We start from the raw sequence: 115,343 nt of genomic DNA on the forward strand, positions 1-115,343 counted from the left end.
AAATCACTGTTCCACTTGCCCTTCTGTGGCAGGTCGGCCGCCTGAAGCTCGGTGAACGAGGGCTGCACCACGTGATCGAAGGTGGCGTTCTCGGCGAAGCGGGAGAGCTTGTTCTTGCCCATGGAAAGGCTGCGAAGATCGTGGGATCGGTGAAAATGTCCGCGAAAGAACGAAGAGTTGCTGATCCACGGTTCCAATGACTGTCCACAGATTACCACAGATGCTGCCTTCGGCAGCTTGAAAGTTGAAGCAGGCGCAGCCTATCCCCGCAACGCGGGGAACATCCGTGTCATCTGTGACATCTGTGGACAAAACAGGCAAGTCTTTTATGGACGATCCCAGGTCGCTTCGATAGAGGCTCACCGTGCGGACGGGACCGGTGGACGAACTTCGCGCCATGTTCAACGGCGCTCGCATTCTGGTGGCCCCGCTCGATTGGGGGCTGGGCCACGCCGCACGCTGTGTCCCGATCATCCGCGCAATGCAGGAGCAAGGGGCAGTGCCGGTGATCGGTGGTGACAAGGGGCCGCTGGCATTGCTCCGCGAAGAGTTCCCGCTGTTGGAACAGGTGTCCATCCCCGGCATGGAGGTCCGCTATGCGAAAGGCCGCTCACAGGCTTGGGCCATGGCGAAGCAATTCCCGACGATGCTGCGGCAGGTGCCCGGGGAACAACGCGTGTTCGAAAGTCTGTGGCGCGAGCTTCGCCTTGATGCTGTGATCAGTGACCAACGCTTCGGCATCCGTGCGGCAGGGCTACCCAGCGTACTGATCACGCACCAGCTCTTTCCCTTCGCACCCTTCGCACCCTTCGCCCAAGGTGTTGCACGGCGGATCAATCGGCGGCACATCGACCGCTTCGATCTTTGTTGGATCCCCGACCATGCGGATCCGCCGGGGCTTTCCGGAGCTCTTTCACATGGTAAGGACATTCCGGGGCAAGCACGGTTTATCGGGCCGCTCAGCCGATTCAACGATATGCGGGCAGCCCGCGCGGACATCCACTACCGCGCGGTGGCCGTGATCAGCGGGCCGGAACCGCAACGTACCTTGTTGGAGAAAAGCATTCTGGAACAGTTGCAGAAAACCGAAGGATCCCACCTGGTCGTTTCAGGAAAACCGGGATCCGATGATGTCCAACAAGGGAACATCCGGACCGTAGGGCACTTGAAGGCCGCAGCGCTTTGCACTGCGATGAAGAACGCCGAGCTCATCATCAGCCGCACCGGCTATTCCACGTTGATGGACCTCGACGCGATCGGACGTGGCGCACTTCTTGTTCCCACGCCGGGCCAACCGGAGCAGGAATATCTCGGCAGGCTGCACCGGCAGGCGGGCCTTCATTGCATTCAAGAGCAACATGGGCTTGACCTCGCCGCCGCATTCCACAACCCACCGGGTCTGTCCCTCTCCCCACAAAAAACCTCGGCACTTCTCCCGGCTATAAGCGAACTTGCACGCTTGATCATCCAACGGCGTAACGCTAATCTTTCCCACGCATGACCGTCCGTACCACCGCGCAGTTGTTTGCGCTCCTTGCCTTCTCCACTGCTTTTGCACAATCCGAACAGACCGGGGCCCTGAAGGCCGTGCAGCAGGAATACTCAAAGCTGCAGGACCAACTGGAACAGGTGCGTGGCAAAGTGGAGAAGGCCAAGCTCGCCGTAATGCAGCACGACCTCGCCCAGTGGGGTTATCCTGCACTGACCCCCGGTGACACCGTAGTGGTGCATCCGGGACATGCGCTGGTGTGGAACGAGAGGTATAAGGTGCCGAAGTGGACCGCACACATCATCATGTCGGACATCATGGAAGGCGATCTCGCACGTATCGACACCTTCCTCCCGGACCCGTTGATCAGGACCAATACGGCATTGATCACCAGCTATTGGTACAGCGGATACGACCGCGGGCACATGGTACCGAGCGCCGACATGCGCTGGAGCCTCGATGCATTGAAGGCCACCTACCTCTACAGCAACATCTCACCGCAAAAGCCTGAGCTGAACCGCGGCGCATGGGCCGATCTGGAGGACTGGATCCGCCGCTATGTCCACTACTCGGGGCATCGCGTCTTCGTGGTCACAGCACCCATCCTCGGCCCCGACATGCCCCTGCTGAACAAGCCGAAGGCAGAGGCGGACGTGAGCGCTCCACCCTACTTTTTCAAGGCCATGGTGGACCTTGATGCTCCCGTTAAGAAGGGGATCGCCTTCGTGATGGGCAACGGGCTGAATGATCATGGCCTGCTCACTTATGCGTGCTCCATCGACAGCGTGGAGAAACTATCCGGGCTGGACCTCTATCCCGCGTTGGACGATACCCTTGAGAGCCGCATCGAAGCGATGCACGACACGCAGGACTGGTACGGTGAAGGCGACCGCGCAATGGGCGAAGTGGCCCCGCTGGTACCGCCCCTGCCCGGAGGCCGCTTCAGCACAACACAGGCCAAATACCATGTCGGAAACAAGGCTACCATCTGTGGCACCGTGGTGAGCACACGGCGCACCAAAAAGGCCAATGCGCTCTACCTCAACTTCGACCGCATGTATCCCAACCAGGATTTCTATGCCACGGTATGGGACAGCAACAGCCCCAACTTCTCCTATGACCCGGAGACCTTTCTTCAAGGGCGGAAAGTCTGTGTCACCGGCATGATCACGACCTTCAACGACATCGCACGGATCAGCATCAACAACGAGGACGAGATCACGTTCTGGGAAGATGTGGTGAAGGGAGAGGATGAACGGTGATCATTGGGGATGGAACGCTGATGACGCTGAAAGAGTGGATCCACGCAGATCTGAGGGGTGGAGCTGGTACTGGGTATCGAGTACAGGGTACAGCGTATTGCCGACGATGACTGCCGCTGCCAACTGCAACTGTCGCATGCTGTCGCCAGCTCGACCTTCGCAGCCGCTTCGGCGAAGGAGGCAGCGCTTGGGCGCGGCAACGCCTGACAACTGACAACGAACAACTGACAACTACACCCGCGCTATTGCACCACGATCGCGTCCGTGAACACGGTGTTGCTTTCGTGCAAGGCGCGGTCCGCGATGCGCACGCTGAAACGCACGGTGTCCCCGGAAGTCTGCGGCAGCACCAGCGGACTGATCTCCACGGCGATATCCCCTTCCAACGCTTTGTTCTGGCCGGTGGGCGTGATCACCGGGATGCGGTAATAAAGCGGCAATGTGAACTGCTGAAGCTCCCACTGGCCGTTCTGCATCTTGTAGTAGTCCACGAAAAAGTTGTGGTACCACTGACTGCCGGGGTTGTACGGTGCCAGCGTATCCCCTTGGTCCAAGCCGATATCCCCATCGCCATCGGTGAAGGAAATGGTGAGCTTGTCGTAATCCGTTGAGCGGGTGTAGGACTTGAAGTCGATGTGCGGTTCCTTGGGGAATTCCTCGGTTTTCAGGCAGGCGGACATCAGCACCGCCATCAGCAGCACGGCCCCTGATACTTTTGTCCCCATCCTCCGTTGGTCCCACATCGTCCCGCAAAAGTATGAACGGCGCAGCGCCTTCCCCCATTGTGCCGCCAGCGCTGCTTGAAAAGCCGTTCCAGGTGGACGGGCCGGAAGCCTTTTCCGCCCTGGCGCTTGAGCTGTTCATGCTGCACGCCACGCACAATGCCGTGTACCGCGAATACCTTCAGGCGCTGACCATAGATCCGGGGACGATCACCACGGTGGAACGGATCCCCTGCCTGCCCATCGGCCTGTTCCGTAACCGGCGGGTGCTACTGGTGGGGCTGGAGGCTTCATTGCAGTTCACCAGCAGCGGTACCACCGGGCCCGTCACCAGCACCCATCACGTGCCTTGGCCGGGGCTCTATGAGCGTTCATTCCTGACATCCTTCAGTGCGGAATATGGGCGACCGGCGCGGTGGCGCATCCTGGCTTTGCTGCCCGCCTACATGGAAAGACCAGGCAGCTCCTTGGTGTACATGGCGGAAAAGCTCATCGCCGAAAGCGGCGATAAACGCAGCGGCACTTTCCTGCACGATCTGGAAGCTTTGGCCGAGCTATTGCGCGATGGAGAAGCCAATGGCACGCAGACCTTGCTGTTGGGCGTTCCCTTCGCCCTGCTGGACCTGGCGGAGAAACACCCGATGCCGTTGAAACACACGGTGATCATGGAGACCGGTGGCATGAAGGGAAGGCGGCCGGAGATGGTGCGCGAGGAATTGCACAGGGTCTTGAAAGACGCATTCTCCGTGGATCATGTCCATAGCGAGTACGGCATGACGGAATTGCTCTCACAGGCATGGTCGCAGGGCGAAGGCGCGTACAGATGCCCGCCGTGGATGCGGGTGCTGACGCGGGATGTTAACGACCCGTTCACGCGTGTGGCGGAAGGCCGCACCGGCGGCATCGATGTGATCGACCTGTGCAACATCGCCAGTTGCCCGTTCATTTCCACGCAGGACCTGGGGCGCATGCATGCGGACGGGAGCTTCGAAGTGCTGGGGCGCTTTGACAACAGCGACCTGCGGGGGTGTAATTTGTTGGTGGAGTGAGTGAAGGTTAACCGCAACGACGCTACGACGCAACGGGAACGCAACGAAAATTCTACCGCAAAGAACACGAAGGACGCGAAGGCGAGCCTACGGCACTGGGCACCAAGGAACGGCCAGCCTCGAGTTTACACTGCCTTCACCAAAAAGTAGTTCTTCTTGCCGCGCTGTAGCAGGATGAACTTTCCCGCGATCAGGTCGTCCGCGTTCACGGTGCGGTCCTCCCCTACCTTCACTTTGTTCACGCTGATGCTGCCTTCCTTCAGCGCGCGTTTGGCTTCGCCTTTTGATGCCAGAAAACCAGTACCATCGCTCAATAGATCGATGATGCCAATGCCGGTTGCGATCGTCTCCGTGGGCATATCCGCCTGCGGAACGCCGTCGAACACGTCCAGCCATTGTTTCTTGTTCAACGTGCCCAAGCCTTCTGCGGCGTTACCGAAGAGGATGGTGCTCGCTTGGACCGCGGCCTCCAACTCCGCCGCACCATGGACCAGCGTGGTGATATGATCGGCCACAGCTTTTTGCAGCACTCTTTTATGTGGTGCTTCGGCATGCTCGGCGCGCAGCTTCTCCACCTCCAGTTGCGTCCATGGCGTGAAGATGGCCGCGAACCGCGCTGCGTCCGCATCCGGGGCGTTCAACCAGAACTGGTAGAATTTGTAGGGTGAGGTGCGCTCGGCGTCCAACCAGACATTCCCGCTTTCGCTCTTGCCGAATTTGCTGCCATCAGCCTTGGTGAGCAACGGCGTGGTAATGGCGTAGGCCTCGTTGCCGCCCATGCGCCGGATCAGCTCCGTGCCGGTGGTGATGTTCCCCCACTGGTCGCTGCCGCCCATCTGCACCGTGCAGTTCTCATGCTGGTTCAGCCACCAGTAGTCGTAGCCCTGCACCAACTGGTAGCTGAACTCCGTGAAAGAAAGGCCCGTTTCCAAGCGGCTCTTCACGCTGTCCTTCGCCATCATGTAGTTCACGCTGATGTGCTTGCCCACGTCGCGGATGAAGCGCAGGAAGCCCATGTCCTTGAACCAGTCGTAGTTGTTCACTAACCGAGCGCCGTTCGCTGTATCGCCGAAATCGAGGAAGCGCTCAAGCTGCTTCTGCACGCAGGCCTGATTGTGGCGCAACGCGTCCTCGTCCAGCAGGTTGCGCTCGCTTTTCTTGCCGCTGGGGTCGCCCACCATGCCCGTGGCACCACCCACCAAGGCCACGGGCTTGTGGCCGCAGCGCTGGAAATGGACCAGGATCATGATCTGCACCAGGTTGCCCACATGCAACGAATCCGCCGTGGGGTCGAAGCCGATGTAGCCGGTCGCCGGGCCCTTCATCAAGTGCTCCTCGGCACCGGGGGTGCTGTCCTGCAACAATCCGCGCCAACGGAGTTCCTCTACGAAGTTTGTTACCGCCATGATCTTTCTACCGCGAAGGGCACAAAGGACGCAAAGGAATGCGATTTTCTACCGCAACGTTCGCAACGGACGCAACGAACACAAAGAGCGGAAATTATTGATCTCAAGATGGCGCAAAGAAATGCAAGTTCCAGGCGATCACCGATGTCGTGCTCACAAGCCCATGCGGGATATCTTGCGGCCGCGCCGATCGGCACATAGATGGATCTGGTAACGGGAGGAACGGGGATCGTGGGCGCACATGTGCTGGACGCGCTGTTGGCGCAAGGACGAAGCGTGCGTGCGCTGCTCCGCAAAGGCAGTGATGCCTCTATTGTCCAACAGATCTTGGAGCACTATCACGCGGACGGCACGGAACGCTTCCAGCGGATCCAGTGGGTTGAGGGCGACCTGTTCGATGTGGGTGTTTTGCGCGAGGCGATGCAAGGCGTCGATCACGTGTATCACTGCGCTGCGATGGTCTCCTTCGACCCACGGGATGTACGCGAGCTGTTACGCACCAATGTGGAAGGTACGGCGAACGTGGTGGACGCCGCGTTGGAAGCCGGAGTGAAACGCCTCTGCCACGTGAGCTCCACGGCCACCATCGGTGGTGGTTTGGACGGCGGCATCGGCGATGAGACGAAGGCCTTCGTGCAGGACAAGAATTCCTCCGGCTATGCGATCAGTAAAGCGGAGGCGGAGCTGGAGGTGTACCGCGGCATCGCGGAAGGCCTGGACGCGGTGATGGTGAACCCCTGCGTGGTCTTCGGCCCTGGGCAGCACGGGCGGAGCAGTATGACGATGATCGACCGGGTGCGCAAGGGTTCGCGCTTTTTTCCCGGTGGCACCAATGCGATCGTGGACGCCCGCGATGTGGCAACGGCGATGACACGGCTGATCATTGAAGGTGGCATCGGTGAACGCTACCTCCTGATCGGCGAGGAGATCTCTTACGAACGGCTTTTCACTCTGATCGCACAAAGCGCCGGGAAGACCGCACCCTCGATGAAGCTGCCCGCATGGGCGCTGGAACTGGGATGGCGCGCCGAGGCCTTGCGCACTCTTTTCGGCGGAAGACCATTGATCACGCGGAACACGGCACGCACGGCTTCGCGGATCAGACATTATAATGGGTCCAAGGCCGAGCGCTTGTTGGGGATGCGTTTCCGTTCCGCGGAAGAGGCGGTCGCGAACGTGGCGGGTTTTATCCGCAGATGAACGCAGATGAATATCGAAGTCTGCTGCTTCTTCGGTGAAAGAAGGCTCAGTGAGCCACGCTGTCCGCGCGCTGCTGCAGGTCATTCAGCACGTCCTGATAGACCGACTTCAGCACCTCCGGCTGCTTGAGATACGCGTCATACGTCGCACGGAAATCGGCCTTGGTGACGCCCTGCTTCTTGAACATCTCGTCATAGTAGGCCGAGGCCGGACCGTCAACGCGCTTGTCCACCGTCAATTCCTGGCTCAGCCGTGCCTCGATCAGCATCGACTCCATCAGCACCTCTTCGAATTTCTCTCGGTCCAGCGGCCCTGATGGCGGCTTTCCCTTTCCACCACATGCGACCAAGAACAACAGAAGGAAAGCAAGGCTGATCCTCATCGGTCGAACATTGCGCGCATGCCACGAACGGAACGGTCCACTTCGCCTTCGGCATAGGCAAGCTGACCGTTCACCCAGGTGCGCAAAACGCGGGACCGGAAGCGTTGTCCTTCAAACGGGGACCAACCGCATTTGTACAACAGGTTTTCCTTGGCTACGGTCCACGGTGCATCGAGGTCCACGAGCACGAGGTCCGCGTGTTGGCCTTCCCGGATGAAACCACGGTCCTTCACTTGGAACAAGCGCGCCGGTGCATGGCACATTTTCTCCACCACTTCCTGCAGCGTGAAGACGCCTTGATGCATCAGTTCCAGCATGGCGGGCAGCGCATGTTGCACCAAGGGGCCACCGCTCGGGCAGCTGGTGTAGGGATTCGCTTTTTCCTCCACGGTATGCGGCGCATGGTCGGTGGCCACCACATCAATGCGGCCGTCCTTCACGGCTTGCCGGAGGGCGTCACGGTCTTCCGCCGTCTTCACAGCCGGGTTCCATTTGAGGAGCGTACCCTTCTTTGCATAGTCCGCATCGGTGAACCAAAGATGGTGTACGCACGCTTCGGCCGTGATGCGCTTTCCTTCCAGCGGTCCCGGCTCGAAAAGCTCGAGTTCACGCGCTGTACTGATGTGAAGCACGTGCAGCCTTGTGCCATGCATTTTCGCCAAAGCCACGGCGGTGCTGGAGGAGCGCCAGCAGGCTTCCGCGCTGCGGATAAAAGGGTGCTGTCCGATCCGGATGTCCTCCCCATAACGGGCTTTGGCCTCCGCCATGTTCCGTCGGATGGTCGGCTCGTCCTCTGCATGCACGGCAAGGATCATGTGGGCCTCCTTGAAGAGGCGGTCCAGCGTCTCCTCATTGTCCACCAGCATGTCGCCGGTGCTGCTTCCGAGGAACGCCTTCAAGCCGCAGACCGTTTTCGGATCCGTGCGCAGCACTTCCTCGATGTTGCTGTTGCTCGCGCCCATGTAGAACGAGTAGTTGGCCACGCTGGAAGCCGCGCCCATGGCGTACTTCAGCGTCAACAGGTCCTGCGTCAGCGTCTGTGGAACGGTGTTCGGCATCTCCATGAAGGTGGTGATGCCGCCCGCCACCGCAGCGGCCGAACCGTGCGCGATATCTTCCTTGTAGGTGAGCCCGGGCTCGCGGAAGTGCACCTGATCGTCGATAGCGCCCGGAAGGAGGTGCCGGCCTTTGCCGTCGAGCTCCTTCACCGCACGTGCACTGCCGATGCCTTCGGTCGCGACACGCTCGATGAAACCGTCGCGCACCAGCACATCGGCGGGGGTCACGTGGCCTTCGTTCACCACTTGGACATCTCGGAGCAGCCAACTGTTCATCAGGCTGTGGCCGCTTTCTGTTTCGGCTTGATCGTGTAGCGCATCATAAGCACCCCGAGGAAAGCCTCCTGGAAGATGTTGGCGCTCATCTTGCTCTTCCCTTTCACGCGGTCCTTGAAGGTGATGGGGACCTCTTGGATGCGGAAACCGGCGAGCTTCACGCGGTACTTCATCTCGATCTGGAACGCATACCCGATGAAGCGGATCTGATCCAACGCCAACGCGCGCAAAGTGTCCGCCTTGTAGCACACGAAACCTGCGGTGGTATCTTGCACATTGAGCCAGAGGATGAGCCGCACGTAAAGCGAAGCACACCAGCTCAGGAGGACCCGGTTCCAGGCCCAATCGTTGACGTGGCCGCCTTTCACATAACGGGATCCCACGCTCATGTCCGCCCCGCCTTCCGCACAGGCCGCATACAATCTCAGCAGGTCGTCCGGGTCGTGGCTGAAATCGGCGTCCATCTCGAAGATGTAGCCATAGTTGCGTTCCAAGGCCCACTTGAAGCCTGCGATATAGGCCGTGCCCAGCCCGAGCTTGCCTTTGCGTTCCAGCAAGTGCAGGCGTCCGGGTTCCTTCACCTGTAGTTCGCGCACGATGGCTGCCGTGCCGTCGGGAGAACCATCGTCCACGATCAGGATGTGAAAAGGCGGCTCCAAGCGGAGTACATGCGTGATGATGTCGCGGATGTTCTCCTTCTCGTTGTACGTGGGAATAATGACTAGCCGGTCGTTCATACGCGGTTGGACGGCCACAAAGGTCGAGGAAAAAGGTGTGACAGGCCGTTCCTAACGCACGAGGGTCACATGACCGATCTGCTCGAACCGCGTGTTGGAGATCATGTCCTGTGCGGTGAGCTTCCATACATAGACACCGATGGGCGCAGGGGTACCGTTCCCGAAGTTGCCGTCCCAAGTCGCATTCATGTCCTCCGTGGAATATACCGGGCTTCCCCAGCGGTCCACGATCAGGAAATGGTAGTCGTTCGGGTCCAGACCAAAGGAAACCGGCGCGAATTCGTCGTTCCTTCCATCGCCGTCCGGAGTGAACGCATTGGCGGTGAAGACCGAGGCGCTCGCCGGGATCAACAGGTCCGAGCATATTGTGTCCGCGCAGGTGGGCGAAGCATAGGCGATGAGGCAGATGGGGTAGATCTCCTCCAAATCGTATGGGAAGGTGAACTGCGGGTCCAAGGCCGTGGAAGTGCCCAAGCCGCCAAAATCCCAGAGGAAATTGCCTGCACCCGAGCTCAGGTTGTCGAAGGCGGCGACGGGGCTGTGCGTACTGGTGTTGGACAAAACGATGTTGAACGCGGCCGTGGGCCGTTCGACCACCTGCACCAGTTGGTCGGTCTGCACGGTGACGGCACAGCCATTGCCGGGATCGGCGGTGAAGTGGACGATATAGTTCCCGGGTTGATCATAGGTAACGGTGATCGGCCCGCAAGCGGTGGTGTCCGTACCGTTCCCGAAATCCCAGAAACAGGAGCCGTTGCCCACATAGCCACTGTTGAAGGTGACATCGATCGGCACACATCCTTGGCTCGTGGTGAAGGTGGGTGCGACGACCGGTATTGCGGTCACCGTGACCTGTACGGTCGATATTGCCAGCGGACAGGGTGCAGGGGCGGTGACACTATAGACATAAGGTCCGCTGACGGCCGTGGACGGGTCCAAGATGCCGCCGGGGCCGATCGGACTTGGTCCGGACCAGATGCCACCTGCATCCGGCGTTCCGCTGAGGAGGGTCATCAATACGAAGGGCTCGGCATTTGAGCATAAGGTGGTATCCCCGTTCCCTCCAGCATTCGCGGCCATGGCGACGTCTATGTCCACACTGGCCATGTCCGCCGAGCAGCTTGCCACAGCGGGCACCATGTAGTGGTAAACACCCGGAATGGACGTGCCTGGATCAAATATGGCGCTCGTGTTGTTCCCGTCCGGGTCCGTCCATGAACCACCGGGATCGGGATCTCCACCGAGCAAGTTCTGCATATTCACGTTCGGAGCGGAACTGCACAGCGCCGCCGTACTGTCATTTCCTGCATCGGGGGCCTGGGTGACCACCACGCTCACCTGTGCCGTGGTGGCGGGGCACGGGGCCATGCCCGCCACCGTATAGATGTAGTTCCCGGAGGGGTTGGTCGCAGGATCGAGCACGCCGTTGAACGGGTCGTTGTTCGGGGGCATGGTCCACGTGCCACCCGCATCCGGCGTGCCACCCAATGCTCCGAAAAGCGCGACCGGAGATCCATCGCTGCACAGGTTCAACGAGCCGTTCGTGCCTGCATCGACCGCATGGTTTATGGCGAGGGTCACCACGGCCGTCGCATCCGGGCACGAAGCGTTGCCGATGACCGTGTAGGTATATGGACCCTGTGCTGCCGTGGCCGGATCGACCAAGGAAGTGGTGGGTTGTCCGTCCGGATCGGTCCATGAACCACCTGGTTGCGGGCTGCCGGACAATAGCCCCAGCAGGCTCACCGAAGGCCCGGCATCACACAACGCCACGGCATTGTCCTGGCCTGCGTTCGGTCCGGGCAATATGGTCATTTGCACCGTGGATGAGACATCCGCACAAACCCCGCCCGCGAACTGGTAGGTGTAGGTCCCTTGGGCTGAACTTGCCGGATCAAAGATGCCGGTTGAAGCACTGCCGCCCGGGCCTGTCCATACTCCGCCCATATCCGGACCGTTGCCGAGCAAGGTGAACAAGTTGATGGGCGCATCGCCTGTACATACCGTATCGATCCCGTTGGTGCCCGGATCATGCACCGCCTCGACCGAGACCACTACCTCAGCGGTCGCATTCGCACACGGTGCGGTGGCATTCACGGTATAGGTGAACGTGTTCGCCGTGTTCACCGCAGGATCGAACATCCCGCCGACCAAGCCGCCGCTCCAAGTACCACCGGCATCAGGGCTACCGCCAAGTTCCGTGAAGAGGTCGATCGCCGCACCGTCCGCACAGACCGTGACCGCCCCGTCCATGCCCGCATCCGGGCTGCCCGTCTCGCTCACCGTAACCGTCGCTGTCGCGTTGCCGCAAGGGGGCGTACCGGTGACCGTGTAGGTATAAGGGCCGGGAGCGTTCACCGCCGGATCGTACATCCCGCCGACCAAGCCACCGCTCCATGTGCCACCCGCATCAGGTGTGCCGCCCAAAGAGTTGAACAGGTCCACCGCAGTGCCTTGGTCGCATACCGCGAGGTCCGCGTCGGTGCCCGCGTTGGGCGCAGGAGCTATCGTAACCTCGACCTCGGATTGGTCGCCTGCGCAAGGTGCAGTGGCACTCAGCGTGTACGTGTAGATGCCTGCGGGATCCGTGGCCGGGTCGAACATGCCGCCAACTAAGCCGCCGCTCCAGCTGCCACCCGCATCAGGGCTGCCGCCCAGCTCCGTGAAGAGGTCGATCGCCGAACCGTCAGAGCAAACCGTCACCGCGCCGTCCGTGCCAGCGTCAGGGCTGCCCGTCTCGCTCACCGTAACCGTCGCTGTCGCGTTGCCGCAAGGGGGCGTACCGGTGACCGTGTAGGTATAAGGGCCGGGAGCGTTCACCGCCGGATCGTACATCCCGCCGACCAAGCCACCGCTCCATGTGCCACCCGCATCAGGTGTGCCGCCCAAAGAGTTGAACAGGTCCACCGCAGTGCCTTGGTCGCATACCGCGAGGTCCGCGTCGGTGCCCGCGTTGGGCGCAGGAGCTATCGTAACCTCGACCTCGGATTGGTCGCCTGCGCAAGGTGCAGTGGCACTCAGCGTGTACGTGTAGATGCCTGCGGGATCCGTGGCCGGGTCGAACATGCCGCCAACTAAGCCGCCGCTCCAGCTGCCACCCGCATCAGGGCTGCCGCCCAGCTCCGTGAAGAGGTCGATCGCCGAACCGTCAGAGCAAACCGTCACCGCCCCGTCCGTGCCCGCGTCAGGGCTGCCCGTCTCGCTCACCGTGACCGTGGCCGTCGCGTTCCCGCAAGGGTTGGTGCCTGTCACCGTGTAGGTGTATGCACCGGGAGTGTTCACAGCAGGGTCGTACATCCCGCCAACGAGACCGCCGCTCCATGTGCCGCCCGCGTCAGGCGTGCCGCCCAAGGAGTTGAACAGGTTTACCGCAGCACCTTGGTCGCATACCGTCAAGTTCGCGTCCGTGCTTAAGCGTCAGGGGCGGTGCGATCGTCACCACCACTTGCGATTGATCGGACGTGCACGGTGCTGTGGCGTTCAACGTGTACGTGTAGTTGCCCGCAGCGTTCACAGCAGGGTCGAACATCCCACCGACCAAGCCGCCGCTCCAGGTGCCGCCCGCATCGGGGCTGCCGCCGAGCTCCGTGAAGAGGTCGATCGCAGCACCGCCCTCGCACACCGTCACCGCCCCGTCCGTGCCCGCGTCAGGGCTGCCCGTCTCGCTCACCGTGACCGTGGCCGTCGCGTTCCCGCAAGGGTTGGTGCCTGTCACCGTGTAGGTGTATGCACCGGGAGTGTTCACAGCAGGGTCGTACATCCCGCCAACGAGACCGCCGCTCCAAGTACCGCCCGCGTCAGGTGATCCGCCCAAGGAGTTGAACAGGTTTACCGCAGCACCTTGGTCGCATACCGTCAAGTTCGCGTCCGTGCCGGCGTCAGGGGCGGGTGCGATCGTCACCACCACTTGCGATTGATCGGACGTGCACGGTGCTGTGGCGTTCAACGTGTACGTGTAGTTGCCCGCAGCGTTCACAGCAGGGTCGAACATCCCACCGACCAAGCCGCCGCTCCAGGTGCCGCCCGCATCGGGGCTGCCGCCGAGCTCCGTGAAGAGGTCGATCGCCGAACCGTCAGAGCAAACCGTCACCGCCCCGTCCGAGCCAGCGTCAGGGCTGCCCGTCTCGCTCACCGTGACCGTGGCCGTCGCGTTCCCGCAGGGGTTGGTGCCCGTCACTGTGTAGGTGTACGGACCGGGGGCGTTCACAGCAGGGTCGTACATCCCGCCAACGAGACCGCCGCTCCAAGTACCGCCCGCGTCAGGTGATCCGCCCAAGGAGTTGAACAGGTTTACCGCAGCACCTTGGTCGCATACCGTCAAGTTCGCGTCCGTGCTTAAGCGTCAGGGGGCGGGTGCGATCGTCACCACCACTTGCGATTGATCGGACGTGCACGGTGCTGTGGCGTTCAACGTGTACGTGTAGTTGCCCGCAGCGTTCACAGCAGGGTCGAACATCCCACCGACCAAGCCGCCGCTCCAGGTGCCGCCCGCATCGGGGCTGCCGCCGAGCTCCGTGAAGAGGTCGATCGCAGCACCGCCCTCGCACACCGTCACCGCCCCGTCCGTGCCCGCGTCAGGGCTGCCCGTCTCGCTCACCGTGACCGTGGCCGTCGCGTTCCCGCAGGGACTGGTACCCGTCACTGTGTAGGTGTACGGACCGGGAGTATTCACAGCAGGGTCGTACATCCCGCCAACGAGACCGCCGCTCCAAGTACCGCCCGCGTCAGGTGATCCGCCCAAGGAGTTGAACAGGTTTACCGCAGCACCTTGGTCGCATACCGTCAAGTTCGCGTCCGTGCTTAGGCGTCAGGGGCGGGTGCGATCGTCACCACCACTTGCGATTGATCGGACGTGCACGGTGCTGTGGCGTTCAACGTGTACGTGTAGTTGCCCGCAGCGTTCACAGCAGGGTCGAACATCCCACCGACCAAGCCGCCGCTCCAGGTGCCGCCCGCATCGGGGCTGCCGCCGAGCTCCGTGAAGAGGTCGATCGCAGCACCGCCCTCGCACACCGTCACCGCCCCGTCCGAGCCCGCGTCAGGGCTGCCCGTCTCGCTCACCGTGACCGTGGCCGTCGCGTTCCCGCAGGGGCTGGTGCCTGTCACCGTGTAGGTGTATGCACCGGGAGTGTTCACAGCAGGGTCGTACATCCCGCCAACGAGACCGCCGCTCCAAGTACCGCCCGCGTCAGGTGATCCGCCCAAGGAGTTGAACAGGTTTACTGCAGCACCTTGGTCGCATACCGTCAAGTTCGCGTCCGTGCTTAAGCGTCAGCGGCGGATGCGATCGTCACCACCACTTGCGATTGATCGGACGTGCACGGTGCTGTGGCGTTCAACGTGTACGTGTAGTTGCCCGCAGCGTTCACAGCAGGGTCGAACATCCCACCGACCAAGCCGCCGCTCCAGGTGCCGCCCGCATCGGGGCTGCCGCCGAGCTCCGTGAAGAGATCGATCGCTGCTCCGTCAGCGCATACCGTCACCGCACCGTCCGTACCTGCGTTCGGGCTGCCCGTCTCGCTAACCGTAACCGTCGCCGTCGCGTTGCCGCAAGGGCTGGTACCCGTGACTGTATAGATGTACGGACCGGGAGCGTTAACAGCAGGGTCGTACATCCCGCCGACAAGGCCGCCGCTCCAGGTGCCGCCCGCGTCCGGGGATCCGCCCAAGGAGTTGAACAGGTTGACCGCAGCGCCTTGATCGCACACCGTTAAGTTGGCGTCAGTGCCTGCGTTCGGCGTCGAGGTTTCTGCAATTGTGACCGTGGATTGATCACCAACGCAAGGAGCAATGCCCGGAAGCGAATAGGTGAACACTCCGGGTGGCGTCACTCCCGGCTCATACGAACCGCTGAATCCAGCAAGCCAAGTCCCACCCGGTTGTGCGGTGGGGAGAACAGTGAACAGGTTCAGGATATTCCCGTTCGAGCAGAGGGTTATGGACGTGTCACGTCCTGCATTCGGTGCGACGACCTCCACAACCATCACCACGGCCTGATCATCGGCACAGGAGGCCGAGCCAGCGACGGTGTATATATGGGGTCCTTCTGGATCTACTGATGGTTCGTAGGTGCCGTCAAAAAAGGCACCGCCGGGTCCCGTCCACGTTCCGCCTGCTTGTGCTCCTGTCAACACAAAGAACAGATTCGTTGTACTGTTCGATGAACATAGAGTGAAGGTCGTATCCGAGCCTGCGTATGCCGCTGGTATCTCGGCCACCGTGACCGTCGCCGTCGCGTTCGCACAGGGTGCCACGCCAGTGATCGTGTATGTGAATGGACCGGGCGCGTTCACTGCGGGGTCGTACATCCCACCAACAAGGCCGCCGCTCCATGCGCCGCCACCAGCGGGCGTGCCGCCCAATGAGTCCAGCAGGTTGATCGCGACACCGTTCGAGCAGACGCTGACCGAGCTGCTCGTGCCAGCGTTCGCCGGGGCCTGCTCGGCAACCGTGACCGTAGCTGTCGCATTCGCGCAAGGCGCCACGCCAGTGACCGTGTAGGTAAATGGGCCGGGGGCATTAACGGCAGGGTCGTACATCCCACCGACGAGGCCGCCGCTCCATGCGCCGCCACCAGCGGGCGTGCCGCCCAATGAGTCCAGCAGGTTGATCGCGACACCGTTCGAGCAGACGCTGACCGAGCTGCTCGTGCCAGCGTTCGCCGGGGCCTGTTCGGCAACCGTGACCGTCGCCGTCGCGTTCGCACAGGGTGCCACGCCAGTGATCGTGTAGGTGAATGGACCGGGCGCGTTCACTGCGGGGTCGTACATCCCACCAACAAGGCCGCCGCTCCATGTGCCGCCACCGGCCGGAGTGCCGCCCAATGAGTCCAACATGTTGATCGCAACACCGTTCGAGCAGACGCTGACGGAGCTGCTTGTCCCAGCATCAACCGGCGTTTGTTCCGCCACGGTCACCGTCGCCGTCGCGTTCGCGCAGGGTGCCACGCCAGTGACCGTGTACGTGTATGGGCCGGGGGCGTTAACAGCGGGGTTGTACATCCCACCGACAAGGCCGCCGCTCCATGTGCCGCCACCAGCGGGCGTGCCGCCCAATGAGTCCAGCAGGTTGATCGCGACACCGTTGGCGCAGACGCTGACCGAACTGCTCGTGCCTGCATCCGCCGGTGCCACCTCGGTCACCGTCACAGTAGCTGTCGCATTCGCGCAGGGTGCCACGCCAGTGATCGTGTAGGTGAATGGACCGGGCGCGTTGACGGCAGGATCGTACATCCCCCCGACCAAGCCGCCGCTCCATGTGCCGCCACCGGCCGGAGTGCCGCCCAATGAGTCCAACAGGTTGATCGCGACACCGTTCGAGCAGACGCTGACCGAGCTGCTCGTGCCAGCGTTCGCCGGGGCCTGCTCGGCAACCGTGACCGTAGCTGTCGCATTCGCGCAGGGTGCCACGCCAGTGACCGTGTAGGTGTATGGGCCGGGAGCGTTAACGGCAGGATCGTACATCCCACCGACGAGGCCGCCGCTCCATGCGCCGCCACCAGCGGGCGTGCCGCCCAATGAGTCCAATAGGTTGATCGCGACACCGTTCGAGCAGACACTGACCGAGCTGCTCGTGCCAGCGTTCGCCGGGGCCTGCTCGGCAACCGTGACCGTAGCTGTCGCATTCGCGCAGGGCGCCGTGCCCGTGACCGTGTAGGTGTATGGGCCGGGAGCATTAACGGCAGGGTCGTACATCCCGCCGACCAAGCCACCGCTCCATGCGCCGCCACCAGCGGGCGTGCCGCCCAATGAGTCCAACAGGTTGATCGCAACACCGTTCGAGCAGACGCTGACGGAGCTGCTTGTCCCAGCATCAACCGGCGTTTGTTCCGCCACGGTCACCGTAGCTGTCGCATTCGCGCAGGGCGCCGTGCCCGTGACCGTGTAGGTGAATGGGCCGGGAGCATTAACGGCAGGGTCGTACATCCCGCCGACCAAGCCGCCGCTCCATGCGCCGCCACCAGCGGGCGTGCCGCCCAATGAGTCCAGCAGGTTGATCGCGACACCGTTCGAGCAGACGCTGACCGAACTGCTCGTGCCAGCGTTCGCCGGTGCCACCTCGGTCACCGTCACAGTAGCTGTCGCATTCGCGCAGGGTGCCACGCCAGTGATCGTGTAGGTGTAAGGGCCAGGAGCATTAACGGCAGGATCGTACATCCCACCAACAAGGCCACCGCTCCATGCGCCGCCACCAGCGGGCGTGCCGCCCAATGAGTCCAGCAGGTTGATCGCGACACCGTTCGAGCAGACGCTGACCGAGCTGCTCGTGCCAGCGTTCGCCGGGGCCTGCTCGGCAACCGTGACCGTAGCTGTCGCATTCGCGCAAGGCGCCACGCCAGTGACCGTGTAGGTAAATGGGCCGGGGGCATTAACGGCAGGGTCGTACATCCCGCCGACCAAGCCGCCGCTCCATGCGCCGCCACCAGCGGGCGTGCCGCCCAATGAGTCCAGCAGGTTGATCGCGACACCGTTCGAGCAGACGCTGACCGAGCTGCTCGTGCCAGCGTTCGCCGGGGCCTGTTCGGCAACCGTGACCGTCGCCGTCGCGTTCGCACAGGGTGCCACGCCAGTGATCGTGTAGGTGAATGGACCGGGCGCGTTCACTGCGGGGTCGTACATCCCACCAACAAGGCCGCCGCTCCATGTGCCGCCACCGGCCGGAGTGCCGCCCAATGAGTCCAACAGGTTGATCGCAACACCGTTCGAGCAGACGCTGACGGAGCTGCTTGTCCCAGCATCAACCGGCGTTTGTTCCGCCACGGTCACCGTAGCTGTCGCATTCGCGCAGGGCGCCGTGCCCGTGACCGTGTAGGTGTATGGGCCGGGGGCGTTAACGACAGGATCGTACATCCCACCAACAAGGCCGCCGCTCCATGCGCCGCCACCAGCGGGCGTGCCGCCCAATGAGTCCAATAGGTTGATCGCAACACCGTTCGAGCAGACGCTGACCGAACTGCTCGTGCCTGCATCCGCCGGTGCCACCTCGGTCACCGTCACAGTAGCCGTCGAATTGGCGCAAGGCGCCACACCCGTGACCGTGTAGGTATACGGGCCGGGTGCGTTCACGGCAGGGTCGTACATGCCCCCGACAAGGCCGCCGCTCCATGTGCCGCCCGCAGCGGGTGCACCGCCCAAGGAGTTCCGCAAATTTATCGGTGCTCCGTTCCCACAGACGCTGACCGGGCCGTTCGTGCCCGCGTTCGCCGGCGTTTGTTCCGCCACGGTCACCGTAGCTGTCGCGTTCGCGCAGGGTGCCACGCCCGTGACCGTGTAGGTAAATGGGCCGGGAGCATTAACGGCAGGGTTGTACATCCCGCCGACGAGGCCGCCGCTCCATGCGCCGCCACCGGCAGGAGTGCCGCCCAATGAGTCCAGCAGGTTGATGGGAACACCGTTGGCGCAGACGCTGACCGAACTGCTCGTGCCTGCATCCGCCGGTGCCACCTCGGTCACCGTCACAGTAGCCGTCGAATTGGCGCAAGGCGCCACACCCGTGACCGTGTAGGTATACGGGCCGGGTGCGTTCACGGCAGGGTCGTACATGCCCCCGACAAGGCCGCCGCTCCATGTGCCGCCCGCAGCGGGCGCACCGCCCAAGGAGTTCCGCAAATTTATCGGTGCTCCGTTCCCACAGACGCTGACCGGGCCGTTCGTGCCCGCGTTCGCCGGCGTTTGTTCCGCCACGGTCACCGTCGCCGTCGCGTTCGCGCAGGGTGCCACGCCCGTGACCGTGTAGGTGAATGGGCCGGGAGCATTAACGGCAGGGTTGTACATCCCGCCGACGAGGCCGCCGCTCCATGCGCCGCCACCGGCAGGAGTGCCGCCCAATGAGTCCAGCAGGTTGATGGGAACACCGTTGGCGCAGACGCTGACCGAACTGCTCGTGCCTGCATCCGCCGGTGCCATCTCGGTCACCGTCACAGTAGCCGTCGAATTGGCGCAAGGCGCCACACCCGTGACCGTGTAGGTATACGGGCCGGGTGCGTTCACGGCAGGGTCGTACATGCCCCCGACAAGGCCGCCGCTCCATGTGCCGCCCGCAGCGGGCGCACCGCCCAAGGAGTTCCGCAAATTTATCGGTGCTCCGTTCCCACAGACGCTGACCGGGCCGTTCGTGCCCGCGTTCGCCGGCGTTTGTTCCGCCACGGTCACCGTCGCTGTCGCGTTCGCGCAGGGCGCCGTGCCCGTGACCGTGTAGGTGAATGGGCCGGGAGCATTAACGGCAGGGTTGTACATCCCGCCGACGAGGCCACCGCTCCATGCGCCGCCACCGGCAGGAGTGCCGCCCAATGAGTCCAGCAGGTTGATGGGAACACCGTTGGCGCAGACGCTGACCGAACTGCTCGTGCCAGCGTTCGCTGGTGCCACCTCGGTCACCGTGACCGTGGCCGTAGCCGCGGCACATCCTCCGCCGCCCGGAACGGTATATTGAAAAACTCCCGGTCCTTGTGTGGCCGGATCATAGTTCGGACCAACAGGTGTACCTCCCGGTAGCCGGGTCCATGTACCGGTCGCGTCCGGGGTTCCGCCCAAGCCGGAGATCAATGGAACAGGGACGGAATTGCCACAAACTTTCAGCGTACTGTCCACCCCCGCGTTGGGCGTCCCGGCGGTGAAGTTGACGGTCAATGTGGCGCTCACATTCATGCATGCATTCCCGACGATGTAGGTGTATACGCCTGCCAGATCGGTGGTAGGGTCGAACTGGGGATCATGGATGCTGTTGTCGGGGGCATACCATATTCCACCCGCGTCCGGTGTTCCGCCCAACCGGTCGATCAGGTTGAATACGTTGGCCGTGGGGCAGACCAATGTTGAAGCGTCCGTTCCCGCATCGGGGCTTCCTGCGGCAGGAGTGAATGAGGTGATGTTCACGGCGATCGTGGTACTGTTCACGATCGGGCAGGCGCCGTCGTTCACCTGGAACAACACGTTCACCGGGCTATTGCTGACATCCCCCGTCCAACAGACCGTTACAGTGGCCGGGTTCGCCCCACTGACGGAATATGTGGCACCCGGCAACAGTGTGGTAACCTGGGAAGCCACTACCAGCACATCCCCGGGATCCATATCCTCAAAGACCAAACTGAAGCAAATTGCTGAGCCATCACAGATCTGAATGGCGTTCGGTCCGAGTATAAAGCCCCCCGGAGCGGGTGGATCTCCGGGACCACCAGGGCCCGTGAGCGTCGCAGAGCCTTGCGCGACGGGCGTGCTACCGACACAGGCCAAGGCCACGATACTGACATCCCGCATCACCGTACCGATGAGAACCCCGCTCGCATTATACTGTTCGATCTCGATCACGAAGACATACCGGCCTATCGCCGGTGGCGTGAAAACCAACTGCCCCGTGACCGGGTCCAGCGAGGTGCTATTTGCAGGCTGGTTAGCGCTATAACCTGGCTTGTAGCCGATCGGGGACGAACTGTTCGCAAAGCCTCGTGCATTGATCAACGAATAAGCCAAGGAATCACCGTTCGGCTCCGTGACCCCGAAATTGTAGCTGGCCTCCTGTCCAACACAGACGTAGGGAACGGAATTTTCCGTGAACACCGGCGAATCATCACAGGCTGCCAGGTCGTTCCGTAGGACCGCCTCCAGATAAATTCCCGCGGAACCCACCAGGTTCATCGTGACAGCACGACAGCAGAGCACCCAGGACATAGTCCAGCCGCCCGGACAGGGAGGCATGTTCAACACCGTCTGGAAACTGTACAGGTTCACCCCCTGAAGCCCGCCACCGTTGCAAGTGCTGTTCACCAATTGGGCCGGGCAGATCTGGCTCACTTCCGTAGGTACGGGCGGAGGGATCAATACATCAAAGGAACCGCAGGCGCTCTCATAGTGCAGGGTCTGGTCGATCGCAGGCACACCGCTGCAATCAAGGAAAAGATCCAACGTCACCAAGTAATTGTTCCCGCCTTGGCATACATAAGTGATGTTGCCGCCCATGTAGTGGGCCGCATCTGCATGCAGGCCGAACACGAGCGCCAACGCGACAAGGGCATGCCTCAGCCGACGAAGACAGTAAAATGGGCGGGATAACTTCAAGGGGCGTTGGTCGGTTTATCTCGTTGGAACCTTCAAAATTAGGAGATCCGGTGTTGAACGGGGTTCCTTATTTCCTATTGACGCCTCTTTGCCCCGATCCGGCGCATGGGCCGGGGATCGTTGTACGACTATGAACCTCTTGGTGTTCCCCGTTGAAAGTACCATTGTCCAACTTCTCCTACGAACGGTCAGGGACACTACTTTTGACCCCCTTTCCCCGGAACGCCCCGGAGCAACCAACGATCAAGGCTGATGCGAAGACCCTACCCCTCGACCTTCCCCGTTCCGAGGATCGCCCTATCATTTACGTTGGCCCTGATACTGACTCTGGTGGCCTCCTTCCCGCTCCAAGCACAAACGGACACCTCCGGCACCAGCCGGAAAGACAGCTCCCTGCTGATCACCAAGCCGGACACGTCCACCGTTGAACAGGACATCCGCGCCGGGGGCTTCACCGTTTCCGCCACCGACCTCGATGCCGAGATCGCCGGGCAGGACGTTTCCGGCATTTTGCGCTCGTCGCGCGATGTGTTCAATAGCACAGCCGGGTACAACTTCGGCGCGGCCCGTTTCCGTGTCCGCGGTCTGGGCGGCGAGTTCAACCCGGTCAGCATAAACGGCATCTTGATGAACGACCTGGAAAGCGGGTATGCCTCCTGGTCGCTCTGGGGCGGGCTGAACGATGTGACGCGGTGGTCCGAGACGGGCGCGGGCGTCAGCGCATCACGCCACAGTTTCGGCGGCATCGGCGGATGGTCCGATCTGGACCTGCGCGCCTCCCAGTTGCGGAAGGGCATCCGCGTTTCCTATGCGCGGACCAACCGGACCTACCGCAACCGCACCATGGCCACGTACAATACCGGTATGATGGCCAACGGCTGGGCCTTGAGCGCAAGCGGATCCCTGCGCTGGTCCGACGAAGGCTACGTGCCCGGCACATTCTACAACGCTGGTGCGTACTTCCTTTCCGTGGAGAAAAAACTGAACGCCAAGCACAGCTTCGGCTTTATCGGCTTCGGGGCGCCGATCGTTTCGGGCCGCCAGGGGCTGGCGGTGCAGGAGGCCCAGACCCTCACGGACGACCATTATTACAACCCGAACTGGGGCTTTCAAGACGGCAAAAAGCGCAATGCGAACGTGAGCAACGACCACAAACCTGTTTTCATCCTCTCCCACTACTTCAAGCCCGACGACCATACCACTTGGAACACCAGCTTGCTGTACACCTTCGGGCGGGACGGCTATACAGCACTGAACTGGTATGATGCCCCCGACCCACGCCCCGACTACTACCGTTACCTGCCCAGCTACTATAGCGATACCGACCCGGGCATCGCGGCGGACCTCACCAATGCTTGGCACAACGACCCCAACGCCAGCCAGATCAACTGGGACCAGCTCTATTTCGCCAACACGAAGAACCTCTATACCGTGCAGAATGCCGAGGGCGTCCAGGGCAACAACGTCACCGGCATGCGCAGCAAGTACATCGTGGAGGACCGCCGGGCCGACCCGACGCGTATCGCCTTGAACAGCGTGTGGAGCAGGGAATTGACAGATCAGCTGCACCTCACGGTCGGGGCCAGCTATAACAGCCAGAAGACACATTACTTCAAGGTGATCGAGGACCTGTTGGGTGGCGACTACTGGCTGGACTACGACCAGTTCGCCAGCCGAGACAGCGACGACCCCAATGCCGCCCAGAACGACCTGAACACGCCCAACCATATAGTGTACAAGGGCGATGCCTTCGGCTACGATTATGACATCAAGACCAACTTGGTGAACGCCTTTGGCCAAGTGGAAAAGAAATGGCGGAAGGTGGAAGGCTATTTCGGGGCCAGCCTTTCGAGCACCTGCTTTTGGCGTGACGGTCACTACCAAAAAGCCCTGTTTCCGGACAACTCCTTCGGGAAAAGCGAAAAGCAGCGTTTCATCCATGGCGGCGTGAAGGCCGGTGCGGTCTACAAGATCTCCGGCCGCCAGTACATCACCGCCAATGCCGGCTTTATCTCCAACGCACCTACTGCGCGCTCCGCCTACCTCAGCCCCCGTACCCGCGACGCCGCGGTGGACGGCCTCACCACCGAGAAAGCCCTTAGCGGGGACATCGGCTACGAGGTGCGCATGCCCCGGGTAAAAGGCCGCGCGACCCTCTACTACGTGCACACCACGGACGGCATCTGGTCCCGCAGCTTTTACCATGACGTGTACCGCACCTTCGTGAACTATTCCATGACCGGGGTGGCGCAGAAGAACGTGGGCCTCGAACTGGCCGCCGAGGTGAAGCTTTCTCCCACTTGGCAGCTCACCGCCGTATACGCCGAAGGACAATACCTCTACGATTCCCGGCCCATCGCCACGGTGACCCGGGACAACAGCGACACCGCGCTGGCCACGGGCCGCACCGTGTACTGGAAAGACTACAGCGTGGGCGGAATGCCACAGCGCGCCGCCTCCCTGGGCCTTCGTTACAATGCACCGAAGTACTGGTCCATCGGCGCGAACATGAACTATTTCGGCAACATCTACCTGGACCCCAACCCGGACCGCCGAACAGCTGAGGCCTTAGGCAATCTCGTCATCGAGGACCCCCAGTGGAACCAGTTGCTGGAACAGACCAAATTGGACGATGGCTACACCGTGGACATCTTCTTCACCAAGAGCTGGATGCTGAAACACAAGTACCGCATCGGCTTCAACCTCTCCATCAGCAACCTGCTGGACAATACGGACCTGGTCACCGGCGGCTACGAGCAACTGCGCTACGTGCCCATGGAGATCGACAAATTCCCGCCCAAGCTCAGCTACATGTACGGCCGCACCTTCTACGCCCAGGTCAACCTCAGCTTCTGATAAAACGAAAATGCAACGCATCACCCCCGCCCAACGCATCGCCTTGCTGGCCTTGCCCCTGCTCTTAGCCACGGCTTTCGGCTGCAAAAGGGAATTCGATACACCGCCCGTGCGCTCCATACCTGAGGGAGCCAAAGTGAACATCACCCAGCTGCGAGCGCTGTACACAAGTCAATCTGTACTCTCACCCGTGCATTTCTCCGACACAGCCGGGGCGATCACCACCGTCTATGGCGTAGTGACTGCGGATGAGCAAAGCGGAAACCTCTATAAAAACATCTATGTCCAAGACTCCTCTGGTGCCGCCATCTGTCTGCGTTTGCTGAACTCCGGAGGTCTTTACCAAGGAGATTACATCCGGATCTATCTGCCCGGCACAGTTCTAAGTGTTTACCAGAATCTCCTTCAGTTGGACAGTGTGGATGTGGACAACAACATTGTTAAGCAGTCCACTGGAGTTGACGTGACAAGTGCCACCAGCATTTTCATTACTCCAGCTTCGATCAACCAACTTGCCACAAATAGCGGCTACGCTAACGCCAATGGTATTCCCACATACCAAAGCAAATTAGTAAAGATCACTGGTGTGCAGTTTGCTGATAGCACGGGAAACCTGACCTATGCGGATGCGGCCAACCTCGGAACACTGAACCGCGATCTTGATGATTGCAACGGCAACACGACGATCGTTCGTACCAGTGGCTACGCGAACTTCGCCGGGCAACACCTGCCCGCCGGCAAGGGGAGTTTCATTGGAATAGCCAGCTATTATAGCAGTAGTGGCCCCAATGGGCTTCAACTCCTGGTTCGCGATCCGAGTGATATTGACATGAACGGTCCTCGTTGCGGGCAAGCAGGCACTTGTGTCCCTGTGGCATCGGTTTCAGAAGATTTCTCCTCCGTGGTGAACAACCAAACGATCAATCTGGATTGCTGGAAGAACACCTTTACAGAAGGTAGTGTGGCTTGGCGCGGCAAGGTGAGCGGCTCCGACTTCAGCGCAGAGGCCCGGCTTTCCCTTGGACAAGCCAGCACCATGTGGTTGGTAACACCGCAGATCACATACTCCACCTCGCAGAACCTGTCCTTCTCATCGGCCAAAGTGAACTGGGTACATGACGGTCTCACCGCCTGGGTTAGTACCGATTTCACCGGCGACGTGACCACCGCGACCTGGACACAGGTGAACGGAGCGACCATCGCCGGGCAGGCTGATGCGGACAATGATTGGATCCCCTCCGGTAGCATCGCGCTCTCCGGAATCCTTCCTTCGGGATATAGCGGTAACTTCGTGGTCGCCTTCAAATACCAAGGTGATGCCGCACAAAACACCACCTACCGTGTTGACAACGTACAGGTGAACTAAAATCCTCCTTACCCTGAAACCCAACATACCATGAGAACAGCAGTACTCCTTTCCACCCTTGCGATCGCCGGCATGGCCAGCGCGCAGGTCTTCCAAAGCGGCTTTGAAGACTGGACCGGCTCCACGCCGGACGGTTGGTCCGGGTCCAAGACGAACATCCCCTCCGGCGGCGTTACCCAAGTGACGGACAACGTACACGGGGGCAGCTCCGCCGTCCGCTTGGAGAACACGACCAGCAGCCATAAGCGCTTCACCACGCAGCCCATCGCGGTAACCACCGGGCAGAACTTTGAGATCACCTTCTGGGTGCGCGGCAACGGAAATATCCGTGTGGGCTTGTTTGACGGCCGGCCAGGCGGCAGCTCGGGCTATGCCGGTTATTCCCCATACACCGTAGTAGCCTCCCCGGACGCTTGGACCCAAGTGACCCAGAGCATCGCGGCGGCCTACGACACCACGGGCGGCGAATTCATCCTTTCCGTGCAGAGCACCGTAGCCCCGGAGCATCTGGTGGTGGACGATGTGACCATTACCGAGGCCGGCCCGCTCACCCCGGTGAGCATCTATGACATCCAGTATACCACGGACCCCAGCGGAGATTCCCCGTTGAACGGCCAGACCGTTTTGACCGGCGGCCTCGTCTCGGCGGACCTGCCCGGGGCCGGTGACGGCTACTTCGTGCAAAGCGGCAGCGGCCCGTGGTCGGGCATCTACGTGTACGATACGGACAACACACCTTCCATCGGTGACAGCATCACCTTCATGGCCTCCGTGAGCGAGTATTTCGGCATCACCGAGCTTTCGAGCCTTTCGGCTTACACGGTAGTCTCCAGCGGCAATGCGGTAGCGGCCTTCGACGTGGCCACGGGCGATGTCTCGCTTGAGCCATTGGAAAGTGTGCTGTTGCGCGTGCTGAACGCCACCTGCACAGAGGAGCCCGGTGGGGCCAACTTCGGCAAGTACAAAGTGGACGATGGCACCGGTGATGCCGTGATCGGCAAAGTGATCTACACCACCGTTCCGGATCCCTTGCTCGGGAATACCTACAACATCACCGGTGTGAACTATTACTCCTTCAGCGAATACAACATCGAGCCGCGCATGGAAAGCGATGTGGATTTCATCACCGGCATTTCCGAGGCCGGTGTGCTCTCCTCTGTTCAAGTGGGCCCGAACCCCGCCAAGAACATCCTGAACGTAAGCCTCGGCCAAGCTGCAGGGAGCCAGGTGAACTACACCCTCACGGACATGCAGGGCCGCACGGTCCAAAGCGGTCAGTTCTACGGCGCACACGGGCAATTGAACGTGAACGACATGGGCACGGGCCTGTACCACCTCACCTTGCGCAGCAGTGAACTGGTGAAGACCTTTGCCGTGCAAGTGGCGAAATAAGATCGTCGCATATCCCACTTTGGGAAGAGCCGTTCCGCGATCGCGGAACGGCTCTTCCCTTGAGTTGCAATGGCCCCTATGTACAGAACGGGCTGAACCATTGACCCTCCATCCTTGTTGCACACGGATACATCCGTTCATTGAACAAAAAGGAAGAAGAACAGCATGAACAATACCGAACTCGCGATCAACAGGATAAAGGAACTCCTGCTCATCCATGGCCCGAAGGTCATCGGAGCCGTCGTGGTGCTGATCCTCGGCCTTTGGGTGATCCGCCTGCTGGTACGCGCGATGGCCCGCATGATGGAAAAGCGCATCGTTGACCCTTCGCTGATCCCCTTCGTCCGTGGCTTAGTTGGAGCGGTTCTCAAAGTGGGCCTCATCATCAGTGTGATCCAGATGGTGGGCATCGAGACCACGAGCTTTATTGCCGTATTGGGCGCTGCGGGCCTGGCCGTCGGCATGGCGTTGAGCGGCACTTTGCAGAATTTCGCGGGCGGGGTGATGATCCTGCTCTTCAAGCCCTACAAGGCGGGCGACCTCATCGAAGCGCAGGGGCACCTGGGCACCGTACATAGCATCCAGATCTTCAACACGATCCTGAAGACGCTGGACAACAAGACGGTGATACTACCGAACGCGCCCGTCAGCACGGGGTCCATCGTCAACTTCAGCACAGAGCCTCAACGGCGGGTGGACATGACCTTCGGCATCGGGTACGATGCCGACATCGATGCCGCCCGTGGGGCGATCACGGAATTGATCAATGCGGACAAGCGCATCCTGAAGGATCCCGCTCCACAAGTGGTGGTGGGTGAACTGGCGGACAGTTCCGTGAACTTCACCGTGCGTGTTTGGGCCAGGTCCGAGGACTACTGGGGCGTGTTCTTCGACATGCACGAACAGGTGAAAAAGACGTTCGATGCTAAGAGCATCAGCATTCCTTTCCCGCAGATCCGGGTTCACTCGGATTAAGGAGCATACCGCAACTCCATCAGGTCCGATACACATCGCCCCCTTCGGGAGATCCGTCACGGAAATATCGGGCGAGCTTGTGTTCAACGCTTTCGGACCACTATGGCGATGGCGCACATGGAGTCCTCATAGCGCCGGAAGACCTTGCGCATGGAAAGGATCCGCTTGCGGGCTTTGGGGTGCGTGAGGATGTTGAAGGCGATCTTCAAGGTGCGGAAGAAGCCTTCATCATCCATGATCCGGGCAGGTTCCAAGAGGTGCATCGGATTGATCATGACACTTTCCACCGTGAAGCCCTCGGCCTCCAGCATGGCGGTCCATTCGGCCTGGGTAAGCGGCCGCGCGTTGACCTTTATGGTCGAGGCCAGGTCGTGCTGGATCTGCTTCTTGCCCGCTTCGGGCATGGAATCCGGCGTAAGCGCGATCTCGTGGATACCATAAAGCCCTCCCGGCCTCAGAATGCGGTAAGCCTCCCGCACGATCTCCGCCTTCCGATGGTCCGCTTGCATGGTGAGCATGGCCTCGCCGTATACTTTATCCGCCGAACCGCTGCCCAAGGGGCTACAGCAGGCATTGCCGATCACGATCTCGCGGTCGGGACCATGGATCTTCTTCCGCAGGATGACCGCCGCTTCCTCGTTGAGCTCGACACCCGTATAGCTGCGCGGGTTCTTGGCCAAGGCGATCCCGGCGGTGAAACCGAGGCCGGGGGCGAATTCCACGATGTCATCCTGGGTTGTAATCCCCAGCTTGCCCATCAATTGCAAGGTGAGTTCCTTACCGCCGGGCCGCAGCACCTTCTTGCCCATTTTGGCCAAAAGCCAGTGGCCCTGCTCCTCGTTCAAGGTCTGGTTCGCCGTTGAACGGTGCGGTGTGACCAACTTCGGTTCAGCGGTCGCGACCGGCTCCATTACTTCCTGTTCTTTCATTTTCCTTATTTGGAACAATTCCAAACAAGGGTAATGCCTCAACAAAAAGCCCGAACTGAGGATCGTCAGTTCGGGCCGAAAATGATGCGCCCCGGCAAGCCGGGGCGCATCTCCCATCTACCCAACCCTACTTCGAAAGCACCTTGAATTCGGTACGTCGGTTCGCCTGATGCTCGGGCTCGGTGCATTTGGTGCATTCGCAGGCCTCCACAGGCTTGGTCTCGCCGTAGCCCTTGGCGATCAGCCGGTCCTTGGCGATGCCTTGTTTGATCAAATAGTCCACCGCGCTCTTGGCCCGCTTCTCGGAAAGGGACATGTTGTATGCGTCCTTGCCGCGGCAGTCCGTGTGCGAGCTGAGCTCGATCTTCACCGAGGGGTTATCGTTCAGCGTCTGCACCAGCTTGTCCAGCTCCACGGCCGCGTCCGGGCGGATGTTCCACTTGGCGAGGTCATAGTAGATGTTGTCCAAGCGTACCACCTGGTCCACTTTCAGCGGGAACAGGTTGAAGTCCGTGTGGATGATCGTATTGGTCTTGCCCTTAGTGGTGATGCGTGCGCTCTGCTTGAAGAAGCCCTCCTTCTCCACCTTGAGGCGATAGTCCTTCTCGCCCAGAAGCGCGAACGCGTAATGTCCGTCCGGACCGGTGAGCATTTCCTCCACCACGTTACCATCAGCATCAAGAAGCTGGACTTTGGCACTGTCCAGCGGGGCCTTGGTCTCGCCGTGCATCACAATGCCCTCGGCACCGTAATCGTACTTCTCCATCTGCACCACCACGTTATCAAGGTCGTCGGTTCCGGCGTCCACCGTGGTGCTGCCTTGGCGGTAACCGTTCCGGCTGGCGCTGATGGTGTACTTTTCACTGTATGGCAGGTCGATGGTGAAACGTCCGCCGTCCTGCATTTCCACCTTGGCCCCATCGATGAAGGCGCCTTTCGCGTCGCGGACGTCCAGCTGTGCCTCGTCGATGCCTTCCTGTGACAGCTTGTCGACCACGATCCCTTTGATCTTTATGCGTGGAGGATGGACCGTGCAGCCGTAGATGTCAAGGCTTCCCATGCCCCCCGGGCGATCGGTGACGAAGAAGCCGGTGCTGTCGTCGGCGAGAAGCATCAGGCCCTGGTCGTTCCAGGTGGTGTTCATCGGCGTGCCCAAATTGAACACACGACCCGGCCCCGAGGCGGTGAGGCGCACGGAGAAGATGTCGTACCCGCCCAGACCGGGGTGGCCGGTGCTGCTGAAGTAGAGGGTACTGTCCTTGGTGGTGAACGGGTACATTTCACTGCCCGGGGTGTTCACCTTGCTTCCGATGTTCTTCGGTGCGCCCCATTCGCCAGCATTATCGTCGCAGTACCAGATGTCCGTGCCGCCACTTCCGCCGGGCATGTCGCTGACGAAGTAGAGCCGCTTGCCATCCGGCGAAATAGAAGGCTGGCCCACGTTGTACTCGGGGTCGTTGTAGTCGAACGGAGTGAGGGCGCCCCATTCCGACTGCCCGAACTCACCCTTCGCTATGTCCGTGTAGTAGATACCGAGCTTCACCTCGCCATTGGAGGCCTTCAACAACTTCCCGTAGTAGTAATTGTCCCGCGTGAAATAGAGGCGTTGGCGAGTGGAGTCGAAGCTCGCCGTCCCGTCATGATAGCGGCTGTTGACGACCTTCCTCATCACCATGGGGTCTGTCGCGGTCTCACCTTTCAATAAAGCGGAATAGAGGTTCAAGAAGGGTTCGCTGTCCCATTTGTACTTGGTCTTGCCCCCGACTCCCTCACCCCTCGCGCTGCTGAACAGGAACAGATCGTCCATCACGGCAGGGCCCAGGTCGGCCTCCGCGGAATTGATCGGGAGGGTCCGTATCGCGTCCTTCGTGCTGTCACGTTCCAGTTTCTTGAGGAACTCCCCGTTCTTCAGATATTCTTTCACCCATTCATCATCCGGTGCTTGTTCCGCGTAAGTCTTGTACCACGTGAGGGACTCCTCATACTTTCCTTGTGCGCGCAATTGATCGGCATAGGCCAGCAGGTCGTCCGGCGCGGGGCTGCCCAGGTCGATCAACCGCTTGTAGGTCTCGGCGGCCTTAGCATTGTTCCCCATCTTCTTATAGGCGAAGGCGAGCTGCCGGTAGTCGGCGGGCTGGGCCTTATTGCCGGCGACGATGTCCTCATAGACCTTCGCCATGTTGGCAAAGTCGAACACCGCGGCATACTTCTCCGCCATGAGGTGCTTGAACTTCTGCGCCTGCACGGCCGGGGATGCCAGCAGCAAAAAGGCGGTTGCGAGAATGAGGTACCGTGGGCGCATGGGAATGGATAGGTGCATCTGGCTCAGAAGTAACGCGGTGAACGGATCCCCTTGGCTGCATTGCCGAACTCGACGCCGAGCATGAACTCGTGGCTGCCGCCGCTATAGTTTCGCAACGGGGATAATGGGTAGTCGTAAGCATAGCCCACGGAGATCCCGTCGGTGAGGTTGTACTGGACCAAGGCTCCGATCGCATCGGTGTAGCGGTACATGGCGCCGAGCCACAGCTTGTCATAGAGCAGGAAGTTCGCGCTGAGGTCGAAGCTGATGGGCGCACCTTCCACCGCTTTCACCATGGCCGTAGGCTTGAATTTGGTGTAGGTGCCCAGATCGAACACGTAACCGCCGGTGAGGTAGTAGTGCGCCCGTTGCCCGGGTTGGCTCACGAATTGGAGCGAATCCTCATCGAAAAAGTCCGTGCGCAACACCTTCGGCGAACTGAGCCCGAGATAGAAACGGTCGCTGTACCACATCACCCCGAAGCCGAACTGCGGGTCGGTCTTCGTGCTGACGTTCTGCTGGAACACTTGGTCGTTGGCCTCCAAGGGATGCAGGTCCGCAAATTTGCCTTGGAAGAGGTTGAGGCCGCCCTTAATGCCAAAGGCCAGCTTCTGGTTGTTCCCGAGGAAGATCCTGTAGGACAGGTCCACGATCAATCCGTACTGGGTGACTGGCCCGTGCTCATCGCGCATCACCGTACCGCCCAGCCCTAAGCTCTGCACCAAGAAGGGGCTATGCACGGTGAGCGTCTGCGTGGTCGGCGCTCCCTCGAAGCCCACCCATTGGTGGCGGCTGAGCGCCTTGATGCTCACGCGGTCCGCGCTGCCCGCATAGGCCGGGTTCAACGCCAGCAGGTTGAACATGTACTGGGTGAACTGCGGGTCCTGCTGGGCCTTGGCCTGCTTGGGCAGCAGGGCCGGGCCGGCGAGCAGAAGCGCGAGCAACGCCATTTTCCAACGAGAGGCTTCGGATGCCATCGGCGTGGTTGTTTTCGTGAGTGCGTTCATGATCAGCGGCGCAGGTAGATGTAACCCGTGATGACCTCCTTGTCATTGCCCGGATCAAGAATGAAGTAGTAAGTGCTTTCCGGAAGGTCGGTGCCCCAATTGAGCTTGCCTTCGCTGGTGCCGTCCCACGTATTGCGGTATGGGCTCCGTTCGTAGATCTTCGAACCCCAGCGGTTGAAGACCTGGAAGGAGTTGTCCGGATAGTAGTCCAGACCTTGGATCACATAGGTGTCGTTCACACCGTCCTTGTTCGGTGAGAAAGCGTCCGGAACGACCAAGATGCTGCAATCACGCAGGGTGATCACCACCGTGTCCGCCGTGCTGCCGCAGACACCGTTGTTCAGCACCCACTGGAAGATGTTGGTGCCGGGCTGCAAGCCGGTGACCTCGGTGTTCGGCTGGTCGGGGTATGTCAGTTCACCATGCCCTTGGATCAGCTCCCAATGGCCCGTGGCCGTGCTCACCGCGGGATCAGCAGACATCACCGTGGTGGTGGTGTCCTGACAGATCTGCTGGTCCGGGCCACCGGCTGCGGGCGGTACGTTGATGTCGAACACGGAGATGAGGACATCGTCCGAGGTCGTACCGCATACGCCATTGTCGATGGTCCATGTGAGGCTCGTACTGCCGAAGCCGATGCCTGTCACAGTCGTGTTCCTGTTGCTTGGGTCGGTGATGTTGCCGCTGCCGTCGATGGTCCAATATCCCGTGGCGGGGAATACCGCCTCATTGGCGAACATGTCCGCATCGATCGCTCCGGGTTCGCAGAACTGCTGGTCAGGCCCTGCGTCCGCCGCTGGTTGTGATTGTCCGTCGAAAACGGTGACCACCAAGGTGTCCGTAAGCGGGCCTGTTGTGCAGGGGCCGTTGCTGATGGTCCACGTGAGTACCGTTTGGCCGGGTGTGAGGTCGCCGAGCGTGGCGTTCGGGTCCGCAACGTCGCTGACCGTACCGCTTCCACTGATGATGCTCCACGAACCCGTGGCCGGTGCGGTAACGCCCGTGGCTGCCAGCGGAGTGCTTTCAACCGGTCCGCAGATATTCTGGTCCGGACCCGCGGTCGCACTGGTGACAGTGCCGTCGAACAAGATCACCGTGACCTGGTCGACCAGCGTTCCGCAGGGGCCGTTATCGATGGTCCAAGCATACTCGTTCACCCCGGCACCGATGTCCGATACGTCCGTCGCCGGGTCGCTCGCATCAGCAAAAGTGCCGCTGCCGCTGACCACGGACCACTGGCCGGTGCTCGGGTAGGTGGCCATAGAGGCGGCCATTGGTGTGGAAGCGATCGGGCTGCAAAGGTTTTGGTCCTCACCTGCGTTGGGATCAGGCAAGGCTGAGTCGAACACGCGCACCCGTACAGTGTCCGAGGATGTTCCACATGGGCCGTTGTCGATGCTCCACACGAAGATGTTGTCCCCGACCTCAGTGCCCGATACGGTCGTCTGTGGATCATTGGCATCCGCGAAGATGGCGGAACCGCCGACCTGTGTCCATGTACCGATACCCGGGAAGACCGCGTCGTTCCCGGCCAGCGTCGCACCCGCGTCAATTCCGCAGATGTCCTGGTCCGGGCCTGCCTCGGCCGTAGCTGCATTGTTGTCGTAGACGTAAACGGCCACCGTGTCCATCGTAGGCGGGCCGAAGCCGCAATCACCGTTGTAGACCGTCCATGTGAAGACGTTGATGCCGATGGAGAGCCCGGTGATCGCCGTGGCATGGTCGGTGCTGTCGGCAATGGTGCCCGTACCGCTCACGAGATGCCAGGTGCCAGCAGCCGGGAAGAGCGGGATATCAGCCGCCATCTCGGTGCTGTCCTCCGGCATACAAAGGCTGATGTCCGGACCCGCATAGGCCACCGGCCCGAAGGGATCATAAACGGTGATCCTGAGCGTGTCGGTCATCAGGCCGTTGTTCGGGCAGGGGCCGTTGTCCAAGGTCCACACCAGTGTGGTGATGCCTATATCGAGGTCGTTGATGGTGGTCGTCGGGTCGGTGGGGTCCACCAATGTGCCCTGCCCGCTGAGCACGCTCCACGTACCCGTGGCCGGCGGCTGGGGCGTGGCGGCCTGCAACTGCGCCGAGGTGAACGGCAGGCAGACTTCAAAGTCCTCACCCGCATCAGCGGCCGCAGTGCTGTCACTGAAGATGACCACCGTGATGGTGTCCATGGTGATGGCGTTCGGGCACGGTCCGTTGCTGGTGGTCCAGACAAAGGTGTTGGCACCGATGGCCATGCCGACCACCTTGGTGGATGGATCGCTCATGTCTGCGAAAAGGCCGGCACCGTCGATCACGCTCCATGATCCACTTGCCGGGAAGGTCGGTGTATTGCCCTCCAGATAGGTGCTGTCCTGCGGTGTGCAATAGGCCTGATCGGGGCCTGCGTTGGCTGGCGGATTATGCTCGTCAAAGATGAAGACGCTCACGTAGTCCTGGGTGAATCCGCAAACGCCGTTGTCGAAGGACCACCTGAGGATGTTCTCACCCACGGTCAAGCCGGTCACGGTGGTGTTGGGGTCGTTCACGTCGGCAAAGAAGCCCGTGCCTTGTGCTACCGACCATTCTCCGATAGCGGGCAGGGTGGCCGTGTTGGCCGCCATTACCGCACTCTCATCCGGGGTGCAGAAACTCTGGTCGGGGCCTGCGGCAGCCGGGGGAGCATTGAGGTCGAACAGGAAGATACTGACCTGGTCACTGGTCCTTCCAGCTCCGCACGGCCCATTATCCACAGTCCACTCGAAGATATTCTCCCCAACGCCCAGGTCGGTGACCTCCGTGGCCGGATCGTTCGGGTCAACGATCGTGCCCTGACCGCTCACCAAGGTCCATTCACCGGTGGCCGGGAAAGTCACGGGGCTGCCCGCCAAAACGGTGCCGGTCAACGGCGTACATACCTGCTGGTCGGGGCCGGCATTCGCATCCGGGTTCTCATCGTCATAGACGAAGATGCTCATCTGGTCGCTGGTCGAAGGACCGCACGGGCCGTTATGCACGGTCCACTGGAACACGTTCTCCCCTACCGCGAGTCCGCTCACGGAGGTGGTCGGCGAGGTCGGATCGGCGATATTCCCGGACCCGCTCACCCGTACCCATTCACCGGTGGCCGGGAAGATCAATGCACTGCCTGCCATGGTGGTGGTGGTGTTCGGGGTGCAGAGGTTTTGGTCAGGGCCTGCGTTCGCTATAGGATTGGTCTCGTCGAACACGGTGATGATGACCTCATCGAAGCTTAACCCGCTCTCGCAGGGACCGTTCGATACGGTCCAGCGCAGGATGTTCACGCCCACGGCCAGCCCGCTTACTGTTGTGTTGCTCGCATGCTCATCGGCGAACACGCCGGCACCTTGCTGCACCGTCCATGTGCCTACGGCCGGCGCCGTCACACTGCTTCCCGAAAGCGTTAGGCTCGTGTTCGGGGTGCAGAGTTCCTTATCCGGGCCCGCGTTGGCGGGCGGATTGTGCTCATCGAACACCCGCACCTCCATCGTGTCGGTGGTGATGCCGTTCGCACAAGGTCCGTTGTCCACGGTCCAAACGAACACGCTCGTACCGACTTCCAGGTCGATCACCGCCGTTGTCGGCAAGTTCGGATCACTGATCACGCCCGTCCCGCTCACCAAGGTCCAGGTGCCCACGCTCGGGGAGATCACGGCACTGCCTGCCATCAGCACCGTACTTACGGGCGTACAGATCTCCTGATCGGCACCGGCATCGGCCACGAGGTTGTGCTCATCGAAAACGTAGATGGTGACATCATCGCTGCTGCTGCTGCAAAGTCCATTGGCAACGGTCCAGCGGAACACGTGCGTGCCCACGATGAGCCCGGTGACGTCCGTGGTCGGGGAGTTGGGGTCGGCGAATGTGCCACCTCCGCTCACCACCGTCCATGTGCCCTGCGCAGGGAAGACCACCGCACTACCGGCCAAGGTGGTCGAGGATGCCGGAGAGCAAAGCTCCTGGTCCGGTCCCGCATCGGCGTTCGGATTGTTCGAGTCGAACAGGAAGATGCTGACGGCGTCGCTGGTGATGCCATTCCCGCAAGGGCCGTTGGACACGGTCCAAGTAAAGATGTTCTCGCCCACTCCAAGCCCGGTCACGGTGGTGGTCGGGTCGGTGGGATCGGTGATCACGCCTGTGCCTTGGGTGAGCTGCCAAGTGCCCGTTGCCGGGAAGATGGGCACGTTGCCCGCCAGTGTCGTGCTCTCATCGGGCGTGCAAAGCGATTGATCGGGACCTGCTTCCGCGTCCGCGTTGTGCTCATCGAACACGAAGATGCTGACGCGGTCCTTGGTGAAGGGATCCGCACAAGGTCCGTTCAATACGGCCCATTCAAAGACGTTCTCGCCAACAGCCAAATTGCTGACCCCTGAGGTCGGTGAATGAATATCGGCAATGACACCACTGCCGCTCACCAAGGTCCAAGTGCCTTGGGCAGGGAAGATCACATTGCTTCCAGCGAAGACGGTGGAGATGTTCGGCGTGCAGAGCTCCTGATCGGGCCCGGCGTTCGCCACTGGATTGTTGGCATCATAGACGAAGATAGAGACCAGGTCGTTCGGCGGGTTCACCGGACAGGCACCATTGCTTACCGCCCAGCGGAAGATGTTCTCCCCGACGGGAAGGTCCGTGATCGTGGTCGCGGGGTCATGGATCGAAGTGATGTTGCCGCCGCCCGTGACCAACGTCCACGTGCCTTGTGCCGGTGCTGGGGCCGCGCTGGCCGCCATGGTGGCCGTGGTGTTGGGCGTGCAGAGGCTTTGGTCCGGGCCTGCATTGGATCCGCTTACCGAACTGTCGAACAGGGTGATGGAGACCTCATCCGAGGTGATGCCAACACCACAGGGCCCATTGCTCACTGTCCAACGGAAGACGTTCGGCCCTACCGCCAGACCGGTGACCTGACTGGTGGGTGAGGAAGGGGTCGTGATGGTGCCCGTTCCGCTCACCAAGGTCCAGGTCCCGGTGGCCGGATAGATCAGGCTGCTGCCTTCCAACGCCGTGGAGTTCGCCGGGCTGCACAGCTCTTGATCATCGCCGGCATCGGCATCCGGGTTGTTCTCATCGAACACCTTGATGGTGACCTGGTCCGTGGTGGTCCCGCAGGAACCATTGTCGATCGTCCACGTCAGCACGTTGTCGCCCACCTGCAATCCGTTGGCCGTGGCATTGGCCGCGTGCGTGTTGGAGAAGGTGATGCCCACCGCCGCTGTCCATGTGCCCTGTCCGGGTCCGACCGCGATATTGCCGGCCAAGGTGACGGAGGAGGTCGGCGTGCAGACTTCCTGATCAGGGCCTGCGTTGGCCGCTTGCGCCGTGCCGCTGAATACGCTGATGATGACCTCGTCGAAAGTGGTGCCGTTGGGGCATGGGCCATTATTGACCGTCCAACGGAAGACGTTGTTGCCCAATCCGAGGCCATTCACCAAGGATGTGGGGCTGCTCGGCGAAACGATGTTGCCGATACCGCTGACCAAGGTCCACGTTCCCGTTGCGGGCGCGATCAGCGAACTGCCGCTCAGCGTGGTGGAAGTGGTCGGGGTGCAGAGCTGCTGGTCCGGCCCGGCATTGGCGATCGGGTTCGCGTCGTCATATACGGTGATGCTCACCGGGTCCGAGCTGGTACCGCAGGCACCGTTGTCCAAAGACCAAACAATGATGTTCACACCGAGGGAAAGACCGGATACACCTGTGGTCGGCGACGTCGCGTTACCGAAGGTCGCGGTACCCTGCTGCACCGTCCATGACCCTGTGGCGGGTGATACTGCCGCGTTCGCCGCCATCACCGTGGTGGCGGCGTTGTCACAAAGCTGTTGGTCCAAACCGGCGTCGGCCTGCTGCGCATTGCCATTGAAGACCGAGATGGTGACATCGTTGGAACTGGGCGCTGCACATGGTCCGTTCTCCACGCTCCACCGGAACACGTTCGCTCCTAGTGACAGTCCGCTCACCACGGTCCCGGGGTTGGTGGCGTCCACGAATACGCCGGTACCGCTGATCAATGTCCACAGCCCTGTACCTGGAGGGATCAGGGCGCTACCGGCCAAGGTCGCACTGGTGATGGGGGTACATACGCTCTGGTCGGGACCCGCATCAGCCGTGAGCATGCCCGCATTGTACACGGATATCGAAACTTGTGCGCTGTTCAACGGGAAGGCGCAGGGTCCGTTCATCACCGTCCACTGGAACACGTTCACGCCATACCCCATGTCGGTGATGGTGGTGGTCGGGCTGTTGGGAGATGTGATCGTTCCGCTGCCGCTGAACACGGTCCATTCCCCGGTGGCAGGCGACACGGGTGTCGTGCCGGTCACCGTGACCTCGTTCGCCGAGGTGGGAACGCAGATGCTCTGGTCCGCACTGACAGTGATCGCCGGATGCGTACTGGAGTAGACAATGATGGACACATCGTCCTGTGTATTGCCATTGGGGCACGGGCCGTTTGACACCGTCCAGCGGAACACGTTCACGCCTACGCCCAACCCGGTCACTGCGGTGGTGGGGCTGTTCGGCGTAACGATCGTACCGGTACCACTGAACAGTGTCCATGTGCCGGAGGCCGGCAGGATGATCCCGCTTCCGGTCAATGCAGTACTGTTGGCGTCGGAACAAAGCTCCTGGTCGGGGCCGGCATTGGCCACCGGGTTTGCACTGTTGAACACACGTATGCGCACATCATCGGTGGTGAGCGGGTTGGCGCAAGGACCATTGCTCACTGTCCAACGGAATATGTTATCCCCCACCGCGAGGCCGGTGATCTGGGTCACAGGGCTGTTCAGCGATACGATCGTGCCTGTTCCGCTCACCAAGGTCCATGTACCAGTGGCAGGTGCGATCACCGTACTTCCCGCCAAGCTTGTGGATGTGGTCGGCGTGCAGAGTTCCTGGTCCGGGCCTGCATTGGCCACGGCATTGGCGGAATTGAAGACCGTGATCGAGACATCGTCCTGGGTCACCGGATTGGAACAGGGTCCGTTGTTGAGCGTCCAGCGGAAAGTGTTCACACCCACGCCGAGACCGGTGACCGTGGTGGTCGCGTTGCTCGCATTGGTGAAGCTGCCGGTACCCGCCGTAACGGTCCATTGGCCCGTGGCCGGGAATACAGGTGCGTTCCCAGCGAGCGTCGTGGAAGTGGCCGGGGTACACAATTGTTGGTCGGGGCCGGCATTGGCCGCCGGCGCGTTCGAATCATAGATGAAGATGGACACCACATCGTTCGGCGGGTTCACCGGGCATGGCCCGTTGCTGATCGCCCAGCGGAATTTGTTCTCGCCTACAGTGAGGCCCGTCACGGACGTGGTTGCACTGTGGATGTTCACGATGGTCCCCGTGCCACTGACCAAGGTCCATGTGCCTTGCGCTGGGGCAGCAGGAGCATTGGCCGCCAAATTGGTGGAGGTCGTGGGCAGGCAATAGGATTGGTCCGGACCTGCATTGGAGCCGCTGACGGTCTGGTCAAAGGCGGTCACAGTTACTTGGTCGCTGGTGATCCCGTTTGCACATGGTCCATTGCTCACCGTCCACTGGAAGACGTTCGCACCGATGCCCAACCCGGTAACCGTGGTGCTTGCCGAAGTAGACGAGGTAATGGTGCCCGTCCCACTGACCAAGGTCCACAGACCGGTGGCCGGGAATATCGGAGTGCTGCCCGATAGCGTCGCGTTGCTTGGTGTGCATACCTCTTGGTCCGCGCCTGCATTTGCATTGGGACTGGTCGCGTTATACACCGTCACCGACACATCATCGGACGTGGAGGTGGGAGTGCATGGTCCGTTGCTGATGGTCCACCGGAACACATGGACACCAACGGCCAGGCCTGTAATGCTCGTGTTACGGTTCGTCGGGGTCACGATCGTCCCTCCTCCGCTCACCGAGGTCCATACACCGCTTGCCGGGGCTGGTGCCGCATTGCCGTTCAGGGTCACCGAGCTGGTCGGTGTGCAGATCGAGATGTCAGCACCTGCGTTCGCGGCCGGCTGTGCGCTGTTATAGATGGTGATGATCACTTCATCCTGCGTGGGCGTACCGCAAGGGCCATTGTTGATGGTCCACCGGAACCTGTTGGGGCCGATCCCCAGACCTGTGACCCCGGAAGTCGGGGAGTTGGGTGAAGTGATCGCCCCCGTACCGCTCACCAAGGTCCATGTGCCCACAGCGGGTGCCACAGCAGTGTTCCCGGCCAAGGTCGCCGTATTGGTAGGCAGGCAGAATTGCTGATCCGTACCTGCTGCCGCCGCCGCTTGTGCCGCGCTGAAGCTGGTCACCGTCACTTGGTCCGTGCGGGTGCCACAGGTGAGGTAGTTCACGCTCCATTGGAACACGTTCGCCCCTTGGGAAAGGCCAGAGACCGTGGTTGTGGGTGAATGGTTGTTCGCGAAGGTCCCACTGCCGCTGATCACCGTCCAGGTCCCTTGCACACTGGGGTAAGGCAACACCCCTGCCAAGGTGGCCGAGGTCCCGCAAACAGAGAAGTCGCTCCCGGCATTCACATCGGTGGCCGGTGGCGTCACTTGTATGGAGAAACCGAAATCATTTGAGGCGATCACCGGACATCCGTTGTCCTGCACGTGTACCGTGAACGTGTTGTTGCCGATGTTCGCGACCGTCGGGGTCCACGTGAACGTCCCGGAAGGAAATGGCGAACCGGAAGTGGTGAACGTGCCGCCCGGGATACCACTGTTCCAACTCATGGTAACAGTCTGCCCGGCATTGGCATCATTGGAATTGACCGTGAAGGACACCGGCGTGCCTGCGCATACCTGCATGGAGTAGACGGCCGTCCCATTGATGCCGGTAGCGGTCGGTGAGGCGTTCCCGGTACATGCGCGGATCACGAACTGCACGTCGCGCGTAACGACGCCCACGAGGACACCATTGCGGTACTCCTTTACCTGATAGGTGACCACCGCCACCTGAAGGACGTTCGGGGTCACGGTCATCGTGCCGGTCTGCGGGTTGAGGGTCACCGCATTCGCTCCACCGGCGTTCCGGATCGGCTGGCTGGCCGAATAGTTCGTGTTGTACGGGATGTTCACCCCGCCTGCCGTCCGTGCCGGGATCAGGGCGTAGACCAAGGAATCCCCGTCCGCATCGACCGCCCCCGGGTTGTAGCTGATCGGTTCGCCCAAGCAATAGAATGCCGTGGGCGAGTTGGTGAACGTGGGCGAACTGTTGCAGAGCCCGGTCGAATTGTTCAATTGCGCATCCAAGTACAGCTCCCGGTTGCCGGGGTTGTTCAACGAGGTGACCGCATTGTTGCGGCAGCATAGCGACCAGGAGAAGAACCAATCCGCTCCGCCGCAAGCGGCATAGGCACTGAGATCAACGATCTTTGTGTAGGTGTATCGTTCCACACCGTACGTACCATTGGCATTCAGACAACGATCCACCTCCGAAGGGCAGATCGGCGTGATGATCTGTATCGTGGGGTTATTGTCGAAACACTGATTGAAATTGGCCGCGCATGTGCTGGAACTCACGTTGAAGCTAAGGCCGTTGTTGCAATTGGTCGGCGCAGCAACACCATTGCAGTCCCTGTAAAAATTGAGGGTGACCCTGTACTGGTTGTTGCCTAAGCAGACATAGCTGAGCTCGCCTCCCATCGCGTGCGTGGCATGAGCCTCGCTCTGCCACAGCAGCATGGCCGCAGCGACAAGGATGAGTTTTTGGAGAAAGGACCGGACCTGGCGCATTCCCCGCCAGCCTTGTTGGTCCGAAGTACCCTGTGCGTTCATCTGTTCAGCCATGTAACTGCGATATAGCGGTAGTTGACATCCCGGACATTAAGAGACCAAGGCACCGGTCCATCCCGGCGTTGTGCTGATCGTTCATAACAGCGGCATCATGACCACTGCCCGAACCAGCTCACCATTGCCTTTGCCTTCCGAGGTCCGTTAGCTACCGGGCCAAACATAGCCCCGCGCCGATCCTGCATTTCCCGTTGCAGGTTTGCACTTGTTAACAGCAACGTGTTGGCTTGCCCGGATGGTTCAGGGCACGAAGAGCCAATAGGAATTTGATGATCGCCAGTTTTGTGTTCACCCGAAAAGCCACCATAAGGGCACGGGGGGTTCCCGCTATACGCTCACGATCAAACCGGGCACCTTCCCTTCCCGGACGGGATCAACTCCGAATGGCGATGATCAACTATTGCAGCGAACGGAAATGGGTCCTGAACTTCTCCCGGATCCGCGCCGCGCTATGACATTGTCACCTTGTCAAAGAGACATCTCCTTGCAAGTCCATTACGCAAAAGCGGTCCGCTCCACATACGCCCCTTGCCGCTCATGCGTCGCGATGTAGTCCTCGAACTTGGACAACGAGCGTTCGTTCCGCACGAGATGATCAAAGCTCTCCTCCTTCCAAAAAGTACCGGTCCGCCCCAAGAGCTTGTTGATGGACTTTGCCGTGTATGATTTCCACGAATGGGTGATCGCTGAAAGGTCGTGCCCGCCAAAAGGCACGACAAGCACATGTACATGGTTGCCCGCGACAGCGAAACTCCCGAGTTGGTAGCGGATTCCGTTGAAAAAGTGCAAGGCGTTTACCAACTCCTGCCTCGGACCGGCCTGGCGCAGGGCGCAAGACCCGGCACCCGCATCAAGCCATTGCTGCACGCGTGCATCAAAAAGCCTGTAGTACTCCCGCTGCGAGGGAAAGTCCAGTGTCCTGATCTCCGTGCTGCCATACTTTTCACGCCAAAGACGACGATCGTTCTCCAATGCGCGGAGCTGCACCTGGGGCAAGCTGTCCGCCATGCGCCAGGTGACAAAGTGGATCGTACCGGCCTGCTTCCAGTGCGGACGGATCCGGCTCGTGATCTCCAGCTCCTTGTGCGGATCGAAGAAGAGGTCGCTGAGATCCATTCGAGGGAATGAAAGTCCCCCCAGGCGTCCCGCCTGCGGGGGTGGACTGTCCATGGCAAATTCAGTTACAGCTGCAGCAGAAGTCGGCGAGCTCGATGCTCGAACGTTTTATTCCCAAACATGCAGGGCGCTTGCAGGTCTTTTCCCCCACAAGCGGGACGCTTGTGGGACTAAAGCCCCGCAAGTACAGCACCCGGATCCTTCCCACCGAGCACCAGCTTCGCGGGATCCTCAAGCATCTCCTTCACCTTGAAGAGGAAGCTCACGCTCTCCTTGCCGTCGATGATGCGGTGATCATAGCTCAGCGCCACGTACATCACCGGGCGGATCACCACCTGTCCGTTCACGGCGACCGGCCGCTCCACGATGTTGTGCATGCCGAGGATCGCGCTCTGCGGCGGATTGATGATGGGCGTGCTTAGCATGCTGCCGAACACGCCGCCGTTGGTGATGGTGAAGGTGCCACCGGTCATCTCGGCGAGGCTCAACTTTCCGTCGCGCGCCTTGATCGCGAGTTCCTTGATCGCACCTTCGATCTCGGCCAGGCTCATCTGCTCAGCGTTGCGCACCACCGGTACCATCAGGCCCTTGGGTGAGCTTACCGCGATACCGATGTCCGCATAGTCGAAACTCACGACCTCCTCGCCGTCCAGCTGTGCGTTCACGTTCGGGAACAGGCGCAAAGCTTCCGTAACGGCTTTGGTGAAGAAGGACATGAAGCCGAGGCTTACGCCGTGCTTCTCCTTGAACTTATCCTTGTACTGGTTACGAACGGCCATCACCGCGCTCATGTCCACCTCGTTGAAAGTGGTGAGCATGGCCGTTTCGTTCTTCACGCTCACCAAGCGCTCGCCTACCTTCTTGCGCAGGGTGCTCATCTTGGCGCGGCTGCTGTTGCGACTTCCGCCCCAGCCGTTCATCAATGTGCCGACCGATACGCCACCGGCGATGTATGCTTCAACATCACCGCGCGTGATGCGGCCGTTCGGTCCGGTGCCTTTCACCTTGTCACTGGCGATGCCTTTCTCGGCCATCACGGCCTTGGCGACGGGCGTGGCGTGGGCGGCGGTTTCCGCAGCAGGTCGACCCGGTGGGTCGACGCTACGGGCTTCTTCCTTCGCCTCCTTCGCGCCATTCACCTCCTTCACCTCCTTCTTCGCGGGCTTCACGCTTGTATCGATCTTGGCAACAACATCACCCACGTTCACCGTCTCATCGGCCTTGGCCAGCAAACTGATCTTGCCGCCTTCCTCGGCGCTCAGCTCCAAGGTCGCCTTATCGCTGTCGATCTCGGCGATCACTTGATCCTTTTTCACCACGTCGCCATCGGCCACCAGCCATTGCGCAATGCGCACTTCGCTGATGCTTTCACCGGGACTGGGGACTTTTACTTCAATGTTGGCCATGGGAATTGAGGGATGTACGATTTTGGGGCCGCAGAGACGCAGAGGCGCGGAGAATGCTATTGGTGAATGGTGAATAGTGATCGGTTCCCGGAATCCACGCCTGACAACTGACAACGAACAACTGACAACTACGCCCCGTCATCAAGCACGCACTTTCGTCTTCGCTTTTTTCGCCACTGGTGCGGAAGGTCTATCGACGAACGCATCTTCCAGGATCCGCTGTTGCTGCAATGCGCTACGTACGCCGCTTCCGGTGGCAGGTGCCCCGCTTGCACGTCGGGCAACGAACTTCAATGCTTCCACCGACGGCGCCCCGTTCACTTTGTGCAGGTGCTTGAAGATGTACGGCCAAGCGCCCATGTTCTCCGGCTCCTCCTGCACCCAGCGCACTTCCTCAACATTCGCATAGCGCGCGAAGACCGCTTCGAGCTGCGGTTCCGGCAGCGGGTGTAACTGTTCGATGCGCACCAAGGCAACATCGTCAGCCACCACCTTCTCCTTGCGCTCCAGCAGTTCGTAGTAGAGCTTGCCGGAGCAGAGGATCAAGGTCTTTACGTTCTTTGGATCTGCCGTCGGATCGTCATACACCTCTTGGAAGCGACCCTTCGCCAGATCATCCATGGTGCTCACGCACTTGGGATGGCGCAACAGGCTCTTCGGTGTAAAGACCACCAAGGGCTTACGGAATTTCCACGCAAGCTGGCGGCGCAGCAGGTGGAAGAAGTTCGCCGGCGTGGTGGGGTTGGCCAGGATCATGTTGGCGTCCGCGCACTGTTGCAGGAAACGCTCCATGCGCCCGCTGCTGTGCTCCGCGCCCTGACCCTCGTAGCCGTGCGGCAACAGCATCACCAGACCGTTCATGGCGTTCCACTTCTCCTCGGCGGCGCTGAGGTACTGGTCGATGATGATCTGTGCCCCGTTCACGAAGTCGCCGAACTGCGCCTCCCACAAGGTGAGGCTGGCAGGCGTGGCGAAGGCGTAGCCGTATTCGTAACCCAACACCGCGTATTCGTTCAACGGCGAGTTGTAGACCTGCATCAGGGCCTGTCCTTCCTGCAAGTTCTTCAGGTGGATGTATTCCTCTTCACTGTCCTCCACTTTCACCACGGCGTGCCGATGGCTGAAAGTCCCGCGCTCCACGTCCTGCCCGGTGAGGCGGACGGAATGTCCTTCACAGAGCAAGGACCCGTACGCGAGCAGTTCACCCATGCCCCAGTCCAAGCGGTCCTCGGCCACCATCTTGGCGCGCTCATGCAGGATGCGCTCCAGCTTGTTGAAGAACTTCTTCCCCGCCGGCACCTCGGCAAGCTTGGCCGCGATGTCCAGTAACAATTTCTTTTTCACACCGGTCTCCGGCGAACTTTCCAGGTCGGCATCATCGGCGCGCTCGTAGCCCATCCAGCGGTCCGCGAGGAATGAGGTGATCACGGCCTTGGGCAGTTCCTTGGAATCCGTGAGGCGCTCCTGCAACATGTTGTTGAAGCGCTCCTGCATCTCCTCCGCTAAACTGGCCTCAATGGTGCCACTGGCCTCCAGCTTTTCCCTGTAGATCTCCCGCGGGTCCTTGTGCGTGGCGATGGCCTTGTAGAGGATGGGCTGGGTGAACTTCGGCTCGTCGCCTTCGTTGTGTCCGTGCCTGCGGTAGCCCAGCAGGTCGATGAAGACGTCGCTTTGGAAATGCTGCCGGAAATCGAGCGCGAGCTTCATCACGTGGCATACGGCCTCCGCATCGTCGCCGTTCACATGGAACACCGGGCATTGCGTCACCTTGGCAACGTCGGTGCAATACGTACTGCTGCGCCCATCGACGTAGTTGGTAGTGAAGCCCACCTGGTTGTTCACCACCACATGCAGGGTGCCACCGGTGCTGTACGGCTTCAATCGCGCCATCTGCACCAGTTCATAGACCACGCCTTGGCCAGCGATCGCGGCATCGCCGTGAATGATCACGGGGCACAGCTTTTCAGGCACGAACGCATGGTCCTTTTCGATCAGCGCACGCGAAATGCCCTGCATCACCGGCCCCACACTTTCCAAGTGGCTGGGGTTGGGGCACAGGATCAGGTTCACTCCTTTACCCTTGTTGGTCACCACGCAGCTGTTGAAGCCCATGTGGTATTTCACATCGCCTTCCACGAAACTGTCCTCGAAGTCACGGCCCTCGAAGTCGGCGAAGATGGATTCGTAGGTCTTGTTGAAGGTGTTGGCCAGCACGTTCAGACGGCCCCGGTGGGCCATGCCGATCACCACGTCGTTGATGCCGTGCGCATCCGCGCCGTGCTCGATGATGGTGTCCAACGCAGGGATCAGTGTTTCGCCTCCTTCCAGGCTGAAACGCTTCTGACCGATGAACTTCTTCCCGAGGAAACGCTCGAACACCACGGCCTGATCCAGCTTGCGCAGGATCTCCTTCTTCTCTTCCAAAGTAAAGACCGGAGTGTTGCGGTCCTTTTCCATCCGCTTTTGCAGCCAATCTACGCGGTCCACATCACGGATGAAGCGGTACTCCACACCGATGCTTTGGCAATACGTGGTCTTCAAATGCTCAAGGATGGCTGCCAGGGTGGCCTTGCCGATGCCCAGCTCCGACCCGGCCTCGAACACGGTTCCGAGGTCATCCTCGGACAGCCCGAAATAAGCCAGTTCCAAAGGGGGGGTATAGGTACGCCGCTCACGCACGGGGTTGGTATGCGTAAAGAGGTGACCACGCTCACGATAGCCGTTGATCAGGGCGATCACCTTGAACTCCTTCGCCACGTTCTCATTGCTCGGCCCGCAGTCCATGCCGTTGGCGGACCCTGTCTGTCCCGGCATTTCGGGATAACGGGTCCGGGCCAGGTCGAAACCTTCGAAGAACCGCGCCCAATCAGGCGATACGGAGCCGGGGTCCGTTTTGTACTGCTGATACACCCCGTCAATTGAGGCAGGGTCGAGATTACTGAGGAACGTGTTCTTGTCCATGGCCGGGCAGAAAATACCGGGCCGCAAAGGTAGCCACGGTTTCGGGCATTGTTACGGGGGAACGAAGGCGGTTGTTCGCGCGAACGGACCAGGTTCTGCCGGAGCTGCATTGGCCTCAGCCCAACCCTGCGTACCGCTTACGGCTCAGCACTTTCTGCAGGCAACGCAGCACAATGGCCCCGGCCAGGCCGAACAAGCCGTCCGCGGCCATCGCAGCACCCACCTGATGCTCTGTAAGATCAACGCGGTTCACCACCAGCCCGAATGCGTGCGCCCCCTCCCGGTCCCGCTCTTCGATCACCGCAAGTACTTGGGTACGCAGTTCCTCAAAGGCTCCCTCACCGACCTCGGGCAATGTCAGTGCTTCCTCCCGCAGGTCCTTGCGCAACTGGGCAACGGTCTCGTACAACACCACGGCCTCGTCCAACCGCTTGCGCAGGCCGCTGGCTCCTTCACCTTCCGCTCCTGTTTTCGACAGCCCTTCGTGCATCGCGAACTTTGATACCGCAAAGGTGGGGATGGCTTGGCACTATTTTCGCCGGTGCAAGATCTACCGCAAAAGCCCGCAGAAAGCATCCGTACAGTCGACCCAATGGGTCGACCTGACAGGTGCTCCGTATAAACTCCTTGCAAAATTTCACCATGCGCAACAACCTCCTCCTCGCGGCCATCGCCGTTTCCGTTTCCGCCAGCGCCCAGTACGGCACGTTCGACAAGAAGGCTCTCGAGGCCGCGAAAAGCTCCACCACCATCGTCCTGCGCGATGCGGCTGACTCGCCGTTCAACCGCGACCTGCTGAACGCGGTGAAGGCCAACTGGAAATTCACGGCCAGCACGGACTTCGGCACCATCACGGACCTGGCCACCACACCCATCGATCCCGCGAAGACCTACCTGATGAAGATCCGGAAGAGCGACAAGGAAAAGCACGATGCCACCTTCCTCGCGCTGGTGCAAGGCTGGAAGATGAAAAAGGGAGAGACGCTGAACGTGGAAAGTAATGCCGTGACGAACCTGCCGTCGGCACAGGAGCTGACTTCCATCATGATCGATGTGGAACTGCTCAACAGCGGGGGAAGCGCGATGCTGAACATCTACGTGAAGAATCTTCAAGACTATCTGAAGCAGGTAGAGACCGGAAAGATCAGCGATAAGGCCACCGCCGACCGCCTGTATGCCAGCCGCAACCGACAGGTGAAGGAGATGGAGCTCTGGCTGGCAAAGGACCAACTTGATAAGAGCCTGACGGACCTGGCCGCCATCAAGGAAACCTATAAGCAGGACGTGAAATTGATGGACTATTCACAACTGATAAGCGCCGCGACCCAAGGCACACCGAACGTGGCCCTTGCCGATGTGCTGATCACCGGCGAGTACAAGACGAAGTGGTGCTTCCGCCGCATCTTCAACGCCAGCACCGGCGAGCTGATGTACCAGCGCGACGAGGCCGCGCTCTTCGACAAGAAGATGGGCTTCATCAAGGAGGATTTCCGCGTGCTGGAACAGTCGCGGTAAGCCCGTGCAGTTGTAAGGACCCTTGTCCATCACAACTGGCTCCGGGATTATTGAAGACCTTCGTTCAAATTCTTCGATAATGCATGGTATCGCGCAGTGGACAGGGCTGCCGTGGTTCTTCGCTGTTACAGCATGACCACCATCCTCATCACCGGAGGTAGCGGACTTGTCGGCAGCCACCTAACGAAGCTCTTACTGGGCGAAGGCTTTGCGGTGCGGCATCTCAGCCGCAGTGCGAAGCCGGATGCGCCGGTGCCCACGTTCGAGTGGAACATCGCGAAAGGCTTCATCGATCCCCGTGCATTGGAGAATGTGGACCACATCATCCACCTCAGCGGCGTGGGCATCGCGGACGAACGGTGGACAGAGGAGCGAATGCGCGTACTGTACTCCAGTCGCGTGGATGCCGCTGCATTATTGCACCGCGAAATGGGAATGGCCGGGGCTTGGCCCAAGAGTTTTATCAGCGCGAGCGGGATCAACTATTACGGCACTCATACTTCGGACCAGGTCTTCAACGAGGAGGACCCGCCTGCGAACGACACCTTGGGAAAGCTGTGCCAGTCGTGGGAAGGAGCGGCGAACGACTGGGCCGCACAATGCCGCGTGGTGACCCTGCGCACATCAGTGGTTCTTGCCCGCGAAGGTGGCGCGCTATCGAAGCTCGCTGGTCCCGCTCGCTGGGGCCTGGCTTCACCGCTCGGCCACGGAAGGCAATGGATGCCGTGGGTCCACATCGATGACCTTGCACGTGCTTACCTGCATGTGATCAGGAATGCGGAGATGCATGGCGCCTACAACATTGCCGCGCCGGAGGATGTGCGCAACCGCGAGATGATGCGCGAGGTGGCCCATGCGCTACATCACCCGTACCTCTTTCCTGCCGTGCCGCGCTTTGTACTGCGCGCCATGCTGGGCGAACTCAGTTCGATGGTCTTGGAAGGGTCGCGGGTATCGAACGCCAAGCTGGTCGCGAGCGGATTTGAATTCCGGCATCCGGAGCTAAAAGAGGCGTTGAAGGGGTTGCTTCAATAGCTCCGTGCCATTAACTGCCAGCGTAATGTGCGCTGCCACAAGCATTGCTACTGCTCGTACTTCCAGTAAAAGGCCGTTCGCCTCTTTTCTGCTTTCTCATAAATGGGATAGCGATCTTCATCCTTGCCAATTACCCTTCCTTGGAAGTTCTTGTAGCCCATTTCACGCACCCGGGAAACCCAGAAAGAATTGTCCACATAGAAGACACTATCCATTGTTTCCGAAAAGGACAGTGCAACAAAATTCCGGATCCGCAACGGGCTTGTATCGGATCGAAAATCTTCCTCTGATACAGAGGAATAGCCGTGTCCATTTGCCTTGGGAACTTCTACCGTTCGCGCATTTGGACCGTTGAATTTCCACAGTTCCTCTCGGAACCGATACCTGTTCATGCCCACATAGGCATGGGGAGGAAGTGATGTAATTCGTTCGTCCTTGACCATGGTACCGTGCGATTGAAAAGTAGTAGCAGTGGCCGAACTCGTATTCATGGTTGACTGAAGCACGTAGGCCCAATTGAATACGGGCAACTCCGTATTTGTGGTCGAGTATGCGTGGGATGAAGACGTTGACGTGCCGGAGCTGGATATCACCGTACGATCGATCCAATAGCTCAACTTCTGGTCATTGATGATCAACGCGGAGTTCTTCCAGTCAATGAATAACGGTCGGTCCGTCTTGTTGTAGATGGCAAAGGACATTGCTCCTCCCGATGCCCAGAAAGAATATATGATCGAGACCGTATCGTTCTCATACACCCATTGATCATTGATGTTCGGTACGTTCTTGGCTTCTGTATCAAAGATCTGCATGTAGGTTTTGGAGCAGCCAGAAAGCAATAGCAACACCATTAAACTGAAAGTCCAGCGGAATATCACCCTGTTGTTCATCGCTTGCAAATTTGGCTCTAAGGGCCAAAGTATCTTTCGCCACTACGCCAACCCATTCAGTAGCTCCGCGCCATCAACTGCGCCGATAGCGCACGCAACGGCTCCTTCCGCTCCTCCGGCACCGCGATCGCATCCAGCGCTTGCACGGCCTTCCGGTCCTCGGCTTGTATGGCGTGTTCAGCCTCGTCCCGTACACCCAATTCTTCCAGTGCTTGCAACATGCGCGGCACATCGCGTTGATCGGCAGGCTTGGCTAATTCTTTTTGCAGCTCGTTCCGCTTATTTGTCGCGCTAAGCTCCAGACCACGGATCAGCAAGAAGGTCTTCTTCCCTGCGCGCAGATCACCGCCCTGTTGCTTGCCGGTCTTGGCGGGATCACCAAAAGCATCGAGCAGATCATCGCGCAATTGGAAGGCGAGGCCAGTGTGTTCTCCGAACGCGCCGATGCGATCACTGTCCTCCTTGCTTGCACCCGCGACCGCAGCACCTACGCGCAATGCGCAGGCCAATAGCACCGCCGTCTTCTGGCGGATCATCGCAGTGTATTCAGCCGTAGTGACATCATCGCGGCGCTCAAATTCCATGTCGAGCTGCTGCCCTTCGCACACTTCCAGCGCGTACCGGCTGAAGATCGCGGACACGTCGGGGCGCTTCGCCATCAGCTGATAGGCCTTCACCAACATGGCGTCGCCGCTGAGGATGGCTGTGTTCACGTTCCACTTTTCATGCACGGTGGGCTGTCCGCGGCGTAAGGGTGCGGCGTCCATGATGTCGTCGTGCATCAGCGTAAAATTGTGGAAGAGCTCGATGCCCAAGGCCTCGTCCAGCGCATCTTCCGCACGACCGTCGAAAAGCTCGCAGCCCATCAATACCAACGCCGGTCGCACACGTTTTGCCGGTAAGCCCATGAGGTAGCCCATCGGCGTATAAAGCCCCCCTTTCGGCAAGGCATTCACCCAGGCCGTGATGTGCCCGTCGATCAACTTGCGGTGTTGGGTCATGCGTCCTGACAACTGACAACGAACAACTGACAACTGGTTCAACCGATCAAATTCAACAAGTATTCACCATAGCCGCTCTTCACCAATGGGGTGGCCACGGCCTTCAGCTGCTCCGCATCGATCCAGCCTTTTTTGAAGGCCACTTCCTCGATGCAACCGATGCGCAAGCCTTGGCGCTCCTCGATCACCTGCACGAACTGGCCGGCCTGCATCAGCGAAGCGAAGGTCCCGGTGTCCAACCATGCGGTGCCACGATCGAGGATCTCCACTTTCAGTTTTCCGCGTTTCAGGTATTCCTTGTTCACGTCGGTGATCTCGTATTCGCCGCGCGCGCTGGGCTTCAGCGCAGCGGCCACTTCCACCACACTGTTGTCGTAAAAGTAGAGGCCCGGCACGGCGAAATTACTGCGCGGCTTAGCGGGCTTTTCTTCGATGCTTATCGCCACGTTGTCCTTGTCGAACTCCACTACGCCGTACCGCTCCGGGTCGCTGACGTGGTACGCGAAGACGAGGCCGCCGTCGAGTTCGGTGTTCGCGCCAAGCTTGCGTCCGAGGCCCGCACCGTAGAAGATATTGTCGCCGAGGATCAACGCCACGGAGTCCTTTCCGATGAAGTCGCGCCCGATGACGAAGGCCTGCGCCAAGCCGTTCGGAACGGCCTGTTCAGCGTAAGCGAATTCACAACCGAGGTTTTTTCCGTCGCCGAGCAATTTCTTGAAATGCGGCAGATCGTGGGGGGTGCTGATGATGAGGATCTCGCGGACCCCCGCCGCCAGCAAGGTGCTCAGCGGGTAGTAGATCATCGGCTTGTCGTACACCGGCATAAGCTGTTTGCTCACCGCGAGCGTCAGGGGATGCAGTCGTGTGCCGGACCCGCCGGCGAGGATGATGCCTTTCATTGCTGTTCTGTCGTTTCGTCCTTATGGCGTTCCACGGTGAGCGCGCCTAATTCAATGTCCTCTTCTTCGTCCAAGATCTCGAGCAAGGGCTCGCTGAAGGCCTTGGACATGATGCGCTTGTTCAACGAAAGCACCAGCGAGGGCAGCACCAGCAGGTTGGTGAGCATGGCCGTGAGCAGCGTCATGGTGGTGAGCATGCCCAACGCTTGGATGCCACCGAAACGCGAAAAGGCGAACATGGAAAAACCTGCGAACAGTATGATGCTCGTGTAGATTATCCCGACACTCACCTCACGCACAGCATTGTCCACGGCTTTCGCCAGGTCACCTCCGGTGAGCTTCACCTCCAGGCGATAACGGGCGAGGAAGTGGATGGCATTGTCCACTGCGATGCCCAGTGCAATGCCGAACACGAGCATGGTACTGGGCTTGATCGGGATGTGCAGAAAGCCCATGAGCCCGGCGGTGACGATGAGCGGGATCATGTTCGGGATCAACGCCACGATGAGGATGCGGAGCGAGTTGAACAGCAGCGCCATCAGCACCACGATGATGATGATGGCCCAGAACAAACTGGTGATCAGGTTGCTGATCAAGTAGCTGCTGCCTTTGAGGAAGACCACACTGGTACCGGTGAAGACCACGTGGTAACGGTCAACAGGGAAGATGCTGTCAGTCTGTGCGCGCAGCTTGGAGAGGATCTTGTCCATGCGCGAAGTGCCCACGTCGGCCATCTGTACGGTGATGCGCGTGGTCCTCCGTGTGCTGTCGATAAAGGCTTTGCCTGTTGTGGCGTTGCCTTTCCCCTTTCCGCTACCGATGTTCTGAAGGTAAGGCAACATGAAACGCTGGTCGGTGCTACTGAGCAGGCCATAGCGCGACGGATCGCCTCCGTAGAAAGCCTGCCGCGTGAACTTCACGGCATCCACGATGCTGATCGGACGGCTGAACTCCGGATAGGTGGCCAGCGTATCCGTGAGCTTGTCGATACGCTTCAGCGTGGCGCTTTTCAATACGCCACCCTTTTTCTCGGTGTCCACCAGGATCTCCAATGGCATCACGCCGTGGAAGTTCCGCTCGAAAAAGTGCAGGTCCGTGATCACCGGATTGTCCGCTGGAAGGTCGTCCACGATACGGCTTTCGTCCTTCAATTTCGTCATACCGAAACAGGCCACGACCGTGACGCAGAACGTGACGATGTAGATCGCCGTGCGATGTTCTTTGGAGAGCATCACGATCTTCTCGACAGCGCGGTCCAGCCAACGGCGTTCCAAGTGGCTGAGGTGGCGCTCCTTGGGCGCAGGCATGTAGCTGAAGATGATGGGCACCAGCAGCAGACCGAAGATCCACAGCACCATGATGCCGATGGTGGCGATGAGGCCGAACTGCTTCAACACATCGCTATAGGTGACACAGAAAGTGGCGAAGCCAGCGGCCGTGGTGGCGTTGGTCATGAAGCTGGCGGCGCCCACCCTGCTGATCATGCGCTGCAAGGACTTCGCCTTGTTGCCATGATGCGCGTATTCGTGGTGGTACGCGTTCACCAAGAACACGCAATTGGGCACGCCCACCACGATCACCAACGGTGCGATCACCGACTGCAGAACCGTGACACCGAAGCCGAACAAGGCCATGCAGCCGAAGGCCCACACTACGCTCATCAGCACCACGCCGAGGCAGATGAACATCACGCGCAACGACTTGAAAAAGAGCAGCAGCAGCAAGGCGCAGATGGCCAAGCTCAGCAGCATGTAGCGCGGCATGTCGCCCTTGATGAGCTTTGTGTTCTTCACGCGCACCCACGGCAATCCGCTTTCATGCACCGGGAGGTCCGTGGCGGCGGAGAACTCATTGACGCGTTTCTCCAGGGCGTCGATCACCTGCTCCCGGTCGTTCGTGTCGAAGAGCTTCGCGTTCACGAACAACATCATCAAGCTGGCCTTGGTGCTGTCGTTGTAGAGCAGGCCCTTGTAGAACGGCAGGTCGTCGATGCGTCGCTTCAGCGAATCCATCTGCACCTGTGTGGTCGGCAGGGCGGTCATCAACTTCCGCACGTCGAATTTCTGCAGGCTGTCGTTGCGCACCAAGGTGAAGAGGTTCGCCTCGCTGAACACGCTGTCGATGCCAGGGATCTCTTTCAGGTCATTCCCCAGCTCGTACCACTGCTTGAAGTTCGCAGGCGTGTACAGTTCTTTGCCCTGCGTGGCCACGACGATCACATTGCCGTCCGCGCTGAAGGTCTTCAGGAAGTGCTCGTATTCACCGTAGGCCGGGTCGGACTTGGGCAGCAGTCCGCCGTGCTTGTAGTTCATCTGCACCTTTGTAGCCTCGTAGCCCATGAAGGCCGTGAGGACCCCGACCACCGTGAGGATCCCGATACGATTGCGCAAAACACGGCCAGCCAGCCAAGACCACATGTCCGTTGAAGGGTTTCCGCCAGAAGGGGCTGGCACGAATAAGCGACAAAAGTGCGAAAAGCAGGCGTACCCCGGTCAAAAACCTACCGTTACCGCCAACTTGAGCGCCACATTGTCCGAAGCCTCCGGAAATGCGTAAGGCCCTATGCGGTAGAACGCGCCCACGCCCAAACCGATGAAATTCGCCTTGTAGAGGTCATCGATGCGGAGGCCGGTCTCGAAATAGCCCTTCTCCATGGCCGAAAACTCCAAACCCCGATGGTTTTCCGGGGACTGCATTTCCCCGAAGGCGGCGCTGGCGAAAATGCTCGGCTTCGGCCTGAAGTGCTTGCCTTTCAGCAAGAGCGTGCCGAAGGAATGCCGCACATGGGCCGAGACATAGCGGTCAGCCAAGAACTCATTCGGGCGCATGGTCTGGAAGGTATTGTCCGTTGAGATCTGGAACAGCTTGCCGCCCGTTCCGCGCAAGTTGTAGAGGAAGGGCATCGGAGCTTCCGTATCGGCCATGCCGCCCAAGAGCTGCACCGAAAGGTCGCCCACCAGCCGGAGCTTGAAGGTCTTCTCCACCATGGTGTTCACGCGCCACGTCTCCCATTCGCCATCGTACAGCCCTTGAAAGGAACGCATGGCCTGCACATAGACGATCGGCCATTTCGTCCCCAAGGAGATCTCCCGGTCCGGCAGGCGCGCCAAGCGTTCATGCAAGGCCCAGCGCAGGGCCAGGTTGACGGAGCCGGTGAGGAAATCGTTTCGCAGCAGGGTCACATCCTCCGCAGCGGATTTCACATACCGGTACCCGATGTCGTTCACCCGCAATGCCCGCTCTGTACCCGCCCAGATCTTCAAGGAGCTGCCCACACGGAGCATCACCTCCCCCGCCATGCTCTCGATGCGGTCCATGCGGTCCATGTAATACATCCGATAGCTCTCCGGAGTGAACATGCTGACCCGGCCCGGGAAGTCCACGCCACCGGTCTCCGCCACATCATTCTCGTAGCTGAATTTCACATGAAAGTCCCGACCGAACAACGGCTTCACGGTGAGGTCGCCGCCAAACTTCCAGTTCTTGTCCCTGAAGCCGTATGCGAAGTAGCCGCCGAGCGAGGCGTACTTGGTGATCCGGTCGTTCGTCGCCAGCCCGGCGCCCAAGCGGAAGCCCTCATAGCCGTTGTAGTTCAATATCCGGGTCAACAACAGGTCCACCGAGCCGATCGGCAGTCGGCCGGAGACCAGGGCATTGAGCGCCTTCAGCTTGCGGTCGAAGTGCTCCTCCTCGCCGAGGCTGTCCATCATCGCATAAGTGCGCAGGTCCTTCGCGCCCAAGGAATCCGATCGCAATCCCTTCCAGTAGGCATCGTCCTTGCGCATGCTCAGTTTGTCCATCACCAGCTCCGGGCCGCGCACCTCTTTCCGCGCCACGTCCACGTCCAGTTCGATGTCCTTCAGGTAGATGCGGCCCTCACCGTAGATCCCCAGACCGTTCAGGCTAAGGCCGCTGAAGTAGACGAAGGTGTTGAGCTGCACCGGGAACCAAGCGGTGCCGCCGTCCGCCGTGGGCAGCCGTTCGTGCTTCTGTTGAAAGCGGATGCTGATGCCGTCTTTCTCCACGGGTTCCGCGGTCACGTTCTGCACCGCATAGCCGTCCGTATTGATGTAGAGCAAGCCTTTCAGTCCTTCGAATTTTGTGCCCGTGCGTGGCCGGTAGCTGATCACGAAAACACTGTCCCTCCCCCGGTAAAGCGTGTCTTCCAAGTGGTAGTAGTACTTGTTGGTGCTGCTCGGGCCGATGGGGCCGAGGTAGCTTTTATCGCCGATGTCGATCTGCGGCGAATAGATGCTGAAGGTGGCGGTCTGCGCCGCGATCGCCAGGAACGACGGGTTCTTCAGGCCGCTGACGCGCATGGCCAGCACGGTCTCCTTCTCGGCCGAGGGTGGCCTGAAGCTTTTCTGCGTCGCGCTTTCAATGAGGAAGAGGTGCTGGTGCTCAAGAAGCTCCAACAACTTGGTGGTGGAGCTGTCCGTTTTGGCGGTGTCCGCGACCGTGGTATCCCGTGAGGCGGCCATGAAGGTGGTGTCCGGTCCCGTGTCGGCCATCGTGTCCTTGGGCATTACCTTCTCCATGTCCGAGGTTGCATCGAACACGCTCTTACTGTAGCTCGTGTAGCGGTAGCTCCGGTAGCGCATGCCGTCGTTCTCCTTGCGGTCGGCGTACACCCGGCGGATGATGCGGTGCGCGGGGTTCTCCGTGGGAGCGATCTCCACCGTATGCAATTGCGTGTTGCTTGCGGTGAGCGACACCATCACGGGCTTCTCATCGTTGATGGTGATCGTCAGGGGATCATAGCCCACGTAGCTGGCCCGTAGGGTCACAGGTAGTTGCGGAACGGGAAGCGAGAAGCGGCCATCGATGTCCGAGGTGGTACCGATGTGCGTGCCCTCGATGACGAAGGGTACAAAGGCCAGCGGCTCGCGCGTAGCGGCATCCAGTACGCGGCCCGTAACAACGTGCTGTGCGGATGCGAACAGCGTTCCGAGAAGTGCAAGGCAAAGTACAAGTGACCGGATCAAGGGCATAACGTGGTTCCAATGGATATGTGACGGGGAAGTCGGGGAAAAGTAACAGTATAGTCGTCAGTTGCCAGTTGTCCGTTTTCAGGCGAGGTCACCCTGACAACTAACAACGGATAACTCTCCACTGACCCAGTACCTTGCGGCCATGCTTCCCCAGCTCCGCGATGCCCGCCTCTGGTCCCGCGCGCTTACGGCGCGTCGTGCCCGGAACGCGTACGGTATCTGGAGCAGCTTCCGCGAGGCGAAACGCACGAAAGTGCCGCACATCAAGGGGATGCCGATCAGCATCAGCATCGAGCCCACCACCGCGTGCAACCTCCGTTGCCCCGAATGTCCAAGTGGGCTGCGTGCATTTACACGGCCCACCGGCAACCTCAAACACGGCCTTTTTGAAAAAGTGATCGATGAGCTGGCCCAAGACCTTTGGGCGCTCACGTTCTATTTTCAAGGCGAACCCTTCATCAATCCAGGCTTCTTGGACATGGTGAAGTATGCCAGCCAACAGGGCATCTACACCAGTACCAGCACCAATGCACATTTCCTCGATGAGGCCAAGGCCGAGGCTACCGTGCGCAGTGGGCTGTCACGGCTCATCATTTCGCTCGACGGCACCGATCAGGACACGTATTCCGCTTACCGTAAAGAAGGCACGTTGGCCGCGGTGATCGAAGGTGCCGAGCGCATCGTGAAGTGGAAGAAAAAACTGAAGAGCCGCACGCCCCACGTGGTGTTCCAATTCCTGGTGGTGAGGCCGAACGAGCACCAGATACCGGAAGCGCGCAAGCTCGCCAAGCAGATCGGCGTGGACGACCTGTGGCTGAAGACCGCACAGATCTACGACCCGAAGGACGATCATCCGCTGATCCCCGTGCAGGACAAGTATTCCCGATACAAGCGGAATGCGAACGGTATTTGGGAAGTGAAGAACGCCTTGGACGACCACTGCTGGAAGATGTGGCACAGCTGCGTGATCACCTGGGACGGCCGCGTGGTGCCCTGCTGTTTCGACAAGGACGCGCACTACGTACTGGGCGACTTGAGCAAGCAGAGCTTCCACGAGGTGTGGAACGGCGAGGCATACAACGCGTTCCGCGCTACGCTCTTGCGATCACGCAGCGACATTGACATGTGCCGCAACTGCAGCGAGGGCAGCCCTGTGTGGGCATAGCGCCGGAAACCTTCATTAATACGTGATCACCTCCCTCAGATCTTTAGGTTCGTGAGCAACTGGCTGCACCTATATTCGCGGCTCAAAACACAAACCCTGCTCAAGACCAAATTTCCGATGATTAACCTGAGATCCCCCCTGATGTTCGTGGCCGGTCTGGTCGCCTTCAGCTGCATGGCGCAGAAAATGAAAGTGGAGAAAGGCGACCTGTCCGTTCTGAAGGGCCAAAAAACAGTGAACGTCGAGTTCGTGTACGACAACTTGAAAATGTTCAATGACGATCGTACCGAAGCAGCCTACATTGAAGAACGCAAGAAAGAACTCAATGAGAAGGGCGCTGACAAAGGTGAGACTTGGGAGAAGAAATGGATCGCCAGCCGCGAACTGATCTGGGAGCCGAAATTCATGGAGCTCATCAACCGCACTGAGGGGATCAAATTCAAGCAAAGCGACTCCGATGCCAAGTACACCTTGGTCGTTGATGCCGTCTGGCTCTACCCCGGATACAATGTCGGCGTCATGAAGAAGGGTTCAAAGCTGAATACCGACCTCACGCTAGTACAGACGGACGACAAGAGCAAGGTCTTGGTGAAGATCAGCGCAACGGATGCACCCGGCGATACCTACCAAGGCACCTTCAGCAATGAGGACCGTATCGGTGAGAGCTATGCCAAGACAGGGAAGACGCTTTCAAAGATGATCAGCAAGAAGCTGAAGTAGGAGTAGGACGGGGCAGCGAAAGCTCTCTTGTTGAAACCGTCAAAAGAAATGCCGCAAGGCTGCGATCGGTCGCAGCCTTGCGGCATTTTCCGTTCCTGAGTGGATCCATGGTCGTCTCGCGGGGGACCACATCCAGAGAACCTTTCATACAATACGGGGCAGGAAGGAGTGGCGGGAGCTCAACTATCTTGAAAGATCATCCAATTGGATGATCGTGATCACACCTTCAGGATATCCGTCTCCTTCGCCTCGATCAAGGCGTCCACCTTCTTGTTCCAGATGCCCGTGACCTTTTCCACCTCGGCCTCCGCGCTTTTGGCACCATCTTCGGGCAGGCCGTCCTTCTGCAGCTTCTTGATGCCCTCCATGGCCTTCTGACGCGCCCCGCGTATGCTCACTTTGGCATGCTCGCCCTCGGCCTTTGCCGCCCTCACCAGGTCCTTGCGCCGGTCCTCGGTGAGCATCGGCACGAGGATGATGATGTTGTCCCCGTTGTTGCTGGGGTTGAAGCCGAGGTTCGCGGCCTGGATCGCCTTCTCGATCGGATCGATCATCTTCTTCTCCCAAGGTTGGATCAAGAGCGTACGCGCGTCCGGCGTGTTGATGTTGCTCACCTGCGTCAGGGGCACCTCGCTGCCGTAGTAGTCCACACGGATACCCTCCAGCATCGCGGGGTTCGCACGGCCGGCGCGGATCTTCACCAGTTCATTGTCCAAATGGTCAACGGCCTTGCGGTCGAGGTCCTCGCATTGGGCTATCAGGGATGCTGTATCGCTCATGTTCTTCAGGGAAAGGCTGCGAATTTACCGCAATAGTGGGGAACGCGGAGAAAGTAAAAAGTTCCACGAAGGACACGAAGCCCACGAAGGAATACTATCACATCCTTCTTTGCGCCCTTTGCGTCCTTTGCGGTAGAAAGCCAGAGCTGCCTCCGGTGCTCTCACACTTAAAACTCAACGATGGTCCCCAAAGGCTCACCGCTGATCAACTTCCCAAGGTTCCCCGGCTTGTTCATGTCGAACACGATGATGGGCAGCTTATTCTCGCGGCACAGGGTGAAGGCCGTCATGTCCATTACTGTAAGGCCCTTGGCGTAGACCTCCTCGAAGGAAATGCGTTCATAGCGCGTGGCAGTGGGGTCCTTTTCCGGGTCGGCGGTGTAGATGCCGTCCACGCGGGTGCCCTTGAGGATCACGTCCGCCTCGATCTCGATGGCCCGCAGGCTGGCGGCACTGTCGGTGGTGAAGTAGGGATTGCCCGTGCCGGACCCGAAGATCACGATGCGGCCTTTTTCCAAGTGGCGCACGGCCCGGCGGCGGATGAAGGGCTCCGCGATCTGCTCCATCTTGATCGCGCTCAGCAACCGCGTCTTCTGGCCCGCCACCTCCAAGGCGCTCTGCAACGCCAAGCTGTTGATCATGGTGGCCAGCATGCCCATGTGGTCCCCCTGCACGCGGTCGATGCCGTTCGCGGCCGCCTGGATGCCCCGGTAGATGTTACCGCCGCCTACCACAATGGCCACTTCCACACCGCTGCGGGATACGGCCACGATCTCCTCCGCGTATTGCTTCAGCCTTGCGCTGCTGATGCCGTAGGCTTGTTCGCCCATCAGGCTTTCTCCGGAAAGCTTCAACAGGATGCGCTTGTACGTGCGGGGGGGGGTGGGGTCGCTCATCGGTGCGCGAAAATAGGGGGGACGGCACAAAAAAAGAGGGAGACCGAAGCCTCCCCCATTCCGTGATCCAGTATAATGATCAAGCCCCCAATGCGTGGCGCTTGAAGCCGGTGACCTTCAGGTCTTTGTCGGCCTTTTGCACGTATTGCTCCACGTTCATCTTGTTGTCTTTGATGAACTCTTGGGAGAGCAGGGTGCTTTCCTTGTAGAACTTGTTCAGGCGGCCCTGGGCGATCTTCTCGGCCATTTCCGGGGCCTTGCCCTCTTGGATAGCGAGGTCCTTGCCGATCTCCAATTCCTTCTCCACCACGCTTTGGGGCGTGCTGCTCTTGTCCAAGGCGATCGGTCCCATGGCGGCCACCTGCATGGCCACGTCCTTGGCCACGCTTTCGTGGCCGACCTTGTTCAAGCCCACTAGGCTCGCCACACGGTTGCCGGGGTGGTTGTAAGCGTAGACGTATTCCGCCTCGAGCGGCTGGCAGTAATTCACGTCGATCTTTTCGCCGATCACACCGGTCTGCTCGGTAAGCTTCTCGGCAACAGTGAGGCCATTGCCAAAAGGCAGGGCTTTCAGCGCGTCGGCATCGGCGGCCATGTTCTTCAGCGCGATCTCGGCGATGGTCTCCGCCATGGCGCTGAAGTCAGCGTTCTTGGCCACGAAGTCGGTCTCGCAGTTCACGCTCACCAACATGCCTTTCTTGGCATCGGCGCTGGTCTTGGCAAGTACCAGTCCTTCAGCAGCGTCGCGGTCGGCGCGCTTGGCGGCCACTTTCTGGCCCTTCTTCCGGAGGACGTCGATGGCAGCGTCGAAGTCGCCATTGGCCTCCGTGAGGGCGTTTTTACAATCCATCATGCCGGCGCCCGTCATTTGGCGCAGCTTGTTCACTTCAGAGGCGGTAATGGCCATGGTCGTGCTCATGCTTATGTGTTGACGTTAAATAAAACCGGGGGCCCTTCGGGCCGCCCTTGATCAGGCCTGGGGCTCTTCCGTACCGGCGTCCGCACCCGTGTGCCCGGCTTCGGCGGCGACCTCCTCATGTGTGTCGGGCTCAGCTGCCGGGGTTGTCTCAGCGGCAGCTTGTGGTGCGGCTTCGGCATTGGGTTCAGCAAGCTTCTCAGCGGTTTTCTTGCCGGTATGCTTCCGACCGTGTTTTTCAGCCACTGCCTCGTCGCCTTCCTCCTCAGTGTCCTCATCGGGCGTGGCGGTGCCACTGTCCTTGTCGCGCTTGCGCTCCTCAACACCTTCCTGGATAGCTGCGATCATCGTGTCCACGATCAGCTCGATGCTCTTGGTGGCGTCGTCGTTCGCAGGGATGGGGAAATCAACTAAGGAGGGATCGCTGTTCGTGTCCACCATGGCGAAGGTGGGGATGCCCAGCTTGCGGGCCTCGGCCAATGCGATGTGCTCCTTCACGATGTCCACGATGAACAAGGCGCTGGGCAGACGGGTGAGGTCGGCGATGCTGCCGAGGTTCTTCTCCATCTTCTCGCGTTGACGGCTCACCTGAAGGCGCTCGCGCTTGCTCATGTTCTCGAAGGTGCCGTCGACCTTCATGCGGTCGATGTTGGACATCTTTTTGATGGCCCGGCGGATGGTACCGAAGTTGGTGAGCATGCCGCCGCTCCAACGCTCGGTGACGTACGGCATGCCAGTGGGCTTCACCTTGGCGGTGACGATGTCCTTGGCCTGCTTCTTGGTGGCCACGAAGAGCACCTTCTTACCACTGCGCGTGATCTGGCGCAAGGCATTGGCGGCCTCCTCCAACTTGACGGAGGTCTTGTTGAGGTCGATGATGTGGATCCCTTTCTTCTCAGCGAAGATGTAGGGGGCCATGTTGGGGTTCCACTTGCGGCGCAGGTGGCCGAAGTGTACGCCTGCGTCGAGCAGGGTGTCGAAATCAATACGAGCCATTCGAGGTACTGTTGTTTGGGTTCACTTTCCTTTTTCCCGTTGTGCAGGCATTCAGCGCGGTAGCCGGTTTCCCGGGTCTGGCTGAATTGGATGCTGAACCCGCCTTCACCGTAGCTCTGGCGGGCATCAACAAGCGTGGGATATCAACGCTTGCTGAACTGGTAACGCTTACGTGCCTTCTTGCGGCCGAACTTCTTGCGCTCCACCTCACAGGGGTTTCGCGTCATGAGGTCCTCTGCCTTCAATGCGGGCTTCAGGGTCTCGTCCATCGCCACCAAGGCGCGGGCAATACCCAAGCGCACGGCCTCCACCTGACCGGTGATGCCTCCGCCACGCACGTTGACCGTGACGTCGTACTTGCCCAGGGTATCGGTGAGCTTGAAAGCTTGCTCAAGCTTGAACTGCTGGGTGGTGATGGGGAAGTATTCCTTCCCTTCCACGCCGTTGACGAAAATGCTGCCGTTGCCCTCGCTGAGGACTACGCGTGCCACGGAGGTCTTCCGGCGGCCAAGGCTGTTGATGGGCTCCATACTTACTTGATGGTGTTGAGGTCGATCATGCGGGGCTTTTGCGCGCTGTGCTTGTGTTCGGTACCCACCACCACGTGAAGGTTGTTGAACTGGGCACGGCCAAGGCGCGTCTTAGGCAACATGCCGCGGACGGCGTGTTCCAACAGGGCGTAAGGCTTGCGGGCCATCAGCTTTTCGGCCGGCTCGCGCACCTGTCCTCCCGGATGAAGGCTGTAGCGCTGGTATTCCTTATCGGCCATCTTGTTGCCGGTGAGGCGCACTTTTTCGGCGTTGATCACGATGACATGGTCACCGGTATCGACGTGGGCGGTGAAGGTGGGCTTGTGCTTACCGCGCACGAGCATGGCGATCTTGCTGGCGACGCGGCCGATGACCTCGTTCTCAGCGTCCACCAGAAGCCATTCCTTCTGCGTGGTGGCCGCGTTGGCCATGGATGTGGTGTGAGTCGTGGATGCCACGGTACTGGGGGTGTTGAATGAGTCTATGCCCGGCTAAGGGGGCGCGAAGATAATGGCTTTTCCGGAAAACCAACAACGGATCGTGGAAACTCGGGTATTCACCACGGAGGCACAGAGACACGGAGGAATGCAGGGTATAGGTCAGGGGTCAGGGGGCAGGGGGCAGGGGGCAGTAAGCAGTAGGCAGTAGGCAGTAGGCAGTAGAAGTGGCCGTCGACAGTAACAGTAGGCATTCTCCGGTCATTGTAAAACACCTCCGTGTCTCTGTGCCTCTGTGGTAAAAAGTACGACTACTCCCTACCCCGTTTCTGGGCCACGTTCGCCGGTTTCCCGTACTCCGGTACCAGATAGGCCAAGCCGCTGAAGCGGCCTTTGCGGTAATGGCGTTCCGCGCAGCGAGCTAACCCCTTGACGTCCGGTCGGATATGCGGGAGGTACGTGATCGCAGTGTAGGCTTGCCAGAGGGCTGTCGCTTTGTCCGCGCCGTTGCCGAAAACGATTGTACGTCCTTCCTTCGGTCGGGCCTCGCACCAGGCCTCGTCCAAGATCAAGGGCGCGGTTTCATCCAGCGGCCTTTCATCCGCCCCGAACGCACGCGTGTACACTTCCATACGGCGGGCGTCCACCATGGGCATGAGAACGGCATCCGGGCTTTGTTCACCTTGCTCCTCAAGGAATTGGGCCAGCAGCACCTCCAGCGTGCCCATGCCGATCAAGGGCCTGTCCAAGGCGTAGCACAGGCCTTTTGCCGCGGAAAGACCGATCCGCAGCCCGGTATAGGATCCAGGTCCCGTTCCAACGGCGATAGCATCCAAGTCCTTCAGACTTCGGCCGGCTTTTTCCATCACCTCCCCGATGAAGACGTTGAGCCGTTCCGCGTGCGACAGTTTTTCGCTGGTGTCCTCACGCCAGGCCAACGGACGGGCACCCTCGCTCAGCACCACGGACAGGTGCGGGGTGGCGGTATCGAATGCGAGCAGCAGCGCCACGGTCAGAGGGTTACCGGAATGCCTTGCAGGATGTCGAGCGACTTCTGCGCCATCAGGTAGGTGTACTTGGCATTGATCAGCTGCGAGGTGCTCTGCTGGAGCCGGGCCTTGGCGACGTTGAGGTCGGTGGCCGTGATCACATGCTGGTCAAAACGCTCATTGGCCATGCGGAGCGATTCCTCCGAGGCGTCCACGGCGAGCTTCGCGCTGATGTATTGCCGATAAGCGCCGCGCTGGGCGGTCAGCGCGTTCTGCACGTCCACTTGAAGGGCGTTCCGGCGCTTCAGGAGGTCGTTCTTGGCCCGCTGCTGCTGGATCCGCGCCTGATCCGTGGCATAGCGGTTCTGCATGTTGTTGAAGATGGGTATGCTCAAGGTGAAGCCTACGGATTCGTTCAGGTTGTCGTTCAGCTGCTGCGAGAAGGATTTCACACGGGTGTCCTGGCTGAAATTGGGCGCATAGACCGGCTCACCGCCCCCGGTGGCACCGATCAGGATGGACCCGTCCGGAGTGGGATCGCCGACAGCCTCCAGATTGCGGCCCGAGTAACCCGTGCCCAATGAGGCATTGAAGGAGAGCGATGGCAGCGCATTGGACCGGGCGATGGCGATGCCACGCTCGGCGCTCTGTGCACTGAGGTCCGCCTGTGCATAGGCAGGATTGGTGGAGACCACCTTGTTTAGCACCTCTTCGTCGGTAGCCGTGGGCTCCACGATGTTCAATTCGCTGATCGCCGGGGCGGTGACGTCGAAGGCCTTCTCCTCTTCCGGGGTCAACTGCATCAGCTGGGCCAACGTGAGCTTGGCCTTTTCCGCTTGGATGTTCAAATTTTCCGCCGTGTATTCCTCCTGCGCCAACTGCGCCTGGATGTCCAACAGGTCGGCGCGCGCCACCCGGCCGGCGTCGAGCAGGTCTTGGGTCACAGTGGACTGTTCCCTCGTGGAGGCTGCCTGGTCGTTCGCGGCACGAAGCTGCTCCCGCAGGCCGAGCAGGTCCAAGTAGGCCCGTACCACCGCTGTGCTGATGTCATTGCGCAGGGACTCCAAGCCCTTCTCCGCCGCTTGCTCGTCCAGCGCGGAACGCTTCAGCACTTGGTGCTTCCGGCCGCTTTGGAACAGCATGACATCGCTGTTGAGGTAGAGGTTGTTGGTCCGGACACGGTCCGTAGCGAAAGTGTTGGTGTACTGGTCGATGGTCTTCCCCCAGTTGTAACCATGGGTGGCGGCTCCGTTCAGGTTCGGCAGGAAAGACCAGTACGCCTGCTCGTGGGCATTCGATGCAAGGTCCACGTCCAGCGTCGCGTTGCGCAGGTCCAGGTTGCGCTCCTGCGCCCGTTGCATGCACTGGTCCAGCGTCCAGGGCTGCTGTCCCACCGCGCCAAGTGCCATAGTGATGGACAAGAGAAGAAAATTGATCCGCATAGGTCGGGTTCGGCCATTGGGAAGGCCCGAAGCAAAAGTAGCCGCGTGGGAATGCAGCATCAAACCTATGGGATGAGCGGTAAAAGAAACGTGCGGATGGCGCGGGTCAGCAACTCAACGCACAGGAAAGCGGACGCGACCGCTGATATCGGGCTCACATGCCCGTGATGCGCACCTCAACGCGACGGTTGGCTTCGCTCTCGGTCCTGCTCTTCGGTTCAGGGAAAAGCATGTGCGCATTGCCCAGGCCCACATAAGAGAGGCGCGAAGGATCCACATCGTTGATGAGGAGGAAGTTGTAGACCGTCTGTGCGCGCTCGGTGCTCAACTCCACGAATTCATTCGTGTTCTTCTTGTAAGTGGGGCCGTTCACATGGCCCTGGATCTCCACTTTTGTCGAAGGGTTCTGCTCCATAAAATGCAAGAGCAAGTAAAGCGAGCCTTCGGAACTCCGCATCACTTTGCTGTCATTCCCCACAAAGCGGATGTCGTCCAACACCACCCGTGCTCCCGGCTTGATGGGCGTGAGCTTGATGTTCACCTGTAGCTGCTCATCTCCGGAGGGCTTAACACGATCGGTCTGGAACATGTAGCCCTTCCTCAGGCAGTTGATCCGCAGTTTCCGGTAGTTGTCCATCCGGAACTCATAATGGCTCTTCCCCTTGGCCTCCACGATGGAATCGAAGCGCATGCCCTCCACCGTGAGGGCAGCGTTCACGGGGGCGCCTGTGGACGCGTCAGTGATGTCGATCAGAAGTGTTTGGGGCAACACCACAACCGCTGGCGGAGGTGGCGGGGGATCATAGTGGAAGTGCAAGGTGAACCCGTCCCTGGGCCGGTCCTGATAGTCCACCAGCAGATAGAGCAGTTCGCCGTCCTCCACTTCTATTGCACGGCTGTAGGAAGTGCCCACGCCGGAGCGCACGAAATCGTTCTCGGCGTCCTCGCTCAGGCCGCACATCGAGTTCAGGCTCTTGTCGTTCCTTGAAATGTTGCTTCGTACAGGTTGTACTTCCCTATTAGCGATCTTGCTACAGATGTCCGGAACGGCACCCTGAAAGAGCAGGAAGTCGATGTCATCCTCGGGATCCTTCGGAATGATGTCGAAGGTGAGCGTGGTCTTCACCGGTGCTCGGAACACATACCATGTGGAGTGATGCTCCCGCTCCAACCATTGGAGGTCCGTCGCCGGATTTTCCTTGATCTCCAGGATATTTCCGAAACCACGGCCGGGGCGGTCGCACACCAGGATGGAGTCCTTGATGAAGATCGCTCCCACGCAATCACCCGGGTCCGTTGGACGGACCTGGGCTTGCACCGCCGACATCAGCGGCAGGCAAAGGAGCAGGGTGCGATATGGTGCTGTGGAACGCAACGTGGAAAATTGGCAACGCCCTTCCTACGCAGGTGTGTAGCTGAGGTTACTTCCCAACCAACGCTCCATCCATTCCGTGCTCTCGCCCTTGCGCCGAGCGAGGTCGTTGATCTGGTCTTTGCCCACACGGCCCACGCCGAAGTATTTGCTGCGTGGATGTGCGAAGTACCAGCCGCTAACCGCTGCCGTGGGATACATCGCCAGCCCTTCCGTGAGCTTGATACCGGTGTGTTTCTCCGCGTCCAGCAGGCGGAAGATCTCAGGCTTCTCCGTGTGGTCCGGGCAGGCGGGGTAACCCGCAGCGGGGCGCACACCATCGTAATTTTCCTTGATCAGCTCCTCGTTGCTGAGTTGCTCCGCGCTGGCATAGCCCCAGATCTCCTTGCGCACCACCTCGTGCAGCTTCTCAGCGAAGGCCTCCGCCAAGCGGTCGCCCAAGGCCTTGCACATGATGGCGCTGTAATCGTCACCGGCCTCCTCGAACTGCTTCGCACGCTCTTCCACGCCATGCCCCGTGGTGACGGCGAATGCACCGATGTGGTCCGCGATACCGCTTTCCTTCGGGGCGATGAAGTCGGCATTCGCAGTGTAGGGAACACCGGGTGCTTTCTTCGACTGCTGTCGCAGTGTGTGAAAGGTGCCGATGACCTCCTTCCGGCTTTCATCCTTGTACACATCCACATCGTCACCCACGGAATTCGCTGGCCAGATGCCCGCCACGCCGTGCGCCTTGAACCATTGCTCCTTCACCAAGTGATCAAGCATCTTCAGTGCGTCGGCGTGCAGCTTGGAAGCTTCCTTGCCTACCACGGGATCGGTGAGGATCTTCGGGTATTTACCTGCGAGTTCCCACGCTTGGAAGAAGGGGGTCCAATCGAGGTAGGGCACGAGGTCCTTCAGCGGGAAGTTGCGGAAGGTGAAGACGCCGGTGCTGCGCGGTTTCACGGGTGGCTCGGCCTTCCAATCGATCGTGAAGCGCTTCTCCCGTGACTCCGCGATCGGGATGAATTCCTTTTCACGCTGCTGCGTGGCGTAGTGCTCGCGCACGGTCTCGTACTCTTCGGCGATGCGCTTCACGAAAGCATCGTGCGTGGCAGGGCTGAGCAATTCGCTCACCGCGGGGACGCAACGCGAGGCATCGATCACATGCACCACGGGCTTGCTGTAGTGCGGCGCGATGCGCACGGCGGTATGTACGCGGCTTGTGGTGGCCCCGCCGATCAATAGCGGAAGCTCGAAGCCTTCGCGCTCCATCTCCTTCGCCACGTGGGCCATCTCGTCGAGGGAAGGTGTGATCAAGCCGCTTAGGCCGATCACGTCCACCTTCATTTCGCGCGCAGTCTTTAGGATGGTCGCGCTCTGCACCATCACGCCGAGGTCGATCACCTGCCAGCCGTTGCAGGCGAGGATCACACCCACGATGTTCTTGCCGATGTCATGCACGTCGCCTTTCACGGTAGCGAGCAATACCTTCTTCGGTCCGTCATTGCGGTTCTGCACGATCGGAACACCGAAGCTGTCCTTGAGCACCTCGGCCTCGGAGCCTTCGTTGTTCTTCTTGTATTCCTCGAGGAAGGGTTCGAGATAGGCCACGGCCTGCTTCATCACACGGGCGCTCTTCACCACTTGTGGCAGGAACATCTTGCCCGCGCCGAAGAGATCGCCTACCACGGTCATACCCGCCATAAGCGGCCCTTCGATCACTTTCACGGGATCCAAAAGTTCTTTGCGCGCTTCCTCGGTGTCTTCCACGATGAAGTCCGTGGTGCCGTGCACCAGCGCGTGACGCAGACGATCCCTCACGTCTCCTTCACGCCAGCTCAGGTCCTGCGCATTGCTCTTCGCGCCGCCGCCTTTGAACTGTTCGGCAAGCGTTACCAAGCGTTCGGTGGAGTCGGGCCTGCGCGCGAACAGCACGTCCTCCACGTGTTCCAGCAATTCCTTCGGGATGTCGTCGTACACGCCGATCTGGCCCGCGTTCACGATACCCATGTCCATCCCCGCTTGGATCGCGTGGTAGAGGAATGCGGTGTGCATGGCCTCGCGCACGGGCTCGTTACCGCGGAAGCTGAAGCTGATGTTGCTCACGCCGCCGCTCACCAATACCCCGGGCAGGTTCTGCTTGATCCACTTCACCGCCGCGATGTAGTCGATGGCGTAGCGATCATGCTCGCTCATTCCCGTGGCCACGGTGAGGATGTTCGGGTCGATGATGATGTCGTGCGGTGCGAAGCCGATCTTTTTCGTGAGCAGGTCATACACGCGTTGCGCGATGGCGATACGTCGTTCGTAGCTGTCGGCCTGGCCTTTCTCGTCAAAGCACATCACCACCACGGCGGCACCTAATCGTTTCACGGTGCGGGCATGGTCGATGAACTCCTCCTCCCCTTCCTTCAGGCTGATGGAATTGGCGATGCCCTTGCCCTGCAAGCATTTCAGGCCGGTCTCGATCACGCTGAACTTGCTGCTGTCGATCATTACCGGCACGCGCGCAATGTCCGGCTCAGCCGCGATGAGGTTGATGAATTTGCGCATGGCCTCCACGCCGTCGATTAGCCCCTCGTCGAGGTTCACATCGATCACCTGCGCGCCGTTCTCCACCTGCTGGCGCGCCACGCGCACGGCCTCATCGTAGTTGCCGTCCTTGATGAGACGCCGGAACAGCGCGCTGCCCGTGACGTTGGTGCGCTCACCGATGTTGATGAAGTTGGAACCGGGGAAGATGCGGAGCGGCTCTAGGCCGGAGTAAGTTGGAATGCTCATTGATTTTTCACCACAGAGGCACAGAGGTCACAGGGAGTAATTTGAGTCGTGAGTCGTGAGTCGTGAGTCGTGAGTCAGGAGTCGTGAGTCCGTTAGTTGAGGGTCTCCGTCGGAGAACGCCCCAATCACCATTCAAGCGATGACGGTAATTTGACGCGGTGCATGCTTCGCTGCTTCTTCCGCCAGCGCCGCGATATGCTCCGGCGTGGTGCCGCAGCAACCGCCCACGATGTTCACCAAGCCGTCCTTCATGAACTCACCGACCAAACGTGCAGTTACCTCAGCGGTTTCGCGGTACTCGCCCATCTGGTCCGGCAGGCCGGCGTTCGGATAAACACTGACAAAGCACGGTGCCTGTTCCGCCAGCACTTGCAGGTAAGGTCGCATCTGCGCCGCACCCAGTGCGCAGTTCAGTCCGATGCTGAAGAGCGGCACGTGTGCCATGCTGATCATGAAGGCGTCGATGGTCTGGCCGCTCAGGGTGCGACCGCTGGCATCGGTGATGGTGACGCTGCACATCAGCGGAAGTCGCAAGCCGCGTTTGTCGAAGACTTCTTCAATGGCGAAGAAGGCCGCCTTGGCGTTGAGCGTATCGAAGATGGTTTCCACCAGCAGCAGGTCGGCACCGCCTTCCATCAATGCGTCCACCTGCTCCGTGTAGGCCGTCACCAATTCATCAAAGGTCACGGCGCGGAAACCGGGGTCGTTCACATCGGGCGAGAGCGACGCCGTGCGGTTCGTGGGACCGATGGAACCGGCCACGAAGCGCGGCTTGCCGGGGTCCTTTGCTGTGAACTTTTCGCAAGCGGCTTTTGCCAACTGTGCGGAACGCAGGTTGATGTCGCGCACCAAATGCTCGCACTTGTGTTCGGCTTGCGCGATGCTGGTGCCGCTAAAAGTGTTGGTCTCGATGATGTCCGCACCGGCTTCCAAGTACTGCTCGTGGATGCGCGAGATCGCCTCCGGGCGGGAGAGCGAGAGCAGGTCGTTGTTGCCTTGCAGCAAAATGCTATGCGCTTCCATGCCTGTCGGATGGAAGTCCTCCTCCTTCAGCCCCAGCCGCTGGATCATGGTGCCCATGGCACCGTCCAGCACGAGAATGCGCTCTTGCGCGAGTTGTTCGATCGTCTTCATTTCATCACATCACCTCCCCCAAAAACAAAAACACCTCATCCGATGGCCGGATGAGGTGTCAATGCTCGGGAAAGCACAGGTCTCGATCACGGCTCATCTTTCGCCTCACATCGGTCTGTATCACCGATGCTCGGAGCTGGATTTAGCACCTTCTCGATGGTACACATCGAACGGTTGCCAAGGCTTCACAGGGCCAGTCCCTCTGCCTTTCTTGATAAGCTCAATGGAAAAGAACGAGGGGCAAAGATAGGTAGTGAATACAAGCCGCAGATGGACGCCGATAGACGCAGATGAATGCACGCCCGCACCAGTCAGCAGCTACCCTTATTCTCCCGAGGTCGTGGGATAAAGCATTTGCTCACTCCGAGCCTTCCGAGGATCAAGAACCGCTCACTTCCCCTTCGGCTCCGCATCGAAATTCACCATCCAGTTGATCCCGAATCTATCCGAGAACATCCCGAAGTACGCGCCCCAGAACGTATCCGCCAGCGGCATGGTGACCTTCCCTCCAGCGGACAATCCGTTGAAGAGCTTGTCGGCCTCGGCCTTGCTGTGCGCGTTGATGGAGATCGAGAAGTTGTTGCCTTGCGTCACCTTCGGTCCGTTGCTGATGGTGTCACTGCCCATGAGCGCGGCTCCTTCGCCGATGGGATAGGAAACGTGCATTACCCGCTGCTTGTCCGCATCGGATACGGGCATTTTGGGATCGGGGGGCATTTCCCCGAAACGGCTGATCATGGCGAACTCTCCGCCGAAAACGGACTTGTAGAAGGTGAAGGCGGCTTCGCAGTTGCCGTCGAAAGTGAGGTAGGTGACGAGCTCTGGCATGATCGTTCGAGTTGGGTTTTTGGAGAACCAAAATTACTACCGTCGCCTTATGGTGAATGCCAAATAAGTCCACGGATCTCACGCGCGATACACGGAAAAATGGCAGGTGCAGGAAGGTTCGCCTACGGCTTAAAAACTCAGCGCTACCAATACCGCCAAGACCACTCCGGGAGCCAAGCTCACAAGCCAACGAGTGCCCAGTTCATCCTTCCGCATAAAGGCATAAACGGCTTCGCACATGGCGGAAAGGCCGAGCACCATAAAGACCAGCGTGCGGGCATGGAAGGTGATACCTTGCTCCGAAACGATCGTGAATGTGAACCAGATCGCGATCAACACGGCGAAGAACCATTGCGCAGCGAAGGTCGTGGCGCGATGCCGCACTAATCCGGAAAGATCCGACGCGGCTCGGCAGTTCGCCGTGAGATAGAGGTTGGCAGCGGCAAGTCCTTCCAACCAGATCGGCGCAGGCTTGCCCAAGGCCAGCAATCCAGCCCAGCCGAGCAACATCAGCATCGCCACCGGCCACGCGAACCGGTATACCGAGGGTTCGTAGAGGCGGGGATAGGTTTTCATTGTTGGTCGTTTGCCTTGCTACCACTCACCGCGCCATTGTCGTTGCAGTTCTACTGGGTCAACCTCCTCCTTCAACACTCCGACATACTTGTACACGTCAACCGCTTTCCTAAGCTTCCTTTTGCCCGTGTGCAGCTTGTTCATAAGCAACCTAATCCGCTGCCGTGACATGCCTCGTTTGATGACGACCATCATTGCTCAAAGATATGGGACCCTCCCAACGACCAATTGCCGGAAATGCTTGTCCACAGATTACACAGATGGCCACAGATGCTGCTGGTGTTGGCAACAGCCAACCGAGAAAGCCGCAGAAAGAGTTCCTCTGTGCTCTCTGCGCCTCTGTGGTGAACCTATTTCCCCCTGTCTCCGATATACTTCGCCAGCCAATCAAAGACCGTCTTGTGCCACATCATGGAGTTCTGAGGCTTCAGCACCCAGTGGTTTTCATCGGGGAAACGCAGGAACTCCGAGTCGATGCCCTTGGCCTGGCAAGCCGTGAATGCGCCGATGCCTTGAGAGAGTGGGATCCGGTAGTCCTTGTCGGAATGGATCACCAGCATCGGCACGGTCCAGTCCTTCGCGTGCATCATCGGATTGAACTTGTCGTATTGCGCCGGGTCTTTGAACACGTCGCTGCCGTTCTCCCAGTTGTCGAACCACAGCTCCTCCGTGGAATAGCCCATGGCGCGGGTGTCGAACACGCCGTCGTGCGTCACCAAACATTTCCAAGGCTCCTTCCATTTGCCAGCGATCCAGTCAACCATGTAGCCTCCGTAGGAAGCGCCCAAGGCCGCCGCACGATCACCGTCCAGGAAGGGGTAAGTCTTCAACGCATACGTCCAGCCTTTCTGCAGGTCCTCCAGCGGACGGTCGCCCCAATGCGTCGAGATCGCATCGGTGAATGCCTGCCCATAGCCCGTGGAGCCATGGAAGTCGATCATCACCACCGCGTAACCCGCGCCTGCGTACGTCTGCGGGTTCCACCGGAAGCTCCAGGAATCACCGAAGCTGCCTTGCGGGCCGCCATGGATCAGGAAGGCAACCGGATACTTTTTGCCTTCCACGTAACCGACCGGCTTGATCACATAGCCATGCACGGTCTCGTTGTTCCAGCCGGGGAAGTTGAACTGCTCATACTTCCCGAACTCGAGGTTTTTCAGGACCGCATCCACAGATGTCAAATTCACGGCATCCACGTCGATCAGCTTGGCCTTCGGCTTGGCGGCATACAGCAGCGAAGGATTGTTCAGCCCGCTCTTCAGGAATACGAATCCCTTCGGCGTTTCGAAGAAGGCATCCATGTGGCCGTCCTTGGACATCGGCGTAACGGTGCCGGTCTTCAGGTCCACCTTGAACAGCAGCGTATTGCCGACATTTCCCGCTACCACATAGAGGCTCTTGCCGTCGGCGCTCCATTTCATGTCGTCCACGCTGCGGTCCCAATCGCCCGCCACCGTGGTCACTTTGCCGGAAGCATCGCGGAGTTGGATCCAGAAGCGGTCGGCTTCGAAGCCGGGGCGTTTCATGACCTTGTAGGCGAGCGTCTTGCCATCCGGCGACATGCGTGGTGAAGCGTCCCAGGCCTTGTTGCTCTCCGTGAGGTTGGTGATCGCGCCACCGGAAACCGGCACGCTGTACACATCGAAGTTGGTGCTCCACGGCTCGGTCTTTCCGGCCAAGCGGGCGCTGAAGTACACGGTCTTTGAATCCGGGGAAATTGAGTAATCACCTTCATCACCCCAAGGCATCGAAGGCACATCACCATCGAAGCCGTCCGTCAATGCGACAGGTGGGGCATCGCCTTCCAGCGGCCGGTAGAACAAGTGGTTGCGTGTGCCATCGCTCCACGTATCCCAGTGGCGGATGAAGAGCTTGGTGTAGAGGTCGCCCGTGGATTTGTCCGCCTTGCGCGCTTCATTCCTCTTCACCGTGCAAGCAATTTCATCGCCCTTGCATTCCGGGAAAACGGCCAGCGAGAACACCAGTCCCTTTCCGTCGGGCGTGATGCGATAGGAACCGATGTCCAACGGCAGCCGCGTCACTTGCGTGGAGGTGGCACCGTTCACGTCGGTCTTCCAGAGTTGTGATGATCCGCCTTCGCCACGAGAAGAAAGAAAGTAGATCGTCTTGCCGTCGGGGCTCCAGGTCGCACCGCTCGCTCCACCTTCGGAAACAGTCAACTTCACCTCAGGCACTGCGGGCTTTGTAAGATCTTTCAACCAGAGCGTGCTCACACCCTTGTTCGCTTCCATATCGGTAGCGCGCACATTGAACACGGCAAAGTGGCCGCTGGGGTCAACGCTGAGTCCGCTCATGCGATCAAGCATGAGCATCTCCTTATAGGTGAAAGGCGTCATGGTTTGGGCGAAGGAGGTTCCGCAGAGGAGGGCTAGTGCGCCAAGCTGCAGGCTTCGCAGGGTACGGGAAAATGAATAGTGGTTCATGGTTGGCGTGTCGCGCATTTTTGAGCCTTATGGGTCGCCGCACGAAGATCGCAAAGTAAGTTGCATGGGGATCTGTTCAAACCCTACCTTGGATTCGCAACCACCGCATCTTTCCATGTTCTCCAGCCGTACCCTACCACTCTTGCTGATCGCGTTCTGCCTGTTCGCAGCCTGCAGGAAGGAGACGAAAGGCGACGGCGGTGCCGGCATCATCCTCGGCCAGCACTTGCAATTGTCCGTGGATAGCCTTTGCGTGCAGGCCCCGAACATCTTCACGCCGAACGGGGACGGCATGAATGATGTCTTCGTTGTCATACCTCGGAATGACAACGCATTCAGTCTCATCATCCGGAATGAGGCGGACAGCGTGGTCTTCTCCACATCCAACTGGTACCATGCCTGGAACGGGATCGACCCCACGGTCAACGGCAGCGTGCCGACCGCTGGCCGGTACCACTACTTCATCAACGTCATCGGAACATCGGATGCGCAACTCTCCGGCAACTACGTAATCTACGTGGTGACCGACCACACCTCGCCTTGTTTCAGCACACAGGTTCCACCGGTGTTCGGCGATCAGTTCGATCCGCGTCAATGCGGGCCTGTCTATCCGAGCAACGATGTGGTTTGTGTGTGGTGAGGCTCGTGGCCACAGTTAGCCCGCGCCATTCGGTTCACCCCAAAAACCGCTCAAAAGTCCCGTTGTTGATCACCTCGAAGGTGGCCTTCGGATAGGCATCTGTGAAGGTCTGCGGGGGGCGCGCCTTCGCTTTGGGCGACCACTTGATCTCCATGGCGCGCAACTTTCCGTTGTTCTCCTCTATCAGATCGATCTCCTGCTGCTGCACGGTGCGCCAATAGTAGAGCCGCGCTCCGGTGTCCGCGTAGATGTTACGCTTGTGCAATTCGGACACGATGAAATTCTCCCAGAGAGCGCCGGCATCCTGACGTTGGATGAAAGGGGATCGATCGCCGATCACCGCATTGCGGATGCCATTGTCCCAGAAGTAGACCTTCTGCTTTGAACGTAGCTCGGTGCGGAGGTTCCTGCTGAACGGCCCGACACGGAACACAATGTAACTCTGCTCCAGATACTGGACGTACTGTTCGGCGGTCTTCATGTCGATACCCACCGTGCGGGCCACCTCGCTCATGGAAACCTCCTGCCCCACCTGCCAGGCCAAGGCGCGCAGCAGATCAACCAAGGCGCGTGGTTTGCGGATCCCCGTCAGCGCCAGGATATCCTTGAACAGATAGCTGTCCGCGAGTTCGCGCAACACCCGGTCGCGGTCGGCTTCCGCCGTAAGCACCTCCGGGTACGTGCCCGAGATCAGGACCTCCTTCAGCTTTCCACGGGCGGTGAGCAGGCCGTTGTGCTGCACCAGCTCCTTCCATGTGATCGGAAAGAGATGACAGGTCCACTTGCGACCGGTCAACGGCTCTTGGATCCGGTTGTTCAGCTCCAGTGCCGAAGAACCGGAGAGGATGACCTTTATGCCAAGCTCATCGATCATCATCTTCGCCGTAAGCCCCACGCCATCGATGCGTTGCGCTTCGTCGATCACCACCACGGATGCGTTGCCAAGCAGCTGTTTCAGTTCTTCTTGGCCCACGTCCGTCAAGGCGCGTTGAGCGGCAGGATCATCTCCGTTGAAGCGGACCACCGCAGGCAGTTCCCGCGTCAATTCGTTGATCAAGGTGGTCTTTCCCGTTTGCCGGGCGCCGAGGAGCACAATGGCTTTTTTCCCCTTCAACCGCTGCCGAAGTTCCGGAAGTAGCGTGCGCTCGATCATGTTTTTGAGGATTGTATTCTGCAAATATCATGATTTTCTCGGAATACGTTCCTTGAATATCGAAATGTAAAGGCAGTGAAAATGGTGAGGTTGATCAAGACGGCGGGGCTAAACTGTGCTCGCTGTTCCTACCGTTCAACTCTTCCTCGGCGCTTTCTTCCGCTTCGCCTTCTTCCCCTTAGGCGGAAGCGTGAGCACATGCTCCAGCGAAAGCTTCACCCACTTCTCCATGGCCTTGCGGCTTTCCACGGCTTCCGCGTCCACAAAGAGAAAGCCTTTGGTATCACCCTTCCCGAACGTGATCGGCTTCGCTCCCGGCCATTCACCCACCTCCTCATGACGCGCGCTGTTGAAGCGGACCATGAAATCCCCCTTGTTGGTAATGCCCACGGCCATGTTGCCATTCACCATGAAGGCCACACCGCCGAACATTTTTACGGTCTCCGCTTGCACACCTTGCGACAAAATCACATCGGCGATGCGGAATTCGAACTGCGGGTCGTAGGCCATTGGTTTCGATTAGCTAATTAGCAGATGTGACGATCAGCTGATGATGAGTTCGCAGATGAAGTCGTTAATGCGGCCATCAGCTAATCAACTGATCCTTCTTCTCATCAGCTGATCGGATCATGCTGCGATCGCAAACTGCACCCGCACCATCTCCAACAGCTCCAGCACGATGCGCGGATCGTTCTCCGTCACCAGCTTCATGCGGTGCTCCTTGAAATTCGGGAGGCCCTTGAAGTAGTTGGTGTAGTGGCGGCGCATCTCCACCACGCCCTCGTGGTCGCCTTTCCAGAGGAGGCTGCGCTCGAAGTGTTCGCGGGCGGCGTCCACGCGGTCGTCTATCGTGGGCGGGGCCAAGTGCTCGCCTGTAGCGAAGAAGTGTTTGATCTGGTTGAAGATCCAGGGCGCACCGATGCTGGCCCGGCCGATCATCAGGCCGTCCACGCCGTAGCGGTTGCGGTATTCCAGCGCTTTCTCCGGTGAATCGATGTCGCCGTTGCCGAAGATGGGGATGTGGATGCGCGGGTTGTTCTTCACCTCACCGATCAAGGTCCAGTCCGCGGGGCCTTTGTAGAGCTGTGCACGCGTGCGGCCGTGGATGCTGAGCCCTTGGATGCCGACATCCTGCAGGCGCTCGGCCACCTCCATGATGTTCTTCGTCTGATCACTCCAGCCCAAGCGCGTCTTCACGGTGACGGGCAACTTCACGGCTTTCACAACCTTCTCCGTAAGGCGCACCATCTTGTCCACGTCCTGCAAGAGGCAGGCTCCGGCGCCTTTGTTCACCACCTTGTTCACCGGGCATCCGTAGTTGATGTCGATGAGCTCAGGGCCGGCGCGCTCGGCAATGCGGGCGGCCTCTTCCATGGCATCCTCGCTGCCGCCAAAAAGCTGGATCCCCACGGGGCGTTCATCCGGGAAGATGTCCAGCTTTTTCATGCCCTTCGCCGCTTGGCGGATCAGCCCTTCACTGCTGATGAACTCGGTGTACATCAGGTCGGCACCGTGCTTTTTACAGAGCGCACGGAAGGGCGGATCGCTCACGTCCTCCATGGGAGCGAGGAGCAGCGGGAAATCGCCGAGTTCTATGGGACCGATGCGGGGCATGGGGAAACGGCTGCGAATTTACGGACTTGAGGGGTGGTCGGACAGGTTTTACTTAGGGTCTCCGTTTCGGGAACCTGAGAACACCTGTCTTGCATTGTTTGACAGGATTTCAGGATTGCCAGGATCGCCCCCGTGGGGCCTTTGGGACGGGACGGACCGACGGGGCAGGATTTCAGGATCGGCTCTGTTAGACCCATCTGTAATGAAGGGATTGCGCGAGGCGCGCTTTCCCGCCGTATGGCGGAGGAGGCCTCAACGCTGCGGCCGCTTTGCGGCCTCTGGTCCCAAAGCCTGAAAATTGGTGCTTGGAGCTAGCTCCGCCGAAAAAAACATAGAGAGGGATTGCGCGAGGTGCGCTTTCCCTAAGGGGGTGGCTTCAACGCTGCGGCCGCTTTGCGGCCTCTGGTCCCAAGTCTGAAAATTGGTGCTTGGAGCTAGCTCCGCCGAAAAAAATCTATAGAGGGATTGCGCGAGGCGCGCTTTCCCAGAGGGGGTGGCTTCAACGCTGCGGCCGCTTTGCGGCCTCTGGTCCCAAGTCTGAAAATTGGTGCTTGGAGCTAGCTCCGCCGAAAAAAACCTATAGAGGGATTGCGCGAGGCGCGCTTTCCCAGAGGGGGTGGCTTCAACGCTGCGGCCGCTTTGCGGCCTCTGGTCCCAAAGCCTCAAGAAAAGGCTTCGAGCGAGCTCGGCCTTTTCTTGAGGCTTTGGGACCGCCCGCTGCGCGGGCAGCGTTGGCGGAGAAGGAGGGATTCGAACCCCCGTTACCTTTCAGTAAACACACTTTCCAGGCGTGCGCCTTAAACCACTCGGCCACTTCTCCAATACGCCACATCCGGGGATGCGGGCCGCGAATGTAACAAGGCCGCGCCTTACTGAGCAGCAATTTCACCGCAGAGTGCCTCGCCCATGGCCCGCATCACCTCTTCCGGGCCAAAGCCTTGGCCCAGGAGAAACATCAATTTGGTGATGGCAGCTTCAGTGGTCATATCCATTCCGCTTACCACGCCCATCTCCGCAAAAGCCCGGCTGGTCTCATAGCGCCCCTGCTCCACACGTCCGCCCACGCACTGGGTGACGTTCACCAGTATGAGGCCGCGCTGCCTGGCTTCACGGAGCACGTCGAGAAAATCCTTGTCCGTGGGCCCGTTGCCGCTGCCAAAGGTGGTGAGCACGGCGGCTTTCAGACCGGGGTCGTTCAGCAGCGCCTTCACCCAGGAGGCCCGGATCCCCGGGAACAGGCGGATCACGCCGATGCCATCGTCCATGTGCTTATGGACACGCAATGGCCCAGTACGCCGGGGAAGCAGCGCAGCTTGGTCGTAACGGATATGGACACCTGCCTCGGCCAGCACGGGCCAATTCGGTGACCGGAAGGCTTCAAAGCGCTCCGCATGCACCTTCACCGTGCGGTTGCCACGGTAGAGGCTGTATTCGAAATAGATAGCCACTTCCGCCACTTTCGGCTTGCCGTTCTCCTTCGCTGCAGCGATCTCAATGGCCGTTAGGAGATTCTCTTTACCATCGGTCCGGATGGTGCCCAGCGGAAGCTGGCTGCCGGTGAGGATCACCGGCTTGGCCAGATCCTCCAGCAAGAAGCTGAGCGCACTGGCGGTATAGGCCATGGTATCACTGCCGTGCAACACCACGAAGCCATCGAATTCCGCGTAGCGCTTGCCGATCGTTTCCGCAATGCGCACCCATTGGACAGGATGAATGTCACTGCTGTCGATGGGCGTGCCGAAGGACACTGTTTCCAGCGCGATGCCCATGCGTTCCAGCTCCGGCACCTGCTCCTCCAAGTGGTCCAGGTCCATGGCCTGGAGGATACCGCTTCGTGCATCGGCCACCATGCCGATGGTGCCACCGGTGTAGATCAATAAAACCTTGGGCGTGCTCATTCGGCGAAGAGCATCTCCGCATTGGCGGTGGTAATACGCGCCACTTCTTCCATGGAGATGCCCACGGCGGCCGCGAGCGCTTCGGCGATCACCGGGATATAGCTGCTTTCGTTGCGCTTGCCGCGATTGGGCACCGGTGCCAAATAAGGCGCATCGGTCTCCAGCACGCAATGTGCGGCACCGACCTCCGCCATGGTCTCCGCGAGACCGCCTTTCGGAAAGGTGATGACGCCGCCGATCCCGAGCATGAAGCCACCGACATCGATGATGCGCCTCGCCTCTTCCGCCGTGCCGGTGAAGCAATGGAAAACGCCTTTTAGGTGCTCATCCTTCTCCTCCTCAATGATCGCGATCGTTTCCTCGAAGCTCTCCCGGCAGTGGATCACCACGGGCAACGCGAGTTCCTTGGCCCAGCGCACCTGCTGACGGAATGCGTCCTGCTGCTGCGTGAGCCAGGTCTTGTCCCAGTGCAGGTCGATGCCGACCTCACCCACGGCCCAGTAGCGGCCGGTGGCCAGCAGACGCTCCACCTCCGCCAGATCACGGCTTGGATCCTCTCCCACCGAGCACGGGTGAAGGCCCATCATGGGGAAGCAGGCCTCAGGAAATTGATCACAAATAGCATGCATGACCTCCACACTGGTGAGGTCGATGTTCGGGAGAAAGAGCTTGCGGACCCCCGCGTCCAAGGCGCGTTGCACCATTTCGGCGCGGTCGTTGTCAAACTGTTTGTGGTAGAGGTGGGCGTGCGTGTCGATGTACATCTCAAGTTCCAAAAGGCGGAATGCCGCAAAGGTGCGGCTTTCGGAACAAGATACGTGGATGGACCGAGGTGGATCTGCCCGGCACTATGGTCCGCTGGTTGTCAATGTGGTGAAGATCCCATCTGCGGAGATCAGCTCTTTCAGTGTCATCAGCGTTCCATCGCCGCCCCTACGGCTACTTTCGTGCCCGCTCCCATGAAAGTACTGGTCATCCGCTTCAGTTCCATTGGTGATATTGTCCTCACCTCGCCCGTGCTGCGTTGCCTGAAGCAACAAGTGCCCGGCATGGAGGTGCATTTCCTCACCAAGAACTCTTTCGGCTCCTTGGTGGAGCATTCGCCCTACGTGGACCGCGTGCACCTGCTGGGCGACGACCTGGGCCATGTACTGCGGACATTGAAGAGGGAAAAATTCGACCTTGTCGTTGACCTGCACCACAACACCCGCACATTGCGCGTGAAAATGGCGTTGGGGGCGCCTTCCAAGAGCTTTCCGAAGCTGAACCGCGAGAAGTGGTTGCTGGTAAATTTCAAAAAGGACAAGTTGCCGCCCATCCATATCGTGGACCGCTACCTCGGCACGGTGGCGCATCTCGGCGTGAAGAATGATGGGCAGGGCCTGGACCTTTTTATCCCGCCTGATCAAGAGGTGGACCTGGGTTCGCTACCTGTATCCCATCGCAACGGATACATCGCTTTGTGCATTGGCGCAGGACATTTCACCAAACGCTTGCCGCCGCACAAGTTGGTGGAACTGGCCGGCAAACTGAAAGGTCCTTTGGTGATCATCGGAGGTCCGGAGGATCAGGCGGTGGGCCGCCTGATCTGCAATTCCGTAGGCGCCCGGGCATTCGACACCACGGGGAAGTACGACCTCATGGGTTCGGCCTCCATGATCCGCCAGGCCACCAGTGTGATCGCCCACGACAGCGGCGCGATGCACGTGGCAAGCGCGTTCCGCAAGAATACGGTGAGCGTTTGGGGCAATACGGTGCCGCAGTTCGGCATGGGGCCTTACATCCCGCAACATCCGGAGCGGGCGCACATCAGTGAGGTGCTCGGGCTTTCGTGCAGGCCTTGCTCAAAGATCGGCTTCGACAAATGTCCGCGCGGCCATTTCCGCTGCATGGAGAAGCAGGATCTGGACCAGATCGTGGCTTGGGCTGCACGGGAGTCACCTCCGGTATCGTAAGGTTTAACCGCGGAGGGCGCGGAGAGCGCGGAGAGGTATTCCCAATAGTTGTCAGTTGTTCGTTGTCAGTTGTCAGGCGTTGCCGCGCCAAAGCGCTGCCTCCTTCGCCGAAACGGCTGCGAAGGCCGAGCTGGCTATGGCATGCTGGCGACGCGTTGCCGCGCCAACTTTTCCGACGAAAGGAAGGGTTCATCAGGATTTCCGTTGCGCGCGTTGCGAACGTTGCGGTCAATTTTCTCCGAGCTCTCTGCGGTTAAAAGCGCATCAAGCGAAGAGCGCCTTCAGTTCGCTCGCCTCCATCGGTTTCATCTTACCGGCCAGGATCAAGCGCAACTGCCTGCGGCGCAACGCGCCGTCGAAGCGGATCTTCTCCTCCTCGGTCACCGGGACCACCGGAGGGACGGGCACCGGCTTCCCTTGCTCATCGATGGCCACGAACGTGTAGATGGCGCTGTTGCATTTGATGCGCTCCCCACTGAACTGGTTCTCTGTCCACACGTCGGCCCATACTTCCATGCTGGTGCTGAACGCGCGGCTCACATGCGCCTTGATCGTCACCATGTCGCCGAGCTTGATGGGCACGTCGAAACTCACGTTGTTCACCGCGGCGGTCACCGTGATGCGATGGCAGTGCCGATGGGCGCTGATGGCGCAGCTCATGTCCAGCCACTTCAACAGCTGGCCACCGAAGAGGTTGTCCATCACGTTGGTGTCGTTGGGCAGCACGAACTGGGTGGTCTCGGAATAGCTGGTGGTCGTGGGCTTGGGGTCCATGGAACGGCGTTTATGGCCGCGAAAGTAGCGGCTTCATCCCCGTTAACTTGCGCTCACCCAGAAGGGGATCGCTCAAGACCATGACGATGCTGAAGATCGGTGACCACGCGCCAGAAGTTGAACTGTCCGACCAGAATAGCGACTTCTTCAAGCTCTCCGCCCTGCTCGGTAAAGGCCCGGTGGTGGTGTACTTCTACCCAAAGGACGATACACCGGTCTGCACCAAGGAGGCGTGCACCTTCCGCGACCGGCACGCCGAATTCACCGGGCTGGACGCGGTCATTGTCGGCATCAGCGATGATGATGTGGCCTCGCACAAGCGCTTCGCTACGGCGCATCGCTTGCCCTTCACGCTCCTCAGCGATGTGGACGGAAAGGCCCGTGAAGCTTTCGGGCTGCGGACTTTATTGGGGTTCAAGGCGCGGGCCACTTTCGTGATCGACACCGAAGGCATCATCCGGGCCGTGGTGGAGGACCGCCTCAGCGCAAAGCGGCATGTGCGCGAAGCCTTGGCGGCGCTGCGCGATCAAGGCTTGGCCAGGTCGTAGAAAAGCACGCGGCCATTGTCCGTGCCGGTGATGAACTTATCGTCGTGAAAGAGGCAAGGTGCCCTGTAGAGCTTGTCCTTGTTCTCGGGAAATGCGAGCGTTTGCAGGGCATTCCCATCGGGATCGGTGAAGATCACCGTGCCTTCCTTATCGGCATGTGCGGCCACATTCCCATGCTCCGCCTTGCCTTGCTGATAGAAGCGGTCAAAGTCCGAGTTGCCCTTTTTCAAGCCCAGGTCGCGTGTGCGGATCGCGTCCGGGATCCATTTGTACATCGCGAGCCGTTTGTCCTGCTTTTCGGTCTTCACGTCCCACACTTCCCGCGTGCCCGCGAATCCGATCAGTACCACGTATTCCCCATTGTCGTTGAACGCACCATGATACACCGTTGTGCTGCCATTCTCGTTGTACGGGAATTCCGCCACGCGTTTGCCGCTCTCCAGGTCCCGCAGTTCAGCACCGCGGTCGGTACCCATCAGGATCCGGTCACCCTTGGGCGCGATCGCCAAGCAGGTCACCTGGCCTTTGCCCAGATCAATGATCTTGGCGGGGGGATCAAGCACCACTTGGGCAGAGGCATGGAGAGTGATCAAGCCCAAGGCCAGCGCGCTAAGTAGAAGCTTCATGAAGTTTCGATGAGATGATGCTGTTCGCCGAGCCAGGCCAAAGCACTTTTCATGTCCGGGAACAATTTGGTCGGCCGCAGCGGGCGATTGTGCCGAACGAAGGCATTTGCGGCGAGCTGATGACCGAAATCACGCAGAACTATGGCATCCGCGGCAAGCACCCTGTCGCCTTCAGGGCCGCTGGCCAATGCCCGTGCCTCATTGGTGAGGGTGCTCCGATCTCCCACGGTGACCAACAGCAGGCCCTTACGGTCCTTACGTTCCCTACCGATGGTATCGAAAAGCTCGTGCACATCCTCCACACTGCCTAAAACGTCATTCTTGAAGTGGGCATGCACCACATCCCCTTCCAGGAAGGAAAGTTCAATGGCCTTCATATCGATCGTGCCTGGCATTTCTTGTTGAGCTACGTACACAAAATTAAGGCCAATGGACCGGGCGGATCACTTCACGAGCATCCAAGCATCCGGAGCTTCCTCCTTACGGACGGCCTCCAAGGCTTCCACTGCGGTTGACTTCAATGGATAGCTGCCATACGCAACGCGGTACAATCCGCCTTTCCGATCGACCAATGAGGCTGCAAAACCCTTGGCCTGAAGTTCGGATATGAAGCGGTCCGCGTTCTCCTTTTCCAGGAAGCAGCCACCAATGATGTGATATCGGGACTGAACGGCCGGTGTGTCCACGGCCGTGCTTTCCGGTTCAGCCTTTGCCGGCGCTTGGCCGAAGTCCACCACCACCGTGGCCACGTCCGGTCCTGCAATGGGCATTTCATGGATCCCGTGCATGTCCGCCGGTGCCGACCATATCGATGCTTCCACCGGAGCTGCCGTCTGTGCAAGAGGCGCTCCCGGAAGGACATATCGTGCCGGCTCATTACTTCGCAAAAGGTCGAAACCGCTCCATGCGATGCCTTTCGGACCGGAGGTGCCCACGACCCACCAAGTAGCGGCGGTCAGCAGGATGGCGATGGTGGCCGCTGCGGCCAGGAAGGCCGGGGTCCGCCTACTTTCTTCGGTATCAGCTTCCGGTTCAGCCAAGGGCACAGCGGCTGCTTTCGGCAGTATGTCCGGCCTTACTATGGGCACCGCCGCCACAGGGCGCAGACCGTACGCATCCTTGAGAAAATTCACGCGCCGATCCGGCTCGAACTGCAGATTCTGTTCGTGATCTAAAAAGAACGTGCCGACTTGAAGCACTTCCAGACGCCCTTGCCGTTGCAGCTTCTCGCTCCACTCCGTCACCTCCTCTTCGATCCTGGTCTTGGCCTGTTGGAAATCCAGCCCCTCTCGCCGCACCAGTTGGTCCACCAGCAGGCCATCCTGCCGCACGAGGTGTTTGTTGAAGCTGAGGTCCTTGGACGGCGGATGCACCAGATGGCGTTGCTCGTCCAATCGCGCCGGACGATAGTGGGTCAAAAAGCCGCCAAAGCCAGGCACGATCACGCAGTCATGCTGAAAGAGCAAGTGGTGTATGTCGCGATCGAGTGGCATGAGATGGGTCAAAACTAAGCGAATGGGCGGGCCGCTATAACCTTCCTGCGTTTATCGGTGGCCTTCCGCCATCCGCCTCGCCCGGTCCAGGTCCGCTAGCGTGTCCACGCAGAAAGAGGGATGCTCCGTGGGACCGACGCGCACCGGCACCCCGTTCTCCAACCAGCGCAGTTGTTCCAAGGATTCGGCAACCTCCAGCGTTGAAGGCGGCAATTGCACGATCCGTTCCAAGGACGCGGCGGTGTATGCGTACAGGCCAACATGCTTCAAATAGCGGAACTGCTCGTGGCGTGGCGCGGCCGTCGGGTTCCGGAGAAATGGGATCGCGGCACGACTGAAGTAGAGCGCGTTCATGTGTACGTCCACAGTGACGAGCACCTCGCCCGTGTCCTCCAGATCATGGTCGTCATTTACTCGTTGGGCCAAGGTGGCGATGGCAACTTCCGGCTGCCTGAGGCAGACGCATACCTCGTCGATCTGCTCAGGCTCGATGAACGGCTCATCACCTTGGATATTCGCCACGCCATCGAAGTTCCGGGCACCCATCAGTTCCAGCGCTTCCCAGCAGCGGTCCGTTCCGCTGGGATGGTCCGCGGAAGTCAACACGGCCTTGCCTCCGAACGCTTGTACATGGTCCACGATCCGCTGGTCATCCGTGGCCACAACAACGGCGGAAAGACTTTTGGACCGCTTGGCCTGTTCCACAACGCGCTGCACCATGCTCTTCCCGGCGATGTCCAGCAAAGGCTTTCCGGGAAGCCTGCTGCTGGCATACCGGGCGGGGATCACCCCGAGGATACGCTCCACTCCGGTCATATATCGAGCGCCAACATGATCTGGAAGCTCCGGGGTGCCTCGATCGCCATGGGCCGAATGGCATAGACCTCGTTGCTGAGGTTGTTCACGATGAACGAGGCCTTGAACTGCGTGGTGAGGGCATAGCCGACCCGTACATCCGTGATCCAATCACCCGTGGTGTGCGTTTCCATCCATTTTTCAATGCCCACATCCCCCAGATATCCGTACTTCTCGAACAGGATGAACGCTTCGTCGATGTTGCGCACATGGCTGTTGTACCGCACACTGACCCCTGCGGAATACCGCTTCCAGTCGGCCCCGACATCGCCGCGGAACAGGTCCTGCACCCGGAATTTGAGGACCTCGTCCTTGGTATACGAACTGGTGTTGGCATAGCTCACTTCCTCTACCGCGCCCGTGGTGGTGGTGTACCGGGCATAGGCCTCATCCGGTGTGGTGCTCACAGGCAGGGTGTGGGTGTAGCCCAGCAACAAGCCCAGTTCCACGGCCCCGACATTTCCCTTGCCGGCCAATTCCAATTCGGTGCCCGTGATGCGTGCACCGCCGGTATTGACGCTCTTGAAACCAAGCCCCACCAAGTTCGCAAGGGATCGGTCCTCGCCCCATTGGCCGAAGGTGAACTCCACATACCGGTCGAAATCTTGCCGGAACGCCACCAGGTCCACATAACCGGTGACGTTGCCGATCTTGAAGCCTTGCTTGACCCCGACCTCCATGTTCACGCTCGTCTCCGGTTGCAGATCGGGGTTGGGATAGATGTGCAGCGAGCCCACGGAGGTGAGGATGTAGCGCTCGCCGATGGTGGGGAAGCGGAACCCTTGCCCGTAACTGGCCCGCAGAAAGGTACCCTCGAACATCTGGTAGGTGGCCCCGGCACGGAAAACCGGTTCCGCCTGCTTGAAGTCATTCACCGTGAATTGCTCGTAGCGTACCCCGGCGCTCACCGCCACTTTGCCCATCAACTTCTTGTCCACCTGCAAGTAGCCCGCAAGGTTGGTGGCGGTGTTCTCCCCATCGCCTCCCCCATCGCCAACGTACAGCACCGAATGGCTGGAAACCTGCTGCCCCGTGACGCCCAAGGTCACCGTGGTCGGCCCGAAAAATTCGAATTTCTCCTGGTACTGATATTCGCCGTAGAGCATGTCGTTGGCATTGCTCTGATTGTTGTCATTTTCGAAATCCTGCCGGTACCAGCGGCCGTGCAGGCTGTGCCGCGTGCCCTTCGGGCCGGTGTATTCCACAAAAGGATCGAGATAGAACTGGGTACCGATCGTGTTGGTCATTGTGTTCGGCATGGGCCGGTAGAGGCCCTCGTTCAAATTATCCCAGAGGAAGACGCTGGTGCTGTGGCTCTTCATCACGTTCCCGCTTAGGCCGTAGTTAAGGCCCTTCAACTTCTGGTTGCGCCAGCGCGTGGCAAAATTGAACCGCACGCGATGGTCATAGCCGCCTTTCCCGAGCCGATAGGGATCCTTTCTGACCGTATCCGCCGGAACGCGCTCCGGTCCCACATAACCCTGATCGCCGAAGGCATTGCCTCCGATCACGAGGTCGAACTTTTTGAAGCGCTGGCCATGGTAAAAACTGGCCCCCGTGGTCAACGGCGGGCTGGGGCCCCACCACTTGGAATCCGGGTTCCCGGGCGTGTCATAGACTCCGCCGAAGACCGTCGCCCGTGTTTTGGGGGAATCGGTCGGCCAGCCCGTGCGGACGTTGATGACGCCGCTGAGGGCCGCGCTGCCGTATAGCACACTGCTCGCACCCTTGATCACCTCCACCTGCTCAATATCCTCGATCGGCAGCAACGACCAGTTCGGTCGCCCGATGTCCCCGCTGAGGATCGGCATGCCGTCCACCAGCATCATCACGCGGCTGCCCGCGCCGTAGCTGAATCCGCTGCCGGCACGGATCTGCGGGTCCTCATCCACCACCACTACACCCGGCACCTGATCCAGCGCACTGTTCAGGTTGGTGGTGTTTTTATCTCGTACGATCGACGCAGGCAGAACGCTCAAGGACTGGGTCACCTCGCCTACCCGCTGCTCGAACTTCCCCGCGCTCACCACCACCATGTCCAACTGCGAAGTGGAAGGGATCAACAGGACGTCCAAGTTCACCGTCCCGTCCGCTGGTACATCCACCGGCAGGCTGCGGTCCGCATAGCCGATGAAACGCGCTACGGCCGTGTAGTGCCCCGCAGGAAGGTTGATGGCAAACCGCCCGCTGTCATTGGTGCTCACCGCCTTGACACCGCCAAAGGAGACTACCGCGCCCGGAATGGCGGTACGGTCCTTGAAATCCCCGACAGAGCCGGTGACACGCCCACCCCGGGATGCGTCCGACTGAGCTTGCACGGTCAAGAGACCGAAGGTGGCCAGCACCATCGAAAAAATCCTCATCAAGTGTATTTTGGGCGACGTGCGTTGACGGCGAATGTAGCGATCGACAGCATGCAAACATGGATGACCGCCAATTGATCCACCGCATCGCGCTCTCGTTGCTCAAAGGCATCGGGCCGGTGAACGCGCGCAACCTCGTGGCCTATTGCGGTGGCGTGGATCCGCTTTTCACCGACAAGGCGGTACGGCGCTCGTTGGAAAAAGTGCCCGGTATCGGCAAGGTGCTGGCCGGTTCGATCCTCGGCAGCTCGGTGATCAAGGCCGCCGAGCGGGAGCTCGCCTTCGTGCGCACGAACAAGCTGCGGATGCTCTTCTACTTGGATGAGGATTTCCCCAAGCGCCTCCGCCATTGCGATGATGCGCCGGTGCTGCTCTTCGTGAAGGGGAAGGCGGAACTGGACCCGCCGCGCAGCGTCTCCATCGTGGGCACCCGCACGCCCACGGAACACGGCAAGCGCTTCTGCGAAGAGCTGGTGGAAGGCCTCGCCCCCAGTGGCGCGATGATCGTGAGCGGCCTGGCCTATGGCATCGACATCATCGCCCACCGATCGGCCTTGCGGAACGGGCTGAGCACCGTGGGCTGCGTGGCGCACGGTCTGGACAAGCTCTATCCCGGCGAGCACGCCGCCACTGCGAAAGAGATGTGTGGCCAAGGCGCCCTGATCAGCGAACTCACCAGCGGCTCCACCTTCGCACCGGGCAACTTCCCCGCGCGCAATCGCGTGATCGCGGGCCTCAGCGACTGCACCATCGTGGTGGAGAGCGGCCCCAAAGGCGGCTCCCTCATCACAGCAGACATCGCCGACAGCTACGACCGCGATGTAATGGCCTTCCCCGGCAGGCCCACCGACACGTACAGCACTGGCTGCAACCGTCTGATCCAGCAGAACAAGGCGCACCTGATCACCTGCGCACAGGACGTGCTGAAGCTGATGGAATGGCTGCCCGAGACCAAGAAGAAGGTCGCTGTCCAGAGCGCGCTGTTCACAGACCTGATGCCGGACGAACAGACACTGGTGGACCTCATCAAGGCGCAGGGCAAGATCGATATCGACACGCTCTGTTTCCGCAGCCAAATGCTGCCACATAAGGCCGCAGGCATCCTGCTGAACCTGGAGTTCAATGGCGTGGTGCGGAGTCTTCCGGGGAAGGTTTATGCGTTGAATTGAATTTGTAGTGCGGAGACCGAGTCTCCTAAATGCCGTTGCCGGATCCGCTCAAAAGCACGAGACATCCGCTTGGAACGCAGAGTACCGAAGGCAGAAGTCTCGCGCCAAAGTGTGCTTGACCCTTGGCATGACGTACATCAGAACCAGTATCCGATGAATGACGACTTTTGGTGCGCATGTCCATCCACCCCGATCACGAAATGAAACGAACCATTTCAGCCGTCACGTTGCTGCTCCTGTGCAGCCTTGCTTCCCAAGCGCAGAACATTGCCAGTGTGGCCAATGGCCTCTACTACATGCCCACGACGTGGGACTGCCTCTGCCTCCCGACGCCGGGCATGCACATCACCATCAACCACCAGGTGACCTTGAACAACGACCTGGGACCTCTTTCAGGCTCCATCACCATCAATGCTTCGGGGGCGCTGATCCAGGATGCCGTACCACGCAGCATGCTCATGACCGGTGGCGCCTTCTCTAACAGCGGAAACTTCAGCATCGACCTCATGCAGGTGCAAGGGGGCAGTTTCACAAACTCGGGGACCGCACAGATCAGGTCCTATGCCAACTATGCCGCCATTGAGAACACCGGCACCATCAGCGGCACGGACAGTTTGCTCAACATGGGGTCGTACACCAACAGCGGTGCATTGGAGCATGCCACCATCTACACGGGGCTGACCTTCAATAACCTCGGCACCGTGACGGGGGTGGACAGCTTGTACAACCAAGGCACCCTGACCAACGGGCCGACGGCGCACATTACGGCCGACAGCCTGTACAATGCGGGGAACCTGACGAACGACGGGATCCTGGAGCATGTCGCCTTCACCAATGCGGGCACCTACACCAATAATGGCGAGGTCCAGTTCAATGACATGACCAATCGCGCAGGGGTGTTCCACAACTACGGGACCCTCACGGGCACGGGCAGCATGACCAATGCCGACGATTTCTTCAATTACCCCGGAGGTGCGGTGACATTGGCGGTAAGTTTTTTGAACGGGTCACTGACCGTTCCACCCTTGCCGGCGGCCGTGTTCACGAACGACGGGACGGTGACCATCGGTGACAGTTGGTACAATTTCGACCTGGTGACCGGGGATTCCTCGGGTTACTGGAGCGTGCAGGACTCATCGGTCAATGCCGGGAACATGACCGGTGATTTCCAGTTCTGCGACCAGACCCCGTTGTCCCTGAATTTCCCGGTGGTGGACTACAATTTAGGCACTGTGGCCCCCTCGGTCCGGTTCTGCCAATTGATCACTTCGGTCGGCGTTGGGGAAAAGGATGTGCTCAGCGTCTTCCCGAACCCCACAACGGATCTCGTTTCCGTGCAATTACCCACTGGGAAGCGGTCTTCAGCCGTGATCGTGACGGACATGGCCGGCAAGCGCATGGCCGCGCCTGTTGCGTACACCTCCGGGCCCGAAAAGTTGAGCGTAGATCTGACCGGCCTTGCGCAAGGGATGTATTTGTTGGAAGTCCGAGCTGAAGGTCAGCGCTACAGGACGGTGGTGGTGAAGCGGTAGTACCTGAAGCTCCGAAAGGGTCTCCGATCCAGAGGCGGAGCCTGAACAGGTCAATCAACGCTGAAGTAGTCCGCGCTCTGGTACCTACCTGTGGCTTCCTTTACCAACTGCATGAGGATGTCGTTGGCCAAACTGCTGGCACCGAAGCAGAACCAGTGGTTGTCCAACCATTCCGGGCCGAGTTCCTCTTTCACCATCATCAGATAGTGCAGCGCCTGCTTGCTCTATTGGGGGACACTACTGCTCCGGCTTGTCCTTATCCGTCTTGAACCCTACCACCGGCCTGTGTTTCTTCTTTTCCTTTGCGATCTGTACAAGCAGCAAGCGGTTGCGTTCCTCCGCCTGCATTTTCTTCAGCAGGTTGAAGACCACCTTGATGTCACGGGTGTTATGCGTTACCGTGCCGCGCAGCTTCTCCAACTGCAACAAGAGTTCCTTGTGCGTGGAGAGCACTTCGCGCATGCGGGTAAAGAGGCGGATGACCTGAATGTTCACTGCGATGGCACGCGGACTATTGAGCACGCTGGAGAGTTGTGCGATGCCTTGCTCAGTGAAGGCCATTGGCGCATAGCGCGTTCCGCCCCAACTTGAGGTGCCAAGTTGGCTCCTCAAGTTCTCGAACTCCTCGGTGCTCAACTCGAACATGAAGTCCAAGGGGAAGCGTTCGATGTTGCGCTTCACCTGCCGTTTGAGGTACTTGGTCTCTACTTCGTAGAGTTCGGCCAAGTCTTGGTCGAGCATCACCTTCACCCCTCTGAACTCGAGGATAACGCTTTCGATGCGATCAGAAGAAACGAGCTCTTTCATAGGCGGAAGTCTCGTGTCAAACCGACATTCAACGACGATCAATCCACGCTGAAGTAGTCCGCGCTCTGGTACCTGCCGGTGGCCTCTTTCTCCAGCTGCATGAGGATGTCGTTGGCCAAGCTGCTGGCACCGAAACGGAACCAGTGGTTGTCCAGCCATTCGGGGCCGAGTTCCTCCTTCACCATCATCAGGTAGTGCAGTGCCTGCTTGCTGGTGCGGATCCCGCCAGCGGGCTTCATCGCGATCATTACGCCGGTCTTCAAATAGTGGTCGCGGATGGCGTGCAGCATCACCAGCGTTACTTCCATGGTGGCGGCGGGGCTGATCTTGCCCGTGCTGGTCTTGATGAAATCGGCCCCGGCCGCGATGGCGATATCGCTCGCCAAGCGCACCTTGTCGTAAGTGCCGAGTTCGCCGGTCTCCAAGATCACCTTCAGCCGCGCCTCGCCACAGACCTCCTTCACCGCGGCGATCTCATCGGCTACGAAATTGTACTCGCCGCTGTGGAAATGACCGCGGGAGATCACCATGTCGATCTCGTCGGCACCTTCGCTGACAGCGAATTTGGTGTCGGCGATCTTCACGGCTTTGGGCGCCTGTCCGCTGGGGAAGGCGGTGGCCACGGCGGCCACTTTCACGCCGCTGTCACCTAAGGCCTTCTTGGCGGTCTTCACCAAGGTGGGATACACGCAGATGGCGGCCACGGTGGGCAGGCCGGGAAGCGAGTCGTGCAGGTGGATGCCCTTGTAGCAGAGCTGGCGCACCTTGCCGGGCGTGTCCGCGCCTTCGAGCGTAGTGAGGTCGATCATGCTCAGGGCGAGCTTCATCCCCTGCACCTTCGTTTCCTTTTTGATGCTGCGCGTCTTGATGCGGGCGACGCGCTCCTCGATGCCCACTTGGTCGATGGTGGGGATATGACCGGGCGCGGGAATGGCGCGCGTCATGCTCTTCTGTACGGTATTGCTCATGCTACCGCCAAAGATAAGATGAAGACCAATGGTTCGTGAAGCATCGGGGCCTTCACGAATGCCTCATTAGCGGTACCTTCGCGGCCCGAAACATGACAAACGTCCCGGAGCATATCCACCCCATTGCCGATCGCCTGCTCCAGCGGGCCGACAAGGAGACCTTGTTGGGCCAACGTGGCTGCGTGGTCTGGATGACCGGGCTGAGCGGCAGCGGAAAAAGCACCATCGCCATCGCGCTGGAACAACGCCTCCACACCGAAGGCCGCTACGCCGTGGTGCTCGATGGGGACAATGTCCGTGCCGGGATCAACAACAACCTCGGCTTCAGCGATGCTGACCGCTCGGAGAACATCCGCCGCGTCGCCGAGGTGGCCAAGCTGTTCGCACAGAACGGCGCCGTGGTGATCTGCTGCTTCGTAAGCCCGACCGTCGCCATCCGCGAGCAGGCCCGCTCGATCATCGGAGAGGCCGACTTTTCGGAGATCTTCGTGGATACCCCGCTGGAAGAATGCGAACGCCGCGACGTGAAAGGACTTTATGCCAAGGCACGCGCAGGCGAGATCAAGGATTTTACCGGCATCAGCGCACCCTTTGAGCCTCCGCCATTCCCCGCCCTGCACCTGACGACCGTGGGCCGCAGCGCGGACGTGGCGGCGGAGAAACTGTTCCAATACCTCTTGCCGCGCATCAAACGGAATTGACACACATGCATTCCTACCGACTGACCCATTTGAAAGAACTCGAAAGCGAGAGCATGCACATCCTCCGGGAAGTGGCCTCGCAGTTCGACAACCCCACGCTGCTGTTCAGTGGCGGCAAGGACAGCATTCTCTGCTTCCATCTCGCGCGCAAGGCGTTCTTCCCCGCCAAGGTGCCCTTCCCATTACTGCATGTGGACACGGGCCACAACTTCAGTGAGACCATCGAGTTCCGCGACCGCTTGGTGAAGGAGCAAGGTGCAACATTGCTGGTGGGCAGCGTGCAGAAGAGCATCGACGAGGGCAAGGTGCAGGAGGAGACGGGATTCCATGCCAGCCGGAACAAGCTGCAGATAGGCACCCTGCTGGAGGCCATCGAAACGAACAAGATCGACTGCGCCATCGGCGGTGCCCGCCGCGATGAGGAGAAGGCCCGTGCCAAGGAGCGCGTCTTCAGCCACCGCGATGAGTTCGGCCAATGGGACCCGAAAAACCAGCGCCCGGAACTCTGGAATTTGTACAACGGCAGAAAGCGTCCGGGCGAGCATTTCCGCGCGTTCCCCATCAGCAACTGGACGGAGATGGACGTGTGGCAATACATCCTGCTGGAGAACATCGATATCCCGAACATCTACTTCAGCCATGAGCGCGAAGTATTCAAGCGCGACGGCGTGCTCTATGCCAACTCGCCCTTCATGCATCTGAAGCCGACTGAAAAACCCTTCATGAAGCGCGTCCGCTTCCGCACCATCGGTGACATGAGCTGCACCGGCGCGGTGGATTCACCGGCATCAACGCTCGAAGAGATCATCGAGGAAGTGGCTTCCACACGTACTACTGAGCGCGGCACGCGCATGGACGATAAGCGCAGTGAGGCGGCTATGGAGGACAGGAAGAAAGAAGGATATTTCTAGATCCGTTACGGGTTAACAGGTTACGGGTTAACGGGTTCGCAACGCTTACCAACACCTCAACCCGTAACTCCTAACAGACCAACACGCCAACCCGTAACTCGTCAACTCGCAACACGCCAACAGCAATAATGAGCAATAATTCTTCCCACGGCTATTTGGACATGGACCTCCTGCGCTTCACAACGGCGGGCAGCGTGGATGACGGCAAGAGCACATTGATCGGGCGCCTGCTGTACGACAGCCGTGCGATCTTCGACGACCAGATGGAGGCCGTGGAACAAGCCAGCTCCAAGCGCGGCAGCGGTGAGGTGGACCTGAGCCTGCTGACCGACGGCCTCCGCGCCGAGCGCGAACAAGGCATCACGATCGATGTGGCCTACCGCTACTTCGCCACGCCCAAGCGCAAGTTCATCATCGCCGATACGCCGGGGCACATCCAGTACACGCGCAACATGGTGACCGGCGCGAGCACCGCGAACCTCGCGATCATACTCGTGGATGCCCGCAAAGGCATTCAAGAGCAGACCAACCGCCACGCCTTCATCGCTTCGTTGCTGGGCATTCCGCACGTGGTGTTCTGCATCAACAAGATGGACCTCGTGGACTATGACGAGGCGGTTTTCAAGAAGATCCAGAGCGAGTTGGAGGACTTCAGTAGCAAACTGGAAGCCCGGGACCTCAATTTCATCCCCATCAGCGCGCTGAAGGGCGACAACGTGGTACACCGCAGCGCACGCATGGACTGGTACCAAGGCTCCACCCTGATGTACCTGCTGGAGAACATCCACATCGCGGGCGACCTCAACCACATCGACCGCCGCTTCCCCGTGCAGCACGTGATCCGTCCGATGACCGATGAGTGGCATGACTTCCGCGGTTTCGCAGGCCAGATCACCGGCGGCATTTTCCGCACGGGGGACGCTGTGCAGGTACTTCCCAGCGGATTCCAAAGCACCATCAAGAGCATTCACTTGGGCGAGCGTGAAGTAGTGGAGGCCTTCGCGCCGCAAAGCGTAGTGATGGCGCTCTCCGACGAGATCGACATCAGCCGCGGCGATATGATCGTGAGCCCGCACAACCTGCCGCATAGCAGCCAGGACATCGACGTGATGCTCTGCTGGCTGAACGAACGCCCGCTACAGCCCAATGGCAAGTATGCGGTGAAGCACACCACCCGTGACGCACGCTGCATGGTGAAGGAGGTGACCTATAAGATGGACATCAACACCTTGCGCAAGAATGAGGATGACAAGGTGATCGGAATGAACGACATCGGTCGCGTGCAGCTTCGCACCACCGTGCCCCTTCACTTCGACAACTACACGCGCAATAGGAATTCCGGCAGCTTGATCCTCATCGATGAGGGCACCAACGAAACAGTGGCGGCGGGGATGATCCTGTGATCCTACCTCCGGACCCGCCAGCTCAGCAAGCCGTAGCCAAATAGCGCGCCCGCTGCGTCCGCCAGCAGGTCCAGCACATCACCTTGCCGGCCTTGGCCCATGGCCTGCTGTAAAAGCTCGATCACGCCACCGTAGGCGATCGCCAGCACGGCACCAAGGGCCCGCGGGCCGATGCGGAACCGCCACCTCATGCTTGCCAAGGCCAAGCCCAGCAACAGGCTTTGCATCCCGAAAAGGAAGGCATGCACGAACTTGTCCAATTGCACCTGCTCGGCCCAAGGCCAAGCCGGCACGTCACGGCCCGGCATCAGGGTGAGCACGAGCACCGCCACGGCCCAGAGCGTGGCCGGTAGCCAAGCGTGCCGCCGGATCAGCGCTCGCATGGGGCAAGCGCGAAAGGAGGCATATCAACCAATGGACTCTTGGTACTGCTCGGCGGACAGGAGACCCTCCAACTCAGCGGCGTCCTTGATCTTCACCTTCACGATCCAGCCGCTGCCGTAAGGGTCCTTGTTCACGGCCGCAGGGTCGTCCGCCAATGCCGCATTCACCTCCGTCACCGTTCCGCTGACGGGCATGAACAGGTCGCTCACCGTCTTCACCGCCTCGATGGTTCCGAAGACCGATTCCTGAGCCACATCCTGTCCTTCCGTGTTGATGTCCACGAATACGATGTCGCCGAGCTCGCTTTGGGCATGGTCAGTGATTCCGATAACGGCCACCTCACCTTCAACGCGGACCCATTCGTGGTCCTTGGTGTACTTCAGTTCAGCTGGGATATTCATTGTTTTGCTTTGGATTGGGTTGCACGATGAAGAAGTGCAAAGATGCTTTATTGGGTCAAAGTGAAGCGCAGGCTTATGCCGATGTTGGTGTTCGCACTGGGGAATGAAGTGCTGATGACCGGCTTGTTGATGACCCGCTCGTAGAACACACGCAGACTCAGCCGCTCGCCGATCACATAGTCCACGCTCGCCTTCATCGAGATGATGTCCTGCCCGGCGGTCACCTGGTTCTGTTGCTCTTGGAGCTTGCGGATCACGGTGTTGTTCTGGCGCCAGCTGAAGTCCAGCCGAAGGTTCAGGTCGCTCTTCGGCGTCTTGCCACCGATCGCCACGGGGAACTTCACGTTCTTGAACCGGTAGCCGCTACCGATCACATATTCCTTTCCGCGCACTTCGGTGACCTGGTAGTTGGTGAGGCCGAGGCTGAGATTCCTGTCGCGGTTGTACTCGAACTTGGCCAACAGGCTGTTCTGGAGCGTGGCGTCGAAACCGATGAAGGGGTGCATGACCTCGGCCAAGGTGACCACCGAGATCTGCCGCTCGGGTAGGAAGTTGCCGCCCGCGTCCAGCACACTGCCTCCCTCTTCGTACAACAGATTGGTCTGGTATCCGCCGATGTTGAACGTACTCCGGTAGCTGTGCTTCACGCTGAAGGTGCGGAAGAGCTTCTTGAAAAGGTCGAGCTTGGTGAGGCCGTCGTAGGTGAGGTCCCAGTTCGGAAGCGGGATCAGCTTGAAGGGGTTGAGCTGCACCTTGTTCGGGCTTTTCCCGGTGTAGGCCGAAAGGAAGGAAGCGATCACCACGTCCTGGCTCGTGGAACCGTACCCGATATAGTAGAGGCTGTCGGTGGGGCCGCTGCGCCCGGGGTCCAAGGTGCCAAGGCGTTCGCTGATCACCGGCCTTGCGGCGAGCATGTTGCTGAAGTTTCCGTTCACGAAGTTGTCGTCGTCATTGCTGAAGGTGGTGGCCCAACTGATGGTACTGACGCTGAAGTTGCCGAATTCGCGCGGGCTGTCGTTCACATAGCGCTGCTCGGTGGCGTTCCAACGGAAGAAGGAACTGCGGTTCTCGCTGAGCGTGCGGGTGGCGAGCAGCTCCACGCGCATGCCCTTGAACGGTTCAAGGGAAAGGCGACCGTTGATGGTCTCGGTACGCGTGTTGGTGTACGGATTGTAGATGCTCGGGGTCTCCACTAACCAGCCCTTGCTCGCGGCCTCACTGGCGAAATCGCGCACGTAATTGCCGCTGAGGTCCTGGTTCTGCTCGCCCAGGATGAAGCCGAATCCGGGCGCCCCGAATCCGCGGTCCATGCCGATCACATTGCTACCACGCCCCCAGCCGGGCAACAGGATACCGCTGTTCTGGCTGTAGGTGAACGTGCCGGTACGCACTGTCATCAACAGGCGCGCCAAGCCTTCCAAGGGATTGATCTTCGGGCCGTCCTTGTCTTTGCCCTTGTCCTTGTCATCGTCCTTCTTCGAGGGGCTGCCTCTTTTTGCCGACCTATTGCCTCCGCCCCGGGCCTTGTCGTTGATCTTCTTGAAATACTTGATCTTGTTATACAGGCTCACGAAGTTGAACTGGCCGTTGAGGTTGATGTTCCTCGAGTTCTGGATGGTGTTGCCCACGCTGTCCTGGGTCAGCGGTGCGCGGTCCCACTGATATCCCGCGCCATAAGTGGCGTTCGCGGTGATCCAGTCGGTGATCGGCAGCTTGTCGAACGGCAGGGTGTAGGTGAGGTTCACGATGTGATTGTAGGTGGTGGTCTCCCCGAAGTTCTTCAGGCTGGTGAGCACGCTGTCCTTCCACAGCTTGTATTCGTCGTGGTCGTCGTTGTTCACCCGGCCTGCCGGCTCCCCGATGATGGAATTGTTGTTGGCGTTGAAATCAAGCTTGAGGCTCTTGGTCAGCTCGTAGCGGAATCCGTACTGGTTGGTCCAGTTGAAGCTCTTGTTGTAGGTGGGCGCCGGGGGAAGGCTTTCAATGTCCGGATTGGGCCGGATAAGGCGCTCCATGTAACTGCGGTCGATCGCCGTGCGTGCGGTGAGCTGCTTGAAGCCCAGGTTGAAGTTGAAGTCCTTGATAAGCCGCAGCCATTTGCTGTTGCCGAGGAACGCGACGTTCTCGAAAGGCTTCACCGGCCGGGGCTTTGGGTTGTGCTGGTAGTTCAACGAGCCACGATAGGTGCGCGTGTTCTCGTACTGGGTGTTCACATCATGGAATTCCTGGTCGCCGTACGCATAGGAAAGACCGAAGTTGGACACGTCGAAGAAGTACTCCCGCTTGCTCCCGGCGGCCTTTTCCTTGTGGATGTTGGTGAAGTTGATGCTCCTTCTCCGGGTGTAGGTCCGCAGCTCCTTCAGCCGTTGCTTCTTCTCCTCGCGCGTAAGCGAGCGGGTCGCATCGTTCCATTCGATGTCCGGGTTGAGCGGATCGTACTGCGGATTGATCACCTGCTCGGAAAAGCCCAAGTACATCGGCACTTTCACGCCGGTCTTTTCCGGGAGGAACTTGCTCATCTCCAGGTTGGCGCTCACGTCGATGCCATAGCGGGTGTCGCGCTGCCGCTCGCTCACCTTCTTATCGATGCCACCCCAGCCCGGCGTGCTGTAGTTGCCCGCCACGCTCAGCGTGCCCAGGTCCGCCAACGTGGTGTTCACACGCGCGATGGCCGCCCAGCCGCCGCGCTGGTCGAAGTCCGTTAGGCGCAGCTCGTTCACCCACACCTCCACGCATTTGGAGGAGCCGTCATCATTGGCCCAGGGATTGGCCTGATCCCCGTCCTTCTTCGGGTTCCTGATGCCGATCATGATGGTGTTCATCTGGCTCAGGTTCGGGTTGCCCACAACGCTCACCCGCCGGTCGCCGTCCATCTGTATGTAGCGCTGGTTCACCGGGAAGCCCGCTTGGTTGCGCTGGATCTTCACGTCGTTCAGCTTGGCGAACTCAATGATCATGTTGTTCGCCTCCGGCCATACGTTGTAGGGATCGTTGTTATAGAAGGCGGAGGGCACCACCGGCACCTCATATTCGTAGTAGTTCTGTGCGTAGTCGTTGCCGAGCCGGATGAAGACGCTCGCATCGCCGTAGGCCAACGGACGGGCCGGGTCGCCGGATTCCGCATGGACGTACATCCGCAGCTTCTTGTAGCTCCGGATGTCGAAATTCACGTTACGGAACGCGGCCCGCGCATCCCCATCGCCCAGCCCGCAGGTGTTCAGCTCCAAGGATTGCTCGTTGAGGCTGCGCAGGTTCGCACTGGCGATGTCCGTCTCCTGGTTGATACCGGGTGGAAGCACATAGTTCACCGGTGTACGGTTGCCGTTCTCCTCGATGTTCACTGCCGCCACGTCGAAGGTGGTCTGGTCCGGATCACCGCCGATGATCTCACCGGGCGTCTCCAGTCCCTGTGTGTACTTGCGCCATTCCCCGCGTACGAAATCCAGCCGTGCAAAGCGCAACACCACCGGCTGTGCCCAGCCTTTGACAACGAGCCGCATGAAGCGGATCGAGCGGAAGTCCTGGATCCCGTTCACCGCCTTCTGCGGTTGCCGCACCGGCACTTTGAACTGGTACCAGTATACTTCCTGCCCGCCCGGGGCATGGCCCAAGATCCGGTCCGTGATGAAGTTCTGGCCCACTACCATGTCCGCCGGCCTCAATTTGATACGGTACTGGAAGTAGCTCTCGCTCTCGCTGAGGTTCTGGTCCTGGTTGAGGTCCTCCGTGGTGGGCAGCGTGGTGGCCTGTGAGGGATAGCTCTCCGGGCTGTCCTCGTCGGTGATGGAATTGCCCTCCAGCCCGTTGAAACGCATATACCGCTCCAAAATGGAACGGGCCGGACTGTCGTAGTCGCCGCCGCGGAAGTAGTGGTAATCATCCGCAGAGGGGTCGCCGTTCCACCGTGCGCGGGCACCGGGGACCAAGTTGTTCAGGTATGGCTGGAAGAAACTCTGCTCGTTCAGCCCCGACTGAAAAGCATTGCCGTCCGTATTGGCGAGGCCGTCCATCCCCACGTCCTGGTAGCGATAGGAGTTCTGGTCGCTGATGGCAAAGGCGTTCACCACGCTCTGGGTGGTGGGCACCACGCCCCAGTTGGTCTGATCGGTGGTGGCCGCTTGGTCGCTGGGGTTTTTCGGCAGTCCGTTCTCGAAGCTCTTGCGGCTGTCCCGCAGCACGTCCTCACTGAGGTTCCCCAAGTTGATGTAGAGGTCGCCACCGGTGGTGTTCTGCGCATTCACGTTGCTCGCGGGCTCCCCTTGGGAATTGCTGGCTGCCGGATTGAAGGGGTCCATCATCCAGAACTGTACGGTCTCGATGTTGCTGGCCTCGAAGTCCGTGGTGGTCACGCGGCGCTCGATCCCTGCCCAGTTGCTTTCGGGATCCGGCAGGTTACCGTTGTCCCCCAAGGCCGGGTTGTAGTTGTACGGGCCGCGCTCGGTCGGGTAGTACGCCAGATCGAACACGGGGATGTTACTGGGCGTGCCTGTAGCGAGCTGGCGGTTGGGGAACACCTCGCGTTCCAAGACTTCGCGCGAGCGGTTGTCCGAATCGGAGCCGTCCGGCAAGGGCGGCTTCAGGTTGTTGTTGTTGAAGAACAGCGGGTCGATGACGTACCAGGCGATCAGGGCGCGCTTGAAGCCGGTACGGAGGTCGTTGATGTATTCGCCCTCGGGGAAGAGGTCGCCGGTCTGGCCCATGGGCGTCGGTGCCAGGAACCATTGGCTCTGGGTGCGCATGTCGATGTTGCTCACACTGCCCTCGAAGTCGTCGATGTAGCTGGTTCCTGCGGCACCGATGGCCTTGCTGTGGCCGGGAATGAGGTAAGCGGCCTCACCGCTGGCATCGATGGAACTCGTCTCCTTCGTGTCGAAGAACGGCAGCTTGTCCACCAAGCGGGTGATCAGCCCGCTCTCGCTTTTCCAGTTGGCGTCCAGCCCCAGGATGGTGTTGGCGATCGGCTCATCCCCCACGTTCACCTTCTGCGTGAGCGGACGCTCGTAGAGGTTCATGATCGTGGCGCCGATCACCAGGTCCTTGTTCACCTTGTAGTCGAACCGCGCGCCGGCCAAGGTCTTGGTCTGGATGCTGAAGAGGGAGTTGCTCTCCAAGCTCACATTGATCGGTGTACCACTTTCGAGGATGCCTTGGTTGAGGATCTTCACCCGGCCCAGGTTGTAGTCCACCGTGTAGTCCTGGTTCTCCACCAGTTTCACGCCGCCGGCGGTCACGCTCACGGAGCCCTGCGGGATGTTCACCGAGTTGAGGCTGATCACGTCGCTGCTGGCGCTCTTGAAGCTGCCCTTGAGCTTGAACCGGTTCAGCTCCGGCAAGTTCTCTGCGGCCGTTTTCGTGCTGTCGTAGAGGGCTTGGAACACGATGTTCTTCCGCACTATCGGGATCTGCACGGGATTGTTCGGGTCGGGCCCGATCAACTGCTTGTCCAAGTAGCTGCCGAAAGGCTCCAATACCGGGAAGAAGATGCGGCCGTTCTGGGAGTTGATGGTGCCGCCCATGGTGGCGGCGTTGTCCTGGAAGTCGAACCATCCGTCCGGGTTGGGCCCGCCCTGTTGGTCCAGCCGGTCCAGGCCGAGCGCCTGCAGCAACGGGATCTGGTCGATCGGCGGTTTGGGGACATAGTTGAGGTCCACGCCGGTGGTGGGGTTGTTGTACAGCAGCTCCAACCGGAAATCCTGCGGGTTCACCTGGAAGGCGCCCAAGGAATAAACGTTCTTCATCATCAGGTCCCACAGCGGCTGCCGCGGATCCGTGATGGTGGCTTTCAGCAAGCGCAGCATCAGCGCTTTGGGCGGAGCGATACCGTCCGTGCTGAACTCGCCCACCTGATAGGTCTGGCCTTGGAACGTGTACTGGTAGGCCACGGCCAGCACCTCGTCGTTGTTCAGGTTCTGGTTCAGCCCGATGAAGCCCAAGCGCTCGTTCAAAGTGTATTCGTTCAGGCTCAAGAGCCGCGCGCTCTCAAGCTTCTCATAATTCTTGCTGGCCTGCATGCCCAACAGTTGCAAGGAGGCCGCCGCCGCAGTGAAGGATCGGATCCCCGCGTTGTTGGACACTTGGGTATACAGACTGTTGGCACCGTTGGAGGCCTCGTTGCCCGGCCCGTCGGTGATCAGACCTGCATTCACCAGATTCGCGCTCACCCGGTTGGCCGCTACGCTCGCCGCGCTGGCATCCTCGCCCAGATCGGTGAAGGCCACGATGTTCCGGTTGTTCGTGTAGTCGCTCCGCGTGTTGGTGACCCACACCTCCACCTTGGTCACCTGCACCCCACTGCTCACCGTGGGCAGCGTGCGCATGGCGTTCTCGTAGTTGTCGCGGAAATAGTAGCTGAGAAAGTAGTACTTGTTGGCCTCGTACTCGTCCGCCTTGATATTGAAGTTGGTGGTCTGTGCCCCGCCCGCCACCGCGATATTCTTGCGTTGGCCCTTCTCCTGGCTGAAGATGGCCGTGGCCGTGAGCCTTCCGAACTTCAGCTCCGTCTTCAGGCCGAAGAGGCTCTGGCTGCCCTGGATCAACTGCCCGGTGAGCGGCAGGCTCACGTTGCCCGCCTCGATCTTTTGGATGATGTCGTCGTCGTGCCCGGCGAAATTCAATTTCACCTGGTTCTCGAAATCGAAGGTGGCCTCGGTGTTGTAGCTGGTGTTGATCTTCAACTTGTCACCGATGTTGCCCACTAAGTTCAGTTGGATCTTCTGGTCGAAGTCGAAGGTGGTGATCTTGCGCTGGTCCACCGGTATCCGCGGGTTCTCCGTTTTGCTCGTGTTCACCGCGAAGGTGATCTCTGCGCTTCCCTGTGGCCGGATGTCGATGTTGCAACCGCCGAAGATCCGGCAGAACGTCTCGTTCCGGATCTGGATGCTGGGGATCAGGCTCTTCGCCGCCCGGTCGGTCTCCTCCTCGTTCTTCTCGGCCCAGTAGGTCTTCATGGACTTCGACATGTCGTAGTTCATGTACTCCTCCAATGTCATGCTCTGCGGCGGGCGGTAATCGATGTTCTCGCCCATTGTGCTCCGTAGGATGTATTCGCCGGTCACCGGGTCGTACACCACGTCGTTCGTCACGTTGCTGGGCGTGCCCAGGTCGATGGTGCCTGTGTTCTCATCCCCGGTGGCGGGCGGGTCGACGATCGGGTAATGGAGGTCCGTCTGCGGGCTGTCTACCTGGAGCACGGTGTTGAAGGTCCAGTTGGCATAGGCACCACGGGCCGTGAAAGCAATAAGGACAAACAACGCAAAAGAGCGGAGCAGGGGCCGAAGCGTGGTGGATGCGGTCATCAGTCTCGCCAAAGCGTGCTCAGCTGTTCTTCAGGGTAAGCCTGATCAATTCCTCCACCTCCGGCGGGTCGTTCTTCCGTTCGTCCAGAACCCGCTGTAGCGAACGCTCTGCCTTGGCCCTGTCCAACCCCAAGGAGATCAAGGCCGATAACGCCTCGGACCTCAGGGTATTGCCCCCTCCCAATGCCGGCCCGGCGAGTTTCTCGATCGGGTCCAAGGATAGCTTTTCACGCAATTCCTGTACGATCCGCTGGGCCAGTTTGGGGCCTATCCCCTTCACGCTCTTCAAAGCCGATTCATCCCCGTGCATGATCGCCGTGCGCAGGTCCGCCGCACGGCGTGCACCAAGAATGGATAACCCGATGGTGCTGCTCACCCCCTGCACGCTGATCAACTGACGGAACAAATGGCGCTCCTCTTGGTCCATGAACCCGTACAGGCGATGCTCGCTCAGGCCACTGCGCACGTCCATGGAAACGGTGTAGTGGATGAACAGCTTGCACGCGCCGCGCTGCGGCAGGTCGCCGTAGGTATTGGCGGTGATGTGTACCAAGTACCCAACGCCGTTGCATTCCACCACCGCATGGGCGGGGGTCCGTTCCGCGATCTCGCCGCGCAGGCTGTCTATCATTCAAGGCCTCCCAACGCTTCGATTATGCGATCGTGGGAGGAGGGTAAAAGTGGAACTATGGGCGTGGGGTTTTGGCCAAAAGGGCTGCAAAATAAGCGGAACTACCGAACTGCGACATTCCATTCGGCAGGAGCCCCTATAAAACCACGAAAGCGCTGGTCGAAGCCCTCTCATCACATTGCCGCATCCGTTGTGCCCACGGGGCTTTATGACTTGATCCAGAGCGGATCATGGGATCTCAATTGCAGATCGCGTGATCGCCTAAGATCTGCGTTCATCATTTCTTTCAGCGTTATCCGCGCATGGACGAAGCTGCTTCGAATGCCGCAGGCATTCCTTTGCGGTCTGTATTCCTTTGCGCTCTTTGCGTTCTTCGCGGTAAAAACCAACGATACTCGTCCTCCAGACCTTTGCACCATGCGTATCATCTTCTTCACCGGCGCGGGCATCAGTGCGGAGAGCGGCCTGCGCACCTTCCGCGACAGCGATGGCCTGTGGGAGGAATACCGCATCGAGGAAGTGGCCACGCCCGAAGCGTTCGCCAAAGACCCCGAACGCGTGCTCCGCTTTTATGATGAACGCCGGGCACAGGTGCTGAAGGCGGTGCCCAACGCGGCCCATCTCGCGATCGCCGAGCTTCAAGAGCATCATTCCATAGGGGTGGTGACCCAGAACATCGATGACCTGCACGAACGCGCGGGCAGCAAAGAGGTGCTTCATCTCCATGGCGAGATCCTCAAGGCCCGCAGCACATTGGACCCCGACATTGTGATCCCCCTCACCACAACACACCTGAAGTTAGGGGACCGGTGCCCCTTGGGTTCCCAATTGCGGCCCCATATCGTGTGGTTCGGCGAAGAGGTGCCGATGCTCGGAGAGGCTGCTGCGATGGTGGCCGGGGCGGACGTATTGGTGGTTGTCGGCAGCTCTTTACAGGTCTACCCTGCAGCTGGTCTGCTCCACGCCGCCTCCCCCCTTGCCCAGGTCCATCTGGTAGATCCCCAGGATATTGGCACCCAAGGGCCGCGCATCCGGCACTGGAAGGAAAAAGCCAGCATAGGCGTACCCATGCTGGCCCGGTTCCTGAAAGAAAATGTGCGTCAGTAGAGGCAAGCCACCACAGCAACCATCATGCTCTTAAGAGGAGCACAACTGACAGCTACCTCACCGCGCTACCACCACACGCTTCGTCGCAAGCGCCTTTCCATTACGCTTCAATACGGCGAACCAAACACCGCTGGAGAGGTCACCCTCGCGCAGCGTCATTTTGCCTTGTGCGGCACTGATGGGCTGGACCAGTTTGCGTTCGCCCAGCACATTGTACATCTCTAATTGCGTGCCTGCGGCAGTAGTAGTCAGGTCATAGTTGATCGTGATGTCACCGCCCGTGGAAGGATTGGGGAATACCATAAAGGCACGCACGGCTGATGCCTCTTCCGCGATGCCGGCGGGTTCGGTCATATTGAAGACGAGGTCCACCCATGTGCTGTCGTTGGGGTTGGCCAAGTCAAACCAAACATAGCGGAAGGTGGCTTCTCCAACGATTCCATTCGGTTTGTAATAGCCATGGAAGCCGTTCACGGTTTGCCCATTTGTCATGTAGATGGGGTCCAATGCGGTCCATACCGGCCTTAGACCTGCGGGTACTGCATCGTAGCACTCGTACCAGCAGAAATAATTGGCCGTTCCAGCGGGGACCGACTGCTCATACCGCCTCACGTTGATCGTAAGATCGCTGCCGGAGGTATTCTCCGCTGAAAGCCCAACTCCCGGTGTTTGCTCTGAGTCACCCGAAAGAGGTTCATTGACGGTGATCACCGTCCCGTTCACCAAGGCACCCGAGGCATCCCTGAGGGAGATCACTTGTGCCTGTGCACCAAGGAAGGTGCCGCAGGAGAGTACGAGCAGAAAAATTGAGCAGGGTTGCTTCATGGTCCGGTTCTTTCAGTGTCTGGTCCTATTGACGCAAAGTTAACCCGGCCACGGATCAGACCGACGCCGAAATCGGGTTTATTCACGCGATTAAGATCCCAATGATGGACGAAGTGATCGAATGGGGCGCACCTTGCATCCCCTTAGTTTAGCGATCCGAAAAACCCAAATCCCTGAACATGAAGAAGCTACTACTCATCTCCGCCTTGGCCATCCTCGGCGGCAACACGGTACAGGCACAGTGCCCTACAGGCGAAGTTCCAGTGACCGTCTCCATCTGGACCGACGCTTATGGCACTGAGACCACATGGACGCTCGTGAGCGCAGGCAATACCCTTGCCTCCGGCGGCCCATACGCTGACCAAACCTCGGCCGGAGCATTCGCACAGACACCTGTCACTGTTTGCGTCACCTTGGGCGCTTCCGTGGTTTTCACGATAACTGACGCCTATGGTGACGGCATGTGCTGCGCTTATGGTGAGGGGCACTATGATGTTTCCATGAATGGTTGCACCACCGTGGCCTCGGGCGGAGAGTTCACAACCAGCGCATCCACCACCTTCACCACCACACCACAGATCCCCTTGGACCTCGAAATGATCTCGGTGAACTTGACGGACGTAGCACTCGGGGGATCACCTGTCAACATCAGCGGCCAGATCAAGAACTCGGGTGCCACTAACATCACCTCGTACGACCTGAACTACAGTGTGGACGGCAGTGCGCTCGTCACCCAGTCCATGACCAATACCATTCCCTCCTGCGGCACCTACGATTTCACGCACAATACCCCTTGGAGCGGCGATGCCGGCTACCACACGGTAGTGATCTCCGTGAGCAATGTGAACGGGACCACCGATGGCATGCCGAGCAATGACTCGAAGACCATCACCACCTCCATGGCCACTCAAACGGTATCACGCGTTGCCACGGTGGAGGAGTTCGGTAGTTCAACCTGCCCCCCCTGCTTCCCCTTTGCGGAGAATTTCACCCCTGCTGTTGACGCCTTCAATACGAACGAACCCGGTTCTAACGTGGTCACCGTGGAATACCACATGAACTGGCCCAGCCCCGGCAATGACCGCAGCTATAACCCTGACGGCACCACGCGACGCGGGTATTATGGTGTCAACGGCATCCCTTCCCCATGGATCGACGGACGGGAAATGGGCGGGTACACGACCGCCGAGATCACCGGGGACATCAATACCGCTTTGAACGTGCCCGCCTTCATGGACCTCGATGTGAGCTACACCCTCAGCGGCACGGCCATCACCGTCACCTCCGTGGTGACCCCGCACTTTGACGTCCCCAGTGGCTATAAGCTCTATGTCGCTGTCACCGAGAACCTCTATACGGGTACCACCACCGTTAGTGGATACAATCCTTACGATTTCCATGACACCATGCGGAAGATGCTGCCCAATGGCAACGGGACCACGCTTGGCGCCTTCGTGGACGGTGTTCCGCAAACGTACACGCATAACTACACCTTGACGGAAGGCAACCCCCAGCAGGGCAACTACAACCTTTGGGGGACCGTGGACGGGATCTCGGTCGTGGCGTTCGTGCAGAAAACCGCTACCGATCAGATCTTCCAAGGTGCGATCGCCACCCTCTCCTCCGGTGTCACCGATCTCGGGCGTGACAACAGCCTGGTCAGTGTATGGCCAAACCCGACTTCCGGCACGGTGAACCTGCGCTACGGAAAAACCACCAACAGCCCGGTGCAGGTGGAGGTATACAATGTGCTCGGTGACCGCGTGATGGACACCCAACGCTCCTTCACCACCGGCCAGACGCAACTACTCGACCTCACGAACCTTGACAACGGCATGTATCTGTTGAGCGTCACCGCCGACGGTGTCCGTTCCACCAGCCGCGTAACGGTGAACAAGTGATCCATTCCACCGCTAACAAGAAAGGCCGACGGACCCGCACGGGACCGTCGGCCTTTTCTTTGGCCCGGGGTTTGAATGAACGCCGAAGCCCGGCAGAATGCCGCCCGCAATACGAACCACTAACCCGACCCACATGAAGAATACCATCCTTTCCATCGCCCTGCTGCTCCCCGTGCTCCTCTTTGCCCAAAGCGGGAAACTCCCGTCCGTGACCGTGCAGGACATGAACGGACAGAAGGTGAACACCTCCACGTGGAGCAACGACGGCAAGCCCATGATCGTGAACTTCTGGGCCACTTGGTGCGCGCCCTGCAAGCGCGAGCTCAACGCTATCAACGACCTCTATCCCGACTGGTAGAAAGAGACCGGCGTGAAACTGATGGCCGTGAGCATCGATGACACCCGCAGCATGAACCGCGTGAAGCCCTACGTGAACGGCCAGGCCTGGGACTACGAGGTGTACCTCGACCCCAACGGCGACCTGAAGCGCGCCCTGAACGTGAACAACGTACCGCACACCTTCCTCGTGGACGGCAAGGGCAACATCGTATGGCAGCACAACAACTACGAACCCGGTGACGAGAACGAACTGTACAAGCAGGTGAAGATGCTGGCGGGAAAGTGAGCTTCGGAGACCCTGCTCTTTTAGTGGACGCGGAGGCGCAGACCGTGTTACGCCGTAGCGGCCATGCCCAGGCGAGGGCGCGGAGAACTCGATGACCGGTACCCCCTGTGTATGGTTTCCAATGGTCAAGAATGAATGGAAGGGGCTGGATTGAAGAGGTGCTGTAATTTGCCCCCTGTGCTCATGGGTTATCGCCCAAGGCCGTTCAGGTATTGCATTTCTCTGCGCCTCTGCGTCCAAATCTCATTACGATCCAACATGCATCCACGCCATACCCACGGCATCGTCATAGCCTCCATTTCCCTCTGCCTCTCCGGTAGCCTCTTCGCTCAAGGCGGGGGCGAGATCCACGGCAACTTCAGCATGGACGGCCAGCTGTACAGTGATGACGAACAGATCGGCGCGGTGAAGCCCCCGGCGGACTTCGGCCTCAACTCCTGGTCCAATCTCAACTACCGCAACGGCAATTTCGATGCCGGCCTGCGCTTCGAAAGCTATGAACCGGCCTTGTTGGGATACCCTGCGGGTGCGGCCTACAAAGGCACCGGTCTCGGCTATCGCTACGCCTCCTTCCGGAAAGACGGGCTGGAAGTGACGGCGGGCAACTTCTACGAGCAGTTCGGGCAGGGCCTTGCGTTCCGCGGCTACGAGGAACGCGCCTTGGGCGTGGACAATGCCATGGACGGGCTGCGCGTGAAGTTCAGTCCGGACACTGGCATCTACCTCAAGGGCATCATCGGCACCCAGCGCTTGGCGTTCGACAAGCGCGCCACCCAGGGCGTGGGCACGGTGCGCGGCATCGACGGCGAGATCTCCTTGGTGGAAGCCTTTCCGCGCTTTTTCCCGAAGTTGGCGGAGAAAGGGAACAACCTCACTGTGGGCGGCTCCTTCGTCAGCAAATTCCAGACCGACCAGGACCCCTTGCTTGAACTGCCCGAGAACGTGGGCATTTGGGCGGCACGCGCCCACTACACCAACGCCAAATGGGACCTGTACAGCGAATACGCCTACAAGATCAACGACCCCAACGGCAGCAACAACAACATATACAAGCCCGGCCAGGCCCTTATGGCCAATGCCACCTACAGCGTACGCGGCTTGGGCATAAGCGCCGGTGCCCACACCTATGACAACATGGTATACCAGAGCGACCGGGGTGCGCCCAGCCTCTTCGACCTCAACATCAATTACCTCCCCACCCTCGCCAAACAGCACTCCTACAACCTCCCCGCCACGCTTTATCCCTACGCCACCCAGCCCAACGGCGAGGTGTCCTACCAGGGTGAGGTGTTCTACAAATTCAAGCGCGGCAGCAAACTGGGCGGGAAGTATGGCACCAAGATCACGGTGAACTGGAGCGGTGCGTGGAGCTTGGACAGCACGGCCATCCCCAATGACACGGTGCATTACATAGGCTACGACACCAAGTTCTTCTCCATGGGTGACCGGCAATACTTCGGCGATCTCAACGTGGAATTGCGCAAGAAACTGAGCCCCACGTGGGAACTGGCCCTCACCTACCTCAATTTCGTTTACGACATTGCCACGGTGCAAGGGCACCCCGGATATCCCGTGGTCTATGCGGACATCTTCGTGCTTGAAGGTCTGCACAATTTCAACGACAAGACCTCCGTGCGTTTCGAGGCCCAGCATCTCAGCACCAAGCAGGACCAGGGGAATTGGGCCACCGCCCTGGCCGAGTTCACCTTCAGCCCGCATTGGTTCGTGGCCGCGCTGGATCAGTACAACTATGGCGGTTCCGTGGAGACCGAGCAGATCCACTACCCCATCGGCAGCTTCGGTTATATCCGTGGCGGATCGCGCTTCTCCTTCAGCTACGGCCGCCAGCGTGCAGGCATTTTCTGCGTGGGCGGTGTATGCCGCGTGGTACCTGCCGCCAATGGACTTACCGCATCCATCACCACAACATTCTGAACCATGCGCAACCTCATCATCCCGATCCTCCTGATCGCTTCTCTTTCAGGTTGTGACATCATCGATCAGCCCAAGGCCGAAACGGCAAGTCCGGTGGTGGCGGGCGGTGGCGTTACACGTAATGTGTTGTTGGAGGATTGCACTGGGCACCTTTGTCCCAATTGTCCGGAGGCGGCACTGATAGCGGATCACTTGAAGGGGGTGTATGGCGACCGCTTGGTCGTGGTGGCCGTACACATGTCCTCCACGTTCGCCGCCCCCCAATTACCGCTCGGCGACGGGGTCTATGACACGGATTTCCGGACACCGGCGGGGAACGAGTATGAAACGACCTTCTCCGTCAGTGGTTTACCAAAAGGGCTGATCGGTCGTGCACCGTACAACAACCTCATGCCTGTTTCCAGAAGTAATTGGAGCCCCGCAGTGGCCCAATTGATCGACCTTCCTGCAAGCATTGACCTCTGGTTCGACACGCTCAGCTATAACAGTGCTACGGACATGGTATCCGCCACCGTGAAAGCGGCCGTGTTAAATGCTATTCCAGCGCCACAGAACCTCACGATCTACCTGACCGAGGACCACATCATCGATTGGCAGGAGGACGGCAGCCAACCGTTGGGGCAACAGGACATCGAGAACTACGAACACCGCCATGTGCTCCGTGCCGCGCTGAACAGCCCATGGGGTGAGGCCTTCATTTCTGCGGACGCGCAACCCGGCGACACCTTGATCAGCACCTTCTCCTATCCCCTTCCATCTGTTGGCGCGGTGAACCAAGTGCTCAACACGGACAACTGCGCCCTTGTGGCCTATGTGTCCAACAGCGCCGGCGCTGCCCAGTACGAGGTACAGCAGGTGACGGAGCGGAAGTTCGTACCCTAGAGGCACCCCCGACTTCCGCCCACATACGGATCGACCGATCTGCACGTTCATGCTCCTTTGGGGCTGTTCCGATCCAACTTGCCAAGTTGTAAACGATCGATCCCGAGGTGTTGCAGAAGGTGCTCGGAGCACTTATCTTCATCCCACGTATCGGACCTGCAAGCCGTTGCCTAACGAAGAACCGTGATGAAGGAAAATGGAAGGAAGATGCTGGAACTCAGCCAGCAAGTGCTTCAAAAAGTGAGCTTCGACCCCCGATTGTTCCGGAAGGAACTGGTGAAGGCCGCAAGCTGGGTCGGCGACCGTGATCAACTGCTCCTAAAAGCCTGGTGTTTGGCCACCTTTGGTCACATGTACAAGGACGTGATCCTGGAGGTGTTCCAGCGGTCGATGCGTGCGTGAGCGGGAATGGAACGCAGATAACGCTGAAAGCGTGGATCAACGCAGATAAAATGGTGATCGGGACCAGTGATCGGTGATCGGACGATCTCCGACTCACAGACTCACGACTCCGTGACTCCGTGACTCTGTGGTGTACCTCCCTGCTCGCCCAAGTACCTCAAGTTCCGTTTCAGCCCCTCGTACTTCGTGCGTTTCACTGGGCTTCCTTGAAAGAGTTCATCGAAGAGCACCTCGGTCATACCGTGCCACTCGTCCGCTGTTAGGCCCATCAATTCCGGCTTCGGGTTGAAGTCCGGTTCTTGGTGAGGTGTGCTGAAGCGGTTCCATGGGCATACCTGCTGACAGATGTCGCAGCCGAACGCCCAGTTCTTGAAGTCCCCGGCATCCGTGGGAATGGCGTCCTTCAGTTCGATGGTGAAGTAGCTGATGCACTTGCTGCCGTCCACGCCGTAGGGAGTGATCGCATCCGTGGGGCAGGCGTCGATGCAACGCCGGCACGTACCACAGTGGTCCGTGGCAGGCGCGTCCGGTGCAAGTTCCAGGTCCAGGATGATCTCACAGAGAAAGAAGAACGAGCCGTTGCTCTGGCGTATCACGTTGGTGTGCTTTCCGCGCCAACCGATGCCCGCTTTCTGCGCCCAAGCCTTCTCCAGCACCGGCGCACTGTCCGTAAAGCAGCGCATGGCCACCTCACCGAACTGCTCCGTGATAAAGGCCATCAAGGGTTTTAGGCGCTGCTTCACCACTTTGTGGTAATCGCGGCCGTAAGCGTACGTGCTGAGCTTCGGCGCTTCGGGGTCTTCCTGCTTGTCCGGGGTGAAGTAGTTGTAGGCCAGACTGATCACGCTTTTGGCGCCGAGCACCAGCTTCCGTGGATCAAGCCGCAGGTCGAAGTGGTTCGCCATGTAGCTCATCGCACCATTCCTTTCCTCGCTGAGCCAGCGTTCCAACCGGGGAGCTTCTGTGTCTAAGAACCCGGCCTCAGCAATGCCGCACGCGAGAAAGCCCAGCTCACCGGCCTTGGTCTTGATGCGTGCCGAACGTTCCGTAGTGTCGATCATGCGGATAAGGTAGAAGCACCGCCACCGGGCGCTTCACTCGAACAGACCTCCCGGCTTGGGCTTCGGGGCCTTGCCCAGATGCTTGTAGGCGCGTTCGGTGGCCTGCCTGCCGCGCGGGGTGCGCATGATGTAGCCCTCCATGATCAGGAACGGCTCGTAGACCTCCTCGATGGTGCCGCTTTCCTCGCCCACCGCCGTGGCCACGGTATTCAAGCCCACGGGACCACCGGCGAACTTATCAATGATGCAGAGCAGGATGCGGTTGTCCATCTCGTCCAGGCCGTGCGCATCCACGTTGAGCGCCTTCAGCGCATGCTTCGCGATGGCCATATCAATGCTGCCATCACCTTGGATCTGTGCAAAATCACGCACCCGGCGTAGCAGTGAGTTGGCAATGCGGGGCGTGCCGCGGCTCCGGCGCGCGATCTCATGTGCCGCCTCCTCCACAATGGGAACATGCAAGAGGCTCG

84 protein-coding genes, 1 tRNA gene, 1 pseudogene and 1 riboswitch (2 of these 87 cut by a window edge) are annotated in these 115,343 nt (G+C 59.8%); of the genes and pseudogenes, 26 read left to right on the plus strand and 60 right to left on the minus strand.

What is annotated here, in order from left to right:
• Positions 1–122, minus strand: the 5' portion of a protein-coding gene (gene trmB, locus IPP95_08750) for a tRNA (guanosine(46)-N7)-methyltransferase TrmB (protein QQS71289.1). It extends 559 nt beyond the left edge of the window; the window shows 122 of its 681 coding nt (coding positions 1–122); its start codon is at positions 120–122; its stop codon lies beyond the left edge, outside the window.
• 275 nt (positions 123–397) lie between these two features.
• On the opposite strand from trmB, the gene IPP95_08755 reads away from it, so the two are divergent.
• Positions 398–1,501 carry a hypothetical protein gene (locus IPP95_08755; GenBank protein ID QQS71290.1) on the plus strand — a complete coding sequence of 368 codons (1,104 nt, stop codon included), beginning with the start codon at positions 398–400 and terminating at the stop codon, positions 1,499–1,501.
• The gene (locus tag IPP95_08760) at positions 1,498–2,751 is read left to right on the plus strand and encodes a DNA/RNA non-specific endonuclease (GenBank protein QQS71291.1); all 1,254 of its coding nucleotides are present in this window, start codon (positions 1,498–1,500) and stop codon (positions 2,749–2,751) included. Before IPP95_08755 ends, IPP95_08760 begins: the two co-directional genes overlap by 4 nt.
• Before the next feature lie 242 nt (positions 2,752–2,993).
• Here the strand turns inward: IPP95_08760 and IPP95_08765 are convergent, their stop codons facing one another.
• A complete protein-coding gene (locus IPP95_08765; protein QQS71292.1) occupies positions 2,994–3,476 on the minus strand; it encodes a hypothetical protein in 483 nt (160 codons plus the stop codon).
• 71 nt (positions 3,477–3,547) lie between these two features.
• Between IPP95_08765 and IPP95_08770 the strand changes: the two genes are divergently transcribed.
• Positions 3,548–4,522, plus strand: coding sequence for an acyl transferase (locus tag IPP95_08770; protein ID QQS74230.1), 975 nt, complete (start codon positions 3,548–3,550; stop codon positions 4,520–4,522).
• Positions 4,523–4,647: 125 nt separating this feature from the next.
• On the opposite strand, the gene IPP95_08775 is transcribed toward IPP95_08770, so the two are convergent.
• A complete protein-coding gene (locus tag IPP95_08775; GenBank protein QQS71293.1) occupies positions 4,648–5,928 on the minus strand; it encodes a tyrosine--tRNA ligase in 1,281 nt (426 codons plus the stop codon).
• A 201-nt stretch (positions 5,929–6,129) separates the two neighbouring features.
• On the opposite strand from IPP95_08775, the gene IPP95_08780 reads away from it, so the two are divergent.
• On the plus strand, positions 6,130–7,128 hold the full coding sequence (locus IPP95_08780; GenBank protein ID QQS71294.1) for an NAD-dependent epimerase/dehydratase family protein: 999 nt from the start codon (positions 6,130–6,132) through the stop codon (positions 7,126–7,128).
• Positions 7,129–7,174: 46 nt separating this feature from the next.
• Here the strand turns inward: IPP95_08780 and IPP95_08785 are convergent, their stop codons facing one another.
• The 8 genes from IPP95_08785 to IPP95_08820 form a co-directional block, all read right to left on the minus strand.
• A complete protein-coding gene (locus IPP95_08785) occupies positions 7,175–7,510 on the minus strand; it encodes a DUF4296 domain-containing protein (GenBank protein ID QQS71295.1) in 336 nt (111 codons plus the stop codon).
• The gene (locus tag IPP95_08790) at positions 7,507–8,844 is read right to left on the minus strand and encodes a dihydroorotase (protein QQS71296.1); all 1,338 of its coding nucleotides are present in this window, start codon (positions 8,842–8,844) and stop codon (positions 7,507–7,509) included. Before IPP95_08790 ends, IPP95_08785 begins: the two co-directional genes overlap by 4 nt.
• Positions 8,844–9,581, minus strand: coding sequence for a polyprenol monophosphomannose synthase (locus IPP95_08795; GenBank protein ID QQS71297.1), 738 nt, complete (start codon positions 9,579–9,581; stop codon positions 8,844–8,846). Before IPP95_08795 ends, IPP95_08790 begins: the two co-directional genes overlap by 1 nt.
• Before the next feature lie 51 nt (positions 9,582–9,632).
• Positions 9,633–12,977 (minus strand): gliding motility-associated C-terminal domain-containing protein, encoded by a 3,345-nt coding sequence (locus IPP95_08800; GenBank protein ID QQS71298.1) that lies wholly within the window; start codon positions 12,975–12,977, stop codon positions 9,633–9,635.
• On the minus strand, positions 12,916–13,857 hold the full coding sequence (locus IPP95_08805; GenBank protein ID QQS71299.1) for a hypothetical protein: 942 nt from the start codon (positions 13,855–13,857) through the stop codon (positions 12,916–12,918). Before IPP95_08805 ends, IPP95_08800 begins: the two co-directional genes overlap by 62 nt.
• A 66-nt stretch (positions 13,858–13,923) precedes the next feature.
• Positions 13,924–14,322, minus strand: a complete 399-nt coding sequence (locus IPP95_08810) for a hypothetical protein (protein ID QQS71300.1) — start codon at positions 14,320–14,322, stop codon at positions 13,924–13,926.
• A 59-nt stretch (positions 14,323–14,381) separates the two neighbouring features.
• On the minus strand, positions 14,382–14,786 hold the full coding sequence (locus IPP95_08815; protein QQS71301.1) for a hypothetical protein: 405 nt from the start codon (positions 14,784–14,786) through the stop codon (positions 14,382–14,384).
• Between the two features lie 59 nt (positions 14,787–14,845).
• Positions 14,846–21,577 (minus strand): hypothetical protein, encoded by a 6,732-nt coding sequence (locus IPP95_08820; protein QQS71302.1) that lies wholly within the window; start codon positions 21,575–21,577, stop codon positions 14,846–14,848.
• Between the two features lie 366 nt (positions 21,578–21,943).
• On the opposite strand from IPP95_08820, the gene IPP95_08825 reads away from it, so the two are divergent.
• From IPP95_08825 to IPP95_08840, 4 genes are all read left to right on the plus strand, one after another.
• On the plus strand, positions 21,944–24,490 hold the full coding sequence (locus IPP95_08825) for a TonB-dependent receptor (GenBank protein ID QQS71303.1): 2,547 nt from the start codon (positions 21,944–21,946) through the stop codon (positions 24,488–24,490).
• A gap of 10 nt (positions 24,491–24,500) precedes the next feature.
• Positions 24,501–25,856, plus strand: a complete 1,356-nt coding sequence (locus IPP95_08830) for a choice-of-anchor J domain-containing protein (GenBank protein QQS71304.1) — start codon at positions 24,501–24,503, stop codon at positions 25,854–25,856.
• A gap of 30 nt (positions 25,857–25,886) precedes the next feature.
• A complete protein-coding gene (locus IPP95_08835) occupies positions 25,887–27,248 on the plus strand; it encodes a carbohydrate binding domain-containing protein (GenBank protein QQS71305.1) in 1,362 nt (453 codons plus the stop codon).
• 165 nt (positions 27,249–27,413) lie between these two features.
• Entirely contained in the window at positions 27,414–28,223 is an 810-nt protein-coding gene (locus IPP95_08840) for a mechanosensitive ion channel (GenBank protein ID QQS71306.1), read from the plus strand.
• An 83-nt stretch (positions 28,224–28,306) separates the two neighbouring features.
• On the opposite strand, the gene IPP95_08845 is transcribed toward IPP95_08840, so the two are convergent.
• From IPP95_08845 to IPP95_08880, 8 genes are all read right to left on the minus strand, one after another.
• Positions 28,307–29,134 carry a methyltransferase domain-containing protein gene (locus IPP95_08845; protein ID QQS74231.1) on the minus strand — a complete coding sequence of 276 codons (828 nt, stop codon included), beginning with the start codon at positions 29,132–29,134 and terminating at the stop codon, positions 28,307–28,309.
• A 145-nt stretch (positions 29,135–29,279) separates the two neighbouring features.
• Entirely contained in the window at positions 29,280–31,454 is a 2,175-nt protein-coding gene (locus tag IPP95_08850; protein ID QQS71307.1) for a carboxypeptidase regulatory-like domain-containing protein, read from the minus strand.
• A 23-nt stretch (positions 31,455–31,477) separates the two neighbouring features.
• Complete coding sequence (locus tag IPP95_08855; GenBank protein ID QQS71308.1) at positions 31,478–32,461, minus strand: type IX secretion system membrane protein PorP/SprF; 984 nt, start codon at positions 32,459–32,461, stop codon at positions 31,478–31,480.
• 2 nt (positions 32,462–32,463) lie between these two features.
• Positions 32,464–42,207 carry a gliding motility-associated C-terminal domain-containing protein gene (locus IPP95_08860; GenBank protein QQS71309.1) on the minus strand — a complete coding sequence of 3,248 codons (9,744 nt, stop codon included), beginning with the start codon at positions 42,205–42,207 and terminating at the stop codon, positions 32,464–32,466.
• A gap of 498 nt (positions 42,208–42,705) precedes the next feature.
• A complete protein-coding gene (locus tag IPP95_08865; GenBank protein ID QQS71310.1) occupies positions 42,706–43,326 on the minus strand; it encodes a transposase in 621 nt (206 codons plus the stop codon).
• A gap of 170 nt (positions 43,327–43,496) precedes the next feature.
• Entirely contained in the window at positions 43,497–44,732 is a 1,236-nt protein-coding gene (odhB, locus tag IPP95_08870; protein QQS71311.1) for a 2-oxoglutarate dehydrogenase complex dihydrolipoyllysine-residue succinyltransferase, read from the minus strand.
• Positions 44,733–44,873: 141 nt separating this feature from the next.
• The gene (locus IPP95_08875) at positions 44,874–47,693 is read right to left on the minus strand and encodes a 2-oxoglutarate dehydrogenase E1 component (GenBank protein QQS71312.1); all 2,820 of its coding nucleotides are present in this window, start codon (positions 47,691–47,693) and stop codon (positions 44,874–44,876) included.
• 115 nt (positions 47,694–47,808) lie between these two features.
• Complete coding sequence (locus IPP95_08880) at positions 47,809–48,183, minus strand: hypothetical protein (GenBank protein QQS71313.1); 375 nt, start codon at positions 48,181–48,183, stop codon at positions 47,809–47,811.
• A 152-nt stretch (positions 48,184–48,335) separates the two neighbouring features.
• Between IPP95_08880 and IPP95_08885 the strand changes: the two genes are divergently transcribed.
• Both IPP95_08885 and IPP95_08890 read left to right on the plus strand, forming a co-directional pair.
• On the plus strand, positions 48,336–49,208 hold the full coding sequence (locus tag IPP95_08885; GenBank protein QQS71314.1) for a hypothetical protein: 873 nt from the start codon (positions 48,336–48,338) through the stop codon (positions 49,206–49,208).
• A 132-nt stretch (positions 49,209–49,340) separates the two neighbouring features.
• Positions 49,341–50,243: a TIGR01777 family protein gene (locus IPP95_08890; protein QQS71315.1), complete on the plus strand. Its 903-nt coding sequence runs from the start codon at positions 49,341–49,343 to the stop codon at positions 50,241–50,243.
• A gap of 47 nt (positions 50,244–50,290) precedes the next feature.
• On the opposite strand, the gene IPP95_08895 is transcribed toward IPP95_08890, so the two are convergent.
• The 5 genes from IPP95_08895 to IPP95_08915 all read right to left on the minus strand — a co-directional run bounded on the left by IPP95_08895 (position 50,291) and on the right by IPP95_08915 (position 58,024).
• Positions 50,291–51,133, minus strand: coding sequence for a hypothetical protein (locus IPP95_08895; protein QQS71316.1), 843 nt, complete (start codon positions 51,131–51,133; stop codon positions 50,291–50,293).
• Between the two features lie 56 nt (positions 51,134–51,189).
• Entirely contained in the window at positions 51,190–52,134 is a 945-nt protein-coding gene (locus IPP95_08900; protein ID QQS71317.1) for a polyprenyl synthetase family protein, read from the minus strand.
• A gap of 38 nt (positions 52,135–52,172) precedes the next feature.
• Positions 52,173–53,033, minus strand: a complete 861-nt coding sequence (gene rfbA / locus IPP95_08905) for a glucose-1-phosphate thymidylyltransferase RfbA (GenBank protein ID QQS71318.1) — start codon at positions 53,031–53,033, stop codon at positions 52,173–52,175.
• Positions 53,030–55,450, minus strand: a complete 2,421-nt coding sequence (locus tag IPP95_08910) for an MMPL family transporter (GenBank protein ID QQS71319.1) — start codon at positions 55,448–55,450, stop codon at positions 53,030–53,032. Before IPP95_08910 ends, rfbA begins: the two co-directional genes overlap by 4 nt.
• A 75-nt stretch (positions 55,451–55,525) precedes the next feature.
• Positions 55,526–58,024 (minus strand): carboxypeptidase-like regulatory domain-containing protein, encoded by a 2,499-nt coding sequence (locus IPP95_08915; protein QQS71320.1) that lies wholly within the window; start codon positions 58,022–58,024, stop codon positions 55,526–55,528.
• 142 nt (positions 58,025–58,166) lie between these two features.
• Between IPP95_08915 and IPP95_08920 the strand changes: the two genes are divergently transcribed.
• Positions 58,167–59,189 carry an SPASM domain-containing protein gene (locus tag IPP95_08920; protein ID QQS71321.1) on the plus strand — a complete coding sequence of 341 codons (1,023 nt, stop codon included), beginning with the start codon at positions 58,167–58,169 and terminating at the stop codon, positions 59,187–59,189.
• Between the two features lie 141 nt (positions 59,190–59,330).
• Positions 59,331–59,909 carry a hypothetical protein gene (locus tag IPP95_08925; GenBank protein ID QQS74232.1) on the plus strand — a complete coding sequence of 193 codons (579 nt, stop codon included), beginning with the start codon at positions 59,331–59,333 and terminating at the stop codon, positions 59,907–59,909.
• A 218-nt stretch (positions 59,910–60,127) separates the two neighbouring features.
• Here IPP95_08925 and frr read toward each other — a convergent pair whose 3' ends face one another.
• The 14 genes from frr to IPP95_08995 form a co-directional block, all read right to left on the minus strand.
• The gene (frr, locus tag IPP95_08930) at positions 60,128–60,688 is read right to left on the minus strand and encodes a ribosome recycling factor (protein ID QQS71322.1); all 561 of its coding nucleotides are present in this window, start codon (positions 60,686–60,688) and stop codon (positions 60,128–60,130) included.
• A gap of 167 nt (positions 60,689–60,855) precedes the next feature.
• Positions 60,856–61,584, minus strand: coding sequence for a UMP kinase (locus tag IPP95_08935; GenBank protein QQS71323.1), 729 nt, complete (start codon positions 61,582–61,584; stop codon positions 60,856–60,858).
• Positions 61,585–61,663: 79 nt separating this feature from the next.
• The gene (locus IPP95_08940) at positions 61,664–62,491 is read right to left on the minus strand and encodes an elongation factor Ts (protein QQS74233.1); all 828 of its coding nucleotides are present in this window, start codon (positions 62,489–62,491) and stop codon (positions 61,664–61,666) included.
• A gap of 63 nt (positions 62,492–62,554) precedes the next feature.
• Complete coding sequence (gene rpsB / locus IPP95_08945) at positions 62,555–63,496, minus strand: 30S ribosomal protein S2 (protein ID QQS71324.1); 942 nt, start codon at positions 63,494–63,496, stop codon at positions 62,555–62,557.
• A 143-nt stretch (positions 63,497–63,639) separates the two neighbouring features.
• Positions 63,640–64,026, minus strand: a complete 387-nt coding sequence (rpsI, locus tag IPP95_08950; GenBank protein ID QQS71325.1) for a 30S ribosomal protein S9 — start codon at positions 64,024–64,026, stop codon at positions 63,640–63,642.
• A gap of 2 nt (positions 64,027–64,028) precedes the next feature.
• On the minus strand, positions 64,029–64,457 hold the full coding sequence (gene rplM / locus IPP95_08955) for a 50S ribosomal protein L13 (protein QQS74234.1): 429 nt from the start codon (positions 64,455–64,457) through the stop codon (positions 64,029–64,031).
• 317 nt (positions 64,458–64,774) lie between these two features.
• Positions 64,775–65,473, minus strand: a complete 699-nt coding sequence (gene tsaB, locus IPP95_08960) for a tRNA (adenosine(37)-N6)-threonylcarbamoyltransferase complex dimerization subunit type 1 TsaB (GenBank protein QQS71326.1) — start codon at positions 65,471–65,473, stop codon at positions 64,775–64,777.
• 2 nt (positions 65,474–65,475) lie between these two features.
• Positions 65,476–66,873: a TolC family protein gene (locus IPP95_08965; GenBank protein QQS71327.1), complete on the minus strand. Its 1,398-nt coding sequence runs from the start codon at positions 66,871–66,873 to the stop codon at positions 65,476–65,478.
• 175 nt (positions 66,874–67,048) lie between these two features.
• Complete coding sequence (locus IPP95_08970; protein ID QQS71328.1) at positions 67,049–68,221, minus strand: OmpA family protein; 1,173 nt, start codon at positions 68,219–68,221, stop codon at positions 67,049–67,051.
• 72 nt (positions 68,222–68,293) lie between these two features.
• A complete protein-coding gene (gene metH / locus IPP95_08975) occupies positions 68,294–71,032 on the minus strand; it encodes a methionine synthase (protein QQS71329.1) in 2,739 nt (912 codons plus the stop codon).
• A 132-nt stretch (positions 71,033–71,164) separates the two neighbouring features.
• Positions 71,165–72,166: a homocysteine S-methyltransferase family protein gene (locus tag IPP95_08980; protein ID QQS71330.1), complete on the minus strand. Its 1,002-nt coding sequence runs from the start codon at positions 72,164–72,166 to the stop codon at positions 71,165–71,167.
• Positions 72,167–72,256: 90 nt separating this feature from the next.
• Positions 72,257–72,387: riboswitch (SAM riboswitch) on the minus strand.
• A gap of 169 nt (positions 72,388–72,556) precedes the next feature.
• Positions 72,557–72,994, minus strand: coding sequence for a VOC family protein (locus tag IPP95_08985; protein QQS71331.1), 438 nt, complete (start codon positions 72,992–72,994; stop codon positions 72,557–72,559).
• A 129-nt stretch (positions 72,995–73,123) separates the two neighbouring features.
• The gene (locus IPP95_08990) at positions 73,124–73,570 is read right to left on the minus strand and encodes a hypothetical protein (protein ID QQS71332.1); all 447 of its coding nucleotides are present in this window, start codon (positions 73,568–73,570) and stop codon (positions 73,124–73,126) included.
• A gap of 350 nt (positions 73,571–73,920) precedes the next feature.
• A complete protein-coding gene (locus IPP95_08995; protein ID QQS74235.1) occupies positions 73,921–76,014 on the minus strand; it encodes a S9 family peptidase in 2,094 nt (697 codons plus the stop codon).
• Between the two features lie 115 nt (positions 76,015–76,129).
• On the opposite strand from IPP95_08995, the gene IPP95_09000 reads away from it, so the two are divergent.
• The gene (locus tag IPP95_09000; GenBank protein QQS71333.1) at positions 76,130–76,654 is read left to right on the plus strand and encodes a gliding motility-associated C-terminal domain-containing protein; all 525 of its coding nucleotides are present in this window, start codon (positions 76,130–76,132) and stop codon (positions 76,652–76,654) included.
• 34 nt (positions 76,655–76,688) lie between these two features.
• On the opposite strand, the gene IPP95_09005 is transcribed toward IPP95_09000, so the two are convergent.
• From IPP95_09005 to IPP95_09030, 6 genes are all read right to left on the minus strand, one after another.
• Positions 76,689–77,807 carry an ATP-binding protein gene (locus IPP95_09005; GenBank protein QQS71334.1) on the minus strand — a complete coding sequence of 373 codons (1,119 nt, stop codon included), beginning with the start codon at positions 77,805–77,807 and terminating at the stop codon, positions 76,689–76,691.
• Positions 77,808–77,942: 135 nt separating this feature from the next.
• Complete coding sequence (locus IPP95_09010) at positions 77,943–78,317, minus strand: TfoX/Sxy family protein (protein ID QQS71335.1); 375 nt, start codon at positions 78,315–78,317, stop codon at positions 77,943–77,945.
• Between the two features lie 117 nt (positions 78,318–78,434).
• A complete protein-coding gene (gene dusB / locus IPP95_09015) occupies positions 78,435–79,421 on the minus strand; it encodes a tRNA dihydrouridine synthase DusB (GenBank protein ID QQS71336.1) in 987 nt (328 codons plus the stop codon).
• A gap of 732 nt (positions 79,422–80,153) precedes the next feature.
• Positions 80,154–80,241, minus strand: a tRNA-Ser gene (locus IPP95_09020).
• Between the two features lie 49 nt (positions 80,242–80,290).
• Positions 80,291–81,319, minus strand: a complete 1,029-nt coding sequence (locus IPP95_09025) for a type I asparaginase (protein ID QQS71337.1) — start codon at positions 81,317–81,319, stop codon at positions 80,291–80,293.
• The gene (locus IPP95_09030) at positions 81,316–82,083 is read right to left on the minus strand and encodes a TatD family hydrolase (GenBank protein ID QQS71338.1); all 768 of its coding nucleotides are present in this window, start codon (positions 82,081–82,083) and stop codon (positions 81,316–81,318) included. The genes IPP95_09025 and IPP95_09030 overlap by 4 nt, the downstream gene beginning before the upstream one ends.
• Before the next feature lie 195 nt (positions 82,084–82,278).
• Here IPP95_09030 and IPP95_09035 point away from each other — a divergent pair, with 195 nt between their 5' ends.
• The gene (locus IPP95_09035) at positions 82,279–83,274 is read left to right on the plus strand and encodes a glycosyltransferase family 9 protein (protein ID QQS71339.1); all 996 of its coding nucleotides are present in this window, start codon (positions 82,279–82,281) and stop codon (positions 83,272–83,274) included.
• Positions 83,275–83,538: 264 nt separating this feature from the next.
• Here the strand turns inward: IPP95_09035 and IPP95_09040 are convergent, their stop codons facing one another.
• The gene (locus IPP95_09040) at positions 83,539–84,048 is read right to left on the minus strand and encodes an acyl-CoA thioesterase (GenBank protein QQS71340.1); all 510 of its coding nucleotides are present in this window, start codon (positions 84,046–84,048) and stop codon (positions 83,539–83,541) included.
• 86 nt (positions 84,049–84,134) lie between these two features.
• On the opposite strand from IPP95_09040, the gene IPP95_09045 reads away from it, so the two are divergent.
• On the plus strand, positions 84,135–84,596 hold the full coding sequence (locus IPP95_09045) for a peroxiredoxin (protein QQS74236.1): 462 nt from the start codon (positions 84,135–84,137) through the stop codon (positions 84,594–84,596).
• Here IPP95_09045 and IPP95_09050 read toward each other — a convergent pair.
• Genes IPP95_09050 through IPP95_09070 form a run of 5 tightly spaced genes read right to left on the minus strand, consistent with a single transcriptional unit; the run spans position 84,575 to position 89,933 of the window.
• Positions 84,575–85,222, minus strand: coding sequence for a hypothetical protein (locus IPP95_09050; protein ID QQS71341.1), 648 nt, complete (start codon positions 85,220–85,222; stop codon positions 84,575–84,577). The two genes, IPP95_09045 and IPP95_09050, sit on opposite strands and share 22 nt — an antisense overlap.
• On the minus strand, positions 85,219–85,617 hold the full coding sequence (locus IPP95_09055; GenBank protein QQS71342.1) for a hypothetical protein: 399 nt from the start codon (positions 85,615–85,617) through the stop codon (positions 85,219–85,221). The genes IPP95_09050 and IPP95_09055 overlap by 4 nt, the downstream gene beginning before the upstream one ends.
• 48 nt (positions 85,618–85,665) lie before the next feature.
• On the minus strand, positions 85,666–86,715 hold the full coding sequence (locus tag IPP95_09060) for an SPOR domain-containing protein (protein ID QQS71343.1): 1,050 nt from the start codon (positions 86,713–86,715) through the stop codon (positions 85,666–85,668).
• Between the two features lie 51 nt (positions 86,716–86,766).
• Complete coding sequence (gene kdsB / locus IPP95_09065; GenBank protein QQS71344.1) at positions 86,767–87,531, minus strand: 3-deoxy-manno-octulosonate cytidylyltransferase; 765 nt, start codon at positions 87,529–87,531, stop codon at positions 86,767–86,769.
• Complete coding sequence (locus tag IPP95_09070; protein QQS71345.1) at positions 87,528–89,933, minus strand: TonB-dependent receptor; 2,406 nt, start codon at positions 89,931–89,933, stop codon at positions 87,528–87,530. The genes kdsB and IPP95_09070 overlap by 4 nt, the downstream gene beginning before the upstream one ends.
• A gap of 59 nt (positions 89,934–89,992) precedes the next feature.
• Here IPP95_09070 and dprA point away from each other — a divergent pair, with 59 nt between their 5' ends.
• On the plus strand, positions 89,993–91,102 hold the full coding sequence (dprA, locus tag IPP95_09075) for a DNA-protecting protein DprA (protein ID QQS71346.1): 1,110 nt from the start codon (positions 89,993–89,995) through the stop codon (positions 91,100–91,102).
• Positions 91,103–91,302: 200 nt separating this feature from the next.
• The gene (locus tag IPP95_09080; GenBank protein QQS71347.1) at positions 91,303–92,634 is read left to right on the plus strand and encodes a T9SS type A sorting domain-containing protein; all 1,332 of its coding nucleotides are present in this window, start codon (positions 91,303–91,305) and stop codon (positions 92,632–92,634) included.
• Between the two features lie 50 nt (positions 92,635–92,684).
• On the opposite strand, the gene IPP95_09085 is transcribed toward IPP95_09080, so the two are convergent.
• The 3 genes from IPP95_09085 to deoC are packed head-to-tail and all read right to left on the minus strand — an operon-like array spanning position 92,685 to position 94,385.
• A complete protein-coding gene (locus IPP95_09085) occupies positions 92,685–92,834 on the minus strand; it encodes a hypothetical protein (protein QQS71348.1) in 150 nt (49 codons plus the stop codon).
• A 37-nt stretch (positions 92,835–92,871) separates the two neighbouring features.
• Positions 92,872–93,441 (minus strand): ORF6N domain-containing protein, encoded by a 570-nt coding sequence (locus tag IPP95_09090; protein QQS71349.1) that lies wholly within the window; start codon positions 93,439–93,441, stop codon positions 92,872–92,874.
• Between the two features lie 38 nt (positions 93,442–93,479).
• Positions 93,480–94,385 carry a deoxyribose-phosphate aldolase gene (gene deoC / locus IPP95_09095; GenBank protein QQS74237.1) on the minus strand — a complete coding sequence of 302 codons (906 nt, stop codon included), beginning with the start codon at positions 94,383–94,385 and terminating at the stop codon, positions 93,480–93,482.
• A 116-nt stretch (positions 94,386–94,501) separates the two neighbouring features.
• Between deoC and cysC the strand changes: the two genes are divergently transcribed.
• From cysC to IPP95_09110, 3 genes are all read left to right on the plus strand, one after another.
• Entirely contained in the window at positions 94,502–95,110 is a 609-nt protein-coding gene (cysC, locus tag IPP95_09100) for an adenylyl-sulfate kinase (protein ID QQS71350.1), read from the plus strand.
• A 5-nt stretch (positions 95,111–95,115) separates the two neighbouring features.
• Complete coding sequence (gene cysD / locus IPP95_09105) at positions 95,116–96,021, plus strand: sulfate adenylyltransferase subunit CysD (GenBank protein ID QQS71351.1); 906 nt, start codon at positions 95,116–95,118, stop codon at positions 96,019–96,021.
• Between the two features lie 128 nt (positions 96,022–96,149).
• Complete coding sequence (locus tag IPP95_09110) at positions 96,150–97,424, plus strand: GTP-binding protein (GenBank protein ID QQS71352.1); 1,275 nt, start codon at positions 96,150–96,152, stop codon at positions 97,422–97,424.
• A 2-nt stretch (positions 97,425–97,426) separates the two neighbouring features.
• Here the strand turns inward: IPP95_09110 and IPP95_09115 are convergent, their stop codons facing one another.
• From IPP95_09115 to IPP95_09130, 4 genes are read right to left on the minus strand one after another with little or no spacing between them, the layout of a single operon-like run.
• Positions 97,427–97,807 carry a VanZ family protein gene (locus IPP95_09115; protein ID QQS71353.1) on the minus strand — a complete coding sequence of 127 codons (381 nt, stop codon included), beginning with the start codon at positions 97,805–97,807 and terminating at the stop codon, positions 97,427–97,429.
• A gap of 24 nt (positions 97,808–97,831) precedes the next feature.
• Positions 97,832–98,209, minus strand: coding sequence for a glycine cleavage system protein GcvH (gene gcvH / locus IPP95_09120; protein QQS71354.1), 378 nt, complete (start codon positions 98,207–98,209; stop codon positions 97,832–97,834).
• A 47-nt stretch (positions 98,210–98,256) separates the two neighbouring features.
• Positions 98,257–105,504 carry a cell surface protein SprA gene (gene sprA / locus IPP95_09125; protein ID QQS71355.1) on the minus strand — a complete coding sequence of 2,416 codons (7,248 nt, stop codon included), beginning with the start codon at positions 105,502–105,504 and terminating at the stop codon, positions 98,257–98,259.
• 19 nt (positions 105,505–105,523) lie between these two features.
• Positions 105,524–106,135, minus strand: a complete 612-nt coding sequence (locus IPP95_09130) for a Holliday junction branch migration protein RuvA (GenBank protein QQS71356.1) — start codon at positions 106,133–106,135, stop codon at positions 105,524–105,526.
• Between the two features lie 417 nt (positions 106,136–106,552).
• On the opposite strand from IPP95_09130, the gene IPP95_09135 reads away from it, so the two are divergent.
• A complete protein-coding gene (locus tag IPP95_09135; protein QQS71357.1) occupies positions 106,553–107,242 on the plus strand; it encodes an NAD-dependent deacylase in 690 nt (229 codons plus the stop codon).
• Positions 107,243–107,299: 57 nt separating this feature from the next.
• Here IPP95_09135 and IPP95_09140 read toward each other — a convergent pair whose 3' ends face one another.
• Positions 107,300–108,067, minus strand: coding sequence for a T9SS type A sorting domain-containing protein (locus IPP95_09140; GenBank protein QQS71358.1), 768 nt, complete (start codon positions 108,065–108,067; stop codon positions 107,300–107,302).
• A 179-nt stretch (positions 108,068–108,246) separates the two neighbouring features.
• Here IPP95_09140 and IPP95_09145 point away from each other — a divergent pair, with 179 nt between their 5' ends.
• From IPP95_09145 to IPP95_09165, 5 genes and pseudogenes are all read left to right on the plus strand, one after another.
• Positions 108,247–109,968: an Omp28-related outer membrane protein gene (locus IPP95_09145; GenBank protein ID QQS71359.1), complete on the plus strand. Its 1,722-nt coding sequence runs from the start codon at positions 108,247–108,249 to the stop codon at positions 109,966–109,968.
• Positions 109,969–110,101: 133 nt separating this feature from the next.
• Positions 110,102–110,593, plus strand: a pseudogene (locus tag IPP95_09150) (TlpA family protein disulfide reductase).
• Positions 110,594–110,851: 258 nt separating this feature from the next.
• The gene (locus tag IPP95_09155) at positions 110,852–112,528 is read left to right on the plus strand and encodes a hypothetical protein (GenBank protein QQS71360.1); all 1,677 of its coding nucleotides are present in this window, start codon (positions 110,852–110,854) and stop codon (positions 112,526–112,528) included.
• Positions 112,529–112,531: 3 nt separating this feature from the next.
• On the plus strand, positions 112,532–113,410 hold the full coding sequence (locus IPP95_09160) for an Omp28-related outer membrane protein (protein QQS71361.1): 879 nt from the start codon (positions 112,532–112,534) through the stop codon (positions 113,408–113,410).
• 207 nt (positions 113,411–113,617) lie between these two features.
• Entirely contained in the window at positions 113,618–113,812 is a 195-nt protein-coding gene (locus IPP95_09165) for a hypothetical protein (protein QQS74238.1), read from the plus strand.
• Positions 113,813–113,913: 101 nt separating this feature from the next.
• Here the strand turns inward: IPP95_09165 and queG are convergent, their stop codons facing one another.
• Positions 113,914–114,873, minus strand: coding sequence for a tRNA epoxyqueuosine(34) reductase QueG (gene queG, locus IPP95_09170; protein QQS71362.1), 960 nt, complete (start codon positions 114,871–114,873; stop codon positions 113,914–113,916).
• Between the two features lie 33 nt (positions 114,874–114,906).
• On the minus strand, positions 114,907–115,343 hold the 3' portion of the coding sequence (gene ruvB, locus IPP95_09175; GenBank protein QQS71363.1) for a Holliday junction branch migration DNA helicase RuvB. It continues 589 nt past the right edge of the window; only the last 437 of its 1,026 coding nucleotides appear in the window; its start codon lies off the right edge, out of view; the stop codon is at positions 114,907–114,909.

It is taken from the genome of Flavobacteriales bacterium, from assembly GCA_016700415.1.
Classification (GTDB): domain Bacteria; phylum Bacteroidota; class Bacteroidia; order Flavobacteriales_F; family PHOS-HE28; genus PHOS-HE28.

Excerpts from the sequence above, each read along its gene's own strand:
- IPP95_08755 (QQS71290.1), top strand. The coding sequence starts at position 398 with ATGTTCAACGGCGCTCGCATTCTGGTGGCCCCGCTCGATTGGGGGCTG.
- IPP95_08760 (QQS71291.1), top strand. The coding sequence starts at position 1,498 with ATGACCGTCCGTACCACCGCGCAGTTGTTTGCGCTCCTTGCCTTCTCC.
- IPP95_08765 (QQS71292.1), bottom strand. The coding sequence starts at position 3,476 with ATGGGGACAAAAGTATCAGGGGCCGTGCTGCTGATGGCGGTGCTGATG.
- IPP95_08775 (QQS71293.1), bottom strand. The coding sequence starts at position 5,928 with ATGGCGGTAACAAACTTCGTAGAGGAACTCCGTTGGCGCGGATTGTTG.
- IPP95_08780 (QQS71294.1), top strand. The coding sequence starts at position 6,130 with ATGGATCTGGTAACGGGAGGAACGGGGATCGTGGGCGCACATGTGCTG.
- IPP95_08785 (QQS71295.1), bottom strand. The coding sequence starts at position 7,510 with ATGAGGATCAGCCTTGCTTTCCTTCTGTTGTTCTTGGTCGCATGTGGT.
- IPP95_08790 (QQS71296.1), bottom strand. The coding sequence starts at position 8,844 with ATGAACAGTTGGCTGCTCCGAGATGTCCAAGTGGTGAACGAAGGCCAC.
- IPP95_08795 (QQS71297.1), bottom strand. The coding sequence starts at position 9,581 with ATGAACGACCGGCTAGTCATTATTCCCACGTACAACGAGAAGGAGAAC.
- IPP95_08830 (QQS71304.1), top strand. The coding sequence starts at position 24,501 with ATGCAACGCATCACCCCCGCCCAACGCATCGCCTTGCTGGCCTTGCCC.
- IPP95_08835 (QQS71305.1), top strand. The coding sequence starts at position 25,887 with ATGAGAACAGCAGTACTCCTTTCCACCCTTGCGATCGCCGGCATGGCC.
- IPP95_08840 (QQS71306.1), top strand. The coding sequence starts at position 27,414 with ATGAACAATACCGAACTCGCGATCAACAGGATAAAGGAACTCCTGCTC.
- IPP95_08845 (QQS74231.1), bottom strand. The coding sequence starts at position 29,134 with ATGGAGCCGGTCGCGACCGCTGAACCGAAGTTGGTCACACCGCACCGT.
- IPP95_08850 (QQS71307.1), bottom strand. The coding sequence starts at position 31,454 with ATGCGCCCACGGTACCTCATTCTCGCAACCGCCTTTTTGCTGCTGGCA.
- IPP95_08855 (QQS71308.1), bottom strand. The coding sequence starts at position 32,461 with ATGAACGCACTCACGAAAACAACCACGCCGATGGCATCCGAAGCCTCT.
- IPP95_08860 (QQS71309.1), bottom strand. The coding sequence starts at position 42,207 with ATGGCTGAACAGATGAACGCACAGGGTACTTCGGACCAACAAGGCTGG.
- IPP95_08865 (QQS71310.1), bottom strand. The coding sequence starts at position 43,326 with ATGGATCTCAGCGACCTCTTCTTCGATCCGCACAAGGAGCTGGAGATC.
- odhB (QQS71311.1), bottom strand. The coding sequence starts at position 44,732 with ATGGCCAACATTGAAGTAAAAGTCCCCAGTCCCGGTGAAAGCATCAGC.
- IPP95_08875 (QQS71312.1), bottom strand. The coding sequence starts at position 47,693 with ATGGACAAGAACACGTTCCTCAGTAATCTCGACCCTGCCTCAATTGAC.
- IPP95_08880 (QQS71313.1), bottom strand. The coding sequence starts at position 48,183 with ATGCACGAAGGGCTGTCGAAAACAGGAGCGGAAGGTGAAGGAGCCAGC.
- IPP95_08885 (QQS71314.1), top strand. The coding sequence starts at position 48,336 with ATGCGCAACAACCTCCTCCTCGCGGCCATCGCCGTTTCCGTTTCCGCC.
- IPP95_08890 (QQS71315.1), top strand. The coding sequence starts at position 49,341 with ATGACCACCATCCTCATCACCGGAGGTAGCGGACTTGTCGGCAGCCAC.
- IPP95_08895 (QQS71316.1), bottom strand. The coding sequence starts at position 51,133 with ATGAACAACAGGGTGATATTCCGCTGGACTTTCAGTTTAATGGTGTTG.
- IPP95_08900 (QQS71317.1), bottom strand. The coding sequence starts at position 52,134 with ATGACCCAACACCGCAAGTTGATCGACGGGCACATCACGGCCTGGGTG.
- rfbA (QQS71318.1), bottom strand. The coding sequence starts at position 53,033 with ATGAAAGGCATCATCCTCGCCGGCGGGTCCGGCACACGACTGCATCCC.
- IPP95_08910 (QQS71319.1), bottom strand. The coding sequence starts at position 55,450 with ATGTGGTCTTGGCTGGCTGGCCGTGTTTTGCGCAATCGTATCGGGATC.
- IPP95_08915 (QQS71320.1), bottom strand. The coding sequence starts at position 58,024 with ATGCCCTTGATCCGGTCACTTGTACTTTGCCTTGCACTTCTCGGAACG.
- IPP95_08920 (QQS71321.1), top strand. The coding sequence starts at position 58,167 with ATGCTTCCCCAGCTCCGCGATGCCCGCCTCTGGTCCCGCGCGCTTACG.
- IPP95_08925 (QQS74232.1), top strand. The coding sequence starts at position 59,331 with ATGTTCGTGGCCGGTCTGGTCGCCTTCAGCTGCATGGCGCAGAAAATG.
- frr (QQS71322.1), bottom strand. The coding sequence starts at position 60,688 with ATGAGCGATACAGCATCCCTGATAGCCCAATGCGAGGACCTCGACCGC.
- IPP95_08935 (QQS71323.1), bottom strand. The coding sequence starts at position 61,584 with ATGAGCGACCCCACCCCCCCCCGCACGTACAAGCGCATCCTGTTGAAG.
- IPP95_08940 (QQS74233.1), bottom strand. The coding sequence starts at position 62,491 with ATGGCCATTACCGCCTCTGAAGTGAACAAGCTGCGCCAAATGACGGGC.
- rpsB (QQS71324.1), bottom strand. The coding sequence starts at position 63,496 with ATGGCTCGTATTGATTTCGACACCCTGCTCGACGCAGGCGTACACTTC.
- rpsI (QQS71325.1), bottom strand. The coding sequence starts at position 64,026 with ATGGAGCCCATCAACAGCCTTGGCCGCCGGAAGACCTCCGTGGCACGC.
- rplM (QQS74234.1), bottom strand. The coding sequence starts at position 64,457 with ATGGCCAACGCGGCCACCACGCAGAAGGAATGGCTTCTGGTGGACGCT.
- IPP95_08970 (QQS71328.1), bottom strand. The coding sequence starts at position 68,221 with ATGTCGGCGGTGCAAGCCCAGGTCCGTCCAACGGACCCGGGTGATTGC.
- metH (QQS71329.1), bottom strand. The coding sequence starts at position 71,032 with ATGAGCATTCCAACTTACTCCGGCCTAGAGCCGCTCCGCATCTTCCCC.
- IPP95_08980 (QQS71330.1), bottom strand. The coding sequence starts at position 72,166 with ATGAAGACGATCGAACAACTCGCGCAAGAGCGCATTCTCGTGCTGGAC.
- IPP95_08985 (QQS71331.1), bottom strand. The coding sequence starts at position 72,994 with ATGCCAGAGCTCGTCACCTACCTCACTTTCGACGGCAACTGCGAAGCC.
- IPP95_08990 (QQS71332.1), bottom strand. The coding sequence starts at position 73,570 with ATGAAAACCTATCCCCGCCTCTACGAACCCTCGGTATACCGGTTCGCG.
- IPP95_08995 (QQS74235.1), bottom strand. The coding sequence starts at position 76,014 with ATGAACCACTATTCATTTTCCCGTACCCTGCGAAGCCTGCAGCTTGGC.
- IPP95_09000 (QQS71333.1), top strand. The coding sequence starts at position 76,130 with ATGTTCTCCAGCCGTACCCTACCACTCTTGCTGATCGCGTTCTGCCTG.
- IPP95_09005 (QQS71334.1), bottom strand. The coding sequence starts at position 77,807 with ATGATCGAGCGCACGCTACTTCCGGAACTTCGGCAGCGGTTGAAGGGG.
- IPP95_09010 (QQS71335.1), bottom strand. The coding sequence starts at position 78,317 with ATGGCCTACGACCCGCAGTTCGAATTCCGCATCGCCGATGTGATTTTG.
- dusB (QQS71336.1), bottom strand. The coding sequence starts at position 79,421 with ATGCCCCGCATCGGTCCCATAGAACTCGGCGATTTCCCGCTGCTCCTC.
- IPP95_09025 (QQS71337.1), bottom strand. The coding sequence starts at position 81,319 with ATGAGCACGCCCAAGGTTTTATTGATCTACACCGGTGGCACCATCGGC.
- IPP95_09030 (QQS71338.1), bottom strand. The coding sequence starts at position 82,083 with ATGTACATCGACACGCACGCCCACCTCTACCACAAACAGTTTGACAAC.
- IPP95_09035 (QQS71339.1), top strand. The coding sequence starts at position 82,279 with ATGAAAGTACTGGTCATCCGCTTCAGTTCCATTGGTGATATTGTCCTC.
- IPP95_09040 (QQS71340.1), bottom strand. The coding sequence starts at position 84,048 with ATGGACCCCAAGCCCACGACCACCAGCTATTCCGAGACCACCCAGTTC.
- IPP95_09045 (QQS74236.1), top strand. The coding sequence starts at position 84,135 with ATGCTGAAGATCGGTGACCACGCGCCAGAAGTTGAACTGTCCGACCAG.
- IPP95_09050 (QQS71341.1), bottom strand. The coding sequence starts at position 85,222 with ATGAAGCTTCTACTTAGCGCGCTGGCCTTGGGCTTGATCACTCTCCAT.
- IPP95_09055 (QQS71342.1), bottom strand. The coding sequence starts at position 85,617 with ATGCCAGGCACGATCGATATGAAGGCCATTGAACTTTCCTTCCTGGAA.
- IPP95_09060 (QQS71343.1), bottom strand. The coding sequence starts at position 86,715 with ATGCCACTCGATCGCGACATACACCACTTGCTCTTTCAGCATGACTGC.
- kdsB (QQS71344.1), bottom strand. The coding sequence starts at position 87,531 with ATGACCGGAGTGGAGCGTATCCTCGGGGTGATCCCCGCCCGGTATGCC.
- IPP95_09070 (QQS71345.1), bottom strand. The coding sequence starts at position 89,933 with ATGAGGATTTTTTCGATGGTGCTGGCCACCTTCGGTCTCTTGACCGTG.
- dprA (QQS71346.1), top strand. The coding sequence starts at position 89,993 with ATGGATGACCGCCAATTGATCCACCGCATCGCGCTCTCGTTGCTCAAA.
- IPP95_09080 (QQS71347.1), top strand. The coding sequence starts at position 91,303 with ATGAAACGAACCATTTCAGCCGTCACGTTGCTGCTCCTGTGCAGCCTT.
- IPP95_09085 (QQS71348.1), bottom strand. The coding sequence starts at position 92,834 with ATGATGGTGAAAGAGGAACTCGGCCCGGAATGGTTGGACAACCACTGG.
- IPP95_09090 (QQS71349.1), bottom strand. The coding sequence starts at position 93,441 with ATGAAAGAGCTCGTTTCTTCTGATCGCATCGAAAGCGTTATCCTCGAG.
- deoC (QQS74237.1), bottom strand. The coding sequence starts at position 94,385 with ATGACGCGCGCCATTCCCGCGCCCGGTCATATCCCCACCATCGACCAA.
- cysC (QQS71350.1), top strand. The coding sequence starts at position 94,502 with ATGACAAACGTCCCGGAGCATATCCACCCCATTGCCGATCGCCTGCTC.
- cysD (QQS71351.1), top strand. The coding sequence starts at position 95,116 with ATGCATTCCTACCGACTGACCCATTTGAAAGAACTCGAAAGCGAGAGC.
- IPP95_09110 (QQS71352.1), top strand. The coding sequence starts at position 96,150 with ATGAGCAATAATTCTTCCCACGGCTATTTGGACATGGACCTCCTGCGC.
- IPP95_09115 (QQS71353.1), bottom strand. The coding sequence starts at position 97,807 with ATGCGAGCGCTGATCCGGCGGCACGCTTGGCTACCGGCCACGCTCTGG.
- gcvH (QQS71354.1), bottom strand. The coding sequence starts at position 98,209 with ATGAATATCCCAGCTGAACTGAAGTACACCAAGGACCACGAATGGGTC.
- sprA (QQS71355.1), bottom strand. The coding sequence starts at position 105,504 with ATGACCGCATCCACCACGCTTCGGCCCCTGCTCCGCTCTTTTGCGTTG.
- IPP95_09130 (QQS71356.1), bottom strand. The coding sequence starts at position 106,135 with ATGATAGACAGCCTGCGCGGCGAGATCGCGGAACGGACCCCCGCCCAT.
- IPP95_09135 (QQS71357.1), top strand. The coding sequence starts at position 106,553 with ATGCGTATCATCTTCTTCACCGGCGCGGGCATCAGTGCGGAGAGCGGC.
- IPP95_09140 (QQS71358.1), bottom strand. The coding sequence starts at position 108,067 with ATGAAGCAACCCTGCTCAATTTTTCTGCTCGTACTCTCCTGCGGCACC.
- IPP95_09145 (QQS71359.1), top strand. The coding sequence starts at position 108,247 with ATGAAGAAGCTACTACTCATCTCCGCCTTGGCCATCCTCGGCGGCAAC.
- IPP95_09155 (QQS71360.1), top strand. The coding sequence starts at position 110,852 with ATGCATCCACGCCATACCCACGGCATCGTCATAGCCTCCATTTCCCTC.
- IPP95_09160 (QQS71361.1), top strand. The coding sequence starts at position 112,532 with ATGCGCAACCTCATCATCCCGATCCTCCTGATCGCTTCTCTTTCAGGT.
- IPP95_09165 (QQS74238.1), top strand. The coding sequence starts at position 113,618 with ATGCTGGAACTCAGCCAGCAAGTGCTTCAAAAAGTGAGCTTCGACCCC.
- queG (QQS71362.1), bottom strand. The coding sequence starts at position 114,873 with ATGATCGACACTACGGAACGTTCGGCACGCATCAAGACCAAGGCCGGT.